Source organism: Halobacteriovoraceae bacterium (genome assembly GCA_020635115.1).
GTDB lineage: Bacteria > Bdellovibrionota > Bacteriovoracia > Bacteriovoracales > Bacteriovoracaceae > JACKAK01.
In genome coordinates, this window is sequence record JACKAK010000002.1 from 115,344 (window position 1) to 230,686 (window position 115,343).

Genomic DNA, 115,343 nt, shown 5'->3' on the forward strand with positions numbered 1-115,343 from the left:
TAAAAGACCAAGAACAGTTGAAAATTTTGGATTTTGCATAACATTTGTCATCCCTCCAAATGGCCTTGGATATCCAATTTTTGTTGGCCTTTCTATGATATATTCTGCAAGTTCGGGAAGACCTTTAATAAGGGCCCCACCACCAGTCAGTACATACCCACCAGTTATTTCTTGCTGCTCACTTCTTTCAGAGACGATATCTTTGATAATATTAAAGAGCTCATCTGCTCTAGCTCCTAAAACCTCAGCGACTAGGCTAAGTCGAATTTCTCTTGGTCGTGTTCCCGACAATCCTTGTACAGTAATATGTGCTGATTGATTTAATTTTTCAGCAAGTACTGATCCGTGATTAATTTTTATTCTTTCGGCCTCAGTATGTGGAACTTTTAAGGCGACTGCCAAATCGTTTGTAAAATGGTTTCCCCCAACTGGTATAATTTGAGAATGAATTAAACTCCCATCTTTCCAAATAGCAATATCAGTTGTTCCTCCTCCGATATCAACAAGAACAACACCCATTTCTTTTTCTTCAGCAGTAAGTACTGCTTCAGAAGAAGCTAGTGGCTGAAGTGTTATCGCCTCAGCGTGAATACCAGTTTCTTCAACACATTTTACTAAATTTTGAATTAGTGAAATTGCACCAGTAACAATATGTACGTGCGCTTCAAGTCTCACTCCACACATGCCGATAGGATTATTAATTCCTCTCGTGTTATCTACTCGATATTCCTGTGGTATAACATGAAGAATTTCACGGTCTGAAGGGATGACAACTGCTTTGGCCGCCTCAAGAACTCGATCAATATCCTCTTGTGTAATCTCTGTGCCTTTAACAGCTACAACTCCAGAACTATTGAAGCTATAGATATGGTTTCCTGCTATTCCAATCCTCGCTTCAAGAATATTTACACCGGCCATTAATTTAGCTTCTTCAATAGAACATCTTATGGAACTTATGGTTTTATCAATATTGACGACGGAACCTTTTTTAAGTCCGTGACTTGGATGAGTTCCAATACCGATAATTTCAAGTTCTTGATTAGTGTTTTTGGCGCCTACGATTGTACAAACCTTAGTTGTACCAACGTCAAGGCCAACAATGACTTTCTTTTCGTTCATACGAGACATCCTCTTCTCAATACATTTGCAGACTCATTCCACAAGTAGGAATAAACTTCCTACTCTTTAATGCTAAAGGGACTCGTTGAACTTTACAACTACTTTCTTAGAGTTTGTAAGATTTATAATTGCTGGAACTTTATTCTTTTGTTCCATGTAAGTAACTATTTTATCAAGCTTTTTAAACTTATGTCTCCAATCACCCTGCCCAAGAAAGACACTTGAGGGGTTTCCATTAATTGATAAAATCACTGTTAGATCTTTCTTATCGGAGATAATCATTTCTGATAATTTTTGTCTGAATCTAGGAGACATATCTGAGAAAAGATCTGTGACTTGCTTTTGAGTTTCTTCTCCAAAATCACCTACAGGTAATGCTAAAGAGGGTAAATCATGTTTTATTTTATGTTCGGATCGCAATAAGACTTCATAAGTTGGATCAAAAAGTTCACCACTATCGACAAGAATCGCTTCATATGAATCCAGTCCACCATCCTTATAGATTTGTACTTTCATAAGTGGACTTGGACACTCAAGATTAAAGAACAATTCTTTTTTAACTGGATTAAAATTGATTTCATATTGTGAGAGAAAATGCTTTTCCACCAAATTGTCGTCTATTATTTTCTTTTTTACATCTAAAAGGGAACGATTATTTTCAAATTCTTTCACCAATTGTAGAGTAAGTGCTCCAGCAACCTTAGAAGGACATTGCCCGAAAGATGTTCTATATTTTAATTTTTCTTTGGGTTCGTTTGCTTGTAGTTGTATTAAACATAAAAATATCAGTAGGTATTTCATAGGCCTCTCGTTGTTACATATTTATTTTAATTGAAATTTCAATTTTTTAAAATATCTTTTGAATGTCAGACAAGAGAGCTCGGTTTAAAAAGATAATTAAAATTTAACTTCTGTTTCGAAAACTATTCCATAGTGCAATTGTAGAGTTTTTTGAATAAGTTTAATGAATTCGACCATTTCTTCGTAATTAGCACCGCCAAGATTTTCAATAAAGTTTGCATGTTTATTTGAAATCCTGAGGTTTTTATAGGTCCAGCCCTTTAATCCAAGTAGGTCAATACACTCTCCGGCCAAAAATTTCATTTTTTTTGATTGATAATTTTTAAAAACACATCCACAGGTTTTCTGGTTCATTGGTTGTGTTTGGTTTCTTTTTTGAAGATAGTTTTTAATAATTTTATTTACTTCTTTATCTATTCCTTGATTTCTGAGCCAAACTTTAGTGATAATATCACCAGTTTTAAGGAAATGATTTTTTCTATAGCTAAATGAATCTTGATTCATTTTAATTTCACTAACAATTCCATTACAATGAACAATTCTAACTTTTTCAACTAATGTGCCAATTTCACCTAGCCCTGTTCCTGCATTCATGAAGACTGCACCACCAAGACTTGCTGGTATTCCGGTAAATACATCCCAACCTTTCAAATTAAAAGTTGAAGCATGTTTAGTAAGTCCAGCAAGAGATACTGAGGCCGGCAATTCATATAGTTCGTGTATAGAGTCAAGATAAGTTTTATCAAATTCAAAATCAAGTTTTATATAGGGATAAGGAGATCGACTTTTAAGTAATTGATTTGCACCCCAACCTAAGACATTATATTTCTGTTTTATTGGATAAAATTCTTTCAGCAAATGAATAAGTGCCAACTCCGTGTTTACTAAAATAAGATCTCCCCTTGCTTCAAGTTTCATTGTAGAATGCCCTGAGAGATCACAATCTAATTTTACCGATATGTCTGAAATCTTATTTAATATTTTTAATAGTTGATTATTCATTAAGTTTAGTCACAATTTCTGAAGTTTTTCTGCTGATTGGGCCTGCACCTAAAACAATGAGCGTTGCATTTTCTTCTTTGTTATCTAGAATATATTTTCTAATATTTGAATATCCCTGCAGCTCTTCTGCCAAATTCGGATGAAGTCCATTTATATCTTTTACAAGGCGACCACTTAAAATGCCCTCAATCGGTGCTTCACTAGCAGGATAGATTGGCAAAATACCGACTTTATCAACGTAATTAAAACTATGGAGAAATTCGTTCCAACAGGATTTAGTCCTTGAAAAACGGTGTGGCTCAAATATGGCCATGATCTTTTGGTTCTTTCTGGTGTCTTTTAATGTTTTTAAAGTTTTGAGAATCTCAGTTGGATGATGAGCATAATCATCAATGACTTCAAAATTTTTATACTTATAAACAGTTTGCATACGTCTACCAACGCCTTCAAATTTACTAAGGCCTAGTGAAATCGTTTTGAAATCGATATTCATTGAATGTGCCAACGCCAAGGCACCCAATGCATTTAAAACGTTATGCTCACCTGGTAGATTAATTTTAAAATCGCACTGATACTCATTTTGATAAAAAAGCTTAAAAGCGCAAGAATCTTTGGTTTGAACAACTTCTTTTGCAATATAATCTGAATCAGTATTTATACCAAATGTAATGGTTGGTTTTATAATTTCACTACGCATATTTATGAGTTCTGGATCATGTGCATTTATTGCACAAACACCATAAAAAGGAACTTTATTTGCAAATTTCAAAAAAGACTCGTGCAAATTTTCAACGCTACCATAGTGATCTAAGTGATCTTTATCAATATTTGTGATCACGGACATAATCGGATTTAATAGTAAAAAGGATCCATCTGATTCGTCGGCCTCTGCAACAAGGTAGTCACCTTTTCCAACATTAGCATGGCCTTTTAGATTTTTAACAATACCACCTATAATATATGTAGGATCTTTATTTGCTTCTTTAAGAATTGTAGCAAGCATACTTGTCGTTGTTGTTTTTCCATGAGTTCCAGCTATGGCAATACCGTATTTAAGTCTCATAAGCTCTGCGAGCATTTCAGCACGTCTCATGATAGGAATTTTAAGATTTCGAGCTTTATTAATTTCTGGGTTTGTATTATCAATTGCAGAACTGTAGACCACCACTGTTTGATCTTGAATGTTTTTTTCGTCATGTCCTATAAAAATTGTTGCACCTAAGCTTTGGAGTTTATTCGTATTCGCCGAATCAGAAATATCAGAACCCGTCACTTTATACCCTAAGTTTACAAGAACTTCTGCAATTCCGCTCATGCCGATTCCGCCAATTCCTATAAAATGAATACTGATGTCTTTTCTCGTATCTATCACAATGAACCAACCTTTCAATTATTGGTCTTATTTACCAAGAATTGAACCGATTTGTACTATGCGCCGCATTGTTTTTCTGTAAAATTTATGTAAGAAATTACTCAAATGACATTATGCTCTTTAAAGAACTCTTCATACTTTTTATCTTCAACTAAAATATGTTCCATAAACCAGCTAACGAGATAAGACTCCATTTTTTCGATATCTACTGCTTTTTTTGAAATCACTTCTTCATAGAAATTATTAATATATTCGCTAAATTTTTTGTGAGCATTTGAGTGTTCAAATGTTTCAGGATATCCATTTACATGAAATAATTTTTCTTCATGAGCAAAATGAGACTTTATGTATTTTCTTAACTCAGTTAATATCTCTAGAACACTTTCTTCGTGATATTTCTTTTTTTTCAATGCTGATAGTTTATTTATATAATTAATAATTTTTTTATGTTGATTATCTATACTTTTAATTCCAACACTGAACTTTTCATTCCATTTAAAACTCATCTATGCCGCCTTTTTTTTGATCAAATCAAAAATTCTGCTCGGAATATCTTCTAAAGATTCGATATAATTTGCTGCTTCAAGTTCAATTGCGGCCCTTGGCATCCCAAAGACAACTGACGATTCTTCGTCTTGAGCAATGGTAAAACAGCCTTTCTTTTTGAGACTGAGTAGTCCAGATGCACCATCTCTGCCCATGCCGGTTAAAATAATTGCATATACCTTTGTATCCTGGTGAATGCATTCACTTAAAGAATTGAAAAAATAGTCAACAGAAGGTCTGTGCCGATTAACTGGCGGATCATCTGTAATTTGAACTTTATATCTGCCATTAATACATTTCATTTTTAGTTGTTTCCCTCCAGGTGCAATGTAGACAGTATTAGGTAATATTTCTTGATTATCTGAGGCCTCCACAACACTAAATTCATAAAGATCATTTAATCTGTCTGCAAACTTTTTTGAAAATAAACCTGGAATGTGTTGAACTATCACAACCGGAGGAATATGATTTGGAAATTGTGTTAAAAGGTCTTTTATAGCAACAACGCCACCGGTAGAGGCGCCAATGACAATTAAATCATTCTCATTATGAAATGATGTTCTGCTTTTATTTCTTGTTATTTTCTTTTTTATTTTAAGAATTTCTCTAAATTTGGGAGCATTTTTCAGGCAACTTATTAAATGAGGTGCCATATTTTTCATATTTTTAAACGCTGGTTTTTCAAGATATTCAAATGCACCTAGTTCCAGTGCTCTTAAACAAAAATTAAAATCATCTTTATTATATGAACTGACGACAACAACCCCCATATCGTGTTGAATTTGTGGAAGAATTTTTTCTAGAAATTCAATCCCATCAATATCAGGCATTTTCATATCAAGTGTTAAAACGTCTGGTTTTAATTGCTCAATGAGTTCACTTGCATGTTTTGCATTATCAGCAAGTCCAACTACTTTCATGTCTGAATTCTCTTCTATCACTTTTTTTAAAATTTTTTGCATTGACTTTGAGTCATCAACTATCAATACCGTTTTATTATTGATACTTCTCAATGTCTTATGTTTTGATTCATTTGAAGATGAATTCTTTATTTTAACTCTAGATCTCATTCTGTAGATAGATTTTCCTAAATATTCAAGATGAGGGATATCCATCTTTAATCCTTCAGATAATCCAAGAATTAAAACACCCTGATCATTTAGACAATGTGAAACGTTTTGAACGACCTTTTTTACGGTTTGAGTATCAAAGTAAATGAGGACATTTCTTAAAAAAATAATGTCAAATTTCATTTTGGGGAAGGTTGAATTGTCTATAAGGTTCACTTCCATAAACTTCGTGTTTTTTTGAATTTGATCAACAAATTTATAGTGTCCTGAGTTTACCCCTGAACCTTTTAATAAATAATTTTTTAAGTTATAAACATCAAGTTCTTTGTCAATCTTAATATGTGAATAAACCCCTCGTTTAGCTATATTAAGGACACTGTAATCAATATCTGAACCAAGTACGTATATATTTGGTTTATTACTTTTCTTTGAAAAATACTCATTTAGAACGACTGAAATTGTATATACTTCTTCTCCTGTTGAAGATGCTGCACACCAAGCATAAATATCTTTTTTCTCTTCAATTTCTGGTAAAAACTCATTATCGAGATATTTAAAATGATCAATTTCTCTAAAAAAATGAGTCTTGTTTGTAGTTAAATAGGGAATAAATTCTTCAATTATTTCTACTGCCTTGTTTTGTTTAAGCAGAGAAATCAATTCCGACCATGTTTTGATTTGGTGTTTTGAAAGAAATCGGTATAACCTTGTTTCAAAAAAAACTTCACGGTTATCAGAGATGACAATACCTGTTTTATTTAAAAGATATTTCTTTAGATAATCAAATTCGTCTCTTGTGAGTCTATCAAAATCTTTCATTTTTATTATGTGCCTGTAGCATTACTTAACATCATGCTCTGTATAATTTTGATATCTAGTGCCTTTGAAAGATCTATTAAAAATCTTAATTCACCTGAATTATCAGTTTTAATAATTCCAGTTATAAATTCATTATTTTTATCATTTGTTGAGACTTCCTCTATATCCTTATCTTCTATACTGCAAACACAAAGAACTTCTTCAACTAATACACCTATCTCAATTCCACCAATTGAAACGATTACAATACAAGTCATTTTAGGAACAACCTCAATATCTTTATAGTTAAGTCTATGCCCAAGATCAATTACTGAAAGGATTCTACCTCGTAAATTAATTAGACCTTTAAAATACTTTGGAGTTAAAGGTACAGTAGATATTTCAAATCTAGGGACAACTTCTCGTACATCCTTGAGAGGGATGCAGTATTTTTTATCCAGAATAGAAACTTCCAGGTATTTTTTAATTTTGAGTTGTTTTAAATTATTTTCTTGTTCGTTCATTTAAGCACCCAGTTTATAATTTTCAATTATTTCTCTCGTTTCTAAAACAAGCGCCACATTACCATCTCCAAGGATTGTACCACCAACAATTCCATTTATACTTTCAACGTTGGGAAGTAATTTTTTTAAGACAATCCTTTCTTGAGATATAAGGTCATCAAACAAAAGGATATATTCTTTATTTTCAAATGGAACCACTGCCCCAAGACATCGCTGCTCACCATTGTACGTGCCAAGTTTAAATTTCTCTCTCAAAGAAATCACAGGCATTACTGTATTTTTATACTTTATAACTTGTTTTGATTTATTTGTTTCTTGTATTTCTGAAATTCTAACTTCACCAGTTTCTCTAAAATCAGAATTTGGCATGATAAATTGTTTGTCAGAGACTTTAAGTATAATCCCCTGAAACATTGCAAGAGCTAACGGAAGCTTAACAGAGAAAGTCGTTCCCTTTCCTTTTTCAGAGCGTATCTCGCAAGAACCCTTAAGTGTATGAAACATTTGCTTCACAACATCCATTCCAACACCTCGTCCCGAAACGTCTGTTGCAACTTCTTTCGTTGAAAATCCATTTGTGAAGATAAGATTAAATATCTGTCCTTCATTTAACTCATCATTTTTACTTATAATTCCTTTGCTAATGGCCTTTTGATAAATGGCCTCTTTATCTAATCCTTTACCATCATCAGTAATTTCAATGAAAAAAAATCCACCTTGTCTAAAAGCTTTAAGTTTTACTAAACCTTCTTCTGGTTTACCTATTGACAGACGATCTTTATTTTCTTCAAGGCCATGATCGATTGCATTTCTTATCATATGAGTTAATGGATTTATCAATGAATCAACAATCGTCTTGTCTAATTCATTATTTTCACCCTCTTTCACAAAATTTATTTTTTTTGATAAATTCTTTGATGTTTCTCTCGCAACCCTTTCAAGTCTTCGAAACGTTGTTTGTAAATTTATCATTCTTAATGACATCGAATTTTGTTGTAGCTCGTATGTTATTTTTTCTAGATTATGAACCACTGAAAATATTTCTTCTTTATTTTTTTCTACATCTCCCTTTAGAAGATAACTCATCTTTTTTTGCCAAATTATCTGTTCTCCCAGCGAATCAAGTAAATTATCAATTTTATCCATTCCTACTTTTATTGAATTATCTACATCTTTTTGACTGTCATTTGACTTCTGTACATCTTTCAACGATTCTTTTTCTTGAATTTTTTGTGTTTTCTTCTCTTCTTCTTTCTGAGAGCTCTCTCCTTGCATTTCTTTAATAAGTCTTAGTGCGTCTTCATCACTCATCTCAGTTTTATCAAATCTATTGTCTTCTTTTTTAGGCTGAGGTAGAACTTCTTTTACAATATGTAACTCATTATTATCTGAAAATTGTTGCAACCTGGCCAACGCTTCTTCGTAGACAGATGAATCATCTTTTCCTGATTTTAATGTCTTTATTCCTTTTGCAATTATATCATTACAAAAAAGGAGGGTATCTACGGCCTGCTCATTGGGTTGAATTTCTTTATTTTTTATGGCGATTATAAAGTCTTCGGCCTTATGTGAAAAGTTGGCCAAGTTGTCAAAACTTACAGCAAAGCTAGATCCTTTTAAACTATGAAATAGTCTAAGAATATGTTCCATATTTTCAGTATCATTAGGATTTTTTTCAAAGCCAATAAAGCATTCCTCTGCCTGCTCCACCATATCTCCTGCCTCGGCCAGGAAGTCGTTTCTTATCTCGTTTAGAAAATCATCATCAGAATCGATCATAGAATTTCCCAGGTCTAGAGTTTATTCCATTCGTCTTCATTTGATACAATGTCACTTCCAGCAACTTGAGCTGAGTGGTTGTGATCATATTCAATTTTATTTTTAAATTCTAAAACACTATTTGGAGAACTTATCGAATCATTATCAGTCAATGTCTTATTTAATCCATTTAAATCTTCACCTTGAACTAAATCAGTTAATTTTTGAACAACAGCGCCTAATTGCTGAGCCTGTTTAGAAAGTTCTTGTCCTGATAAAGATGACTTATCCGATAAAGACACATTTTGTTGTGTTGCAAGATCTAACTCGCTTACGGCCTCGTTTACTTGTTCTATACCATCAGCTTGATCCTTAGACGAAACAAGTATTTGATCAGCATTTTTATTGATTTTTTCAAGTCCATTAATAACTTCCTCAATTGATTTCTTTACATCTATTAAGATTTCATTACCATGTAGAACTCTTTCTTTGTTTTCACTTGCAACTTTTTCAGCTGCTTTTGTGCTATCTTTGACAATTGAAGAAATTTCTTTCGCGGCCTTACCACTTAATAGGGCCAGATTACTTACTTCACTTGCAACGACGCTAAAACCTCTTCCATGCTCTCCGGCCCTTTCTGCCTCTACAGATGCATTGAAAGAGAGAATTTTAGTTTGAAAAACAATATCATCTATAATTTTTGTCTTTGATGAAATTTCATCAAATATTTTAATTAATCCCGATATTTCTTCATTACTTTTTATAATGCTATTCATTGACCCCGTTAATTCATTCATCTTTTGTCCGACTATATTTGAAATTTTTGAGGCCTCGTCAGAAATTTCCTTAGATTTTTCTGCTTCACTCACATTGTTTCTGACCATTGATGAAATTTCTTCAATAGAGGACGCTGTTTCTTGAATAGCACTAGAATTTTCAGTGGATAATTCAGCTAATCTCATACTATTTTCAGCAAGACCTTTAGACTCTCTTGAGACAACATTATAACTCTTTTTCAAATCTGAAATCAGATGAGTAAGTAAATTATTAAGTTTTTTAATCGTGAAAAAACATACAAGTGTAATCGCAACGAATCCTAAAATACTTAAAACAGTCATCCAAATAAGTGATTGTCTTTTTTCTGAAATAGTTTCTTGAATTATTTTTTCATTAATATATTCCAATTCTGTATCAACAAGAACTTTTAAATCATTTACTGCCGACGAAATAACAGTAAAAAATTTAACCACATCGACATTAAAATTTCCCTTTTCTGCTCGTTCTAATGCTAAATTGTATTTTTCATTTATAGTAATAAAATTTGCTTGTTCATAGAGTCCATTTACAATTCTTTGATTTGCTTTGGATAGATTTACAATTGGAGACTTAAGGTTGGAGTTGACACCCACGTATAAATTTATAAGAGTATTTTTCTTTTTCTCATCTATTGCAGTATTTTTTGAAAATACACCAGATAAATTTGCTCTTAATTTTCCTAAATTTTCTTTTCCTTCTTCTAAAATTCTTAAACTAAGCATACTATCAGTAAAGCCTAAATTTTTTGACAATTTTCCTATATAAGTATAATGAGAAAGTAATTTAAATATTAGTCCCGAATAATTTTTTAAATGTGTTTGTATCTCGTTTTTCCCATCTACCCATTGTCTGTAACTTGCTAATTTACTTAATTCGCTTAGATAATCTTTTAGTTGTTTATCATCACTGATGTTATCTAGACTCGATAATTTGTCTTTAAATTCAGAAATTAATGAGTCGACATGTTGTCTATGACTTATTAATTTTGTTTGATTATCTGTACCATTTATGAACGCAGCTGATAAACCTCTTTCAACTTGAAGGCCATCTACAACATCTGAAATGTTTTTTACTATAATGATATGTCCATCAATTTTGTGATACTCGTAATAGCTACTATTTATATTTGATAAATTGTGTCCAAGTAAAAATAAACACACAAGTAGTGGTATTCCTACTAATAGAGAGATCTGTACTTTTAATGATAATTGATTCTTTTTCATAATATAACCTTCTTCTATCTAAGAAATTTTTCTATTTTTTACTTCCATTAGGCCTATGAGAGCTCTAAAATATTCAATTCTTTTGCTATCTGAGACAAGCGCAGTGCCTGAAGGAGATTTAAAATTTAACATCTTCGCAATTGATTCTAATAAAATCATTTCAAGTCTTCTTCTTACAAGTTTGAATTTAGCATTTTTCACACGTCCAAGTACTAAATCCTCTTCAAACGGTTTTTCAATAACATCGAAAGCGCCTTTTCTCATCATCAGTTGACTCATCTTTTTATCTGCAAATCCTGTAATAAATAAGAGTTCGACATCTATTTTTTTTTCTAAGACAAAATCAAATAACTCAATTCCACTTACATTAGGCATATTGATGTCTGTCAAGATAATGTCTACCTTATTATTTTTTAGAATTTCAATTGCTATATCTCCATCACTTGCTTCAAATATGTTTTCAAATTCTTTTGAAAGAATATCATTTAAAATACTTCTTAGACTTTCTTCATCATCTACAATAAGGAGATTAAGACCTTCATTAATAATATAAATATCCCCGTTTTAAATTGTTAAATTATGAATGCTTATCGGTTTATTTTTGATAAATATAGAATTATCTACAATATTTTTTTAAGTAGAATTTTATACCTGAACAAAACTTTTTACTTTCTTAAGTTTTTCTTATCCTAACGATAGCTACTTATGAATATCGCAATTATTTAATAAGAAGAAAGTCAAAATTTAGAAATTTCTTTTTAAAGAACTATTATAACTTGAAAGTACAAGTCCTATACCGAAAAAGTTGGAAATTAACGAAGATCCACCATAACTAATAAATGGTAAATTCAACCCCTTAGTAGGCAAAAGACCAAGGACTACGGCCATATTGAGAAATGCTTGAAAAATGATTAAAAACAAAGTTGAGCTCATTACTAGCCCAAATAGTTTTTCCTGGACATCAAAGGATAATTTTAACCCAACATATAATAGTACTAGAAACATTAGACTTAAAATTAAAATGCCAACAAAACCAAATTCCTCACCAATCACGCTAAAAATAAAATCATTATGAGATTCAGGAAGATAAAAGAGTTTTTCATTACTATTACCTAGGCCCTGTCCAAAAATACTTCCGTGTGCAAACGCAAGGTAAGATTGGATAATCTGAAAACCAGAAGACTGAGCATCGGCCCAGGGATCAAGATAAGTTAAAAGTCTTTTTACTCTGTAGGTTTTTGTAAATAACAAAATAGTTATTAATATAGAATTGACTGATAGAAGTATAAAAAAAAGTTTCCTTGGGAAATTAGATATAAAACAAATTAAACCAACCATACAAATGCATATAAAAAAAGACCCGTAGTCAGGTTGAATTAATAGCAACGATGTCGACAATAATATATATATTCCCTTTTTAATCTTTTCTTTAGAGTTGAATTGTTCAAATCTACCAAAAAAATCAACACAAAATAGTAAAAGAACAAATTTGAATATCTCACTTGGTTGAAAATTAAACAAGCCTACATTTATCCATCTGGTAGCACCTTTTACCTCGATTCCAATATGGGGTAGTAAGGTAAATAGAACCATTAGTGCGCAACACAATAAGAAAGCAGAAGAATATTTTAACCAGAAAGTAATTTTTGTTTTTGATACAAAAAAAGCAATCACAACTCCAGTTGCAACAAATAATAATTGCTTATTAATAAAATAAAGAGAATTGTCGAAGCTATCTTTTGCAAAAATATAACTTGAAGAATAGACCATGATTAAACCAAAAATAGTCAGCATGGCCAGTACAACATAGAATATTTTAATATTTAAATTTTTTGTAGAACTTCCATATTCCACATTGATACTCCTAAAGTTGGTAAACTAACTTTTTAAAGTAATTTCCCCTCTCTTCATAATCCCTAAAAAAGTCAGTGGCCGGATTTCCGGGAGAGAGTACTATTGTATCACCTGTTCTAGATTTTTGATAAGCAAATAAGACTGATTCTTCAAAAGAACCCACAATGAATGTAGCAGGATGATCCCCCACGGCCCGGTTGAATCTTTCCTTAGACTCTCCAACCAGTACAAGAACACGAGAACCTGCAATTATTTCATCAGCATATTCTTCATAGTCGATTTCTTCATCATCCTTACCTCCTGCAATTAAAATCACAGGTGACTTAAAGGCCTCGAGAGAGTGACATAAAGAAGGCATGTCTTCAGATTTTGAGTCATTGTAGAAAGACACTCCATTTTTTTCCATTAAAAATTCAAGCCGGTGTGGAATACCTGGAAACTTCTCTATACATAACTGAATAGATTCATCAGAAACATCCAATGCCTTACAAGCAGTAATTGCAGCGAGTAAGTTTTCTCTGTTTTCCTGTCCAACGATTCTCATCCGGTTTACTTTAAATTCAGAATGATAATTTATATTTGAGTGAATTCGTCTATCGTGAAAATGAGTTCCTTGAATTTCATTCATGACACCCATTTTCATAAAAGAACGTCTTGAATACCAGTAGGTTTGGCAATTTGCATTTCTTAGAAATGTATTATTGGCCAAGGAGTCAAAATTAATGACAAGTGTTTCTTCTGGCGTAAGCGCTTTAGTAATACTCAATTTAGTTTCAATAAACTCGCCGGTAGATTTAAATTGCTTGCTTGGATGTTTATCAGTGATATTTGTAAAGACAACCATTTTTGGGCGGAAGTTTCGAAGAGATTTCATATTCACAGCAGAAACTTCAACAATTACGTAGTCTACATCTTCTTTATTTGGCATTGTTGAATATTCAATAAAAGGAGATTCGGGAGTTCCTCCAACAAAACAATTTTTCCCTTCCATTTTAAGAGTGTATCCTATCATATGTGCCACAGTGGTTCTTCCATAACTTCCACAAATAGCAATCACAGGCTTAGTGCACAATAAATTTCCTAATTCAAATTCACTATAAACTTCACGTTCATTTTGTCTGGCCAATTGCAATTGAGGAAGATCTGGATCAACGGCCTGTGAGTAAACGACAACGTCTGCTTCTAAAAAATCTTCCTCACGGTGTTCCCCAAAAGTCATAAGAAGTGCAGGTTTAATTTTCTTTAACTTTTTAACTGCTTTATTTAAATCAAAAATGGGTTTTATATCTGTCACACGAATTTCGCATTCGAGCTTATTAAAGAAATTAATAAGGGCAAAACCAGTTTTGCCAATGCCTACAACGAGAATTTTTTTACCTCTAAATCTTTCCATCAATCTCTCCAACAATATCTTCTAACTTTTAACGCATCTTCAAAGTAGCAATTGCAAATATGGCCAAAAATATACTTATGATCCAAAATCTTACTATAACTTTCGGTTCGGGCCATCCGAGTAATTCAAAATGGTGATGTATCGGGGCCATTTTGAATATTCTCTTTTTCCTTAACTTATATGAACCTACTTGTAATATGACCGATAAAGTCTCTATTACGAAAATTCCTCCAATTATGAAAAAGAGGAATTCATTTTTTGTACACACGGCCATTATGCCTAATACGCCACCGAGGGATAGGGAACCCACATCCCCCATGAATATTTGCGCTGGATACGAGTTGTACCACAAAAAACCTACTCCGGCACCAATTAAGGCCGCTGCAAAAATAGTTAACTCACCGACATTTTCGACATAGGGTATTAAAAGATACTCAGAAAGTTCTTTATGCCCAGCAACATATGCCATTAACCCAAGAGTGGCCGCACTGGTAATGATTGGTCCAATGGCCAGGCCATCAAGTCCATCGGTTAAATTGACAGCATTACTTGAACCAACAACGACAAGGGAAATAAAAATTATATAAAAATATCCTAAATCAATAACAGGTCCTTTCACAAAGGGTAGATACAGATTTGTATCAATGATTTCTTTTTGAATAAGAAAATAACCAACTAGTAAGGCAGTGCAAAACTGCCATGCAAGTTTTCCTTTAGCTGAAACCCCTTTAGTATTTTTTTTAAGTACTTTCGTATAATCATCTATGAAGCCTAAGACAAAGTATGAAAACAGTACAAATAAAGTAGCTAAAAAAGGAGCTGATAAGAAATTTCCACATAAGAATATACTGATAAAAACAGTACCTATAATGAACACTCCACCCATAGTTGGTGTTCCGGCCTTTTTAAAATGAGACTCAGGCCCTTCATTTCTGATGATTTGCCCAAATTGTTTGCGTTGCATATACCGAATAAAAAATTTTCCCCATAAAATTGATACTGTCGTGGCCACTAAAAAAGACATGACTGATCTAAAGGTAATGTAGCGAAAGATGTTGAATACAGTGTAGTTATCAGAAAGTTGGTAAAGATAGTGATAAAACATATAGTTAATCCTTAAAAAAGATAACCCTAAGTTATATCTATTATTGACTCAAGTTGTAAAGAGCGGCTTGCTTTAAGAAAAACATGATCTTTTCCGATGAGAAGATTGCTTAGATTTTGTTCAAGTTCCTCTTTACTTTCATACACAATGCACAAATTATCTTTATACCCATCCATTAAATACTTTGAGTATCTCCCTACGAAAATAGGATTTAACACTCCTAAGGATTTTACAAACGCACCAATTTCTTTGTGTAATTCAGGTGCCAAATCTCCAAGTTCATTCATATCTCCTATTATATAGAGGGCCTTATCTTCTGAGATGGATTTTTGAATTAAATATTCTTTAAAACCTCTCAGGGAAGCTCGCATCGAAGATGGGTTTGCATTGTAGGCATCACTAAAAAAGATAATGCCCTTTTTTTCTTGAAAGACACTTCTGCCTAAAGTTGGTTTAAAAGTTGAAATGAGCTTTTGTAGTTTATTTTTTTCTTTAGGAAATAGACTGTGAACAAGCAAGTATGACTGCGCAAGATTTAAAAAATTATGCCTCCCAACCAGATGGTCATTTTTAAGATCGACCACCTCCGCTCTTATTTGGAAAGCATAATTTGAATTTTTTTGAACTAAATAGTTTTCATCATTTTGAAATTTAATGAGTTTTTTCCCAGGGTATTTTTTTTCTAAAGAAATTAAAAGCGGATCTTCACAGTTAAGGACAAATTTACCATCACCATTTTTCATTATTGCATGAAAGAGTTCACTTTTTTCAATTAAAACATTTTCTTTTGTTTTAAAAAATTCCAAATGGGATTCTCCAATATTGGTAATTGTTCCATGATTTGGTACAGCTATATCACACAATACTTTAATTTCACCTGGATGGTTGGTGCCCATTTCTAAGATTACGTATTTGGTTTCATTTTGGATTCTGAACAAAGTAAAAGGAACACCTAAATGATTGTTTAAATTTCCTTGTGTCGCGATTACCTTTCCAGGAAATAATCCATTCATAAAATGAAAAAGCATCTCTTTGGTCGTTGTTTTTCCGTTCGATCCAGTTAGTGCGATGATTTCTCCTGACCATTTTTGTCTATGTAATGTGGCCAGGTCTTGGATATATTTTACCGAGTTTTTCACAATAATGAACTGGGTTGATGAGTGTGAAATTGAATATTTTTCAACTTGTTCAATAGCTTCATCTGACATTTGACATATAAATAGCGGACAATTTTGCTGAATAATTTCTTCAAGAAATTGTATTCCATCAAAATTATCTCCCTTAATCGCAATAAAGCACTGACCTCTTTTATATTTTCTAGAATCAGTACAGATTTCAAAGCTTTGTTTCAAACCGCGTTTATTGTAAAATTCGAGTATCTCTTCTTTTGCTTCAATGAATGTTTGATATTCTACCATTTTTTTCCCGTCAAATTTTCTATAATCTGAAAATCACTATAAAATTCTTTTTCTCCATTTTTATCCATGTATTCTTCATGTCCTTTCCCGGCCAAAAGAAAAATGTGACTATTCATTAATTCCACGCCTTTTTTTGTTGCTTCAACTCTAGAACATATTTTATATGTTTCTTTTCGGCCGGACAGTCCACTACTTGCATCATCTATAATTTGAAGTGGATCTTCTGTTCTTGGATTATCAGTTGTTAAGATAATAATATCTGAATATTTTTCAACTGCCTTGGCCATCAATGGTCTTTTTGATCTATCCCTATCTCCTCCGCAACCAAATAAAGTGATAAGTGGTTTGTCTGGATAAATATCTTTCAATGTTTTTGTAATATTTTCTAATGCATCAGGGGTATGAGCATAATCAACAACAATAACTCCCTTATTCGTTTCCAAAATATTAAATCTTCCCCTGGGTGGCCTTAAAAAAGATAGGTCCTGCCCATGAAAGCTCATTCCAGTTAATTCACTTACAACGGCCAATGCTAATTCAAGATTTGACTTATTGAAGCCTTTTGAAAAAATAAGTGGTAGATTATTACATTTATAAGCTTCAAGTATCTTGGCCTTTACAAATTGAACATTCTTTTCTGATAGTTTCTCTTCAAGATCTTTAGAATCCTCAGGTATAAAAAGTTTGCCGACTAATGATTTATAAATGTTTAATTTGGCACATAGGTATTTTTCCATATTTTCATGATAGTCTAAATGATCTTGAGTGAGATTTGTCCAAGCTGCCATTTCAATAGGGATATCAAGTAACCTATTTTGATCTAAAGAATGAGAACTCAATTCAATAGCACAATATGTGATTTCTTCGTCTTTTAAACGATAAAGGATTTTTCGCAAATCAAGATATGAGGGAGTAGTCGTTCCATGAAAATCAAGCAGTTTTTTTTCATTTAAAAATACTCCTACTGTACCAATGGTTATTGTCTTTATATTTTTGGAGTTTAGCAGTGAGGCAACTAAAGTTGTCACGGTTGTTTTTCCATTTGTCCCGGTAACACCAATAAATTTAGGATATTTTTTAACAGGATAAAAAAGATCACAAAGTTCTTTTAAAAGATTATCAAATTCATTTTGAATACAATACAATCTTTTATCATTAAGCTCTATTTTTTCTTTACCAATTATTAGTTTGGCTTTTGAATGTTCGACTCTATCTTTAAAGTTCTTAATATCTTTAATACTATTTCGGGTATGATAAAATACAATCTCTGTTGCTTTTGCATTTTGAAGATTGAGAGTTATATCAGTAAATACTTCATTACAATTTATAGAATATTTTTTTAAAATAGATTGAATTGAGTTATTCATATTTTGGTGGCCGATATAATATTTTAAGTTCAACGTCGGCCTGAATTTTTTCTCCGGGTTCAGGAAATTGTTCAGACACAACTCCAATTCCACGATGCTGCGCTTTTAGTCCCATTTTTTCAAGAATTTGTTGAACCGTTTTTTTATCCAATCCTTTTAAATTTGGAATTTGACTTTGTCCATATTTTTTACTTGCTGCATTTTTTACTTCAATTTTATCTATAACAAATTTAGTTTTCGTTTCAGATTGTTTAGCAAAATTGTGATATCGTTTATCATTATAAAGTATGTGCTGGGCAATTTCTTTAAACACTGGTGCGGCCAACTGGTTTCCATAATACTTCTCACCCTGAGGGCCATCAATATAGACATAAATAACAAATTTATTATCTACATTTACAGGATAACCAATAAATCCTGGAATATATCCAGTGTATCCACCTTGTCCATCAGGTCTTTGAGCAGTTGAAGTTTTACCTGCAATAGTAAAATGTTCAATTTTTGCATTTTTCCCAGTTCCATCTTCAACAGCTTCAATTAACATTTTTTCAAGTTCTATGGCCGTATTTTCTCTAAGAACTCTTAAAGGCTCACTAGGTTGTCTATTTTTTAGTAGCGTTGGTCTTACTAAGATTCCTCTATTTGCAATTGTTGCATAGACAGAGAGCATTTGTATTCCTGTTACAGCAATCCCCTGTCCAAAGCTGATATTACTTAGACTTAATGGGGATACATTCTCAGTTGTAGGTCCTATTCCTCTCGATTCACCTGGAATTTCTACCCCTGTTTTTTCTCCAATTCCAAATATATCTAATGTTTTTTTTAAACGAGGATATGTTAAGTCAAATGCGAGTTTCGTTGTTCCAACATTTGAACTATGTTTAATAATATCAGATACAGATAGCCATTCGTATTTCTTCACTGATTCTGCTTCACTAATAATATGATCTTCAACTTTGAGTCTTCCTCTTTCGCAATAGTAATTTGTATCAGGTTTGGCAATGTTTTGTTCCAAGGCCGAAGCGACAGTTAGAATTTTAAATATTGAACCTGGTTCAATTGGATCGGTTGCAAATGATAATTTTCTGTCTTTAGAATTTGATTTTTTTAAATTATTTGGATCAAATGTTGGATAATTTGCAAGGGCCAGTAATTCTCCAGATATGACATCGATGATACCAACTCCTCCCATCTTTGCTTGGCTTTCAAGTACCATTTTACGTAGATATTTTTCAGCAATTGCCTGTAGCTCAATATCTATAGATAAATGAATGTCTTTACTCTTGGCCTTTTTATTTTCTTCATTTTCAAATTTTACTGGCCTTCCTTTGGCATCTTTAAAATACTTTACAACCTTAGCTCCTCCTTTTAGATCTTCATCAAAAAGATATTCCACCCCTGCAAGTCCAGAGTTATCAACTCCAACAAAGCCTAATATTTGAGAGGCCATCTCATTATTCGGGTAGAATCGCTTTGGAACTTTTTCAATATAAATGCCTTCAATTTCTTTGATTTTTGCAACTTGTTCATCGCTCAGTTGTATTTTTCTCGCAATCCATGTGTATTTATTTCTTTTTAAAATCTTCATCTTAATTTGCTGAAAATCTAAGGAAGGAACTATTTCAGTCAAAGTTCTATACGAAGAAAGACCATTTTTGACGTTCTTTGGTATTGTGAAGATGCTGTAAGTTTTTATATTGATGGCCAGAGGTCTGCCATTTCGATCATAAATATCTCCACGATTTGAGTATACTTTGTAAGTACGAATTGTCTGTGATTCAAAAAAGGCCAACAATTTAGCGCGATTTACCACTTGAATATAAAAGGCCTTACTTAGTATAAGAACTAGAGCAAGACAAAAGAGAACAAAAACAATTGTTATACGTTTTTTACTAACCATCCACTCACTTAATTAAAATGATTTGCTCCTGTTTTGGTGTATTAAGATTATATTTATTTGCCATCAAGTGCAAATTCTTAACACTTAAAAGTCTCGCTTTTTTTGCTTTCAATTCTTTTTGAACTGAGTTTACGGCCAAAATCTTTTTATCAAGAGCGTTTAACTTGTATTCCATTTCTACATTAGTCATTCTAAAAAGAACAACAAGTACGCCAAGAATTGTAATAGTTAAAAAAATGGGGAGGCCTTGCGAACTGAAAATGATATTTTTCATTGACTCAATACATTTTTCAGAGAATGTTTGTTTTGTTTTCTTTCTTAACTTTGGCCTTTTCATAAACCCTCCTGGTTTTTAAAAAAATCATTTTTTTACAGCAATTCTAAGTTTTGCTGAACGTGAACGTGAATTTTCTTTAACTTCTTCTTCACTTGGTAGAATTGGTCTCTTGGTTAAAATATTCAAATCTTCTAGCTCTTTGAAAGAGTGCTTTACAATTCTATCTTCTAGCGAATGAAAGCTAATCACAAATATTTTACCATTTTTTTTAAGCAGTGGCACAAGACCGGGTAAAACATTTTTTAGAACCTCTAGTTCTCTATTGACCGCAATGCGTAATGCTTGAAAAGTTCTTGTAGCAGGAGAAATTCTACCGAAACGATTTTTCTTTGGGTAAGCATGAAAGCAAATGTTTTCTAATTCCTTAGTTGTATTTATCGGAGATTTGATTCTTGTTTCAACAATTGTTTTAGCAATTCTGCGAGAATAACGCTCCTCTCCATAATGGAAAATGAGATCTGCAAGCTCACCTTCTTCATACGTATTTATTATCTCTTTCGCTGATACTTGATCAGAAACTGATCTATTATTCATTCTCATATCTAATTCGGCATCATTTCGAAATGAAAAGCCTCTAGAATCTTTGTCAAAATGATGACTCGAAACACCAAGATCAAGTAAAATTCCATCTAATCCGTAGTTTTCTCTAAATAACTCATCTTCACCTACTAGCTCAGGAAAGTGGACAAAATTAGTATCTAATAAATGAATACGACTTTCATACTTTTTTTGCTGAATATTTTTTCTACCATTTTCTAATGCATCTGGATCCTGGTCTGTAGCGATGACTTTTGCGTTTGTAAATTTCTCTAGAATTGCAAAGCTATGACCTCCAGCTCCAAATGTGAGATCAGCAAACAGCACCTTGTCATTTGCTTTTGCATTTTCATCAAAATAATCAAGTATTTCATTCTTAAGAACCGAATAGTGCTGTGTATAAATCATTTTAATATTACTTTCATCGTTTCATTTAGTTTTACATTTTTTGTCATAATGACATTTTTATTAAATTTTTCATATTTCAGTTCATGATGTGAAAAATAAGAGATTAATTCTTTTATTAAAATACTGGCCTGTACTTGATTATACTTCATCGTAGTCACTACTTCTTCTACATTTACATTTTCTTCTTTCCAACAATCAAAATCAGTCACAAGTGCTAATGTTGAATAGGCCAATGCCGCCTCTTTTGCCAAAAAGGCCTCTGGTACGTTTGTCATCCCTATTACACTGGCCCCAAAAGATCTGTAAAGTTGTGATTCTGCTCTGGTTGAAAATTGTGGGCCTTCAATGCAAATATAACTTCCATTTTTTTGAATAGAAATTTTTTGTTTTACTGCAAGAGTATAAATAATATCTTTTAATTCATTTGAGATCGGATCAGCACAAGATACGTGTCCTACCACACCATCTTCAAAAAAAGTCCTTTTTCTAAGTCCTTTAGTCCAATCTATAAACTGATCAGGTAAAAAAAGTGTTTTGGGCGGGAGTTCTTCCTTGAGAGAACCCACTGCTGAGACAGATAAGAGAATTTCTACACCAAGTTTTTTAAGGACAAAAATATTGGCCCTATAGTTGACTTCACTTGGAGAAAATTCGTGATTTGCTCCATGTCTAGCAATAAAATATGCTCTATCACCTTCTTTTGTACCAACAGTGTAAACAGGAGTTGAAGGCCTACCATATGGGGTATCAAATTCAAGTTTTTCAAGAATTTCCACCCCTTCAATATTGTATAGTCCAGAGCCCCCGATAATAGCAAATCTAATTTTATCTTTCATGTTCCACTCCTCTATGGACTATAGAATCGTATAATGACATAATGCACTTTACAACAACAAATGACGAAGGAATGTCAAAATGAAAATGCTTATCTTTATATTACTGTTTTCTAGTAATCTCTTTGCACAAAATTATTTTGTAGAGCTTAAAGCAAAAGATTCTAATGAAAGAACAAAACTAGCAGAAATTATCCATATTGATCAAGTATTAGGAGATAGAGTTTATTCAGTAATGAATGAAAAACATCTCAAGTATATTCAAGAAAATTTTCCAAAACAAATCGTTCAATTTTATATGATAAAAGATGAGCACGTCCACGATGGCCTTAGTGTGCTGAGTGATGAAATAGAATTTCCAAAGGGAGATGAACCATATCATACATATGATGAGGTATTGGATGAGCTGAATACATTAAGTAAGAAATATTCCAATATTTCAGAACTTATTACAATTGGTCAATCTGTTGAAGGAAGAGAAATACCTGCACTTATCATTAAAAATAAATCGCTATGGCCAAAGGAAAGTTTGCCTCCTGGAACATTAATTGTTGGAACTCATCATGCGAGAGAACATCTTTCTACTGAAATTCCCCTATTAGCGATTAACTATCTTCTAAAAAATTATCAATCAGATGAAGAGATTAAAAATTTGATCGACAATCGTGAGATTATCTTCATTCCTATGCTTAATCCAGATGGAGTGATCCATGATATAAAAGGCAAAAAATATAAATACTGGAGAAAAAACAGACAAGAAAACCATAGTGGAGATCTGGGAGTTGATCTTAACAGAAATTATTCTTTTATGTGGGGAACTGGTGGTTCTTCAAGTAGAACTTGGTCAGATACATATATGGGGCCACATCCCTTTTCTGAACCAGAAACACAGGCCATAAGAAAAATTGTCGATGAAAAACCAAATCTTAGAGTACTTTTAAGTGTTCATACATTTGGTGAAATGATTCTGTATCCTTGGGGCCATAAAACAGAAGATGTTGTGGGCAAAGATGGATTAGTGTTTAAAAAAATGGCACAAGACATGGCCAAGTGGAATAAGTATAGCCCTATGAGAGGAATCGATCTTTACAAGGTCTCAGGGGACACTTGTGACTGGGCCTATGGAGAAAAAGGGATTTTTTGTTTTACCTTTGAACTCTCCCCAAGATTCTCCAGATCTCGAGGAAATTTTTATCCAGGTACTTCGATAATTGAAAGTACTTTTAGAGAAAATCTTAATCCAATACTTTACTTGATTAAAAATAGTGCAGATCCCTATAGCGTTATAGAGTAAAAAAAATTTTACTTAACTAGATTTTATTGACTGATATACATCACCAAAGTATTTTATTTATTTGGAGGTAATTATGTTGGCCTCTCTTGGTCAATTACAAAAAGAATATCAATCGCTAAAGTCGAGGCATTATAAAAGAGTGAAACAATCTCAAGAGGTTTTGCAAAACGCTTGCAAAACCTCTGCTGAAGAATTTTTTGATGGACTAAAAGGAGCAATCAAAGATCCTAGTTCTCTATCAGCTCTCAACTTAATCAAAGACTCTGTCGGATCTAGTGTTTGGATAGGGCATTCCTATATTAAATTTTTGAACTCATTGATAGACTTTTCTAAGAATGATTTTTCCCACTTAGATAATTTTAAACATCACTACATAATAGATCATGTCATTTCTCAAACACCAATCAAAGAGACTCTGATAAGTGATCAAGAAATTTTTCAAGCAATCTATGAAGATCTAGAATATAGTTATGCAAATCCACACTATGAAACAACTTTAAGAGTACCTAAAATCGCCGAGACAATCGTTCTTGTTTCAGGAGTTTTTAATGAGCTTTTTAAAACTGAAGCATTCGAAAGAGCTGCCGCTCATTTATCTAAAAAGTACTCAATTCGATATATTAATGGACAGGTAAGTGGGATCAAAAGTTCTTTTCATAATCAAGATATGCTTTATGAGCAGATCTCAAAACTGGTTAAACATAATCCAAAAGAAAAATTTTATTTGTTTGCTTATTCAAAAGGTGGAATTGACGCCCTTCATATGATGGCCAAATACAAAGATTTTGCACGTGAGCATATTCAAGGACTCAGTTGCATAGCTTCACCCATTCAGGGTTCCTCGCATATTGAAAGCTTAGTTTTTAAACTGGCAGAATTTATACATAACCACAATGGCACAGGAATATACACTGATAGTGAAAGAGACTTAGAAAAAATCTCGCAAGAATTTCAAAAATGTTTGTTAGAATCATTTAGACTTAAATGGCTCGAAGAGAATAAGGACAATCTGCTTTACGGAGCTTTTTACACTTCTGTTGCTCTTGAATCTCAATGGTATGAAAGTCACCTTTGGATGGTTCTTGCTAAAATTATTTTTAATAGCTCTAGTGCAAATGATGGAGTTGTTGAAGCAAAACTTGCAAAATTTCCAGAGAACTTTCCAGGGATTAATTTAGGAATAGTAAAGGGCCATCATTTAATTAGTGCGCGTTCTAGCTTTTATTCGCAAGAAGCACTTCTCGAGGCACATATTATTTTTCTGCATTATAAAAAATTTCTTAACTAAATTCTACTTTCTTCTTGAATATTTGTCCTCAGATTCATAAGTACGAGTTTGCTGATACCTTTTAAAGTTTCAAAAACTCCATTTCCTCGAGTTGCACTGGCCTCATATTCTGAAAATTTCCATCTGTTAAGCTGAGAAGATAAATCATCAACTGAAGAAACATTTGGAAGATCTCTCTTGTTCCATTGCATAACAATTGGAATAGTAGTCATACTGTATCCTTGTTCTGAAAGGTTCTTTTCTAATCCTTTCAAACTTTCTAGATTGGCCTCCATTCTTTCGACTTGGGAGTCGGCCACGAAAACAATTCCATCTACACCACGTAAAATAAGCTTTCTACTGGCCTCGTAAAAAACTTGCCCCGGCACTGTGTATAAATGAAACCTGGTATTAAAACCTCTAATCTCTCCAAGTTCCAGAGGTAGAAAATCAAAAAAGAGCGTTCTTTCATTTTCAGTGTTAAGAGTAATCATCTTGCCCTTATTATCCCCACTGGTCTTTTGATAAACGTATTGGATGTTTGTTGTTTTTCCACAAAGTCCAGGCCCATAATATACAATTTTACAGTTAATTTCTTTCGTGTGGTAATTCACAAATGACATCAGGCCTCTCCACTAAATGAAAATAAATTGTCCATTTCATCATCTGAAATGTCGTTGAATAAAAATCTATCATCTTTTTTTTGTTTTGTTGAAAAATCCAAATTTTGAATCTTATCTCTGTAGAAACGCAATTTAGATTTCAATTGCCCAGGATTCATTTCCTTAGAATACATCGTTCCAAAATAGTATTCAGTATTATTAATTTTCAAGGGAAGAACAAATACACCACTTGAACTTGAATCAAATGACAAACGAAACTCTTTCATCGCTTCAGCGTCTTTTATAAATGCCGCCAAACCGGCCGAGGCCTGCCAAACCCCCCCGAGCAATGCACAAATTGAATTTAAATCTAAGCTTTTTTCCTCTACTGAATTACTATAAACCAAGATGCCATCATATCGGCAAATAAAACATTGATAATTTTCAATAAAACTCGCTGGATTTTTTTTAAAGAATTGACCTATTTCTTTGCCTAAGTTCATTCTTAACCTTTCAGTTATAACGCTTGTCTATTTTCAAGTGCCTTTGAAATTGTCATTGCATCTAAGTATTCTAGATTACCACCAATCGGTATGCCAAATCCTATTCTTTCCACACGAATATCGGAGGGTAATTCATGCTTAATGTAAGAACACGTTGCATCACCTTCAACGGAAGGGTTAATCGCTAAAATGACTGATTCAATCTTCTTTTGCTCAATTCTCTTAAAAAAATTATCTAATTTTAATTCTTGTGGGCCTACTCCCATAAGAGGGTTAAGTACTCCACCTAAAATATGATAGACCCCTCGATAGGTATCACTTTGTTCAATGGCCATGCAGTCGGTGATTCTTTCAACAACACAAAGAGTTTTATCCTCCCAACGTTGTTGATTTGAGCAGATTTCACAAATGGCCTCATCACTAAAAAGCCCACATTCTTCACAATATTTGATCTCTGAGAGGTTTTTTATGGATTCGCCAAAAAGTTGCAGCTCTGTTGTTTTCCAGTTAATGAGTGACATCACATATCTCATCGCTGATTTTGGGCCGACACCTGGCAATTTTGAAAATGAATCAACAGCTTGTTGAAGTTTACTAGGATACTCCATACCTTAAAATAATCCAGGTATATTTACACCACCAGTAACCTTTGACATCGCACTTGATACCATTTCTTGAGATTCTTTCACGGCCTGGTTAACTGCTGTTTTAATAAGTTCTTCAAGCATTTCAACGTCTGATGGATCCACACACTCTGGATTAAGTTTTAAATCCAGCAGCTCTTGTTTACCGTTTATACGAATTGTCACCATTCCACCACCTGAAGAAGTCTCTAGCTCCCTTGTTTCAAGTTCTTTTTGTAATGTGGATAACTTTGACTGCATTTGTTGGGCCTGTCTCAAAAGAGCATTCATATTTTTGGCCATTTTTTTCTCCTTAATCCGATATACTTACTTTATCAAGTTGACTGTTAAACATTTCTTGGGCCTTCAAAACCATTGGGTGACCCCTTAAATTTTCTTCTTTCAATTTTTTACTTTCTAGTATTTCTTTTTTGTGCAAATCTGCAAGTGACAAAAACTCATTTCCTTCGAGTTTTAAAACTAATTGGATTTTATCTTTGTCTTTTTCAAAATACTGAGCAGCTTGTGTTTTTAAACGATCATACACTCCTTTTTCAGAGAGATAATCATAGAATAATTTTGATGAGCTAGAAAAGCCTAATTTAAGTTCCAAAATGGGAGCTTGCAAATCGAGCTCTCCAATAATATTTCCCTGTTCTAAGTTACTGGCCATGGCCGGTGAAATTTTCATCAGAAAGTTCAAAAACATTTCCCAACTTTTAGATTCTTTTTGTGGGGCTTCTTTCTGTTCTTGCACAGGCACTTGTTTTGTTTCTTTTTGCTCGAGTGAGACTTTATCGAGTTCTTTTCTTATTTCAGAAAAATCAGCTACTTTTTCTTCCTTTTTTACAATTGTTTTTCTCTGTCCTTCAATCTTCTTCGTGAAAAACTCTCGGCGTAGAGCAACTTTTTTTAAAACTAAAATTGCTGAACTATCAGGGCATAGAGAATGTAAAACCCAACTAGAATCCTTAGATAAAACTTCATAAATCCAAAATAGCTCCGAGGCCTCTATATCCTCCAGTTTCTTATTGTCTATAAGAGTCGACAATACATTTGGTAAATCGATCGCTTCAATTACATCAAAAAGTAAATCAAGTAGTGAAAGAAATATATTTTCCACTGAAACGTTCTCTGCAAGAATGCTCCTAAATTTTTTTGAAATACTCTGATGATCACCAATTAAAATACTCTCCAGCAATACTTTTATTGCCGATAATCTGGCCATACCTAAAGCATAGACAACCGTTTCCTCATCAATATTTCCATCTTTGCTAAAACTTAAAACTTGATCGAGCAAAGATAGAGCATCTCTAAAAGAACCTCTGGCCAGCTTAACAACGTAATCAACAAGTCTCTCATCTTCAAATTGAAAGTTTTCTTCTTTAGAAAGTTTTAAAACATGATTTTTTAAATCTTGTGAAGAAGCATGCCTAAAATCAAAACGCTGGCAGCGCGACAATACTGTGCCCAACAATTTTTGGGCCTCGGTTGTGGCCATCACAAATATTACATGTTCAGGAGGTTCTTCCAGCGTCTTTAAAAGTGCATTAAACGCGTTCACACTAAGCATGTGAACCTCATCTATAATATAGACTTTGTATTTTCCACTCGAAGGAAGATACTGAACATTTTCAACTATCTGACGAATATCATCGACACTATTATTTGAAGCGGCATCAAGCTCAAGTACATCAATACTGCTGCCATCATCTATTTCTATACATGACTGACACTGATTGCAGGGATTTCCATCAGAAGTCCGATTATTGCAACGCAAAGCTTTGGCAAAAATCCTCGCAACAGACGTTTTCCCAACCCCTCTTGTTCCGGTCATAAGATAAGCATGTCCAAGCCGATTATGATTTAGGGCATTTTTAAGACCTTCTGTAACATGCGACTGGCCTATTACGTCTTCAAACTTTTTTGGCCTCCACTTTCTCGCTAATACTTGGTATGACATAGAATCGCGCCTCTTTCTCTAACTAGTACAGTCCTAGATATAACATCAAAAAGCGATTTTGCCTAAAAATGAATGATATTTGAAATGCATCAAAAGGCGGCAGCTGGACCATACAACACACAAAATCATCTGCTACCGTTGCTTCCTTCCGGACCTGGCGGGGTTCACAAAATCAAAAGCTGCAGCGGTTCCAACTGCCGGGGGCATCATAATTTTCTAAAAGGGTAATGTAAAGAAAAATAGGTAAAAGCTCGTTTTACCAATACTGGTTATTTATGAGAACACCATCTGTATTATTAACCCTAAGGGCGTGAACTTTACCAATACCAAGTTGCTCCATAAAGGCAGAAACAAGAATGAGATTACTCACTTGTGTGTCAGCATAGCTCCCACCAATTTGTTTATCTGTTTTATTAAGTAATTTTTTTATTTTCTTATCAATATTAAGTTTAGAATATGTTTTTTTTCCTACCTGCTTAGAGACAGAATAATAATGAACGCTACCAATACCAAGAATCTTCTTCTTAGGAATAAGTTCAAAAAAATCCTTATCTACACTTTCAGCAGCAAGATTCTTTGCAAATTCAAATGATCTCTTGAAATCATCCTTAGATATGGGATTTGGAGATAATTTTTTAGACTTCTGAATATCATTAATAATGTTGTTCTTAAAAGTAACTGAGGCCAGCTTTCCCTTTTGTATTCTCTCTCTTCCTTGGTCATTGATGGCCATAAATTGCATACTTCCACCGCCAATGTCCCATACAAGTATGGAGTCTTTTGAATATTTTGTGCTGGCCAAAGCTCCATAAAAGCCAATTTTTGCCTCTTCTTCTTGGGTGATGATTTTTGTGTTTAATCCTGTTTTTGTTTTGAGCTTAATTACAAAGTCACGTCCATTATTTGAATTTCTAATAGCTGATGTGGCAACCCCAACAATGCTTGTAGGATCAAAACTTTTGGCCTGCCTAAGAAGGTTATGGATTCTAGAGATGGCGTTGTCTACAAAGTTTTCAGAAAAAGAAAATGAAGAACGCTCTAGCTCCTCATTGAAATCAATTTTAATACTCTTTTCGAATAGATTTTTTTTAATCAGACTTTTACACACATCAACAAGTGCCACTTTTACTTTGGTAGAACCAGATCCAATGTCAAAAGCGGCCCTTTTAACTAAACAATTTTCTTTAACTTGTGCTGAATCACCTAAAGCTGTGTGAAATATTAGTACAAAATTGATTAAAAAAAATAATAAATATTTATTCATATGCCATGCCCCTATAGGGTTCAAAGTACAATCTATTTAAGAATCTGTTAAGGTATGACCATAAAGCAAGTATTTATTACTTAGGGCCATAAATGAATTGCTGCACGTTGCGCAGCGAGCTATACACCTCTTATGAAGACATTTATTTTATGTATATTTGCCGCTTTTTTGATTTCATGTTCGCATACTGAAACTGAACAGTGGATGAACGACGTTCGCTGGGAAGTTCCGCAAGAGGAGCTTTCAAAAATTGATTATTTTTTAGATACGGCCTATTTCTATGAAGTAGTAGAAGCTGATAAAAACGATGTTGGTCAGAGCGATAGAGACTCAAATTATCTGCAGTTTGAAAGTGAACACCCCAAAAAACTTCGAAAAGTAGAGAGAAACACTCCCCTAACCACTTCTGAAATAGTTCACAGAATTTTAGCTTCACATTCAAGTAATCTTAACCAATGTATCTCCTATGATCAAAATTCAAAATCTCGCTCAAAGGTTACCTTTGTTTTTACGATTAGACCTGATGGCAAAATCCAAAGGGTTGGAATTGGCGAATCTACCTTAGATATGGGTGCTAAGGCCTGTATGATTGAAAAACTCTATGAACTTCAATTTCCAAAAAATATGGCCAATAGAAATATCAGGGTTAATCAGCCCATCATATTTTAAAACTAAATTCGTACTATCTATACCTTTAGCGCGCGTAAATGTGACATAATAGTAATCTATCGATAAATTTACATATGTTTTATTTAAGGAGCTAACCATGAGCAGCATACGTTTGGATAGTCTGGTGAAGAGTTATGGGAAGAATCAAGTTGTCCATGGAATTGATTTAGAAATTGAAGATAAGGAGTTTGTTGTACTGGTAGGGCCATCAGGATGTGGAAAATCGACCGTCCTTAGAATGATCGCTGGACTCGAAACAATTACAGATGGAAAAATATGGATCGGAGATAAAATGGTTAATGAATTATCTCCAAAAGATAGAGATATTGCCATGGTTTTTCAAAACTATGCACTTTACCCTCACCTTACTGTTTATGAGAATATGGCGTTCTCATTAAAATTAAAAAAAGTTACCAAAGAAATTATAGATCAAAAAGTAAATGAGGCCGCAGAAATATTGGGATTAACTTCTTACTTAAAACGTAAACCTTCGGAATTGTCTGGAGGTCAAAGACAAAGAGTAGCAATGGGGAGGGCGATTGTTCGAAAACCTAAGGTATTTCTTTTTGATGAACCTTTATCAAATCTTGATGCAAAATTAAGAACTACAATGCGTAAAGAAATAAAGGAACTTCAAAAAAAACTTAATACAACAGTTGTCTATGTTACACACGACCAAGTTGAGGCCATGACTTTAGCTGATAAAATAGTTGTCATGAAAGATGGTCGAATAGAACAAGTTGGGCATCCTCTTGATGTCTATGAAAATCCCGTTAACACTTTTGTCGCAAATTTCATGGGCAATCCTCCCATGAATCTCATCGATGTGGATTCAACCTTTGGCAGTTATAAATTTGACAATAAAGATATTATTTTAGGAATAAGACCTGAAAAATTCTCTCTTATAAGTGATAACACTGATTATGAAGTTGAGGCCAATGTGAATCTGATTGAGCCTTTAGGTGGTGAAACATTGGTGCATATGAATTTTTACGGGCAAGAATTTACGGCCAGATTAGATAAAAATTTAAGAAATTCGGAGCTCAATAAATTGAAACTATATTTTCGCAATGAGGATATTCATCGTTTTAGTAAGCAAACTTTTTCGGCAAATCTAACAAGGACAAATCTATGAACAAACTTGGTCTCTTTTTTTTATTTCTGACTTCCAACATTTTTGGACAACCACATCAAATAAATTGGTGGCACTCAATGAGTGGAGAACTTGGTAAAACAGTAGATCAATTAGTTAAAGACTATAATAGTTCTCAAAAAAATTATAAAGTCATTGCTACATATAGAGGAAACTACACTGAAAATCTAAATGCTGCGATTGCGGCCTATAGAGGAAAGAAACAACCTCATATCGTTCAAGTTTTTGAGGTTGGAACTTTAACTATGATGAACTCAAATGCAATCTATCCAGTCTATAAATTGTTTGCGGATAATAATATTAAAGTGAATTGGGATGATTATCTAGATCCTGTTGTTTCATATTATCAGGACCAAGAAGGTAATTTATTATCACTACCATTTAATTCATCAACGCCAATTCTCTATTACAATGAGGATATATTAAAAAAATCAGGTTTTACAAAACCACCTGAGACATGGGAAGAGTTGTTTTCACAGTCGAAAAAAATTGTCTCTGACGGAAACCAATGTGGAGCAGTCATCGCTTGGCAATCTTGGATACTTCTTGAAAACTTTAGCTCAATTCATAATCTTCCTTTCTCTGATAATGAGAATGGTTTCAAAGGGACAGATGTAAAACTTACTTTTAATAATCAGAAAGTTATTCAAAATATCAATTCTTTGAAAGAGGGATTAAAAAGCAAAATATTCTCCTATGAAGGACGACGAAGTGATCCGGCCAAAAGTGCATTTTTCTCTCAAAAATGCGCGTTTATGATGGACACATCGTCATCAATGTCAGCTGTGAGAAAACTGTCTAAATTTAAATGGTCAGCAACGACATTACCTCATTATAAAGATATTGGTCCAAAAAATAGTATCATTGGAGGGGCCACATTATGGACTTTTAAAGGACATAAAAAAGAAGAGTACCTAGGAGTTGCTGATTTCTTCAAGTTTATCGCAAGTGATAAAACACAACAATGGTGGCATAAGCAAACAGGATATTTACCAATCACCAAAAGTTCATATAAAAAATTAAAAGAAAGTGGTTACTATGACCAATTTCCGGAACAAGAAGTGGCCGTTTCACAATTATTAAGAGGAACACCGGGCAAACTTAACAGGGGAATACGTTTAGGTGGATTTACTCAAATAAGGGAACTTATAAATGAAGAACTTGAAAAAATTTGGTCAGGGAGAGTTTCGACAGAAGAAGGTCTCAATAATGCTGTCAAGAGGGGCAATCTCGTTCTTAAGCAATTTAATAGAACAATGAAAAGAAGGTCAAAGTGATGGATAAAAAATCCATCTACCCTCACAGATTTTTGCCCTATTTTCTTATTGCTCCACAGATTCTTATCACATTTGTTTTTTTTATTTGGCCTGCAGGAGTTGCTCTTAAGCAGGCCTTTTTAATTTCAGATCCATTTGGAGGGGAAAGTGAGTTTGTATGGTTTGAAATTTTTGAAATTTTGTTTGAAGGTGATCAATACTTAAATTCTTTTGCTCGTACTTTGGGCTTTAGTTTTGCAACAGTTTTTCTTTCAATGTCAATAGGTTTACTCATGGCAGTACTTATAAATAGGACAATAAGATATAAACGTCTTACAAGAACAATCACAATACTTCCTTATGCTATGGCCCCTGCAATCGCTGGTATTCTATGGATGTTTCTTTTTCACCCAACTTTTGGGAGTATTGGATATTTTTTGAACAACGTTCTAGGTTTTGAGTGGAATCCAACTCTGAATGAGTCGCATGCTTTTATTCTAGTCATTATTGCTGCTTCATGGAAACAGATTAGTTACAATTTTGTTTTTTTTACAGCTGGACTTCAAGCGATTCCAAAATCAATTCTAGAAGCAGCAGTGATCGATGGTGCTGGCCCTATAAAACGATTTTGGAGTATTATATTTCCTTTATTATCCCCAACCTTATTTTTTTTAATGATTATGAATATGATTTATTCTTTTTTTGATACATTCGGAATTATTCATACAACGACTGAAGGTGGGCCAGGAGGAGCTACCAATATCTTAGTTTATAAGGTGTATACAGATGGTTTTGTGGGACTTGATCTTGGACAATCAGCAGCTCAATCCGTGATATTAATGATCTTGACCATTTTCATTACCATATTCCAGTTTAAGTTTATTGAAAAAAAGGTTAATTATTTATGATAGAAAAGAATAAGTTTTTAGATATTTTAACCTTCGTGTTCCTTATCATTGGAATTATTTTTATCATATTTCCGATATACTATTGTTTCATCGCTGCAACTCATGATCTTGCAACAGTTATGAAATCTCCAATGCCTCTGTATCCCGGAGTTGAATTATTCCACAATTTTCAAAAAGCTTTCGTCAAAGTCAACATGTCTCAGCAATTGATCAATTCTTTTATCATGGCAATGAGTATTACAATTGGAAAAATATCTATCTCTATCCTCTCAGCGTTTGCACTCATTTATTTTAATTTCAGAGGGAAAAATATACTTTTTTGGATGATTTTTATTACCCTTATGCTCCCAGTTGAAGTTCGAATTTTGCCTACTTATGAAGTTGCCTCAAATATCTTGTCTCCTATTAACAAAATTATCCATGTACTCAGTAACATCAATATAAACTTAGAATTTTCACTACTCAATTCATATAGTGGTCTTGTTATCCCTCTCATTGCATCAGCAACTGCAACATTTTTGTTTCGTCAGTTTTTTTTAACTATACCTGATGAAATTTGTGATGCTGCAAAAATTGATGGTGCAACACCCATGCAGTTTTTTTTCAAAATTATTCTGCCCCTTTCAAAAACAAATATTGCTTCACTTGCAGTGATCATATTTGTCTATGGTTGGAATCAATATTTATGGCCATTACTTATAACGACTTCGCCTAATATGAAAACATCTGTAGTAGGATTACAAGATCTCATTCCAAAAGTAGATGAATTACCAGAATGGAATGTAGCAATGGCCGCGGGACTACTCATACTCATTCCTCCAACATTGATTGTTATAATTATGCAAAAATGGTTTATTAAAGGATTAATAGATAATGAAAAATAAATTACTTGTCATTGCTCATAGAGGAAACAGTTCTTGTTATGCCGAAAATACAATTCCTGCCTTTAATAGTGCAACCGATGAAAAATCAGATATGATTGAGTTTGACGTCCATTTTACAAAAGATTTTAAAATTGTCGTAACTCACGACTTTAAACTTGGAAGATGTATTAAAGCTAAAGGAACACTCCTTAACTATACACTCGATGATTTAAAAAAGTTTTCAATAACAAATGCTCCTTCATTAAGTATTCCAACCTTAGAGGAAGTAATCTTGAATTTTTCAGAACGAATTATTTTAAATATCGAAGTTAAAAAAGAAACTATTAAAACAAAACAGCGGAAAATGCTTATGGCAAAAGCATTAATTGATTTGATTAAAAAAAATAATATTAATTATAGTCAGTTGATTATTTCAAGTTTTGATTATTCATTTTTAAGAATTCTTAGATCAATTGACTCGGATATAAAGATCGGGATACTAAATAACTCTCCTCGTTTTTTACTTCACTTAAATCTCATAGAAGAACTTAAAAGCTATTCTTATCACCCAAATTATAAATATCTTAACAAGAAGATTGTATCAAAACTCAAGCAACATTCCCAAAAAATTTATCCTTACACAGCAAATACAGTCCAAAGTTTCAAAAAACTATTAAATTTGCAAGTTGATGGTATAATTTCAAATGAAGTTCAAACATTACGTAGGTTCGTAAATGAAGTCTAAAAAAATTGCAATTGTATTATTATCTTTTTATGCCCTAGGACATTATTTAACTAATTATCAATTTGCTGAAACAGTTCCCTATTTTTCTTATTTTTTTGATATATCGTTTTTTTTGATTTCTACATATTTCTATGGAAATCATTTCAAATTTTGGGATTTGAGATTTGATAAGATATTTTATCTATCATTTTTGTTTGGAGGAATTTTAACTTCCATCCTGGCATCTTCTTTAAAAATAAATATTTATTTTGATCTCCAATCTTATGAAATTTTACTTTTTCTACTCTTTATTGCTCCTGTTATTGAAGAGCTTATTTTCCGGTTTTCTTTATGGGAACCAATAAGAGAGTTAACTCCTAATCGAAGTTGGGCAGTTATTGTTTCAAGTCTTGTTTTTTCACTCTCGCATTTTTTTGCTTATTTTGTCATTGTCGAGGCCTTCAGGGCATTTGTCCTTTATCAATCTTTTTATACTTTTATCCTGGGAATAGGATTGGGTATGGCCAGAAAAAAAGCTGGAATGATCAATCCCATTATTTACCACTTTTTATTTAATGCTGGTTTTGCAATTGGATTGTATGCAATTCGTTAAGGAAAAATATCCTCTATTAATCTCGCTTGTCTTGATCTTTATCGTTTTCTTTATTTGTGCTCCTTATACAGTACAAACACTAGACACAGGGGAAACTGTTACGAATTCCTATCTCTACAGATTAATACATCCACCCGGATATCCAATTTATACCCACCTTTATTTTTTTTGGACGAATGTATTTAGTTTTAAATCAGTCTTCCATTCAGCTTCAATTCTAACAGTATTTTTATCTGTATCCACTTTATATTTTATTTTTGAAGGGATAAAAATTAAATCATTACAATTTTTATTTCCCTTGGTACTTGCGAGCTCTTCAATATTTTGGCGCTATTCACTACTTCCTGATGTCTTTATGCTGCATTGTTTTATCGTTTCTGTCTTTTTTTATGCATACAGAAAAAATTTCCCCTATTACATTCTGGCCTATGTTTTTACAATTGGGTGTTGTAACCACCAAACCACTATCTTTCTTTTTCCTTTTCTTATTAATAAAATCTGGCAACATAAGGCCCATCAAAATCTAAGACAATCCCTTATGCACATGTTTTTAAATATTGCTCTTTACTTTGCTATAAATCTTACATTATTTTTACCCGATCAAAGTTCTATTACTACTATTTTTAAACTTGAAAGCATAAATGATTTTTTTAGCTATTTGTTAAGAAAACAATATGGAACATTAAAGCTCACCAAAAACATACCTGAATCTTATAATTTCCTCATCAAAGATATTTTTCTAGAAAATTCTATTCTTGAACTTTTCATTTATTTTTTTATTAATATTTTTAGTATATTTTTGATTTTCAAATCTAAACTGAATTTTCGTTTCATCATTCCTTTCCTCATCTATTTTGGATTTTATTATTTTATTTTTTTCCGATTAACAAATACAAATGTTAATCATGTTTCAAGGGAGATTATAGAAAGATTTTTTTTATTCCCTCAGTTAATGATTGCAATTATTACAGTTTCAATCTTCAATTATATCCCCCTCAAAAAAACATATATTTTTGTCATTATTTTTTTTAGCATCTTAAATATTTATTCGAATATCATTCTTAATAAGAAAATGAATAATTTTTCTCAAAATACAATAATTGAAGACACAATGTTAAATGCTATGTCACAACTAGATCCATCGAAAGATATTTTCTTCCTGTGGGGTGACACTCAGATTTTTGCAACATTTTATGTACAGTTTGTTTTAAAAAAATATCAAGACATTATAATATTTCCGAAAAGCATCTTCTCAATTGATTACTTAAAAAAAGTCTATAATTTCTATAAAGAAAAAATTCCATCTCCTGATTATGATGAAATTATAAAATCAAATACATTATCTCATTACTTTTATTCACTAAATAAGCATTTTAATTTTTTTGCTCTCACTAGTGATGTACCTCTTCCTGCAAAAAGCATTCAATATTTGGATCTTGGAACTTATAATTATCTTACAGAAAAACATTTTGATACAATTTTTAAGGATACCTCGGCAAAATTCCAGTTTAGACATGATATCAATCTTACGAAAGATATTACTAATAAATATCATCAAGAACTTTTCTTTTATCACTTATATAGTCTGAAAAATTTCAAACTTGGGAATTTTAATCTCGAATTTAACGATTTTAATAATGCAAAAAAATATTATCAAAAATCTATTGAACAGGTTGAATATTGTGGGCCTTGTTTATTAAAGCTATGTAAAACATTAAATGATCCAAACGCAAAAGAATGTCAAGAGGGTCTACTTTATAAAAATATAATTGATTACTCTTATTTTGAATTTTCACTCTAATAAAAATAATTTCAAAGAATTAAAGCTATAGATTGGCCTATGATTAAAAAGTGATTTTTCTTTACTTATAACTAGTCCTTTTTCATTCTCATCAATTTTTTTTACAACAGGATTTTTTTCTGTCATAAAACTCACCAAATTTGCAAAGTTCCACAATGCATACGATCCTTCGTTTAAAATCAAATTTTTTTGCATAAATTTTTCAGTATTTATATAATCTAGAATTTTAATTAGATCTTTATCTCTTCTAATTCTACTTGTAAGTGGAAAACATAGTAAGATAATCGAAATAATTGCAGTTATATATTTAAGAAATTGATTAAAACGATAGGGCGCAAATTCAAAGCTTTCAATAATAACAATCGCCGAACTTATACATAATGCAGGATATATTGGGGCAATATAATGGCCTAATTTAAATTTCATAAAGGAATATGGAATAAGTATTCCAAGTATCCATACTAAAAGAAATCTATATTTTTTAAGATTGAATTTATTCCTAAATAAATAAATGGTTGGTATGACTAAAAATATACTACCTCTAAGAAGAATAAGAATATAACCAAAAAAGTTTGATTCTTCATTGTCCCTGCCTTTAACAACGGTAGATATGAACTGACGTTCAAACCAATAGTTAAAACCATGAAAATTATTCGTCAAATACAGACTTATTGGCCATATGGAAAAAATAAGCAATCCTAATAGAAATCCGCAAAAATAAAGCAAGGTCTTTTTATAACTAAATTGATTTGAGCTTGCATAGTCAATGCAAATAATTAACGGAATGAAAAAAGAAGCATGTCCTTTAAATGATAGTGCAATTCCAAAACTTATCCCTAGTGGTATAAAGTGAACTTTTCCGGTTTCAACAGATAGTTTATAAAAATAGAAACAAATTATTGAAAATAAAACAATCGCCATATCCATGTTTGGGAATCTACATATTCTTATGATTGGGAAACACATCGTGAACAGAACAATTGCAAACTGAGCGACTCTTGAATTGTGAAAACGCAAACAATACTTCCAAATCATAAATAGACTTGCGAGTCCAAAAAACAGATTAAATAGTCGAGATGTTGTCCAACTCACCCCGAATATTTTAAAAAGAATACCTAATGAAATAGAAATTAAAGGAGGATGTTCAAAAAATTGTGAATAATATGTATCACTCATTTTTGGCACTAGCCAATGCCCATATAAAGCTGCATTTTTTCCTAACGCAGAATAAAGGGTGCCATCATGAAACATTCCAGGAACCCAAGATTGATTAAATACTAATACTGTGAATAAAAGTGAGGGCCATATAAATAGATAATTCGCTCTAATAAAGTTCATTTTAAAACCATTTTTATATATATTTGTGAATCTAATATACAATTTTTATGACAAAAAGAAATGCTTGAGTTTGAAATTACACTTTGTAATATTTTTTCTCTCTTAGAATGAAGCTTGAAAAATTTTAATCAATATTTTACTAGTCACAACTCATAGCAAAATTATACTATAAATGGATGAAAGCTATTAACGTGAAATTTATATTAATATTCTTTGTTTTTTTTATAATGCTTTATGTTACTCACGGACATTATACAAATGAATATTTTTTCCTCTTACCAACACTGCTTGTGTTGATGTTTGCCAAAAATATTGAAGTCCCAATAAAGTATTTCAAAGTGGTAATATTTGTGATCATTCAATTATTTCTAGTAATTAATATCTTTAGACCAGCAATCTTATTTGAATATCTAATATACTCTAAAAATGACATTTTGACATCATATCAGATTTATTCTTTTACACTTATTTTCTTTTTAAATTTTTTATTTATATATTTACACAAGAGGGAGTATAAATATGTAAATACCTTGTTCTATGTTATTGTGTTTGTATTTGCAATTTCATATTCACTCGTTCCATTTATTGCCCCTAATCCTATAATAGATGTTTGGACCAAACAAGAGCAAGCAGTCCAAGCTTTTTTAAATTTCAAAAATCCATATACAATTGAATATATAAATATTTATCCTGTTGAAATTCAAAATAAAATTACTCCGTTTGGAGTTAATTATAATTATCTTCCTACACCATTTATTTTTTGTGCTCCTTTCGGACTCCTTGGGCTAGATATTAGATTTGGTCTTATATTTGCACTAATCATGTTTGCAGTGATTACACACTTATTCTTAAAAATAAAAAGAATTAAATTTTTAGAATATTTTGTGCCTATTCTATTACTTTCCGTTCCAACCAACTCATTTATGATTGAACAGGCCTGGAATGATATAATACCTATCTTTCTCATTATTCTAAGTTTGTATTGCACAGAAAAGAACTATAAAATATTATTTTATATTTTATCCTCACTCATTTTCATGACAAAGCTATATGTTATTCCCGTTGTTCCTCTCCTTATAATTTATATGTCTTTTAAAAGTTCAGAAAACATCCTTTATACAACACTAAAATCAACTATCATTGCACTTCTTGTTTGCTTATTTTTTTTAATCTTAGATTGGAAAAATTTCTTAGGGAGTCAAATTGGCCTACACTTTTTTAAAAATCCAGACATTTATAAAAATCCACTAACAAACATACTAAGATCAGATGGTTTCACATTAACCAATTGGTTTTACTTAAGAACGAAGTTTAAAATTTCATTTATTTCATTTATTTTATGCCTAGGAGCTTATCCATATATTTTATGGAAACAATTTTCAAACAAAATGCGAATAAGTGATTCTATTAGATTTGTTGGGTATATCTTATTTTTTGCTTTTTCTTTTGCAGACTATTCTTACTTCAACTACTTTTGGTTTGCTTTTGGATTAATTATAATTAGTTATGCTATAGACTCAAATTTTCATTTATTAAGCTTTTTTGACTTGAATGATACATTCTTTTTTCTCTCAAGAGTATTAATTATTTTTTACCTTGCTCCATATCTGTCAGATGTCCATTATTATCAGTGGATCTCGAGTCTTTTATCTTCAGGTAAAATACCTTATATAAATTTCAATTTTGAGTATCCACCTCTGTCATTAATTCCTATCTATCTCCCTGACATTGTTACACAGAAGACCTCTTCTAGTAACTTTCATTTTTATAGGACAATCTTTCACCTTTTTATTTTTTCATTAGACTTATGGCACTATAAATTTTTGAAAAAAAATGGATTTATAAAGAATAATTTCAAAACGATTTTATATCTAGTTTTACCTTTAGTAATTGGACATCTAAGTTATGATCGATTAGACCTTATTTTCTCTATTTTAACATCTCTTTGTTTAATCTATTTCTTCTCAGATGAAAAAAAATCTCTCTTTTACTTGGCGATGAGTGCATTTTTTAAAATAAGTAGTATTATCATATTGATTCCAAGTCTTTTCATTGGTCATCAATCAGTTAAATTAAAATTCAAACAGTTAATCTTTTTTTTCTTTATTCCACTTGTATTTTTTGTTGTCCTTTTTAAAAGTCATCTTTTTAGTTTTATCACCTATCACGGTCTAAGAGGGGTTCAGGCAGAAAGTTTGTGGTCAGGGCTTTTTATATGTACAAATATTTTACAAATGATCTCTCTCTCAAAATTTTCTCATTAATAATTGGGTGCATTTCATCTTAGAATGGAATTTCCTTTAAAAATGTATTACTGATGCTTTTTTTTAGTTCATTTTTTATTTACATAATTTATATAATTAAAAATACTCTTTAGATAAAGAAACATTACGGAAAAATTGCAATAATCCTATTCAGTGCATTTATTATATGCAACAAAGTTTTTTCTCCTCAATTTTTAATATGGATTATTTTTTACTTCCGTTTATCGAATTTACTAATATAGAAAACGAAAGGATTGTACTTCTATCACTATCTATTTTTACGATTCTTACACAGATAATATTTTTAAGTATCAAATGTTTGTTCAAATGAATCCATTTATGTGGTTATTTTAATGTAAGAAATCTACTCATGCTAGTTTTCTCTATTATTTAATAAAAGTTTACGAGTTGATTTCTTGATTAAAAAGTTCAAGATTAAAAGTATTTTTTACGAACCAATAACAAATATTATTATCATTTAAAAAACATGAATAATTATCTCAATAAATTAAAAACCTAAATAGATTGAAAATTTTCATAATTTATAAAAACGTTGGAAATATTTGCCTCCAATAAAATATCTCTATTTCTTTGGCCTAAATTTTTTAAAATTAAAAATCTGATTGGAAAAAGCTTTCTATTGAATTCATGTTTTTCCAATTTGAAGGTAAATTTAAAAGCTCGATAGAGAAGTATTTTCACTCGTTGAGTTAATCAAAACTTGCGCGCATAAAATATTTCTAAAAATAGAAGTAGATAAGTATTTGAAATGGCGGAGAACAGGAGATTCGAACTCCCGAAGGGTTGCCCCTTACACGCTTTCCAAGCGTGCGCCTTCGACCACTCGGCCAATTCTCCACATAAAACGTGTTTTTAGCAAAAATATACTACCTAAGCAATGTGTATCTGCACTAAGTCTCTTTGAATTTTTTATTCGTCTTATAAGTCTCTCTTTTTTCTTTAAAAAAATTTGATAACAGTTTGGAACATTCAAAATGTCTGAGTCCACCAATAACGCTAAATTGATGATTGAGACGACTATCCTTGTGCATATTATATCTCAAAGAAATCGCGCCCCCTTTGAGATCATACGCACCAAAAACTAAAGTTCTTATCCTGGTCTGTTGCAAAGCACTCAAACACATTGGACAAGGTTCCAAAGTGACAATGACATCACAGTCAATTAAACGCCAGCTATTGAGTTTTTGACACGCCTCTCGTAGGGCCAGAATTTCAGCATGCCCACATGGATCATAATTATGCTCCTTAACATTGTAGGCCTTTGATATAATCTTTCCACTTTTATCTAAAACGACAGCACCTATAGGTACCTCATTTTCACGATAGGCCAAATCGGCCTGCTCTAAAGCAATACCCATGGCCCATTCCAAATCATGAAGTCTTTCCATTTAATTTTAACTTTGTTTTTATTTTTGTTTTACGTTCATCTCGCCAGTATTGTCTAAAATATTTGTAATCTTTTCTTTTTTCTGGTTCTGACAAATCAAACTTTACACCATAAGTAATACCTCTCCCTATGGAGTACTCTCTAGAAGAAACAATTTTTGCTTCAAAAATTAATTCTTTAAATGTGTCACGGACTTTTACAATTATGACTTCTCCCTCTCTAAGTTTTTTAAACATTACAATACATCCTGCTCCCCTTCTTAGATCAGTCATTCTGCCCTGTATTTCTTCATCGTTATCCTTTAAATTAACAATAACCTTAACATCATCCCTGTATCTAAAATCATATTCCCACCAATTAACTCGAGGATAATATATTGGTGATGATAACGTATAGGATTGCAGACCTAAAAAAATACTGGCCGCCAAGTAACATAAAAAAATTGATTGTCCTTTATAGATAAAAACCGCCTCAAATAATCCAGAAATTAGAAATAGTGAAATAAAAAATGTGAAGGCCCAATGGGTATAGAGCAGTTTTCTCGTTGTCGTAAAATAAATATAGTATATTCCAGGAAAAACGATGAGCTGTACCAAAAATGGCCAGTGAAAACCTTTAAACTCCAATCCTGCAAACAGTGCGAGCAAAATAAAAAATAATTGCGCCCAATGGAATATTTTAATTTTATCTAAATCTTGACGCAATTTAAAATTGTAAAACTTATACTTCATGACTACCTTTGATAATGAATCACTATTTATATTATAGACTTTTCCACATAACTTAGAAGAGAAAAGTTTTTCAACTCTTTTCTACATATCTGAAATCCTGTAGTATTTTCAAAAGGAAATTACTATGAAAAATTTAACTAAGGCGATAGAAGTTTGTTTTGCAATTTGTCGCAACGCTCCGGCAAAACAAGAAGATATAAAATGGGCCCGCAAAGAATTAAATTCTGGTCTCAAATCTTTTATTTGTAGCTATGATTTAATTAAACTTTTACTAATATTTGCAGTTATCATTTTTCTAATGAAATTATTAGTTTAAATTCATTTATCTAATCACTCTTTTTGCACTCTATGGCCCAACAAACATTGATGGTTTGTCCCTACAATAGTATGCTTTGCCATCATTTATTTAAAAAAGGACCAACTGATGAGAAAGCATGAAGTGAGAGTTTATCCTTCTAAAGAACACCTTGCAAAAGAAAGTCAACTTGCCTGGAAATTTGCCGCTATGGCCTCTGACCCTGTTGATATCCAAGACGATGTTATTGATATGATTATAAACAGAATTATTGATAATGCATCCGTGGCCATTGCTGCTATAAATAGAAGACCTGTAGCAAATGCGAGAACTCAAGCATTAGCACACCCAAGAGATAAAAGAGGGGCCAATGTATTTGGAGTCTCAAAAGATCAAACTTTTTCACCTGAGTGGGCCGCCTGGGCCAATGGAACAGCAGTAAGAGAATTAGATTTTCATGACACTTTTCTTGCAGCAGATTACTCCCACCCCGGAGATAATATTCCTCCAATCTTGGCCGTCGCTCAAGCTCTTGGAAAAAATGGTGCTGATTTAGCAAAAGCTATCGCTACTGCTTATGAAATTCAAGTCCAACTTGTAAAAGGTATTTGCCTTCATAAACATAAAAAAGATCATATTGCACATTTAGGAATTTCAGTCGCTGGAGGCCTGGGAACACTTTTAGGTCTAGATACAGAAACGATTTACCAGGCCATGCAACAAGCACTTCACTTAACCTTTTCAACTCGACAATCTAGGAAAGGTGAAATTTCTTCATGGAAAGCTTATGCTCCAGCATTTGCTGGAAAAATTGGAATTGAAGCAATTGACAGGGCCATGCGAGGAGAAGGTGCGCCTTCTCCAATTTATGAAGGAGAAGACTCTGTCATCGCCTATATGCTCGACGGAAAAGATGGAAAATATACAATTGAAATTCCAGAAATTGGTGAACCCAAAAGAGCAATTCTTGAAACTTATACAAAAGAGCATTCAGCAGAATATCAGTCACAAGCTCTGATTGATCTTGCTTTTAGAATGAAAGAAAAAATTAACAATACAAATGAAATTAAATCAATCGTCTTACATACCTCACATCATACACATTATGTTATTGGAACTGGAGCAAATGATCCTCAAAAAATGGACCCAAATGCTTCTAGAGAAACTTTAGACCACTCTATCATGTATATTTTTGCTGTTGCTCTTCAAGACGGATCTTGGCATCACGTGAAAAGTTATTCTCCAGAAAGAGCAAAAAGAGAAGACACTGTGACTCTATGGCATAAGATCTCAACCCTTGAAGATCCAGAATGGACAAAAAGATATCATGAAACAGATCCAAATAAAAAAGCATTTGGAGCAAAAGTAGTCGTTACAATGAATAATGGTGAAGTTATTGAAGATGAACTTGCTATGGCCAATGCTCACCCTCTTGGTGCAAGACCTTTTAAAAGAGACAATTATATCAAAAAATTTAAAACCTTAACTGAAGGAATTATCTCACAAAACGAATGTGAAAGATTTCTAAAAACAGTACAGGATCTTCCAAAACTCTCTGCAGAACAAATGAAAGACTTAAATATTGTTGTTGATGGCACAACTTTAGAAAAAGCAACTCGTGATGAACGGGGGATTTTTTAATGCTTTTTGTAAAAAAAAATGCCCTAGAAAAAAGAGCTGATTTTAGAAAAAAACTTTCATCAGGAAATCTATTAAGATTTCCTGGTTCTTACTCTCCAATGGTTTCAATGTTAATTGAACAAAAAGGGTTTGATGGTATTTATATCTCTGGGGCCGTCTTAGCAAATGACCTTGGGTTACCCGACATTGGAATGACGACCTTATCTGAAGTCGTTTCTAGAGGAAACCAAATTGCCAGAACAACTGAATTACCTAGCATAATTGATATTGACACAGGTTTTGGAGAACCCATGAGTGTCGTGCGAACAGTTCAGCTTTTAGAAGAAGCTGGTATTAGTGGCTGTCATCTAGAAGATCAAGTGAATCCTAAAAGGTGTGGACATTTAGATAACAAACAACTTGTAGATGTTTCAAGTATGACCAAAAAAATTAAGGCCGCTAGTAAAGCAAAAAGAGATTCTAACTTTCTTATCATTGCAAGAACAGACTCAAGAGCAACTGAGGGATTACAAGCTTCAATTGATAGGGCCAAGGCCTATGTTGATGCTGGAGCAGAAATGATTTTTCCAGAGGCCTTAAAAGATGAAAAAGAATTTGAAGAGTTTCGAAAACATATTAATGTTCCACTACTTGCAAATATGACTGAGTTTGGAAAGTCTGTACTACTAAATAAAGTACAACTTGAAAACCTTGGTTACAATCTTGTCATATATCCAGTTACAACTGTAAGACTGGCCATGAAGGCCGTTGAAGATGGACTTGATCATATTTTCAAAGAAGGTTCGCAGGAAGGTATTTTGCAAAATATGCAACACCGTAAACGCCTTTATGAAATTCTACGTTATGATGAGTACAACCAATTTGATCAAAATATTTTTAACTTTTCCTTAGACAATAATTTTTAAGAGGTATTTATGAATGAACAAAAAACTGTAAATGTAAAAAGAGGACTTGAGGGAGTTGTTGCTGACATGACAACTATTTCAAAAGTTATGCCTGAGATTAACTCTCTTGTTTATAAAGGATACCCCGTTCAAGATCTCGCAGAAAACTGTACTTTTGAAGAAGTTGCTTTTCTCCTATGGAATGGAGAACTTCCAAATGAAGCTGAGTTAGCTGAATTTAAAAAAAAGGAAAGATCTTATAGAGATATTTCTGGTGAACTTGTAAATGTCATCAAAAATTTCCCAAAAACTGCTCATCCGATGGATACAATTCGAACAGGGGTAAGTTTTCTTGGGATGGAAGATGAAAGAACTTTTGACAATACTGAAGAGGTTAACCGAGATAAATCTCTAAAACTTCTGGCGGCAATTCCTACGATCATCGCTGCTGATTACCGTACTAGAAAAGGTCTTACAATTATTGCTCCTAAAAACGATCTTAGTTTATCTGAGAACTTTTTCTACATGTGTTTTGGAGAAGTTCCTAATCCTGAAATAGTTAGAGCTTTCGATGTTTCTCTTATTTTATACGCAGAGCATGGTTTTAATGCTTCGACATTTACTTCACGAGTAATAGCATCAACGACTTCCGATATGTATTCTGCAGTAACTGGAGCAATTGGTGCTCTAAAAGGTCCTTTACATGGTGGAGCTAACGAGCAAGTTATGCATATGCTTAAAGAAGTTGGAGAACCTAGCAAAGCAAAAGAATGGATGTTAACAGCACTAAAGGAAAAACGAAAAATCATGGGATTTGGACACAGAGTTTACCGAAGTGGAGACTCAAGAGTTCCAACCATGAAAAAATATGCTCAAAATCTTGGTAAATTTAAAGGTGATACGAAGTGGGATGAAATTTCTCAAATTCTAGAACAAACCATGATTGAGCAAAAAAACATCTACCCAAACCTAGATTTTCCTGCAGGACCTGCTTATTACCTTATGGGTTTTGATATTGATATGTTCACTCCTATTTTTGTCATGGCCAGAATCACAGGATGGACAGCTCATATTATCGAGCAGCATAATGACAACAGAATCATCAGGCCTCTATGTCAATATGTTGGCCCTGGAGAGAGAAAAGTTCAAAAAATATCTGAAAGATAAATAAAAATTGAAAGGCCTTTAATAAATTACTGGTCATCGATAATCGATGACCAGTTTTGATTTTTAAAGATTACTTGCTGCAAAATCCCAATTAACAAGATTCCAAAAAGCATTAATATAGTCTGGTCTAGCATTTCTGTAGTCTATATAATAGGCATGTTCCCAAACATCAATTGTAAGGACTGGTGTAAGTCCATCTGTTAATGGACAACCAGCGTCGTCTGTATTTACAATTTTTAATGATCCAGAAGAGTCTTTAACTAACCAAGTCCAACCTGACCCAAAATTTGTGGCCGCTGAATTTGTGAATTCATCTTTAAACTTTCCAAACGAACCAAAAGCTTTGTTAATTGCTTCTGCTAAAGTGCCAGTAGGTTCACCACCACCATTTGGTTTTAAACAGTTCCAGTAAAAAGTATGGTTGAAAACCTGGGCCGCGTTATTGAAAAGACCTCCAGAAGATTTGCGAATAATATCCTCAAGTGACATTTTAGCAAACTCTGTACCTTCAATTCCTGCATTTAGTTTAGTGACGTAAGCATTATGATGTTTTCCATAGTGATAATCAATTGTTTCAGCAGAAATATGTGGCTCTAGTGCTGTTTTTTCCCAAGGTAGATCTGGTAGATTATGTGCCATTGTTAAGCTCCCTCGTTTCATGAGATTTCTCATGGTTTAATAAAAGTTTTGGATTACTATTTATAGAGCTTAGGCGGAAAATAAGCAAGCTCTAAAGATGTGACAGTATTCAACGTTTCTTACGCACGACATCGTTTTCTGGAAATAAACCTTTACCTGTAGAAAAAAGTATGGATAACCAGCTAAAAAAGGCCAGAAATTCATTGCGCTTTTCAGGTCGCCTTGGTGCCCCTGATTCATCTAATTTTCTTATTAAAGCTTTAACATTTTTTTTATCAGAAGCTGTCATTGAGTCAACTTCAAACTGAAGTCCAAATCCATTTATTCCGTTTACTGAAAAATTGTGAATAACCTTTGCTTTTAGTTTAAGTTTATATTCAAATGATTCAAATTCAATTTCGACAATATCACCTTTAACAAATTCAGGAGATTTTTCTACAAAAACGCCAGATCTAGAAATATTTAAAATTCTGGTCTTAAAACTTTCGTTAACACTACAAGGAATTTCCTTAGTATATCTTGGGTGTGACTCCCACCAACGAATTGATGGATCGAGATAAGCAATTCTAACGGCCGGAACAAGAAGGTAAACAACAACCAAACAGTTTAGTACAAAAAATAAAATAAAAAAAGCAAATAACAAATATGCCCCGTTAGTTAAAAGAATACTCATATACGGCATATTTGCAAAAAATATCCAAATTTCAATAAAAGCAAAGACCCACAAGCTCCATTTTCTAACTCTTAAAATTGCAATACCAGCTATTGGAAACATGAAAAAAAACTCAAATATATGAATATAATTTTTGGTTGAAATTTCACCTACAACGACTGTAAGCGGGGAAATTCTCTCAAAGATACTATAAAAAAGTATTTTTGTTATTGGCTCTAAAATATGCAGAAGCCCTATAAGGATAATGGGCCATGGCTTATAAATCATTTAGAAATCTCCTCTAAATATTCGTCATAATTAGAGTTTATATCCCAAAGTGAAATATTGCAATCAGAAATAATTTTTTTAGCAACCTTCATTCCCATGTAGATACTATGGTCTTGATTATTGTATTTATAACTTCCCGACCTTCCAATACAGTGAATCCCTCTATGTTGATCTAAATGCTCAACTATCTGAGTAATAACCTCCTTATAACCCTTGTAATATATAGGATAAGAATTTTTAATTCTAACGATCTTATAGTTTATAATTTCAAACCTTTTCTGAAAAAGTATCTCAACTAATTCTAAAGAAATCATTTTGAATAATTGATCATCTCCTAAATTCCAGATTTGATCGTTTTCTGAACACCACAATTCACAACACAAAATAGTATTTTTTGAATATTCATTCAAACTTCCCCAGTTTGAAAAATTCGTGACTCTACCTATCTGTTTTTTTTCATCGTTAATATAAATCCAATTATCTTTAAAATAATCATCTTTTGGTAAAACGATATAAACGAGTATAGTAGATCTAAATTTCAGTCTTTGACAAAGTTTTATCAATGAATGTGTTTTTTTTGAAAATAACAGAATAAAATCAGGTAGTGGAATTGTAGATATAATTTGATCAAATTTTTCCCATTGGTTATTTATACAAACTTTATATCTACCTTCAAATTCTTGAATTTCACTCACTTTTGATTCAGTTAAGACTTTGCCACCATTTGATATAATCCTATCTTTCATATTTTCATATATTTTACCTGTTCCCTTTTTTGAATAATAAAACTCATCAATCAAAGTCCGACTTTTATTATTGAAACCTAAAATATTTTTAAAACTCATTTTTCTTATTCTTTGGGCCGCGAAATCAGTATCAAGTTCTTTCGGATCTATACCCCATAGTTTTTTAGTATAGTCACAAAAAAATATTTGATATAACTTCATCCCAAAATTATTAATTCCCCAATCTTCAAATGATTCAACTTTTCTTGGACAAATTTTAGATTTTAAAATCGAAAAAAAACATTGAAATGATGTATAAATTCCTAGTTTCTTCAAAGCACTAAAAATCCTAAGTGGATAGTCATAGAATTTCTGTCGATAAAATATCCTTGTTAGGCGATTAACTGCTATTAAATCCTCTCGTGCAAATTCTTTCCACAACTCATTCACTTCTTGCGACTTTGAAAAAAATCTGTGAGGGCCTAAATCAACGATACTGTCTTCAATGAATAAACTTTTACACATTCCACCCACAGTTTTACTTTTTTCTATTAATTTCACCTCATAGTCATTTTGGGATAACTTAAGTGCGGCGACTAACCCTGCAGGGCCAGCACCAAGTATGAGAATTGATAATTTCTTTTCATTCAAAACGGCATATCCTATATTAGGCTAATTCAATATAAAAAAACCAGGATACAATATGATATCTCAAAGAGGAAAGAAACTTATTCAAAGACCATCTAAAATTGTAGAGGCCTTTTATAAATCAGCAAACGATCTTTATTCCAGCGAAAACCCTGAGGGTTTTTTGAATTTTGGTACTGCAGAAAACTTCTTAGTCGATGATCTACTGCTTCAAAAAATTCAATCATTTCAATATACTCATTCAAAATATAATCACTATAGTTATATGCATGGTATACCTGAACTGCGAGAGTCTTTTACATCTTTCCTAAAAGAATATTTTTGCAACAGAAATTACAATCCAGATAATGTGATCGTTTCAAATGGAGCAACAGGAACCTTAGAAATGATCGCGTATACATTGTTTGATGATGGAGATAAAATTCTAATTCCCTCGCCATATTACACTGGATTTACACAAGATCTGGAACTAAGATTTGGAGTTAATATTGTTCCCTATCAGATGAGTGAGAAATCTTTTGTCTACGATGAAAACTTGATAGAGACGATATTGCATCACAAATATAAGGCAATCCTTATTAATAACCCTCATAATCCAACTTCAAAGATATTTTCAGAAGATTTCTTAAAGAAAATTGTATTGGCCTGCAAGGAAGTCAATACCCATATTATTACCGATGAAGTTTATATTCATTCAACTATAAATGATTCTAAATTTTATAGTTTGTTAAACGAAATCAATTCTTATCAAAATATTCATTTTGTCTATACGATGGCCAAGGACTTTGCTCTATCGGGTTTTAAAACAGGATTCTTCTATTCTGAAAACAATGAACTTGTTAAGGCCATGCAAAATCTGGCCTATTTTTATACTGTTTCAAATTACAACCAAGTTCTTATTGCTGATATAATTAAAGATAATGACTTTATAAAAAAATTAAAAGATGAAAACCAATATAGACTTAACCAAATATACATAAAACTCTCAAATTTTTTTACTTCAAAAAATATAAAATATTTCTACCCTGAAAGAGGTCTATTTATTTACATCTATTTAGGTGATAAAATTAGGCTAAAAAACAACCAATCTATTTATGATAAAGTATTTAATGAATACAAAATAAATATTCTCCCATCAGAGGCATTCGCAGACAAAATTGAAGGGCATTTTCGAATATGTTTTGCTCGTAATGACCTCGAAATTTCTGAATTAATAGATCGACTAGATAAACTTACATCTGAATGACAACACTCTTACTTTTTTGTAAGTTTAAGTTTGTTTACATAATTAGTCTCATAATATGAGATTGAATTATGAAATTTTTCATCTTTATTAGTTTTCTGATCTTTTCAAATTTACTTCACGCTGAAGGGTATAAAGTTAAATGTTCAATTTTGTTACCATTTGTAAGCAAAGCGAGGATAAATGGGGAAATTCACAATTATGATGGGAAAAACAAATGGATCTCAAATCTAAATATTAAAATAACAAAAAAAGGTATTTCTCGTTGGAAAACTTTTAAAAATATCAAAGATGTAGGGATATATTTTTATGATCTTGGTACTGATACCTTTAATTTCTTTCCTACTATTGAAGGGAAGAAAACTCTTATTGTCCTAAGAAAAAATAGTTATCTCTATTCTTCTGTATTTTATGATAATGTTCACTATCCAAGTGAGTGTACTTTTAAAGATTCTTAACTAACCTTCTATTTCAATGATTCCCTCTGAATTTCCAATTTGAATAAAAAGAGGTTTTAGATGTTCCATATTTGGAAATTCAGAAAAGAATATTTTTTTTGCCGCTTGTATCGAATCTGTCTTCATGGGTAAACATAGTCCCAACTTTCCGACAAGAATATCATATCTAAATTCACGAATAAGTTCTGGACAGAATCTGTCTAAAACGACATATTCCGGATCTGCACTTTCAGCAATTTTTTGAAGCTCTTTTTTGGAAACATTTCTATTTCCCTCAAGATTACTCTGAGGCAAAGATAAATTTAAACAATTTTCAATTTGTAAATCCATCTTAAGACCAATCCCTATTGAAGTTATCATTGAATCATCAAAATATTCATTAAATATTTTCTCTATGGCCATAATTAATGAACCCCGATTGCTTCCAGCTATGATTATTGGTTTTTTGGATTCAAGACTATCTCTGATTTTGCTCTCAGTTTTTTCTTTATTTATTTTCTCAGCAAATAACTTCTCATCGAAATTACCGACCCTATCTATTCTCAAGAATACTCCTCCCGATGTTACTGGAGGAATCGCCGCAGTCAGTGTGAATGTTCTACCTTTAATAAATTTCTTAGACAGCACTGGCCTACGTTCATCTATTATATATCCCTCTGGATGAATAAACCTTTCTATTATATTCACAATTTGAGAGTCACTTCTTTCAATTTCTTGAATCTCAATATTGCCATTTCTTTCAATAATTATTTGCTTACTATTAATAATAGAAAAACTACTCACTTCTTTATCTTGAAAATACTTAAAAACAAAACCATTTGGATCACATAGATCTCTCACTTCATTCAATAAGTCATTTTTTCGGTTAATAATATTATTTGAATAAAGGCCGTTTTCAATATTACTATTGATGATATCTTTAATAATATTATCTAATAGGCTTTTATTTTCTACTAGATCATTGAGATAATGTTCTTGAATGACATTTGCATAGATATCTTGAATGATTTCATTATAGTTTTCGATTTGTGAACGGGCCTTAGACTTATCTGTTCTAATATGAAAGCTGTTGCGTTTAGTTTCCAAGTAAGTCAAATACTCTTCTAAATTAATCACTTCAAATTTCAAATTATTTCTTTCTTTCAAATAAAAATCAATAACATCAACTAAAGAAGTTCCAAGCATACTGCAAAACATAAAGTTTTTGACTATATAATTTAAGTCAGGAGAAGGGTTTCGATTATAAAATCTAATGAGAGCTTCAAAACGAGAAACTTCCCTGAAATCATTTAATAGTTTTTCCAATTCAACTTTTATTGATTCATTTGAAAGTTTAAGCGTCTCATGAACTGAGGGTTCAAATGATAGACCTGAATTTGTACACATCTTAATGTTTAATAAAAACTCGGGCAGAAATTCTTTAAAATTGCTCATCGTTAATCCTTTAAATAGTTCAATTCTACCCGTCTAGGTAGAAATAGAAAAGGGTTCTTGGAACTGGATTTTCACGAATAAAATATGGCGCAACCGGCAGGAGTCGAACCTGCGACCACTTGATTCGTAGTCAAGTACTCTATCCAACTGAGCTACGGTTGCGTAAAGAAATTTGTCCGCCTTTTGTAGTACAAACTCTGCGATTTATCAATAAAAAGAAAATTATTCACCATTTCTTATTGAATCTGGAACCTTTCTAAACTGATCAACCGTATCATTTTGATCTGGTCTTAACTTTGGCTTCATTTCATAATAGGGATGGCCTGGCTCAAAAAATAAGTCAGATTCCTTAATCTCTGATCCATCTGGACGATAAAACTCTCCGTTTTTAAAAACAAGAACTTGCATCTCTCCATTCTCACCTATTAATCCAACAGAATGGACCCAATTACTTGCACCTTCAATTGCATAATCTTGGTCTTTTCTGGCCAAGAGCCCAACATTCACAATCCCATTTTTCCTCTGATAAGTGTGAGTATGGCCATAAATCACTCGGTCTACAATTTTTTCCCATTTAGTCACAGCTCCTCCTCTAGCACCTTCGCTTGAAACGTGCCCATGAGCAGTTGTTAAAACTTGCCTCCCTCTGAATGGTATTCCCTCTTCAGTAAAACCTCCAGGAACAGGACCTATAAATTCCTCTTCTCCAGGAACCTTAATGACTATTTTATTCCAATATCTCCTATCTAAGGGTTGTACTAATCCCTCAATCCCATTTCTCAAAACCCATTCCAGTACATTTTGGCCACTTTCTGCTATTTCAAAAAGTTTGGCCCCAACGGCAGCATTTTGATGTTCCTTAATCCAATTTGCATCTTCTAACCAACTATTAAGCCAACCATTGTGATTTGACACAACAATGACGTTATCAATATCTTTGTTTCTTGGATTTGAGTAAAAAGCATTAAAAAAAGCAGTCGCCTGATTTAATGGCCTTATTAATCTTAGCTCATCATTTCTTGCCTTTTTTGCTTGTTTAACAACCTTATTTTTTTCGTGGTGTGAAATCTCTCCGAGATTTAGAAAATCGTGCCAATATATTGCTCTTGGTTGTAATTCCATCACTATACTAAGAAAGTGTTTGAGGACTTCTTGATCAGCGACTACTAAATGTAAATCTCCTGGCACTAAAGCTAGTGGTCTAACTTCTTTTTCAATTTTATCAGTGGAGTAAAAAGTATTAAGGTCCAAGAATCCTTTTTTCTCAGGAATATACTCTAAATGACGAGGATGAAAATCTCCATGAGTAAACTCTTGCAAGATTCCCGGTCTGCCATTTGTTTTCTCAAAGAGTAGAGCTGCAATTTTATGTTTCTTCTGTGCTATTTTATCAGTCTTATGCTGAATTAAATATTTACCATCAAATATTCCTTCTGTGATTGAACCTGTTGTAAAAAGCATCCTATAGTCAACTACCGGGTCATGTATTCCAAGTGTTCTAACCCTCATCTGAGGAGAACCTAAAATTAATGATAAACCTCTGTCTTCATAATCATCTAATCCTGAATTTGGGTCTTTTTGTTTTCCCATAACTTCAATCGTGTCTATTGCCCACTCGTAAGAGAGCCTAATTTGACCAATATCAGGAGGAATAATATGCACATCTTTATCTTCCAATAAAGCTTCGTCAAAATCCATATTTATTGGATCAACAGGAATCACAATTATTGGAGCATTTCCAAAACTGTTTGATTTTGATTTTGAAATTGTTTTAAGGGCCGCAAGTGCATCAATATTAACATCTCTTCCTGCAGAAGCTCCTACAATAATATAACTATCAGCTTTTTCAATCGCCTCTTTTAATTTTTCATACTTTTCTGGTGTAAAAATTGCTGAATGATAAACTCTCTTAAATGTCGATCCTCTTTTATCTCTTTCTTTTGCAATGTCTAAAATTTCATTAAAGTGATCAAATAATTTACCTTTTCCGATAAGCCCCTTCAAAGTTCCAGATTTTAAATTCATCTCATTTTCTAAATGTTCTTCAGTAGGAGTCCACCCATGGGCCTTGCAAAATTCGGTGTATGCTTTAATAAATTTATTTCTAATAACTTCTAAATCTTTTGAATCCTCTGCGAAAATTCTTAGATTAATTTCATTTTTTTTTCCAACAATAAGCTTTTTCACTTCACTGAATTCATATCCCATTTCATTTGCAAGCTCTTCATTAGATGGTAAACGTAAGTTCTCTTTCAAATACTTTAAACTTGACTTCACAGCGTCACTATAAAATGAACTCCAAAATTCAGGATAAATATCCCTAGACAGTTCTAAAAGTTTTTTAACACCTTTAGGAAGTTCCTTTTCTTTGAAAGGATCAAAATCTATGTTTTTCATATTCAAAGAGATCATCAACTCATCAAACTTTGGTAGTCTCTTAAATTTTTTTAGATCTGAATATATTTTTTCAGATATCTTCTTGAGTAAATTTTTTGATTCAGCTGAAAGCATCAGCTCCTCACAACTAGGACCTGCAAAACATTCAAAGGTAAAAAGAAAGAGGAATAAGAAACTTAATCGCTTAAACATTTTGTTACCTCATTTTGTTTTGACAGTAATTTACCTGTAAATGAGAAAGAATTTTTTTCTTTTCTTTTTCAGTAATATTTGGCTCACCAATCAGCTCTTCCAGTTTCGCTTTCCTAAAACTACCATTTGCTTTTATAACAGTTTGCTCATAATATGCTTTTTTGCGAATATTAGAATGAAAGTCAGCACTTAAAAAAATTACTTTCACTTTAGAAGAATTTCTAGCAACTAATGCTTTCATTTTTTCTGCAAACAAATCAACCGTTGCAGTATTGTCGTCAGCGAATATTAAAGTATGTAGAGGTTTTAAAGCTCGACCATCTTGATCTAATTTAATTTCTTCTTCGTTAATAGGTACCTTTTGTAACTCTTTAAATTGTTCGATAGCATAATTCACTTTTCGAACATTTGGTCGGCCTTCAAGATCGTAATGGTCCATAGACGATGATCTTGCACTAATAAAATGATCTGGAGTGCGATTGATTAATTTTCTTTTCAATAAATGACTGGACCATTCTATAAAATCTTCCTGAGAGTGATTTCTCATAGTCAAAATGGCCACAATATTTGTTTTAACATTTAACGCCGCTTGAAATAACGAAAAAAATCTTCCACGCCAGTCCGTATTATTATTCTTTACGTTCTTTTCTGCTGCCAATTGTTGCTCTAATAAGAAATTTCGGCCCTGAAAACTTTTTCCAAAATATTCATACGTTTCATAACTATTTATTTCTCTGGCCTCGTAAATACCAGGGATAAATTTTCTTCCATCAGTCAGTGTGATTGGAATAGTATTCCCTGGAAAACCGGGACCTTTTGATAATTTGTCTTTGACTCTTTCAAAATCCCAAGAACTCAATTCTATAATGGGTTCATATTCTTCATAATCTGGCAGAATAACATCAGTTCTTCTTTCTACAAGGTAAAGTTTATGGGGAGTATCAAAACCACCCTTATATTCTTCTCTGTGCTCAACAATGGTGTTATCGAAATCCATTAAGTATAGCGTTATTGCCATGGTCTTTTGGGTAAAAAGCATTCCAATAAATAGCAAAATATAACTCATAAATTTCTCTGTTTAAAAAATTTTTATTTATAAACAAAAACAGTTTCTCTTTAAAATAGTGTATTTATCAAGTTTTATTTGCAAACTAATGAATATTGAACAATTGCCTGTAACTAAATGATTTTAGAAAAATAAAGTCAGAATTTTTAAGAAAAGAAATAAAAAATTAGTATTAAACTAGGACAACTCGCCTTCTTTTTCGAGTATATCATGTGATTCATGAAAATGCTCTTCAAGATCATCAATCACCTCCTCACCCTCTATCTCTCCAGCATTGGGATCATTGAAAATTTCCCTATTAAACTCTCCTTCAGTTTGTGCAATGATGATTGAAGCACAAGCGTCGCCAGATATATTTACAGCTGTTCTGGCCATATCTAAAAGCCTATCAACTCCGATGATAAGTGCAATTCCATCTACAGGTAAATTAACTTGAACTAAAACCATGGAAAGAGTAATCAGACCAACCCCGGGAACACCGGCCGTTCCTACAGATGCTAAAGTTGCCGTTAGGATCACTGAGAGAAAATCATTAAAGGAAAGCGGATGGTTGTACACTTGAGAAATAAAAATGACTGCAACTCCCTGCATAATTGCAGTTCCGTCCATATTTATAGTTGCACCAAATGGAATCGTAAATGAGGTGATCCCTTTTGAAACACCAAGTCTTTTATTTACTGTACGCATTGTGACAGGAATCGTTGCATTTGAGCTGGCAGTAGAAAAAGCTACAAGTAGCGTAGAGTAAAACTTTTTAAGGAAGGTAAAAAAATTCACTCTGCCCAAAAGAGTAAGAGATCCCCCATAGACTAGAAACAAGTGAACTAATAATACAAAAATAACTGTTAACATGTATTTACCTAAGGGAATCATTGCAGATAGGCCTTCAACTGCAAATACTTTTGCAATAAGACAAAAGATTCCAAAGGGAGCAATTAACATGACTAGTGTGACCATTTTCATAACGACTTCATTGGCCTGATGGAAAATGGCCAAAATCCTATCGGCCTTTTTACCTAGAGATGCAATGGCCATTCCAAGCAGAAGTGAGAAAAAAATAACCTGTAACATTTCCCCTTTTACCATTGAATCAAAAGGATTTTCCGGAATTATTTGTATAAGAACTTGCGCAAAACTTGGGGCCTCTTTTGAAGCAAAGGCCGTTGCTCCAGTATTTACTGTTAGGCCATCTCCTGGCCCGATTAATTTTGCGAAAAATAGTGCAAGAGCTATAGCAATACCAGTTGTGAGCATATAGAACGCCAGAGTTTTTCCACCTACTCTACCCAATTTTTTTATATCACCAATACCTGTTACACCACAGACAAGAGAAATCAGAACAAGTGGAACAACCAACATTTTAATTGAATTGATGAATACTTTTCCAAGTACAGTGAACATACCATCAATGAGATATGTATTTATAAATAAAACAACTTGTTTAAAAAATTCAGCTTTTTCGATTAAACCATCTTTTTCAAGCAGTACAACTGAAGTTGACAGCTTTGACATCAAAACATTTAGTATAGTTCCAAAACAAGCTCCCACTATTAATGAAATGAGAATCATTGTCGTCAAGCCAAACTTTCCCTTTAGCGTCATGTCAAATCTCCTGTATTACAAAAGTTACTTTTGAAAAAGTGGTTTACCCTAACAAAAAAATAACACAATCGTTTAAACAGAAAATAAGGTAGATTACAAGGAAAACATTGTATTACGCAATTTTTATTTACGCCCTATGCGCCAATTGCTCTCTTTAGCATACTGACCAGCGTATACAATTATTTATTTTTAAGAAGCCTAAAATTGTTAGAAGCTATTCGTCAATCGATACATTTATTGATCTTGTTCTAAGACCATTTTTAAATCTAATAAGTAGATAATCTTCATCAGTATCTGGGTTAAGTTTAATTTCTTCTAAAATTTCGTTAATGAATTCAAAAAGGATATCCTCAGCAGACTCACTTGAATCATCCATTTCCTCTTCTTCAGTCTCATCATCATATTCCTCATATTCATCGTCGATTTCATCTTCAATTTCCTCTTCTAATGTTATTTTTCTCATTCTTTTTAATGCATTCTCAACCAATGGATTTGAACCATCTAATGCTTTATATCCGAGATCAAATATCCTTTGAAATTCACGTTCACCAATAATATTGTAATCAAGCTCTGTGTTCTCTAACTCTTCTGTTAACAAACGCTCTATGAGATCATATGAGGCAGGGGACCCATCCTCTTTCAAGATGAAATCTTGTTCATCTTTACTATATTCAACAATCTCTCTTACATTTGAGATTGCATTGATAAGTGTTGGATTAATAGCGCTTTGAATCTGAGTTTGGTTCATAAAAACTTCCTTGTTTTATTCTATATTTATTTTAACTTGGGCCAAAATAAGTTCAACATTTTTTTCAACATTTTTTTTGGCCAACACATTGAATTTCCGAAATAAATCAAATCAAAAGAGTCAAGTTTATTGGCCGACTTTCCGAAAACTTATACGTGAAAATAAATTTACTGGTTTCCACTATCATAGGTATATTGGGCATGATTTATTCAGTTATCCAGATCTCTTTTTATATATTTACAAAAGAGTCTTTTAAAATTGGGTGTCATGCAGATCGCATTTTTGAAATACATAAAAAGAAAATTTCTGAAATAAAAAACAAGAAATACGACCCATTTGTTTATAAATACGTAGTTGCAATAAACATAGATAAAAAAGAATATATTTTAAAATCGATCGAGAGCTTAAAAGGTTTAAAATTAGATTATTTTGATCTCTTTGCATTTCATACATGCTCTAACAAAGAAAACAAAACTGTATCATTGATTGCATACGAAAATCAGCTCAATCAACTTGATACAGAATTGGACTTTAATATAAGTCATTTAAATCAAAACAAGCAATACATCATTTATAAAAGTGATTTAAAAATACTGTGCCATCTAGAAAAAATCATTAAAGATTATGAACGTATAAATACGGTAATTGAACGAAATATAGACGGGAGAAGTACTGCTTCAAAGATAGATGATAAGTCTGAAAGATTTAAAGATGATTTGAAACAACTCATGGATAAATATGATCGATCAAAAAATCAGATCTCTAAGAAATGGGATATTAATATTAGTTCTAATTGTAGTTATTAAACCCTCTTTTGGAGAGAATACAGAAGAACACAGAGGAATCTGTAATGATAAGATTGCTCAGAACTATTATTTTAAAGCATTTAATTTTCAACAAAATAATGAAACAGATAAAGCACTAGAACAATATCATTTATGCATTCAAAAGGAACCCCACTGCGTAAGTTGCCAATATGAAATTGGTTGGTCATATTGGCAAAAATCAAATTGGGGAAAAGTTCTTTACCATTGGGATATTGTTAAACAGTTAGATTCTAAACATGAACTTGTTAAACAGTTCATTCCTATAGTTAATGATAATCTCAATATTGTCCAAGGGAAAAAAAGAAGTTTAGACCTTAAAAGGAATATCAAACTTTTAACGAAATCGACTCCCGATGATTCTCAAGTTCAGCTATTGTATAAAACAAGATGCCAATCATATAATAAAAGTTCGGCCAATCCACTCGATATTTATACCCCAAGTATCTACTCTCCAAAATCAGTCAAATTTTCAAGTGATGATAAATATGTGTTTGTGAATTCATTAGAATCTTTTCAAACTTTGGTATTTAAACATGACAAATGTGAACTAGTGACTAAAATCAGACATCACTTTGATGAGTCTAAAGAGCGCTTATTTGTAGCATCTCCTTGGTTTGAGTTTCATAAACCAGATAATGTTTCTGATAAAAAATATTTTGATGGAAAACCAGTTGAAATGGAACTTTCTCATAGCGGGAAATATCTTTGGATTAGTTACTATCGTCGTTCTTATGATGAATTTGCGATCTTACCATCTGCAATTGGAGTTATCAGTACGGATGACTTTACTTTCAAAAAAGTTTTTGAAACTGGCCCTATACCTAAAATATTAAAAAAATCACCAGATGAAAATTTCATGGCCGTTTCAAATTGGGGAAATAACACCATAACAATTTTTGATATTAAATCTCCTGATATTAATAAATTCAAATATCACCAAAAACTTGTAGTCGATGAATCGTATTCTCCTGTCACATATAGCAAAGATCGTGATAAAGATTGTGGACTTTGTATAAGAGGGCTAGCATTCACACCTGATAGTCAATACTTACTAGTTTCAAGGATGAAAAAAACTGGTATCAGTGTCTTCCAACGTAACAATATAAATCAATTTGAATTGCTTGGAACATTAGATGGTCAGTGTTATGGGCCCAGAGATCTTCTCATAGATAGTACTGGGGATAATTTATATGCAACTTGTAATTCAAATGGTGCAATATTAAAATTGGATATTAAAACCTCAATTAGTTTATTAAGTCAGCAAAAAAATGTCGGTAAAGATAACCATATTAAATTAACAGCAAATAATTCAAATTTTATAAAAAAGGTCATAGGCCAAGGACCAAGATCAATGAAGTTTTCTAATGATCATAAATATCTATTCGTAGCTGTAAATCAAACCAGTGAATTAATAGTTGTTGAAGTCAATAATCTAAATATCATTTCAACAATACCTGTCGATAGTTATCCTGTAGGACTTGGAATATCAAACTCAGGTGATGAAATATGGACGACAAGTCAGGGAAGAAATTCTAAAGGAGGAAATTCTGTAGGAATCTATTATATTAGATATCCAGAACTTGAGAAAATTAGACCAGATATAAATTAATATTATTACAATCAAAATCCGATAGGTTTTATAGAATTTTGAAATTCAAATAAATGTGAAATAAAAAATGATTTTTAAAAATAACAAATTTTATAGACAAATATTAGAAATGAAAATCCTTGGGGAAAAATATTTTCATTTAACTGGATCGGAGACTTCAAAACTGTTGCCAATTATTTACATCTTTATCGCAAACTCAACACTAATTTTTACTTTTTATAACTTGTTCTATCATCTTGCAATCAAACTATCGATAATGGGTATATTTAAATCCCTTGTTTTTTTAATTTTTCAAATACCTCTCATTAATTATTTAAATTTAAGAGCAATAGGTATTATTTCTGCTCAAAATTTATTTTATTTTAAAAATGAAGCAAAAATTATAAATTTAAAAGGTAAAGAATTGAACTTTTTTAATTTTTCTTTTTCGCTCTTATTTCTTAAAATTTTAAAATTAATAGATCAAAAAAATGAAAATAAGTTAACTACTACTCTAAAGGAATCGGTTGTCGATGAGTATATGAATGTATTTGACTTTGCTCTTATTTACCCGCCACATATTTTAGCATTAGGTCATGCTAGGTTAAAAGAACTCCCAGGTACACTAGAAAATTTTATAGATTCCTTACCACAACCAATTAAAGAAATATCAGTACAGCAACCGATAAAACACTTAAATTTTAATATCCTCAAAAATATTTTTGTACCTTCTTTGATTGTCTCTACTACGGTAGGAATAATATTCAGTCATTCGTTTATCCAATCATGGAGCTTTAAATTTACTAATGCTGTATCTCTGAATCTATTCCCAATCTTTGGAACGATTGCAGTTTTCTATTCCTTTCTTTTATTTTTAAATTCTATTGTTGCTTTTTTGAACTCATCATATTTTTCAATATTTTATATCGCACTTACTAAATCTTCTGAAATAGATGATAAGTTTAAACTTAGGATTAACAAATTTCTTGATCATAATGATCGATTAAATGGAATCACAATCATCTCAAAAGATATGCCCAATCAAATGAAACCTTCTACCCCTGATAAATTATTGAAAAAAATTGCAAATACTTTTCAAAAAAATGTTGAAAACGGCGTAAATACAAAGAAAATCACTCTCGCTCTTCTTAAAAAGGGTTATTCAAAAGAAGACATTGAAAAAGGCCATGCTCTCTTTAAAAAAAATAAACATAGTGCTTAAAATCTAAAAATAAAACCGACTCCAGGAAGCAAACTTTCTTTATCATTATTACTTACATCATTTCCAAAAAACTTTATATACTTTGCATTTATGTTAAGAGCAATTTTCTGATCGAACCAAAAATTAAAACCAAAAGTATATTGCATATACGAAAGTTCAATATTGTCAAAATTTATAAAATCTATAAATAGTTCATCTCTCTGATCACTATTTAGGTTTTTTCCTTTCCATTTTACCCAATTGTAGCGAGTTACTATATAAGTTTCAAACCAGTCAACTTTATAACTTAAAACAGGTCCAATGAAAAAACCACTTGATTCTACAACATCTATGCCTAAAAAAACTCCTCCAAGTCCAGAAAAAGAAAATCCTTCATCTTGACTATTTAGTAGAGCATACTTTCCTGACAGACCTATAACAGGTGCTGCTTGAGCTTCTATAAGAAAACTTACATCTAAGTTTTCACTAACCCCAATAGAAGTGCCTAGGTAGAGAGCAGGAGAGAATCCAGTATCAATTTCCCAGTTTCCTTCACCTAAAGTCCTTGCCGTTTTCGTTGAAGTATATGGTGCTAAAGAACATGAACTAATAAAAAATAATATAAAAAGTAAGGATAAAAAATGCATTTATCTTATTAAATCATTAATGGTTTGAAGTTTTTGTAAATTTGGTTCATTTGATCATAAGGTTTTGAATTAATATTAAACATTTTCATGGCCTTCACCAATGATTTTTCATGTTTATTGAAACTACTTTTTAAAATACACAGCTCACTAGTCTCATCTTTCGCGCACTCCTCTTTAATTACAGAAATAACCAATTTAAAAAGCATTTCATAAGCAGATAATTTTTGAGAAATGTGCTTCCCCCTAGTTGATAGATGATTTAAAAAATTTAAAAAATGATTGTTTAACTCTATAGCAAATTTTCCTTTTTCTTTAATTTGGGGAAATGAGTGTAAGAGTATATTTTTGCAATAAATGATATTTTCATCATATAAACCATCTTGAAAAATCTTTATATAATTAAAATTAGGTATAATCGCCTCATAATTTTTAAATAGCTCAACCATTTTTACATCACATCCAAATCCTTTTCTTGCATAAATATAAAGCAGACCATCAATAATTTTGGTATCAGAAGGCGCTCTCTTTGATCGGTTTTTGGTAACATTGCTTAACATTTTTTCCATTGCAGATATGTTGCTGGTTTGAGTTGCAAGAGAGAGTTTTTTAATATCATCACTTTTAATTTTACTTTCTTCTGAAAGAATTTTGATCCCGGTTGCATATATAGATATATTTTTCCCATATCTAGAACTATAATTTACTACAACACCATTAGCTCCACATTTTCTAGCTTCTACTTTTAATTCATCATAGTAATCATCCGCCGACGTTTTAAGTGAAAATTCAGTATTTCTCACGAGATCAATTTTACAAATTTCTTCATATACAAGATCAGGATAATGAGCCGCAAAAACTTGGACAGGCTCATTTTCTGGAAGTCGAGAATAAATTTTATCCCCTATTTTTTCCACTTTTGTAGAAGAACATGATGTCATCAAAATAACGATGGCCAAACACATTAATAATTTCATATTAACCTTTTGATTTAATTATGATGTCCATTATGCCTTTAGTTCTGAATTAAATCAAATAATACAAATTGCAAAATATTGAAATATCCTGTCCATAACATTGATTTATTAATAATATGTATTATTATTATAAAGAATAGAATAGATATGAAAAACTGACGGTTTATATATTGCCACTACCAAGGGAAAAATATTAATAAATGTAAATTAAATTACAAATCTCTCTTTTTTTTCATCATAATATCTTTCTCAATATATTCAGCAGAAGAATTGTCTGAATTTAATTTCACCGTATTAAACAATACATATATTTTTGATGTACCAGGGTATAATTACGCTATATTTATAAAAGCAAAAGATAACAATCAAAAAAATCTTCCTCAAGCAACATACATTACAGAACAAACTGCTTTGAAAATTATTGATGAAAAAATTGAAGATGACATAAAATATGTTCAAGTTAAAATGGAAAATTCAAAAACAGGATGGCTAGAAAAAGAGCAATTATCTATACGCCAAAAGTCCTGTGAAATATGTGAAGAAAGTAAGATCGATAACTCAAACTTGCCAATTTCTCCTGAAATGCAACAAAAAATACTCAATACCAATGTCTTTATCGCCCCTCCTTTAAAAATGACTTATAACAGAAATGGAAGACTTGAAAATGTCAATTGCCCTAACTATATTTCTTCAAGTGATGGCAGTTACGGAGACATTGGTAATTTATTAGTTAAAGAAATCACAGGCCAGGGCCACTCCACTGACAGGTGGAACTATTTTAATTCAAATGAAATTCCAGGATTAGAAGAGATTTGCCCTAATTTTAAGACTTTTTCAGAGATTCAAAAAGTTAATTTTTGGATTTGGTTTTTTACTGCAATTGCTTGGGATGAAGGATCTTGCCAAACAAATGTCATAAGGTACGATGCAACTAACGATACAGCTGCAGGTGAACTTCAGATTCCTGAGTCTTGGTCTCATAGAAAATGGCGGGGACCAGGTTGCAATGCTTTTGAAGAAAAATTGCATGGAATAAATAATGAAAAACAAAAAACCATAAATACTTTTTATATGACTAACTATAAGAATTATATTCCTTGTGCGGTTGAGATCTTCAGTGGTGCTATATGTGGATTTTATAGTGTAAGAAAATATCCTTTGAAATGTAATGGGACTGCAAGATCACCCTTTGGTAGACATATGTATTGGGAAAAACTTAGATCAAAAAAGCAAAATGAAAATACGATAATTTCAATGGTAAAACAATATCCCTACTGTATTAATGGAACTAAAAATGAATCTATTTAAAATGATTATTTCTTTAAACTTGTTTATATCGTTCTTGGGCGCCTCTGAATCGCCTGGTTTAGATTATTTTATTCCAGGTGAATACTACCTTATTGAAGGAAATGATCCGTGTACAGACACTTATGTAGGTACACTTCTTGATGAAAAAACAGGCCAGATTGATTTTATGCTTGGACAAAACATTATATTTTCTAATGTTACTAATAAATCTGTGGCAATCAACTCTCAACAAAACAAGGCCATCATTGAAGGTAAAGTTAAACGAGAAGGAAAAACCCTACAGCGACAAACTCTCATAGACGCCGAAATCGAAAAAATCAGGAGAGAAGAGTCAATCACATTTGACTCGAATAAAATCAAATACCAACTTGAAATATTTAAGGGAAGCGAAAGTATTAAACAAGTTAAATGTTTTTATATGAGATTAGAAAAATAATTCTAAGATATGACAACTTTTTAAAATAGACTATATATTGTTTAAATGTATTGACTGCTATCAGATCTGACACTCAGCTTATAGAGGGCGTCTCGATCGATTAATGCTACTCTGATCTTCTGAAGCATTCCCCCCAAGCTGTAGAGTAGCTTTTTAGATAGAGATGGTTTTGAAGCTCAAGTGCCGAGATACCTCTCTTTCCAAACATCATAAAAAATAATCCATTTAACCATTTGCCAAGCGGGATTTTTGAAGGTAAGACCTTCACTTCACCATTTCGAGACATTCCAAATATTACATCTTCACTCCAATCAATATTGGCCTTTAAGCATTTTTCTGCAATCTTACGCTTTAAGCGATCATATATTTCGTTATCATTAGACATTATTACCCCTAAACACCTAATTCCATGTACTTCTATAGTGACTTCTATCTAAACTTCTGGACTTACTTCTATTAATAATAATGATAAAGGTAATAGTAAAAAGATGGGTAATTTTTGATCATCAATTATATATTGGTTTGTTTGATTTTTGACCTCTTTGAGGGGTTATTATAGACAAATCTCTATCAATAATTCTCTTAAATTATTTTCCGGTTATTTTTCCAGTTTTTTCAAATTCTCTATATTATAGGCCATTGAGATCATTAACTTGTTACGTTTCTCCTATCATCAAACAGATCTCTGCTTGACCCCACTAAAAGGCCCATTAGGCTAATTCATATAATTTTGCGGAGGTATTATGAATATCTTAAAATCCAAAGAAAACACGACGCCCTCTTTAGAGGATTTAAAGAAAATTCAGGCCAAAAAATTTGGTCTATCAATTAAAGAACTTAATCAACTATATGAGGGCAAATCTTGTCCAAAATATGGAACTAAAGAACTTCTCCATATTAGAAAAGTTAAAGGTGGAAAGTTAGTCGTTTTTAATATTTCAGAAAAACATAGAGGTGAAAAGATATCTATTGACAGAAGAAAACTTAAAAATCAGAAGAATAGCTCATTGGATTCATCTGATACTAAAAAATCATAATATGATTCCGGTAACATATTCGCGTGAATTTCATACTGGCTCGTTGCTTCAATGATATTTGGGACTAACTGCTTTTTCTCAGGTAGCGATAGTTTATGAAAAAATAAATTGATGAGTGCTAAAGCCTTCTCAATATAATCTTTCTCCATTAATCCAGTAATAAAATTGACAAGCCCTATCTCATACTCACTTTTTGCAAGATCTTTTTGAGCCCTTGGAATTACGACCACTGTTTTCAATTTTTTGTTCTTCACTATTACTTTTTTCATTTCAAATCTCCTATAGACGTCATTCTAATATTTTGATGATGGATCTTAATCAGAGGAATTGATCTCTTTTGTAGGATGTGGTGGCGAATATTGAACTTTTAACAATTCATGGAGGAACAATGGCCTACACATTAAAGAGAGATAAAAAGGGGAACAGTTATTATTCATTTATGGTTTATGACTCAAAACAAGGTAAAAACATCAGGCTCAAGAAATCTGAAATTCAAAACCGATTCGGGCGAGATATTGCAACAAAAGAAGAGGCCATACAAGTTGATAAATCATTAAAGGCTGAGTTTGATAGCGCTCGTATGCGCTTTAAACGGCAACTTGAGTGGCAGGATAAGTACTATAATTTCAAGAGCCTTCTCGATAAATACACCCAAATGCAAAAACGTAAATCTCCCTATGGGTATAAAAACAGTGTTCATTATTTGAAGTATTACGTTCTTCCTTATTTTTTGAATGTGGCCAAGAGTAATAATATCAATAATTGGCATCTCAATTATAGGAAATTCAAAGTATGGCTTGAAGATGACGCTAGACTCATTAGAAATCCAAATAAGAAAATATCTTACAGCTCAATGAATCACGCAGTTAAATCTCTCAATACTTTCATGAGGCATCTAAAGAACGAAGGTATCGTTAATCAGCTTCACATTTGTGAGGCCTTTGATGAGTCAAAGTTGAATGAAAAGTCTATTGATGATGTTATTGAAGAGAATGATAGCTGGATAGTTTACAAAAAACTTCTTGAGTTGGGTTATCAAAATGAAGCTGAGTTCTTCTTGATGCTCTATTGGACAGGTATGAGATTTAATGAAGGGCTTGGGATTTCACTGGCTGATATTTATAAAGGGGAGATCAGTAGAGATTCATTAAAGAACTTACTCAGGCGTAATCTCATTTTTATAAGGATGACAAAAACATACCAGATGATTACCTGTATCGTTATTTCGGCTTTTTTACGCTCTCATCTCAACCAGACAATGACGGATCGAAATCAATTGTCAGAGATAAATTGAATCAGGTCTTGAAAAAGCCTCTTAAAATAAAGAAGGCCATCAATGAGCGTAACACTCGAATAATTCCCATTGTCTGTGAAGAGCTTTGGAAAATATTATCGAAAAGGGCCAAGATTCAATATAGAGACTGGAAGAATCACTCTCTGCTTTCAAGAAATAAATCGGACTATCTCTTATTTGAAGGCATTGTTCAAACGACTTCTATGTTTCGATTAAAAGAGGCATTTGAAAAATCAGGACTCAAGTATAAATCATGGCATTGTTGTCGACATAGTAGAGGGACATTTCTTCACGGTAAGACTGGAGATAAAGAGCTTTCAATGCTGTGGCTTGGTCATGCCAGTGAGAAAGTGCACTCAAAATATATTCACACTTATGAAGGATTAATGAGAGAAATCAAGGCCAAAGATATGTGTTGGGAAGAGTAGTGCAGATTAGTTGTTTTTATTGCCTCTCAATAACTGTTGTCTTGAATATTATGTCATGCAAAGCTTTTTTGTCAGAACGAATCAACCCCATTAGATAACCAATTCCGAGTATCAAGCCAGATAATGATTTTCCGAAAGAGTCTCTTAGTCCTCCGGTTACAAAGCTCAATTTTTCATTTTTATTATTTACAACCTGAAGATTAAAAATAAGCTTTCCAGGAGTCGCCATTTTAGTTGAGTAAAAATATCCACCATATACAAAATCTAAAGCTATATTAACAAAAAAAAGGGTAAGGCTTGGTAACTGGGCAAGTTTAACCATAGGTCCAAATACATAGTTCGCAATAATCATAATTAATATCTTATCTATAATCGCTGCTACAATTCTTTTGCCAGAAGGTGCCAAACTGACTGACTCGGAGTTTAATGAGATGGTGCTTTTAGCTTCACCTGTATTTTCATTTAAGTACTCATTTAAAATTGACTTCTCATCATTATTAGATTTCATAAAACCCACTTCTCTATTACAATAATAAGATACTATTGTAAAAAATGGTAGATAATTATGACAAAGCTTGAAGATGTATTAAAAGACTTTGATAGACGACTAAGTTCTTTAGAAGAACAAATTTCAAAAACACGACAATCAGAACCTCCCATTTCTAACGTGAATAAAAATGAGTCCATTACATTAAGGGATCAACCTAAGCTTGAATCAAAAAGTAACATTTCAAAACCCATTAATAAAAACTTTCAACATAAGAAACCAATTAATGAACCATCAATTGACTCCTCCTCAGTTCTGGCAATTATTGGAATCATTTTTGTAATTTTAGCAGGTGTCTTTTTTATAAAAATTACCATTGATTCAGGATGGCTTACTCCTATTCGTCAAATTTTATTAGCAACAGGGACAGGCTTAACATTTTTCTTTATTCCACATTTTTTCCCTAAAGCTGAAAAGGAGTATGGAGCCCTATTAGCTGGAGCAGGTACCACAATTTTACATTTAACTTGGCTAGGAGCTTATTTTTATCACCATATTTTAAATACTAACTCAGCACTTATATGTGCTACTTTAGTTGGTATTTTTTCAATTTTCGCCAACTTCAATAAAGGTAACCGTGCTTATATTTTAGTTGCAATGGCGGGAACTTATTTATCTGCACCTATTATTGGATACAATACTGGTGAACTCTCTGTGCTTTCTGTTTTTCTCATTATTTGGAACATATCTTTCTCTGCTACTTCTTTAATTAATAAACGTCGTGATATCATGTTCATCGCTAGTTACTATGCCGTATTTACTGTTTTATTATTATCAGGAAAGGCATCCGGCCGTGATCAGCAAAGCGACCTATTAATTTTACAACTTATACAGTTCGTAATTTTTTCGTCAGCAATGACTGCTTACTCTGTTTACCACAAAAGCCCTCTCTCTTCGGACGAAAGCATCGCTGTATTACCATTACTACTGCTGTTTTACTTTTCTACAGGGCACTTAATATCCTCTATTAATCCTAGCTTTGCTCCTTGGTTTGGAATAACTATTGGTGGACTTGTCTTAGCAATTTATTTTTTTGCGAAATCTTATCTTAAAAATGACATCAAAAGTGGTCCTTCATTTACTGCTTTCTCGGCAATTACTTTTGTTCATAGCTTTTACTTCCAATTACTAAGTGAATCAGTTAAGCCTCTTGCTGCTTTACTCATTGGAGTTATTATAATGGCCATGTGGAGTCAGAGTGAAAACGCTAGAAAGCAATTTTTTTGGCCTTTAATGGTTCTATTTTCAACTTTTGTATACGGCGCAATTTTGACAATTATATCTACGAAATCAATAGGAGAAATTTATTTATATAATTGGGCATATGGGGTTGTTGCATTAGTTGCTGTTATTAAACTCGCTTCAAACAAAAACATTGAATCTGACACAATAAAGTATTCCCCCTTACTTCTAGGATTTGGACACCTTCAAGTAATGTTAGGTCTATACAGGTTTTCGCAACAAATTTCCTGGTCAGGAGCTCTCTTTGTAACTATCACTTGGGGTATTTATGCCGCAGTCATTCTTTCTATTTCTTGCTGGCGACGGGATAAAACTCTAGGTAATTCAGCTCTAACTATTTTGCTGGCAGTAAGTTTAAAAGCATTTTTCTATGACCTAAGTAATACAAGTAACCTTATTCGAGTGGGCTGCCTTTTAGCTGAAGGGCTACTGCTGTATTGTTGTGGTTGGATCTTTAAGAAAATGCAGAAATGGGACGAAAATTAAAAATTTTGCGTCGAACTTTTGAACCTTTTCAACACCCAAAACTAAAAAGAGCGATCAAAAACCGAATAATCTCAGGTGCTTGTCGCTCTTAAAAAGTTCAAATATGGCGGAGACGCCGAGATTCGAACTCGGGGTACCCGAAGGTACGACACCTTAGCAAGGTGCTGGATTAAGCCACTCTCCCACGTCTCCGAACATTATAAAAAAAAGTGGCGGAGGACACAGGATTCGAACCTGCGGACCCGTGAAGGTCAATGGTTTTCAAAACCACCGCTTTCGACCACTCAGCCAATCCTCCGCATTGTGAGCACAGATACTAATCACAAAGATAGAAAATGGCAAGAAAATGTTATTTTTTCAGTGTGTTTATTAAGGACTTAATTTGCTGCACTTCTTGTGAATTCGTTTCAAGGTTTAAATAGGATTCAAATGAATTTATCGCCATGTCACTTTGGCCTAATTTTAAATAAAGATATCCCAAATTTTTATGTGCAGCAGCATTAGTTTTATCTATTTTAACAACTCTATAAAATAATTGTTGTGCTTCCTCAAATTTATTTTGTTTAAATTTCATTCTCCCAAGTGCTAATAATCCTTCCACATATTTTGAATTTAAAGAAATTGATTTTTCAAAACTTTTTCTCGCCTCTTTATAATTTTCTTTGATGTAATAAATTTCACCAAGAATATAATGTCCATTCTCAATATTTGGATTGTACTGAATTTCAAGTTGTGCATGCTTTGAAGCTTCTTCTATATTATTTAGTTTCAAGTAAGTTTTTGCTAGAAGATAGTTTATTTTTGGGTAGTCATTCAATCTTTTAAAAACTTTATCATAAGATTTTAGGGCCTCTTCATAATTTTCATTCAAATAATAATATTCACCAAGCTTTATATGAATATCTAAATTACCTGGATTTATATAAAGAAGTTCATTCGAATATTTGAGTAAATTTTTTGAATCGTTGTTTAAGACTGCTTGTTTAATTAAGAATTCATAAAATGATTCTATAGAAGTGCTAATTTGTTCCAATTTTTTTCTAACATTTTCATACTCAAAATTCTTGCCCACTCTGTAATAAAACTGAGCAATTTGTGCCAAATAATAAGGATTGTTTCCATCATTTTTAAGTAAACTTTCTAAATATCCAATGGCCTTATTTGTTTCTCCCTCTTCAGCAACTATTTTTGCATAAAGAATATGGTAATCATAATTTTCAGGATCAAAACTCAAAGCATCATTGATGTATATTTTTGCCAATTTATAACGGCCATAAGTGAATAAAAAATTAGCTAATTTGTAATAAAGATCTGACTCAATAGGATTCAAATCTATTGCTGTTTTAAAATTTTTTATCGCCTCAGAGAAAAAACCTCTTATACCATTATATTCAGCTATCAATAAACTAAACCTATAGTTTTTAGAGAATTCAGTACTTCCTAAATGTAATAAATCTCGATATCCTTTTTCTAATTTTCCAATGTGGAAAAGAGTATTGATATATCTATAGTTTACTCTTGGATCTAGTGGAAATTTTTTTCTTAATTCAGTGAGCTTATCTATAGCATATTGAAAAAATCCTCTTTTAATTTGAATATCTATTAATGTAATGATCGCCTCTATATCATTTGGGCCATATTCGGTTGCTTCAATCGCTTTAGAAAAAGCAAATTCCCAATTTCTATCTTTCATGGCCTTTTTTGCTTTGATGATTGCATTTATGACCTTATTTTCTTGTGCTAATTTGAATGAATATTTTTGACGTATTTGTTCATAGCTTAATTCAGGTGAGATTTCTTCACCAATTTGAGCAAGCAAATTATCTAGGTGAAGTATTTTCCCTCTCAAATTTGAACTTGGGAATAGTTTGTGTGCCTCTTCAAAATTTTTTTGAGCATTTTTATAATTTATTACAGCTGATTTATAATCCTTTTTTTCAAAATAGTAATTTGCAAAAGAGATTAGAATAGTCGCTTGAAGAGATTTAAAATCTGCAAGATACTTTGGACATCCTTCTGCAAAGAGTAAGTTAATTTTCAAACCGATCTTTTTAAGTTTTTCAAGAGACTTTGGAGAGCCATCTAAAAAATAATTTGAAAGCAAAAGATAAAAAGGTGCAGATGCCTGAAAATCTTTTTCTCTTGATTGCAAAAACGAAAAAACTTCCTCTTCAGTCTTTGTGGAGCTCAAATAATTATGCATTCGTTCAATAACCATAAAATTCTTGATATTTTTTATGGATTCTAGTTTATTGAAAATATCATCAGAATCCTTGAAATTTCCAGTTTCAAAATTTGCTTCTAACAAAAGAGCTAAGAGTTCAGGTGAAGCTTGATTATTATTGAGTGATATATACTCTTCAGCATATTTTTTACAAGAATAGAATTTTTTAAAGAAGCAGTATAAACTCGCTCGTCCATAAGCTACATGATAATTATTATATTTTTTGAGTTTCTGAGATTTAATTAAATTGTATATTATTCGTGCATCTTTTTCGGGTTGCTTAGAAAATTCGAGAAGTTCAGCATAAATAGCAATTAAATAATCAATGGCCTCACCTTTTAAGTAGTTATTTGTAGCTAATCTAAAATTTTCTGCGGCCAATAATTTAGATTGATAATCTTTTTTCCTATAGTATTTTAAACCTTCATCATAAAAATGTTTTCCTAGTGGCGCATTGGCCTGTTCAGTTGGTTCAATATTTATAATTGATGGATATTTTATAGGAGGAAGCTTTATTTCTTTTTCATCTTCAAAAAGAACAAAAATGATTGTAAAAAATGCCAGGGCCACAATTGGAGACATTTTTTTTACTTTTATTTTTCGCTTCTCATTTTTTTGTTTTATTTCCTCTTGTTCTTTTTTAAGTGCTTCAATTTTTTCTATTCTTTCTGTATCTATCTGTTTTAATTTTTCTTCAACTTTTGAGACATCTTTTTCAATATAATTGACAACTTCATTATGACCAAAAACAACAGTTGCATCTATATCAACTTCTTCCATTTCCTTAGAAATTTGAACTTCTGTATGTTCACTTTTTTCAAACTTATTTGTATTTTCTTCTTCTTTCTCTGAGATGACTCTTATATGTTGAGAGGTATTGCCACTTAATTGATCGTTTTTATCTTTATATTTCTTATCTTTAACATTTTGTCTAATTTCGGAGGCATCTGGATATTCCTGATCAGCAAGAGCTATATTTTGAGCTTCAGTATTATCTGGTCTAAAGGCTTTGTATGAAGACGCTAAAGTTTTTTCTGCAAATTTATGTAAGTTATCAAGTTTTAATTTACCACTTTCAATATCATTAAGAATTTCATTAAAGCTCTTATTATTTTCAATTTTCTCCCATTCAAATGTTGGAAACTCTGCAATTTCGTCAGTCTTAAATAAAAGGTCCTTAAGTAAGTACTCAACTAGTTTTACTTGATCAAAAGGCCCAGAGATTTTATGATCTCTTTGTCGAACACGGTACTTTTTCATATCTAGATTATAACAAGATTATAGTACGTTAAAAGAGCGAAAAAAGAGTACACTGCTAGTTTCTTATCAAAATTTTCCAAAAAATTAAGATATCTATCTTGAAAATTCAAAAGTTGTTTTGTTTGAATAATAAAAGAAAATATCAAAAGTGTCAGAAGGACAATTAAAACACTTAAAAATGTTGACGTATTAAATATATCTATAGATAGATCATAATTCAATATGTCTTCGACAAAAAACATATGATAGACAGGTACAATCAATATATAAAAAGAACAGGCAAAAAAAATAGATAAAATAATAGGATCTTTGATTTTAAAATTGGAAATGTGAAAGCTTGAGAAAGTACTCATATTGAAAATAATTTGCAATATTAATCTAGATAACATAATCCCAACGATTACAAAATTAACTATATTTTTAGAAGAAGAATCAATTTCTATGAATTGCATGTATAGCAATAGCAAGATAGAAAATAAAGTAATGTATTCAATAAAATATCTAATATCGAACGTTACTAATACTTTAAATATTAGATATAACATCACAATGAAATAAATTATGTTAAAGGTGAGAAAAAAGTTCATTTGAAATGATGGACCTGATAGATCGATTAAAGTGGAGAAAAGTTTAATTCCAAATGTTAACAAAATGCTATCGAAAATAAAATATTTAAAAATCAAATTCTCATCAGTTATTTTTAAATTCTTATCTTTGGAAAATATTGAGTAAAGATTTGTTATAAAAAATAAAATATAAAATACGATTGAAATTTGAAAAAAATCAAATGACTTAACTTCGTAGACAAATATTCCTTTACTTATAGATGAAATGCTAAAGAATAAATAAAACATTAAAAACGAAACTGTTGAAAGTACTATTAGATATATGTTTGATCTCTTGTTATTATTATTCACTAATTCTACAGTAAACATAATTAGATAAAAACTAATTATATCATTTTGAGTTAAGGCGAATAAACAACCAACCAACTGAACTATACCATTTGGCGAAACAAGATTTTGCTTAAAAAATATGCCAACTATATAGCTTAAAAAAAGAATTAAAATAGTATGTTCAATCAACATACTCGGAAAAAGATCCCCTAAAACAAAATCGACATGCGGATAATTAATTAAATTATATTTCACTAAAATAACAAAAAGGAAAAAAAAAGCACCTGTAAACGAAGTAAAAAAATCCGGAAAAATCTTGCTTTTACTTAGAAATATAAAAATAATTAAAGTGGATATTATACTACTTATTAACATACTCATAAACTAATCCATAAATTGGCCATATAAAAAACAAGATTAAATACGGACGTAATATTATCTTTGAATCCAAAGACTTCCTAAATTCATTAAATAAAATGTAAACTAGAATAAAAACGCTACAGTATTGAATATTTCCTAAATGGTTTTTGACATAATTATTAATTAAAAAGAGATAGTTATATGTGACTGTAAAAGGCAGAGGCAGAACAAAGAACAGTGGCACAAATTCTCTTTTTATTATTTTATCAAATATTACTTTTATACTCATGAGGATTAACATTGATATAAATAGATATCTAAAATCTATGCCTAGTGAGAGTGTGCCCCAAAAAAAGGAAAACAATAAAAAAACAAGACAGAAAAAACTACTTTTTGGAGGTATAAAAATAAATGAAATAAGAACAAGTAATATCCATACTTCAAAATACAAATTTTGCTTTTGAATCATATTCATAAGCTGAAAATATTGAACAATAATAGAAGTTATTAATAATATAAAAACTTTTTTTAAAACAGTCTCAAAATTATTTTCTTCTTCAACACAAAAAATATATGAATTTAATAATATCCAAATTAAAATAATATTCGACAATAATGAAATATCCAAATTATATTTTAGAAAGGATTCTAGAATTACCAACAGAATACCTAATCCAGATAATGAAAATATTTGTATTTTTTTTAAATTTAAAATAAATGCGATTGCAAAAAGAATAAAAGCAAATACACTTGTACTTAGAGGTATAGAAAAATATAACAAAAGAGAAAGAAGCGCAACGATTGAAAAAAGTATCTTAGAATATAAAAAAAAGTTTATATCTTCATATATCACAAATATAAACAATCCAAGAAACAAGATCATATGCATAATTGAATATTCTACTATCTGGTACTGTTTAACATTCAATATGAAAAAAACTGAGACAACAAAAATATTTAAAATGTAAGAACAAACGACCGCAAATTTAATTTTCTTAAAATTCGAAGAAAGATGATTAAATCTAGCAAGTAGAGAATACACAAAAGTAACAATAAAAAAAATGTATCCAATTTTCATATACTCCCCTCCATTTTATAAAATGACGATTAATATAAATGCTAAAAATGCAAAAACGAATGTTATTTCAATTTTTTTATTTATAAGCCTTAAATTTTCTATTAAATCAATTTTGGGAATGTCAATTCTCATGATTTGAGGTAAATTCATTTCGCTCTCATTCACTTTTTTAGAATACCTGAATGAATTCTCTTTTAAAAAATTAAGTAATTTTTCAATATACTTAAAACCACTAGATCTGAATAATAAGACTGCTATAAGCATTAATAAATTTACACCTGTAATTGCTAAAGTATTTAGGGCGAAAAAATCAATATCAAATTGAGTTCTAAAATAAATAAATACTATTATTCCAACGATCAAAGCATAGAGATGGCCATATATGAAATTCAAAGATTTCTCATATAAATTATTTTCAAATTGGTCATCTAGAGTGCTTAATAATAAATATAAATTCCCCATCCCAAATATTACGACTGTAATCATATTCATTAAATCTATCTCTGAGGTAAGTACAATAGGTAGAAATATATAAAATAATGGAGAAAAATAACTAAACAAAAGAAGTGATTTTAATAAAATCTCCTTATCAAAATTTAGCCTCCTATGCTGTTGTAGATAAGGGAAAAAATAATATAGAAAAATTAAAGTAAATAATTGCTCAGAATAAATTTTCCCTAATATTAATGAAATGACTAAAAAAGTATTAACCATCAAACTAAAATTTCTTCGTATGCTACTGGTAAAACTAAAGCGAATTAAATTGAAAAATATAAGTATGATTGAAACGAGTGCTATTAATTTATAGCTATACCCACTATTCACATTAGAAATTAGCCCAATTTTCTTACCAATATCAATAACAAAAAAATGAGTAATAAAAGCTTCTATATGAATAGAGAGTTTATCGGTGTTTAGTATTTTAATCATTAATTTATTAACGGTATAAAACACTATCGCAGAATAGAACAATGTTGAAATAAATTGTTCATTCAGCAAATATAAAAATACTAACGTAATAAAAATTATCTTCCTTTCATATTCATTAAATAATTTACTTAAGGTAAGAAAGGGGATTAGTACAAAAAGTTTAAATTCGTTATTAGAACAAAAATAAAAAAATACAAATATAAAGATATAAAAGATTTGTGTAAAAAATTCTTCAAGTGGATCAAAATTATTTCTATATTGCGCCCATAATATGAGTGGTACAAAAAGGCATAATACTGCAACGTATTCATTTTCAACGATTGAAGTTGGAGTAATGTCTTGAAGGAATAAGCTTGCATGCAAAATATTTTTTAAAAAAAATAAAATTATCAAACTAAAAATAACACTGGTTATAAAATAAAAATTGATAAATTTTCCATTATTTTTAAATTTATTTTTTTGTCCAGTTAGTAAAAAAGTACTTTGAAATAATGAAGAAATTAAAGCTATCAATTTTCATCCTTGGCCTGTTTAGTAATTATTACTTTGATTATTTGAATAAGAATAACTAATCCAAAAAAAAGAAAATCTCTTGATACTATATTCACAGAAAGATTCATTGCTAAAAGTTGCCAAAAAAACATGGCAACAAAACTGAATATAAGAAAAATCTTTAGAGCTACCATCCAGTTGACTTGAATGATACAAAAAGAAATTGTACATATCAGCAAAATAATGAAACTTAATGTCAAAATCATTTAGTTAGTTCTCTCTTTAAATACAATAAAAATCACAAAAAAAGTAAACATGGTTAAAATAATATCTTTAAACGATAGATAACTAGTTTCAAAAGTTAAACTCTCAATACCATACAAACTATTAAGCAAATCTGTATTAAGATCAATTTTAAATAAGAGAGTAATACCTACCCCAATTATAAAAAATAATTGGAAAAATATAATTGCAGGATGTACAGTTGAATATTTTTTTTCGTTTCTATCTTCATAAAGATAAGCAGAAATGTCTAAAATAAAATTTAGAATCAAGAAGAGAACTAAATAAAACAAGGCCCCTTTTGAAGTTAAATCTATTGAATTAAATGTAATCGTAATAAAAAAAAACAATATATAAAAATTAGCTTTGTAATAGTTTTTGTAATTAGATAAAAAAACAAAAAGAACAATCGCTAACAAAGGTAGAAGAATAATATTACTTATCAAATACCCTCCATAAAAATAACAATACAACAACACTTCTAATTAAATTAATCAAATCTAAATGAAGTAATAATGTTCGTATTTTTTTTTCAAGCATATAAACAATAGTCATAAAAAAAAGCCAAAGACATAAAATGGTTGAGTATTGAAAAATATACATCACAGGACCCATTGAATAGGGAATGACATTTAAAAATAAAGATATTTGAGGTGTTATATAAAGAATAACAAAATAGAGAACTAGAAAACATAGTGTTAATTTCTCACCCAGGGACAATACATATAATTCAAAATTGAATTTATTTTCTGAAATTTCAAAAATATTACTTTTAAAAACATTAAATTTTCTAATTAATGTATGAAGAAAAATTAATAATATAAAAAAAATACTTCCATTAATATAAAGAAAGAATTTTCTATCAATTCCTTGATTTAGTATGTAACTACCTTCTAAAAATTCTAAGAAATTGTTAACTTTATATTTTTCACAGAAATTAAATTGCAAAAAGAGTAATAGAAAAATAATACTAATCTTAAAAAGCAAGGTTTTTAAATATTCACACTGGTCATGTAAAATAGAATGAGTGACAAGTGATATCTGCGTAAATATAGCAGAGATAGATAGAATGACTAAAGAGACAAGAATATTATTTTCTACTCTCACAAGTTCAAAAATAGTTTTTTGTCCATTAAAATAGTAACTCTCTGTCATTGGAAGTAGAAAAAAACACAATATGATACAAACAAAAGAAATAACAGAAGAATATTTCAATGTCCTAGGATATCGAATTTTAGAATTTTTTTTGAATTGTATTATGATCTTGGCCAGTGAAATAGTAGAATCATAAAAAAAATCTTTCACAAGAATTCTTTTACCTTGAAAAAATCTCTCAGTTGAAAGATGGACAACATGCTCTATAAGCATCAATAGAAAAACAGTAAAAACTGATATTATTAATTTAAAGAGAATAATTCCCATTATTCATCCAGTTATATGTGGACCAATATAGAGCTTATAACGATCACGAGAGTCAGTAAATAGACTGATAACTCTTATTCTGTATATATCTTAAGATTGATAAACTCTATACTGATTAAAAAAAGTAGTAGAAAAACCAACAAATTTAACAATCTTATGGTAAGTTCTTTAGGAAGCTTGGCACCTATTCCAAGTATAGGTATATAGTTACTCTTCTGATCTCTTGGTCTACCGAAAAACATGGCCAGTATTAAGAAAATACTAAGACCTATTACTAATATTCCAGCAATACTGTCCATTTACTTACCTGGTCAATATGTCGATTTTGAATCGCACTAATTTAAAAGAACATTAGCTCCATCAGCAATTTTTATCAGCCAATTCCAAAATAGGCCTAAAAATAAAATTGGAAATGTTAGCACCAAAATTACTATTTGATTTGAAAGACTAAAAGATATTATCGGAGCATTTCCTTCTGGTTCTTTAAAAACCATCAATCTAACAATTTTCATATAGTAGTAAAGAGAAACAACAGAATTTAAAGCAGCGATAACGGCCAACGTGTAGTATTTCTTTTCGAGTACGATAGCAAAAATATTGAATTTAGCAATAAATCCGCTAAACGGTGGAAGCCCGGCCAGAGAAAATAATGTAACCATCATTGCAAGTGAAACTATGGGGTATCTCTTTATTAATCCATTAAATCTATCGAATTCATCATTTCCGTATTCATCAGAAAGATGTCCCGTGACAATAAATGCAACAAGCGTCATAAAAAGATAAGCTATACTATAAAAAATAATGGCCCTTGCACTTGTTTGGTCAACCACTAGTACACCTAAAAGCATCAGCCCTGCATGAGCGATTGATGAATAGGCAAGCATTCTTTTAACTGACTTCTGTCCAATTGCAGACACATTTCCTACAATCATCGTCATGACTGCACCTAGTTGAAGTACTCCTATCCAGCTTGTAGAAAGAACTGAAGACACTTGTGTTATGTAAAACGTAATTCTTAAAATAGCAGCAATTCCTGCAATTTTAGGTACTATTGAAAAAAATGTTGTTACAGGAATTGGGGAACCTTCATATACATCTGGGGACCACATGTGAAAAGGAGCACATGCAATTTTAAATCCAAGCCCTACAAAGAAAAGTAAAAATGAAGGAACTAAAACAAGCATATTATTTGTGTTCATTTTAGCAATATTCACAAACATTTCATTAAAACTAATGGAGCCTAAAACTCCATAGATATGACTCATCCCAAAAAGCATCACACCTGCACTAACTCCGCCATATAGGACATACTTTAATCCAGACTCTGAAGAATATTCATCATTTTTCTTGAGTGAAGCTAAAACATAGGAAAGGATAGATAAGGTCTCTATACCAATGTATAGCGTAAGCATATTCGCAGCAGATGCTAAAAGCATTCCTCCAACCAAAACTCCTAAAACGAGAGCGTTAAATTCTGTTTTAAGATCTTGGTAAATATCTTTAGAGTATGAATTTATAAAAACGACACCCAAAGTTCCCAATGTCATCACAATCTTTAGTATTGTACTGAACTGATCAATAACTAAAGAATTAGTAAAAATATATCTTGGAGAAACAGTTATATTTCCAAGTAATGAATAAGCTACAAGAATGAGCCCAATGACAGTTGTAGAAAAAACATATCCTCGTGAATCCTCTGAGTTTTTGTAGCAGGCCTCTAAAAACAAAATCCCTGCCATTGTTGCAACTGCAATGAGTTCTGGTATGATAAGGGACAAATTCGCCAAATAATTTATTGCCATTTTTCAAACCTTTAAAATTTAGAGAGTAATACAACTAAGTTGTTTACAGATGCCTTCATGATGTTAAGTATTGGAGTTGGATAAATACCAAATACTATGACCGCAAGACAAAGAGGAGTCATGTAAGCAATTTCTCTAATATTAACATCTGAGTACTCTTTACACTCATCTATAACTTCTCCAAAAAACATCCTCTTGAACATCCAAAGTAAATAGGCCGCTCCGATTAGGAGTCCAAAAAGTGCCAGCACAGTAATTGTTGGGTACTTCATATAGACACCCAAAAAGATCAGCGCCTCAGAAATAAATCCAGAGAGTCCTGGAAGTCCCATAGAGGCGAACATTGCAATGATAAAAATGATGGAATACTTTGGAAGTTGTGTATAAAGACCTCCAAAACCTTTTTGTCCGTCAGGTCTAACGATCCATCGGTGATGTGATCTTTCGTAAAGAATACCAATCAATAGGAACATCATTGCTGTTGAAGTTCCATGGTTGAACATTTGAAGGACAGCTCCATTCATTCCCTGTGAAGTCATGGCCGCTAGACCCAACATTACAAAACCCATGTGAGATACAGAAGAGTACGCAACCAGTTTTTTCACATCTGACTGGGCCATTGCACACAGAGCTCCGTATATTATGTTCACAAGTCCTAACCAAGCAATGGCATCAGAAAAGTATACAGCAGATTCAGGGAAAATCGGATAAGCAATTCTTAAAAATCCGTAAGTTCCCATTTTTAATAAAACACCAGCGAGTATAACTGATATTGCTGTTGGAGCTTGAACGTGCGCATGAGGTAACCAAGTATGGAAAGGAAATACGGGAACTTTGATTGCAAAACCAATAAACATAAAAACGAAAAATACTTTTGAGAAAGAAAGAGAATATCCAAACAAAGACAAATCTAAATGCCCCCATTTCCCGCTGGAAAGTGCAAGAATATTAAATGAATTTGCATCTTGTCCAGATACATAATACAGAGCAACCATACCAACTAGCATTAATATCGAACCAAAAAATGTATAAAGGAAAAATTTAACTGCAGCATATTCCTTGTTTTCCCCTCCCCAAATACCAATAAGAAAAAACATAGGTAAAAGCATGATTTCCCAAAAGAGGTAGAAAAGGAAAAAATCTAACGATAGGAACACTCCATATACAGTACACTGAAGCATTAAAAGTAGAGCAAAATATGCCTTAACCTGTTTTTTAATTGTCCAAGAACTAAGAATACACAAAAACAAAAGCAATGAGGTTAGAAGAACCATTGGAAGAGAAATTCCATCAACTCCTATTCTATAATATATATGAAACTGTTCAATCCAAGGTACAACGATATTAAATTTTGTTTGCATCCCCGCAACAGAATTGTCAAAATTCAAATACAGAATTCCGGATAAAAACAATACCACAGAGGTTGTGGCCAAAGATAAGTATCTCACTAAATCATCTTTTCCCTTAGGAATAAGTAAAATTAAAACAGCACCTAATAGTGGTAACCACAGAATCCAATTTAACAGGCCGTTCACACATATCTCCTTATCAAATATTTAAATTCAAAATATAACTCGTTAACACGACGATAAAAACCACAAAGTAAAACTGGACTTTACCAGACTGCAACGTACGTAAAATTACATTGAAAACTCTTACACTTGCGCCTGTTCCATCAACGGACATATCCACAATATTTTGATCTATCCAGTTTGAAATTTTGTAGGCACATCTATTAACAACTTCTTGGCCATCTACAATATATCGGTCATAAACACCCAAATCTATCCAGGCCAAAAAATTATTCAACCTAAGCAACACCTTTTTAATCAAAACTTCGATATAAAAAGAATCAAAATAGTACTTATTTTTTAGTGCTTTATACCAAGCAGAAAAAGTTCCAACAAATGTTGCTGGATTAATAGATTTCTTCAGATACATTAATGCTGCCAGTAATATCCCACTGAAGGCTATTAAGATAGAAAGGATCGCACCTATCATATGTAATTGGTGTATATGGTGAGAAGTATGCTCATCTAAACCATGATCCGGATCATAGTGGGCCATTGGAAATTTTATTGTTGATTTTTCATCTGAAAACGAGAAGTTTTGCCGTTGATATGTCATAAAATTGCGAATATTTCCATGTTCGCCAATACTGGGTTTAGTTATCAAAGTTTGAAACCACTCGTATTTATTCTTGGGAAATATCTTCAGAAAACCCTGTCCCGTCATAGATCCAGAGAAAAAGAGACCAAGTGTAAAAAGCGCAAGAATCATTAATGGTACGTTTCTATTCCAAAGCAATTTCTCTTTATGAGTGTGCTCGTAGAGATCTTTATCTCTTGGTTCTCCAAAAAATGTAAGAAACATCATTCTAAACATATAAAATGCGGTTAAAAAAGCTGCAGAAAAACCAAGAACAGCTACTGGCCATAGCTGAGGAGCATGAGAAGCTGCTACTAGAGCGTCACCTAAAATTCTATCTTTTGAAACAAATCCACTGAAAAAAGGAACTCCACTGATTGCTAATGTGCACAACATCATACACCAAAAAGTAAATGGCATTTTATGTCTTAATCCACCCATTCGAGGCATTTCTTGAACATGTCCATGTGTGTGATGGTCATGAAGAGAGTGAATAATAGAACCTGCAGAAAGGAACAAACAAGCTTTAAAAACAGCATGTGTAATGAGATGCATAAATGCTGCATTATATGATCCTACACCTATACCTAATACCATATAACCTAGTTGGCTGATTGTAGAATATGCTAATACGGCCTTTATATCAGTTTGAATTAAAGCTATAGTCGCTGCAAGAAAAGCAGTAATTGCACCAATATAAGCGATGAATATAGTTAATCCTCCAAGCTCCATTAATGGATACATTCTAAGAGAAAGATAGACTCCGGCAGCAACCATTGTAGCAGCATGAATTAAAGCTGAACATGGCGTAGGACCCCACATAGCATCAGGTAGCCAGACTTGTAATGGAACTTGAGCAGACTTACCAATTGTTCCCATAAAAATTGAAAGTCCTGCAAAAGTAGCAATTGGAATTCCCAGCACAAATACCCCGCTTAGCCTGTTTTCTGCTATGGCAGCGTAAATATCAACAAAGGAAACACTTCCAATCTGAGTCCAAAGAGCTAAAATCCCTAGCAGAAAGAAGACGTCTCCTACCCTAGTAGTCATAAATGCTTTAATCGAAGCATTCCCTGCTCCTTCTTTTTCGTAATAAAAACCGATTAGTGAATATGAACAAAATCCCATAATTTCCCAAAAGATAAAAACAGAAAGTAAATTATCGGATAATACTAGACCCAACATTGCGGAAGTAAATAAAGAAAGGTAGACAAAAAATCTTCCAAAGCGAGCATCATCTTTCATATAATAAGTTGAAAAGATGTGAATCAAAGATGCTGCACCGGTAACCATAAGAAGCATCACTGCTCCCATATTGTCTATGTAAACACCCATTTTCACTACGAAATCAAGTCCAGCTCCCGAAATATCAAACCAGTTGAAAACTTTATGAACATGGTTATTTTCTGAATAAACATTTAAAAAGTCACAAAATATTCTTAGAGCAAAAATAAAAGAGGCCAGAATAGAGGCACAGCTAATTCCAACTGCGAGTTTTGTAAAACGTTTAACAATAAAAGCATTTATAACAAATGCCGCTAATGGAAAAAGAACTATCGGTGCAATTGAGCCAATTGTATAATCCATCTACTATCCCTACCCTTGTAATTGAGAAGCATCATCAATATGAATGGTCTCTCTAATTTGAAAAAATCTGATGACTATTGCAAGTCCTACAGCAGCTTCAGCTGCTGCAATGACAATAATAAACAATGGGAAAATATGCCCATCAATATTTTGTGAAGTGTACCGACTATAAGCTACAAAATTTAAAGCAGCTGAATTTAAGATCAATTCTATTCCAAGTAAAATAGCGACAATATTCTTTCTTGCGATAATAACTAGCATTCCGCAGATGAACATTACAAATGAAATCATTAAATATACGGCCAAATTTGACATGACTTCCCCTTATCTCTTTCTTGGTCGTGCTATAGTTGCTGCGCCAACTAGAGCTCCCAATAATAATACAGATGAAATTTCAAAAGCTAAAACATGATCAGTAACAAGCAACTCCCCAATCTTCTCAACTGTAGGAGAAAATGGAGGTAAAGCTTTCACAATTTCTTTACTCTTAAAGACTCCACTAAGAAGTTTTAAAACTGACATTGAAAAAACCAAAGATGTTAATGAGGCGATCGTGTATGTTTTAAAATTACCCATCAAAGGAGTATTTTGAGTCTTAATCTTAGATACAAAATCAACCCCTCCCGTAAGCATAATTGCAAAAAGCATCAAGATTACAATACCACCGACATAAACGATTAGTTGAATCGCTGCTACAAAATCTGCCCCTAAAGTTAAGTACAAACCGGCAACTCCAATGAGTGAACACAAGAGATAAACACATGCATGCATTATATTCTTATCTGATACAACTTTTATTGCGCCACCAACTGCCATTACTGCTGAAAAGAAGAATAAAATATCATCAAACATCAAGTGTCCCCTTTAATGATGGCCAGCGCCACTCATGGCAGCAAAATGTTTTATTAGTTCAATCATTGATTCTCCATCAAAAAAATACATCCAAAAAGCACATCCGATTAAATTAAATATTGCAATCGGAGTTAAATACTTCCAACAAAGGGTCATTAACTGATCAACTCTTAGTCTTGGAAGAGTCCATCTAATCCAGATAACCGCGTAATAAAGGAGAAGAGTTTTAGTCAGAAAGGATCCAAGTTGCAACACTTGACCAATTATTGTATCTCCACCTAAGTTAAATGGTACGTTGTAACCACCTAAAAATAATGCTGAACCAACTCCACATACGACAAAAACTTCAATATATTCGGCCAAAGCAAAAAAAGCAAACCTCATACCTGAATATTCGGTATGGTAGCCAGATACTAATTCAGACTCTGCTTCAGGTAAATCAAAAGGAGCACGATTTGTTTCGGCCAGAGCACCTATGAAAAATACAAAAAAAGCTAGAAATGTAAATGGATTGTGAAACAAAAACCAACCTAGGGGGAGGGCCCCTTGAGATTCAATCAAAGTCGTAAAAGATAATCCTCCTGATAATAGGACGATGCTTAAAACTGAAATCGTTACAGGAATTTCGTAACTGATAATTTGAGAAGCTCCCCTCATTCCTCCAAGCATCGACCACTTTGAATTTGAAGAATAACCTCCAATAAAAATCCCAACACCAACCAAGGAAGATACACCTATCAAATAAACAACTCCAATATTAAGGTCGGTCAAAATAAAACCACTCGAAAAGGGAACAACGGCCAGAGACATAAAAACCCCAAGTATGCAAAGTAAAGGGGCCAAAACAAAAAGAAATTTATCTGATTGGGCGGGAATAATATCCTCTTTTAAAATCATTTTCACACCATCAGCTAGAAACTGTAATATCCCATAAGGCCCTACTCTGTTTGGGCCCTGTCTCATCTGAATATCTGCTGATATTTTTCTTTCAGCATATGTTCCTAAACCACCAATTGTTGCCATAACAGTAATCACTAATGTTACAGCAATAAAAAAAGTTAAAAAGGCCATGAAACCAGAAGTATCAAAACCAAAAAAGGCATTAAAAAGTTCAACCGTTTTTTGATAACCACTAAATGTTGAGAGGTAAGTAACTATCGTTTCGTTCATCCATTCACCCTATTTGTCAGAGTCTTGATTTTTAATATTAAAACTTTTTACCCAATCTAGATCACCCTTTCTCCAACAATATGCAATCCCTGCGATTAAAACAGCTAGAAAAAGTAAAACCTCAATAAGTAAAAGACCTCCTCGGCCAATTTCATTCATTTTTTTGAAAACAGTTACAACTGGAAACATCAGAGCGGATTCAACATCAAATATAATAAATATCAATCCCACGACATAAAATCTTACATTGAAAGCAGACCATGCAGTACCAATTGGATCTTCACCACACTCATAGGCCATTTCTTTTAGTTTGGTTGGATTTTTTGGACGAATAAGGGACCCAATGAGCAGCGAACCACCTACAAGAAGAAGTCCAAAAACAAATAAAATTGCAACAGGAATAAATACATTTATACCAGAAGAGACCATTAATAACTCCTCAAAGTGGAGACTACTATCTTTATAGTACCCTAAAAATCACACTGTAATTTTCCATACACTACATGATTCACAACGTCTTGAAAACGGTTCATAGAAAGATTTTTTTAACGCATTTAGCTTAAGCTCAAATATTTTAGACACACCTTGACATCAAGAGTAGTTTTACAGATTAGACTTAGTTCGTCTATTAAGGATCTCAATAAATTGGAGCAATACAATGCTAGATTCTATTTTTTCAAAAATTGATAATAACCTAGAGAAGCACAATCATGTCTTTTTGCATGGACCTTCTTCGGATCAATTATCTGTTATTCTAAATTATTACCAAGATTTTAAAAAACAGAATAATTTAATTATCTGTCAAGACAATGAAGCTGCTGAACACGTCTTTAGTTTTTTAAAGGACATTCAGATTAACGCATCAAAACATAATTTATACATGTACTATCCCTATGAGGACACCCCTTATAATGGTATTTTTCAGTCAGAACAGGATATGCACTATAATTTTAACATCCTCTTCAAGCTATCTCATAATTCTGAAAATCTTACAGTTGTAACAAGTATTGATGCGGTTTTTCAAAAAATCCCAAATAAATCATTTTTTAAAGATCATTATCTAAGTTTAAATGTAGAAGATATCATTTCCCCAACTGAACTTGCTCAAAAATTATATCATTTGGGCTACAACTCTGGATCATCAATCGAGGAACCTGGAACATTTACACAAAAGGGTGAAATTTTTGATATTTGTACACCAGGTAAAGATGCTTTTAGAATACATTTTTTTGATGATCTAATTGAAGAAATTAGTTGTGTTGATTTTGTTACAAAACGTACAATTGATAACTCAAAACTTAATTCAATAGATATTGGTCCAAATACTCATATCGTGAGAAATAATCAATTCACACAAAATCTAAGAAAAAACCTGCCTTTCCCAAGGCCTGGTCAACGAGAAAAATTTGAGTTTAAGAAATCAATTTTTGAAAGTCTTTCGAATGGAATAATATTTGAGGACTATATATCTTATTTTCCACTATTTTTCGATAATAAGCAGACTCTCATCGATTATTTTAATCTAGACCTATCAAAGCTCTATTTTTTTAATTATGAAATTTCGATGAAACAACTTGAGCTATTTAGAGAACATCTTTATGACATGTATGATAAATATTTTTCCATAGAGGATACAAATTCTCTCCTGCCTGATCCCAATGAATATTATTCATTCTATGAGCAAATTGTGTTCTCTAAGTACAAAAAAATCTATCATGATCAATTAAAAATTGAAGTTGAATTAGAGCTTAAAGATGAATTCGATCACTTTCACTTAAAATTGGATCCCCTAAGCAGTATAATCAATTCTATAGTTAATCCTACAATTTCTAGAGAAGTAAAAATTAGATCAATCTTGGCATATATAGATAAGAATTTTAAATATTCTGGTAATATTATTTTTCTTCATAGCAACGATTCAACAAAAATTGAATTTAAACACCTTCTTGAAAGCAATCTAGAAGAATATTCAGAGATATATAAACGTGTTCATTATTTAAAAGCATATTTACCTAGTAGTTTTTTTCATGAAAACAGTAAAACTATTTTTATATCTGATAATGAAATATTTGCTGCAAAGAAAAGTAAAACAAAACCAAAGTTGAATTACGATCTAGATCTTTTTGCAGAACAATTATCAACCTTAAAAATAGGAGACTTTGTTATCCATAGTGATTATGGACAGGGTAAGTATCTTGGATTGGAACAAATTGATCATGGAACAGGGTTAAATGATTTTTTAGTCATAGAATATACTTTGCAAGATAAAATTTATGTTCCGGTTTATAAAATCGACCAAATTCAAAAACAGGCCGACTCAAGTGCAAATTTACAACTTGATAATTTGAGAACAAAATCTTTTGAAGTGACAAAAGCAAAGGCAAAAAAATCAGTTAAAAAACTTGCTTTTGATTTACTAAAACTTCAAGCAGAAAGATCTTCAATTCAATCATTCCCTTATTCTCCACCCGATGAAAACTTTCATCAATTTGAACTGGACTTCCCTTATGAGGAAACTCCTGATCAGAAAAATGCTTCACTAAGAGTCATTGAAGAAATGCAAAAAACAACCCCTATGGATTTTTTGGTTTGTGGAGATGTAGGTTTTGGAAAAACAGAAATTGCAATGCGGGCGGCCTTCAAAGCTGTGCTAGATCACAAGCAAGTTGCAATACTTGTTCCAACGACCATACTTGCACTCCAGCATTTTAACTCTTTTATAAAAAGATTTAAAAATTTTCCGGTTAATATCCAATTTGTTTCAAGATTAAAAACTCCAAAGCAAGTTCAAGCTATACTCAGTGATCTTGAAGAGGGAAAAGTAGATATATTAATTGGAACACATAAAATTCTTTCAAAATCAGTCGTCTTTAAAGATCTAGGACTTGTCATAGTTGATGAAGAACAAAGATTTGGTGTATCTCATAAAGAAAAACTCAAGCTATTGAAAACTTCTGTTGATTTTCTCACTCTTACAGCAACTCCAATACCAAGAACAATGCAAATGGCCTTCCTAGGATTAAGAGAATTGGCCCTGATTAAAACTGCACCACCTAGAAGACAGTCAATTAAAACCTATCTTATAAAAGAAGACGAAGTAACTCTAAAAATGGCCATTGAAAAGGAACTGAATCGCGGTGGACAAGTTTATTTTGTTCACAACAGAGTAAGAGATATGGAAATTATCAAAGAAAAAATATTAAAGTTAGCTCCAAAAGCAAATATACTTATAGCACATGGACAATTGCCAGAAAGAGAACTTGAAAAAAGAATGACCGCTTTTTACAATGGTGATTTTAATGTTCTTTTGGCCACAACAATTATTGAGAGTGGTATTGATATACCAAGTGCAAATACAATGATTATTGATAGAGCTGATACTTATGGCCTTTCTCAACTTCATCAATTGCGAGGTCGAATCGGAAGATCTGACAAAAAAGGTTATGCCTATTTTGTGATACCTGAAAGTAAAATAATTAATGATAATGCTCAAAAAAGACTTAAGGCATTACAAACATTTTCTGAACTTGGATCAGGTTTTAATATTGCTTCCAGTGATCTTGAAATACGAGGAGCTGGAGACATCTTAGGTGCTGAACAATCTGGTCATATTGCAAATATAGGGCTTGAACTTTATATGGAACTGCTTAAAGAAGCGATTCACAATTTAAAAGGTGAAAAACAATATCTCAAATCAAATATTGAAATATTTGCTCCGTTTAGTGGTTTAATTCCAGGACACTATATTTCGCAACAATCTGAACGACTTAGATTTTATAAAAGAATGTCAAATACTTCCTCTCTTGAAAAATTATCTGACATCATTGAAGAAATGAAAGATATTTATGGGCCTTTTACACAAGAGGTGGAGAATCTGAGTGTTTTAATCCAAATTAAAATTTTATTTCAAGACAAGGCCATCACACAAGTTAAGGCTGTGGGAAATACATTAAAATTAAAATTTAACGAGGGAAAACTAGCTGCAAACTTAGAATTTAGAAATAAACTTGTTGAGAATCTTTTCAATCACCCTAATAAATTCAGCTTTTCTCCAGACTACACAGTGAGTTACAGACATCATGCACAACTTTCTCCTGAAGAAATGTTGAATGCTGCAAAATATATTGCACAGCAAATCATCCCATGTTAGCGTTATTACTAGGAACTTTTTAACGGGAAATTCTTATGCAAATGTCAGTTACAATCATACTATCCTTTCTTTTATCTTTTGGACTTTTCGCAAGGAAAAATGATCCGATTGTGGCAAAAGTAAATGGAGAAGAAATTTACAAGAGTGATTTAGAAAATACATACGACAAACAAAAATATATTGTTACAGACAGGCCTACCACTAGAGATGCTGTACTAAATGATCTCATTAACCGACAGCTTGGCATTCAAAAAGCAAAAAAAAATAAACTTGAAAGCAATGATTTAGTTAGAAAAAAAACTGAAGATATTCTTTACCATGCACAAGTTTCAAGAGATTTAGAACCTCGCTTGAGAGATATAAAAGTAAGTGATGAAGAGGTAAAAGAGTATTACAAGCATAGCCCTGAATATAGAACTTCACAAATACTCTTTCGTTTAAAAGTAAATGCAAGCAAAGAAGAAATTCAAGACATGATGGCCAGAGCATTGGATGCTTACAATAGATTAAAAGCACACCCAGAATTATTTGCTGAAATTGCCAACAAAGAATCCATGAGCTCTAGTGCTTTGAATGGTGGGGATATGGGCTATCTGCCTGCAGTGAGAATGGCCCCAGAGTATTTTAAGGCAATCAAACAAACAAAAATTGGTCAAATTACTCCACCTGTCAGGACTCAGCTTGGCTTTCACATAATCAAGGTCATCGCCCTTAGATCTGAAGATGAAATTGACATGTCGCTATATAAAAAAATAATATTTGATCAAAAGCGTGATACCCTTCTCAATGAATATTTTAAAGAACTACGCAAAGGTGCGTCTATAAAAATTGAAAAAAAGTATTTAGAATAGCGCCCTACTAAACCTCTACGTTAGGGCGTCTATGAAATTATTCCTTCTTTTCTCTTTTGTCTTTTCCGCTTCTATTCATGCTAAATTACTTGATAAAACAGTAGCTGTCGTCAATACGAATATTATAATGCAATCAGAGGTTGAGCGAATTTTGCAAAATTACAAAATGCGTTCTCAAATTTCTCCAGGTATATATGATAATCGCCAGATAAATGATCAAAATATAGTTAATTTGCTTATTAGAAAGTATCTTATTCGTTCTAAATTACAAGAAATGGGCCATGTAATTTCAAATGAAGACATTGAGAATTATATTAATTCAGTTGTTCAAAAGGGTCTTGGCTTTAATAGGGCACAGCTAACAGAATATCTTATGCAACAAAATATGACCTTTAATGAGTATTTTGAAATAACTCGTGAGTCACAAGAATTTACTATCTATAATAGAAGAATCATTATGCCACTTGTCTCAATCACTGAACAAGAAGTTAAGAATCAATTTTTTGAACTTAACAAAAATGATAGCACTCTTGCAGTTAAATATAACCTTGTAGACTTCTCGATATCAAAATCAGACGTAAGTAAAGATTTGTTAACAGGTATGTCTAAGGCCCTAAAAGCGATGTCTGAAACAGGAAACCTCTCTTCTGATTATAAAAATGTCTCTACAAATGATTTGGGTGAAATTACCGAAGATGGATTAACAAAAGATCTGAAAATGTTACTTAAGTCGACACCTGAAGGATCTTTCAGCTCTCCTATTCTTTTGAACAATGAGTATCATGTGTTTTTTGTAAAAAAGAAAGATCTGGCAGAATCATTTATTTTTACTGAAAATAAAGAAAAGATTCGAGAGATATTAATGAGAAAAAAGGTTGCTGAAATTTCAAAAATTTGGGTAGAAAGAGAATCAAATAAACATTATGTTAGAAAATTTTAAAGTGATATTATGGGAATTGACCACATCGTTATTCGAAAAGCAAAAGTTCATAACCTAAAAGAAATTTCACTAAAAATTCCTAAAAACACTCTTACTGTCATTACAGGCCCTTCAGGTTCTGGTAAATCTTCTTTGGCCTTTGATACTATCTATGTTGAAGGACAGAGAAGATATATTGAATCTCTCTCATCTTATGCAAGGCAATTTTTAGGTCAATATCAACCTCCTGATGTCGAATCAATCACAGGACTTTCTCCAGCAATTGCAATTGATCAAAAAAGCACTTCTAGAAATCCAAGATCAACAGTAGGAACGATCACTGAAATTTATGATTATCTTAGGATACTTTTTGCTCGTGTTGGAACTTTATATTGCCCTGATTCGGGGCAAATAATTAGGTCATACTCACCTAGTCAGATTGCAAAGTTTACGGCCGAAAAAAAAGAAAATGCTAAACTTCATATTTTATCCCCTCTTTCAATTCCAAAAAAATTAAACTCAAAGTTCTTTGATAACTATAAAACACAGGGATACTTAAGGGTTAAAATAAATGATGAAATATTAAAAATTGATGAAATAACAAAGTTCTCCTCAATAAATAGTTTAGACTTAGTAATTGATAGACTCACTAACAAAAAAGAAAATGAGAAGCGCTTAATTGATTCTATTGAATTGGCACTGAAGCTAGGACATGGAAAAATAAACATATTAATTGATGATGATGTTTATTTTTTTTCAGAAAAAAATATTTCACCTGTAACTGGTGAAATTCTTCCTGAACTCAATCCTAAACTTTTCTCTTTCAACTCACCCTTTGGAGCATGTCCTAAATGCAATGGGATTGGAGAATCAAAGGTTATTACAAAAGAAGGGATCATCTTTGATGAAAATCTTTCAATACTTGATGGAGCACTTTCTCCTGTTAATAAAAAAAGTTCATTTCTTTATAAAATGATTTTAAGTATAGCACAGGAAGAAAAAATTGATCTCAGTATTCCTTATAAAAATCTTACAAATTCATTCAAAACTCTACTTTTCGAAGGCAGTTCTAAAGTTTATCGGTATAAATTTACTTCAGAAAACTCAAAATTTGAATTTTCTAAACCTTTTCCAGGGCTTATTTCCTGGTTAGAAAAAAAATATCTTGAAAGTTCTTCTGAAAAAGTTAGATCCAGCTTAGAAGAGTACATGCATATTCAAAAATGCCCAATGTGTAAGGGAGATAGATTAAATCAAATAGCTCTTTCAACTAAAATTAATGAATTCAATATTATGGATCTTGCAAACTCCCCTATTGTTAGAACATTAAATAAACTTGAGAATATTAAATTAGATGGTGAAAAGAAAATTATCGCAGATAAATTACTAAAAGAAATTCTCTCAAGATTAGGATTTTTGATCGATGTAGGCCTTGAGTATCTTACTTTAAATAGATCTGCGGCAACACTCTCTGGTGGTGAATCACAAAGAATCAGACTTGCCACTCAAATTGGCTCAGCTCTTTCTGGAGTCTTATATGTACTAGATGAACCCTCAATAGGTCTTCATCAAAGAGATAATAAAAAACTTATAAGTACTATGAAAAAATTAAGAGATCTCGGCAATACTGTCATCGTTGTTGAACATGATGAAGAAACAATACGTGAGGCCGACCATATAATTGATATTGGGCCAGGAGCTGGTATACACGGAGGAAAAATCGTCGCACAGGGTTTACTTTCAGAAATTCAAAATCTTAATACAATAACCGCAAAATATCTATCAGGTAAGAAGAAAATCTCCTGTATCCCAAAAAATTATTCACCTGAAAATTTTTTAGTCTTATGTGGTGCTAGTCAAAATAATCTTAAATCTGTTGATGTGAAAATTCCAAGTAATGGACTCGTTTGCATTACAGGAGTTTCAGGTTCAGGAAAATCAACTTTAATTCATCAAATACTTGTTCCTGCTCTTAAAAATAAAATAGATAAAAAAAATGGCCATCTTTATAAAAGAAGCAATTTTCAGTCCTTAACGGGAAGTGAGCAATTTAAATCAATAATCGAACTTGACCAATCCCCTATTGGAAGAACTCCAAACTCAAATCCAGCAACTTATAGCGGATTATTTGATCTCATAAGAGCTTTATTTGCAAAAACTCCAGAATCACAAGTCAGAGGCTATAAACAAGGACGATTTTCTTTTAATGTTAAGGGTGGAAGATGTGAAGAATGTGAGGGAAATGGAGTAAAAAAAATTGAAATGCATTTTTTACCAGATGTCTTTGTTACTTGTTCTGAATGTAATGGTAAAAGATATAATGATGATACATTATCAGTTCTATACCGTGGAAAAAATATAGCTGATATATTAGAGCTTACAATTGAAGAGGCCTGTAGTTTTTTTGAAAATCACAATAAAATCAAGCAAATTTTACAGACACTTAACTCTATTGGACTTGGATATATGAAATTAGGCCAATCAGCGACGACTCTCTCAGGTGGTGAGGCCCAAAGACTGAAACTAGCAAAAGAGTTAGCAAAATCCATTAGAGGTAAATGTTTATATGTTCTGGATGAACCAACAACAGGTCTTCATTTTGAAGATATAAATATTTTACTTGTTGCAATTAGAAAGTTAGTTGACTCGGGACATGCAATGATCGTCATTGAACACAATTTAGATGTCATTAAAAATTCAGACTGGATCATAGATTTGGGCCCTGAAGGTGGAGAAAAAGGAGGAACAATTCTTTTTTCAGGCCTACGTGATGAACTCAAAAATATCAAATCTTCTTATACAGGGCATTTTCTTAAGTGAAATATTATAAAAATAACTCCCCTACTGATGAACTCATTGAAAAATTCTCAAGCTTAAAAAAATTAGATAATTATCAAAAAATTATAGTCGATGGCCCAAAATGTTTCATGCAATTGTTAAAAACAGATTTAAAAATTCATGAAATACTTACTCAAGAAAAATATTTAAACTTGTTAGATCATAGAAGAATGACAGATACTCATATACACATTTTAGAAAATTATGATTTAGAAAAAATTATTGGCCACAAAGTTCACCAGGGAATAATTGCTATTGCTGATGCACCACCCCTATTAGATATAAACTTTTTGTCAGGTCCAGCGATTTGCCTCAATGGCCTTACTTCACCAGAAAATGTTGGATCTATTATTAGAACAGCTGCTGCTTTTAATATTAAAAATATAATTTTTGATCAGAAAACTGTGAATCCTTTTTCTAGGCGTTGCATTCGGGTTTCTATGGGAAATATTTTTAATATAAATGTGAGTTATTCACAAAATTTAATACAAGATCTTCAAAAGCTTAGAAATACGTATCAAATTATTTCAACAGCAAATAAGGAAAATTCAAAGGAAATTTCTGCAACAAAATTTGATTCAAATTCCCTTATTATCATTGGAAGTGAGGGCCATGGAATAGATAAGCAAATCTTAGAAATTTCTGATATTGTTTCAAAAATACCAATAAGTCATTCAACTTTACATTTAAATGCATCTATAAGTGCAGCAATATATATGTATGAACTAACAAGGAATACGAATGTTTAGTGATATTATCTTTCTTTCTGCTACACATGGAAATGAACCTACTGGCGTTTATTATACACGAAATTATATTGATCAATTGAGGGAAAAATTTCCAAACTTTAGAATTCATGTTCATGAGGCCAATAAACTGGCCCTTCAAAATGGTGTTCGTTACATTGATGAAGATTTAAATAGGATTCTTGAAAGTGAAAAAAATGAAAATCATGAAACAAAAGAATTCGAAATATTTAAAAATAAATTTTCACATTTAGATCAACAAAGTACTTTTATAATTGATCTTCATTCTGCAACATCAAACATGCACTCAACTCTTGTTAATTCAAGAACTAGCTCCGTAGTCAAAAAAATAATTTCAAATGTAAAAAATGATAGTCCTGATACATTCATTATCGAAACAATACATTTAGATAATAACTCATCATTTTTAAGTAATTACTTTAAGCATGGAATTCTTCTAGAGTTTGGGCCCATTGCACATAATACAATCTCACACTTTTATCTTGAAAAAATGGATGTTATTGTAAATTGTATTCTGACAAATATTCTGAATATTAATCATATCTATTTTTTTCAATATGAATTTTTTAAAGTTTTTGACACTATAGTTTTTCCAAATAATTTTCCAGATTTTACATACTATATACCCAAAACAGTTAATGATTTTAAACTCATTAACAAGAATGATCCATTGCTTATATCCCCTACTAGACCAATTATTTATGCTCAAAATGATTTCTATCCAATTTTTGTAAATGAAAGCTCATACTTTGATAAACGTATTGCTATGCTTTGCTGTCAAAAACTAACAATGGATTCTTTAACATGAGAAATTTTTCCTCTTGAATATTTAAAAATCTTATTATTTGGAAAATTTTTCCCTCTTGATTTTTATCTAAAAAAAGTTAAATTTAATATGAATTAATATATTTTTTAGCATCATGAAATGCACAAAAATATAAAACAAATACCTGAGCAAAATTCTTTAATCAAGTATTTCGCTTGATATTTTTGTCGGAAATTCACATACATGAATACCTGAGACAGGATTCAGGTATTCAAATTTTTGAATTTCTTGATAATTCTTTAAGGGATCTAAATATAGTTTAGCAGGATAGAGTCTATAACCAATTTGGATAATATCAATCATTTTTTTATTATCAAAAATAAAATTAGATATCTGAGTTTCATCAAAATCAAAATTCATCGAATGTTGAAAATTAAAAATTATATTATCGAAACTTAGAAATATTATTCTATGTAGGGGAGAAGCAGATCGATTTTTATGAGCGATTTTGAGCACATTAAAGCGGCATTTAGAATTATCTTTTGGATTATGTCCCTCATACAGACCTTTTGATATAAGAGAAGAACCCAAGCAAGAAACAGTAATAAAATATATACAAAATTTAAACACACTAAAATTCATGATTGAATCTTTTCAGTTATTTATTTCTGCAGTTAAACAATCCAACTAATAATTTTTGATCTGTCATGAATTTTTGGGTTGAATAAGAAAATCCACCTTCAATCTCCTTGAGTTGATTTTTAAAATCAAAACAAGAAGACATATAAAATTTTCTTCTCCTAGGGGTGAGACTTTCTCTATGTATATTTATTTTAACTTTTTGATTGTCATGAACTGATCCAAAGATAATTCCATGATAGCGAGAATCAATTAGACAATCTTTTGCTAGCTCACCAACAACTTCTTTAAACCGAGGAGTAGGACAAATATTTTCATTTGATCTACTTGAACTATTTTCAATATTTGAAATATTCAACGTTCCCATAAAAGAAGGGGGTTGATTTCTTTGGATAATAGTAAGCAAATTTTTCTTTTTTGATTTTAATATTTCAGGAAATCTATATTCCATATAAAAACTGAGGTTTTTAAGATCTTTACAATTATAAATCTTATAATTATTTCTCAAATTTTTACAAAACGCTTCATCGGCAATAAGTTTATCCATTTTTTTATTTTCATCTTTCTTGCTAAAGAGCTTGTAAAATTCAAAATATTCCATATTTTCTTTAATCGGATAATATTTTGATAATAGGGGAGTTAAATCAATCCTTTTATTATTAAAGAGAGCAACAACGTGTGTTTCAAATGCATCAATTTCTTTTTCGTTATAATATACTTGAAATTTATTAGGATCAATTGTTAGACATTCTGTTGTCTGTTTTAGTGGATAAAAATCTAAACAAACCATGGGTGACACTGCAAACATTACACTTTGATCATCCTTCAGTGGATTTGTGATATAAGTATGTGATTCTACACCATCAGAATAAATATCGTACTCTGCTTCGGTCACTATACTCTTACTGAATAAAATTTCAGTAGGACCTAAATAGAGATGAGGCATTTTACTATTAGAATAAACCACAGTATTAATAAAAAATATTAAGAACATACTAAAAATTTTTTTAATAACGCTCTCCTTAATTGTTCGAAAAACTCGATAAAGATATTATGACAATACCTGTAAGAAATGAAAACACTAATTCTTTTAATATGGCACATCAAAATGTAAAGGGGTAAAAAAAAGGCCGCTATGATCTAGCGGCCTGAAGCTATATTTGAACTTTATTAAAATTAAGCTAAGAAAACTGAAATAAGTACAAAAATTACAAGTGATTCCATAAGGGCAAGTCCAAGAATCATTGGAGTTTGTAGTTTATCAGCAGCAGATGGATTTCTAGCAATTCCTTCAAGTGCAACTGAAGCAGCTCTAGATTGAGCAGCTGTACCACCAAAAGCAGCAATGGCCATAGCTAAAAAGTAAGCAATGAATTTTGCAGCTTGAGTCCAATTTGCAACTTCACCTTCAGAACCAAAAGCAGCACCAGAAATAACAAGAGACAATAAAATCAACTTTTTCATAACATTCTCCTAAATTAAAAAGTCTTTAATATTAATGTGCGTGATGCTCATCATGATCGTGATGAGCAGTCGCTAAACTAATGTATACCATTGAAAGCATCGTAAAAACGTAGGCCTGGATAAAACAAACAAGAAGTCCTAAGGCCATAAAAACAATTGGAATAAATAGGGGAGCAAGCCCTGAAAAAACTTCTAGAACTTTATGGTCTCCCATCATATTTCCCTTTAACCTTAAGGCCAAAGAAACAGGACGAATAATATTAGACAGTATTTCTATTGGGAATATTAAGACGGCCAGGTACCAAAGAGGGCCAGCAAAGTGCTTAATATAGTTAATAACTCCTAGTTCCTTACATCCCTTGAAATTATAATAAAGAAATGAAAATAAACCCAAAGCTAATGTTGTAGAGAGATTTTCAGTTGGTGGAACAAATCCCGGAATAAGTCCTATTACATTTGAAGAAAATATAACTAAGAAGATAGTCGCAACGAATTTATAATATTTTGGGGCATCTTTTTCGCCTAAAACTGCCTTACACTGGTTATAGATAAATTGCCCATAGAGTTCAACAATGTTTCTATATGTAATACCTTTATCAGGTACAATGGCATTACTAGTTGAAGATAACGTTGCTCTATAGATAATACTTCCAAAAATCAATAGTAAGGCCACAAATGCAAAATGAACAACTTGCCAAGGAAGATGGAGGGTATGAGTTAAACCGCCAAGCCAAGTAAAAGATTCACTATTGGCCAGTAAATTTGTGGAGATTGAAGCAAATAAAAATGTATAACTTAAAGTTTTCAACAACTGTCGACTCATGAATTATCCCTCAAGTCTTCTTTATACTCAGTACAAGAATAAATATTTGAATTACGTAATTTAGCACCGCTATAATTACTCTTTTTCCCATCAATTGTACACCAAAAGTTAGGCCCATTGCTAAAATGGCCATTTTACCTATAGCACAAAAAACAATTTTCTTTCGACTTAGTTTCGTAGTGGAACCTTTAGCATTTTCAGTGAGCATATAAACTAATTCTATTAATAAAATATGATTAATGATTGTTGAAAAATAGACTATAAAAACTCCAAAGATCTCACTTTGTCCATTGCATATAAGAAATGATATTAGAGTCGTTAGTACAGTAAAAAGAATATAATTTTTAAGACTTATGGCCGTTACGAAGTGCATAATAAACAATTAAAAAAAGAGTATTGCAGATAATTAATAAAAATAAAATCACAGCAATTGGTTTACTAACAATTTCATTTTTATACAGGATATGTGACAAATAAGCACCTACAAAAATAGTTGAAGGAAAACTTAATGCAAGACCCACAATCTTAGCGTATTTTTTTTCGATTTTCATCTTCTTCTGGCCACACGTCTTTCATAAATTGAATTTAATCTATTTTTTATAACTTGAGTATTTGGGTATTCTCCCAATAGTGAATAATAAAGATCGTATGCCTGCTTTAATCTTTCCATGGTTTCATATGTATTTGCCATGAGAAATTTTACTTGAATAATATGATCTTTGCGAGTTTCGTGTTTTATATATTCTTTCCAATGGGCAATTGCCTTACGCCATTGTTTTTGTTCAAAGTAGCACATACCCAAATTAAAATAGCCTTTGGCCTGAAACTGTCGATCTTTATTTTTAGTTAATAGAAAAAAAACTTCAATTGCTTTAACATAGTTTTCAAGTTTTAAATATGCCTCGCCTAAACGTTCTTGATAAAAGTCAACTTTATTTAACTTTGGAACAAAATTGTAGAGTAAAGTATAATTTTCAACTGCAGCTGAGTAATTTTTCAGGTAAGAAAAATTAATTTCGGCTATTTTTTCTTCTGATTTTACAAGCCATAACGGATCATTTGTCATTTCTTTAATTTTAGAATAATGCTTTTTCGCTTTTTCTTGCTCATTTATGTAAATGGAATATAGTTCAGCCAATTGAAAATGAACTTTCATTTGGATTTGGTTCGCAGGTCTTTTTTCTAAAATATTTTCATAAAGATTTACGGCCTCAACATATTCTTTATTAAGAATGTGTTCTTGTGCTTTAAGTATTTCTTTATGTATACGTGGAGTGAAGTCACAAGATGATAATAAAATTAAAAATATTATCTTTATTATCATTTGGTGACTCCAAGGCAATATTATTTTTCTTCCTCTTCATCATCTTCTACAATATTTTCTACAGCAACTACTTTTTCGTCATCTTTTAGTCGAATAATACGTACACCTTGTGTCGTTCTTCCCATCATAGAAATTCCAGACATTTTTGTACGAATAACTTGGCCTTTATTGGTGATAATCATAAGATCGTCAGTATCATTTACTGGTTTGATTTCTATAATTTCACCATTTTTTTCAGTAAGTTTCATGGCCAAAATACCTTTACCACCTCTTGATTGCTTACGATATTCACTTGCTTTAGTTCGTTTTCCATATCCATTTTCAGTTACAGACAGTATTTCAACAGAATCATCAATTATTTCCATACCAATAATTCGTTCTTCATCACTAAGAGCTATCCCTTTTACTCCTTGTGAAACTCTACCTTGGGCCCTGCAATCAGTTTCGGCAAAACGTATTATTTTTCCTGAAGATGAGCATAAGAGAACATCTTTTTTGCCATCAGTTAAAGCAACTTTTAAAAGGTTATCTCCATCTGAAATTTTAATTGCTCTTAATCCTGAAGTTGCAATTCGTTTGTATTCAGAAATTTCAGATTTTTTTACAATTCCTCTTTGAGTTCCAAAGATAAAATATTTATAATCGTGCTCTTTAGGAATTCTCAAAATGGCCTTAATTTTTTCAGAACTAGGAACTGAGACGAGGTTTGCAATATTGCGTCCCTTAGATATTCTAGTCCCCTCGGGAACGTTATAAACTTTTAATGAAAACACTGTTCCTCTATTTGTAAATAATAGTAGGGTATCATGTGTATCAGCTGTAAAAATATCAGTGTAGAAATCATCTGAGAAACCACCACCTTTGACACCTGTTCCACCACGTTTTTGAGTCTTATATGTATCTAAGGCCATTCTTTTGATATATCCCTTGTGGGTTATCGTAACAATGACTTCTTCTTGTTTTATAAGATCTTCAACTTGAATTTCATCAGCTTTACCAACAATTTCAGTTTTTCTTTCATCTCCATAGTTTTCAACTATTTCAACAAATTCTTCTTTAATTATTTTTTTCAACAAATCTTCACTATCTAAAATATCTTGAAGTCGAGCAATTTCTTTCATAATTGCTTCATAATCTTTGACAATTTTATCTCTTTCAAGTCCAGTGATTCTTTGTAGTTTCATATCTAAGATGGCCTGGGCCTGAATCTCAGACAACGAATATTTATTTTGAAGAGCTGTTCTGGCCTGTGAAGGTCCTTCTGATTTTTTGATGAGCTCTACTATAGGATCAATATTTTCAACAGCTACCTTTAAACCTTCTAAAATATGAGCTTTTTCTTTAGCTTTCTTCAGTTCAAAAATTGTTCTTCTAATAACAACTTCTCTTCTATGGTCAATAAAAGCTCTTAACTGCTCTTTCAGGTTCATTACCTTTGGAGTTCCATTATTTATGGATAAGAATATAATCCCAAAAGATACTTGAAGCTGAGTTGTTTTATAGAGTCTATTCAGGATAACGCTTGCAATTTCTCCTTTTTTAAGATCGATGCAAACTCTAATTCCTTCTCTGTTCGATTCGTCTCTAATATCTGAAACACCTGTGATCTCTTTAGAATTAACAAGACCTGCAATTTTTTCAATGAGTTTAGCTTTATTTACCTGGTAGGGTAGTTCATAAATAACAATTCTTTCTCTATCTTTTCCAAAAGATTCAACTTCAGTTTTTGCTCTAATTTGGATTACACCTTTACCTGTATGATAGGCAGATTTAATACCTTGAGTTCCGTGAATTGCCCCTGCAGTTGGAAAATCAGGTCCAGGTATAAACTTCATTAATTCATTTATATTCAATTCAGGTTTATCAATGAGAGCAATTAAAGCATTCATGACTTCAGTTAAATTATGAGGTGGTATATTTGTGGCCATCCCCACGGCAATACCTGCTGATCCGTTGACGAGTAGGTTTGGAATTTTAGCAGGTAGAACCTGTGGTTCTTTTAAAGAGTCATCATAATTGGGCTGCCAATCAACTGTTTGTTTATCCAAATCTTTTAACATTTCCTCAGATAATTTTTTCATCCGAATTTCAGTATATCTCATGGCGGCAGCAGAATCACCATCAATAGATCCGAAGTTTCCTTGTCCATCTATAAGAGGATATCTCATAGAAAAATCTTGAGCTAATCTAACGATTGTATTGTAGACGGCCGAGTCTCCATGTGGATGATATTTACCGATTACATCACCAACAACTCTGGCAGATTTTAAAAAAGGTTTATTATGGTAATTATTTAGAGTATGCATAGCATATAGCACACGTCTGTGTACGGGTTTAAGTCCATCTCTAACATCAGGAAGTGCACGTCCAACAATTACAGACATTGCGTAATCGAGATAGCAGCTTTTCATCTCATCCTGTATATTAATTAGAGCTATTTTTCCTTCATTAATATTTTCATTTTCTGACATTTTATAATCCTATCAAATTATATATCTAAGTTTCTTGCATTAAGTGCGTTTTGTTCAACAAATTCACGTCTAGGATCAACATTATCTCCCATAAGAATTGAGAACACTTGATCGGCCTCAATACTATCATCAATATTCACTTTTAAAAGGGTGCGGTTCTCTGGATTCATTGTTGTTTCCCAAAGTTGTTCAGGGTTCATCTCACCTAGTCCCTTATAACGTTGAATGTATGCACCTTGTTTACCATCTTCGATAATAAAGTTTGTGAAATCTTCCAAATTTTCGAAGCTTTTCTCAATATTTTTATCATTTGTGACCTTGAAAGTACTATAAGCAAATTTTTGAATTCCTTCATAGTTGTTTACGAGATCTGCATATTCGGGAGACTCAATAAAATAGGGTGTGATTTTAAAATTCTTTGTCCTAGCTGTTGTAGTTACTTTAACATGTATCGAATTAGACTTACGTTCTAAATCTTCTTCAATTTTAAATTCATATTTTCTTAAGTTTTCATTTTCTCTTTCAATGTAATATTTTTCCAACTTATTCACAGAAACTTTGAGTTTATCGACATTATCAAGTGTTTCTTTATTCAAGTTTATGTTCTCAATAATTTGTTTTAAAAGATCCGAATCAAAATGTAGATTATATGAGTCAAGATGGCGTTTATAATTCTTATACTTATTGACAATCATTTTTACATCAGATGTATCTAAGCTATTTGAATCAACTTTTACTACAACTGACTCAACCGAACTACTTACAAGAAACTCTTCAAGTTCTTTTTCATCCTTGAGATATTCTTCTTTTTTTCCCTTTTTATATTTATAAAGAGGTGGTTGAGCTATGTAGATATGACCATTTTCAATCAACTCAGGAAATTGTCTATAAAACAATGTAAGTAGTAATGTTCTAATGTGAGAACCATCAACGTCAGCATCTGTCATGATAACTATTTTGTGATATCTCAGTTTTTTCACATCGAATTGATCTTTACCAATTCCTGTTCCAATGGCCTGAATTAACATTTTTATTTCATTATTACCTAACATTTTATCATATCGAGCTTTTTCAACATTAAGTATTTTACCTTTAAGAGGTAAGACGGCCTGAACTTTTCTATCCCTTCCTTGCTTGGCCGAACCACCAGCTGAATCACCCTCGACTATATATATTTCACAAAGTGAAGGGTCTTTTTCCTGGCAATCCGCCATTTTTCCAGGAAGTCCACCAATATCTAATGCTGTTTTTCTTCTCGTCAATTCTCTAGCTTTTCTAGCTGCCTCTCTGGCAGCAGCAGCATCCGCGGCCTTCCTAATAATAATTTTAGATGTGGCCGGATTTTCTTCCAAATATCTTTTTAGTCCCTCACCAACAAGAGAATTCACAATCCCTTCAACTTCAGAATTTCCTAGTTTTGACTTAGTTTGTCCTTCAAATTGAAGTTCTGGTAATTTTACTGAAATAATAGCAGTGATGCCCTCTCTCATATCATCACCAGTTAAGGACATTTTTGTATTTTTTAAGACATTATTATCTTTTGCGTAGGAATTGAGTACTCTGGTCAAAGCTGTTTTAAATCCTGAAACATGCGTACCTCCTTCAGGAGTTGCAATCGCATTAGCATATCCAGAAAGAACTTCAGAATAGGAATCGGTCCATTGCATAGCAATTTCAACTTCATGATCTTCTCTAGACTCAGAAATATAAATCACTTTTTTATGTAGAGGGGTTTTTGCTCTATTAAGATAAGTTACAAATTCTACTAAACCACCCTCGTAGTGAAATGTGTCTTTTTTCTCATTTCTTTCATCTTTTATTGAAATTTTAAGGCCTCTATTTAAAAATGCCATTTCTCTAAAACGATTAGTTAATGTGTCATAATTATATTCGTGTACCTCAAAAATTTCATTGTCAGCTTTAAAAGTGACAGCTGTGCCTGTTTCACCATTTGTAACTTCCCCTGTAACTTTTAAGGGTTCAACCGTATTTCCTCTTTCAAATTTTACTTGATGGACTTTTCCGTCTTTTTTGATTTCTACCTTTACCCATTTGGATAAAGCATTTACGACAGCTGCTCCAACTCCATGTAGTCCACCTGATACTTTATAGGCCCCACCTTCTTCGTTAAACTTTCCTCCAGCATGCAATTTTGTATAAACAAGCTCTGCTGCTGAAACTCCTTCTTTTTGATGAATATCTACAGGAATCCCTCTTCCATTATCAACGACAGTTACTGAATTATCAACATGAATGATTACTTTGATTTCTGTACAATATCCTGCTAATGCTTCGTCTACGGCGTTATCAACTATTTCATAAACACAGTGGTGAAGTCCTCTCACTCCCGTGTCACCAATGTACATTCCTGGCCTTTTTCTTACGGCCTCCAAACCTTCAAGAACCTTAATTTGATCGGCAGTATAAGTTGAACCAACTTTTGAAATTGATTGTGAGGGGTTTTCCACTGTATCTCCTGGATTAAAACTAGTTTAAAACTTTTGTATGCCCTTGTTCGACAATAAAGTTTTTTACATTGCCCACTTCAGCTAATTCATCTCTAAAGTTCTCATTTGCGGTAGTAATGATTACTTGATAATTTTTTGTGGAAAAATACTGAATTAACTTTTTCCACCGAAGCTTATCAAGCTCACCAGATACGTCATCAATCAAAACGATAGGGTAGGCCTTAAATTTATACCTGAATAGCTCAATATAGGCAAATAAGAGGCTTAAATAACTCATTTTTTGCTGTCCTAGGGAGCAGAATTCATAAGCGTTCATACTATTAACTTGAAGCACGTAGTCATCTTTGTGGACTCCGTAACTCGAATATCCCAAAGAAATGTCTTTTTTAAGATTATTTAAAAGCTTATGATTTAGATCATGCTCTGTATTAAATTCTGTTTGGTACTCTATTTCTAATAAATATTCACTATCGAAGGTTTCTGCAAAATTAAATCTTAAGTAGGGATTGAGCTCCTCGATGTAATCTAGTCTTAACTGCTTTAACTGATAGGAAAGAGTTACAAATTTAATATCATTGGCCCTAATTTGTGATTCAAATTTATAAGGCCTATTACTTAGTAATGAATTTCTAAACTTCAAACAATCATTATAATCTTTTAGAGTTTTCTTATACTCATCACTTAATAAGGAAAAATATGTATTAAACCAATCCCTTCTAACAGAAGGTGTTGTGTGAAAAAGTTGAGAGTCTATGGGATTGATAAATACAACAGGGATTTTCAGTTTTTTTCTCGCAGTTTTTCCTGCTAAAAAATAATGTCCAAATTCCTTACTCTGTCTGTATGAGTAGGCCTTAAGATCATTCTTGTCACTAAAAACTGAACTGATTATTAATTCAGGTTTTTCACAATCAATACTCAATATTTGTGGAAAACTCGATTTTTTACGAAAAGATTTACCGTGAGATAAATAAAAGATGGCCTCTAATATATTAGTTTTACCATTACCATTTTTACCAAAGATGCAATTTATATTCTCAGAAAACTCTATTGTCGAATCTGTTAAATTTCTAAAATTTTGTACACAGATTTTGTTAATTTTTAAGGACATTACTTATAATTTAAGTGGCATAACAATGCCTAAAAAATCTGAATTTGAAGAAGACTTTATTAGAACAGGACTTAACTCATTATTAAATTCTAAAGAAATATTTTCATCATCCAGAACAGAAAATGTATCAATTAGAAATTTAGCGTTAAACCCAATTTCCATATCTTTACCATGATAATCAACTTGTACCTTTTCCACAGCAGTTCCAAGTGATGGATGATTTGCTGTTAGTTCAAGTTCATTCTCCTTTAGTCTAACTCTAACACCATTTGTTTTTTCATTAGACATGATTTTTATTCTCTTAACTGCGTCCAATATAACGTTTTTTTCAGCTTTCAGAGTGTAAAGAGTTTTATTTGGAATAGACGCTTGGTATTTTGGATAATCTCTTGATATCAAACGAATAGATAAATAATACCTGTTTTCAGCATTAACATAGATAAAAGAATCATCTACAGATATTTTTAACTCGCTATCAGGAAAAGTATCAGCGAGCTTTTTAAGCTCAAAAACACCTTTTCTTGGAATAATAATACCATTTAAGAGGGTAGGGTTGCTTTCTTGTATTCCCGTTTCAACAAGAGATAATCGATGCCCATCAGTAGCAACAGCTCTTAATTTATGGTCAACCTCTTGCAAATAGACGCCATTCAAATATAAACGAGTTTCATCATTTGAAATAGAATGATTTGTTTTATTTATAATATTTGTTAATTGAGATGATTTTATGCCAAAACGATTACCGTTTTCGTTAAAAACAAAACTAGGAAAATCTTCATTGGGACATACAAGCAAATTAAATTTTGAATCTTGGCAAACAAGTTGGGCAAAATTATGTTCCTTAATGTATTCAAATTGAACAATTGAATTAGGAAGTTCTCTTAAAATATCAAATAAATTTTTAGCATTTACACAAAAAGAACCTGAGTTTTCAACATTTGCATCTACTGAAACTCGAGCTGCTACTTCAAGATCAGTTGCAGTAAATTCGATATGGTCATCTTTTGCAGTTATAAGTGTGTAGGCCAAAATAGGTCTTGTATTTCTTTTATCAACAACTGAAAGTACTTTATTCAGTGCGTTTTTAAATTGGTCTGTTTCTAGCGTTACTTTCATAAATCACTCTAATTTAAAGGCTACAATTTTTTATAATTAGTATTTGAATTAATCAAGAAATAAGTTTGGACACTAAATTCATATATATAATTATAAATATTAATTAATATACATATATTATATATATATTGTGGAAATGTGGAAAACTATTCAAAGTCCAGTAGACATCGGTTGTTTCAACAAATGAGTTTTCAACATTGATGTGGATAACTTCGGTGGCACATTGTTTCATGTTACGTATATTATAAAAAATACATTCCAAAATGTGGAAAACTAAAAAGTTATCAACATAGTTTTCCACATTAAAAAATCTTACATCTAACAGATATGTTTCTTACAGGTTTTCGAGAGAGTTATCCACATTTTTGGAGAAATGTTGATAACTTTTTGAAGGAAAAGCCTAAATGTGGAAAAAAAGTTATCCACATTTTTGGATTTTTGTGGAAAACTGATTTAAATATTTGAAATTAAACAGGAAAGTTATCCACATTTTTGAAAAAAGGCCGTGGAAAACTATGTTGATAACTTTTTGGATACTCGGCCTATTTGAGTTATTCACGGCCTTTTCACATTTTGAATGTTGATAACTTTTTTATGACGCAAGTTACTCGAGTTATCAACATTGTACGATATTCAACTTATCAACATTGTACTAGGCCAGGACTTTTAAAATGTTGATAACTTTTGTGTTATTTTTCGAGTTGAATGATTAAATCATTTATCAATGCACCATTTTTAGGAAAATCTGGACTCAAGGTGTAGTTGTTTTTTGATATTTTTAAGTTCATTATTCGCGCATTATTTACAGAAAGATGATCTAAGGGTGAGGAAATTTTCACTTCTATGTTACAGTCTTGCATCATAAGATTTGAGGATGAATTTTTTTTCACTCTCTGGTCACCATAGACTTTAATATCTTTTAGGATCTTGTTTAAAAAATTTGAAATTCTCCAGGTTTCAACACATAAAGCGTCTATTTCATTAAAATTGGCGTTTACTATTTCAATAAGTTCTTTTTTTTCACCAACTGGTGCTATTTCTAGATACGCATCTAAAAATCCTTCCTCAATAATTGTTTTAATCGCATCATAAAGACTTTGTCCATTATTGCATGTTTTGTGCCAGCTAAGCTTTTCATCCAAATGACTATTAGTTTCTATCTTCTTGTAAATGTTAATAATTTTCATTGTCCATTCAGAAATTAAATCTCTTTCTTCATCATCATTTACAGAGTTAGATTTAACTTTGATATATTCTTGTAGATTACAAGAAATTTTTGGATGAATTTTACTATATTTTTTATCGCTAAGTATTTTATCTATTATTTCAGGATATTTGCTAAAAGAAGATCCATAAAAAGTTGGATCTAAATCAGTTAATACATCTAGGAGATTAGTATTGTTTCCATCATTTAAATTAAGAAATGATAATTTTTCTTCAATTTCTTTATTTGATTGTGGTTCGGTATAAAAAAAAATGTCTTCTAGCATAGAAGCATAATGCTTTTTTGAAATTTTTCCTTTTTCATAAAGATCCTTATAACTTTTTAGGATAGAAGGCAGGTCATGTTTGTTTTCTAATAATTTTAATGTCGCTTTTCTAGCAGTATAATAAGAATTTTCTCCAAATTGTTGTTTATAAAGTTCCAAATATCTTTTTCCCTCTTTAAAATCAGAATTATTCAAAAAGTAATCAACATCTATTGATATATACTTTGACTGAAAATAGTCCTCCCATAATTCATTTAAGCTTGGTTTGTATTTCATATTTGAGTCAGATATTTTTCGATAAAGCGAGTTTAGTTGTGATGATAAATATTCAAACTCATCTTCTTGTCTTTGTGGACGGAGATCATCTATTTTTGTGTACTCTTTAAATGTGTCAATTTCAGGGGCCTCACTTTGTACTATTTCTAGACCTGCATAACCTATATCAACAAAAACAATACAAAAAACAAAAATAAATTTTAATAATTCCAAAATTTTCATAATTAGTTTTCGGAATAATTTCAAAAATAGATGAGAAAAAACTACTAAATTTTCTTATTCAAATACCTAAAATTATGCACTGAAATTCTAGTTTTGAATTTTATTTTCAAGTTGAAGTATTTCCTTAGAAAGTGAAGGGACTTTATCCATTTTTTCTCGGACCTTATCAATGGCATGAATGACACTCGCGTGATCACGTCCTCCGTAGAATTGTCCTATTTCAATAAGTGTTGCAGAAATCATTTTTTGAGTTAAATACATGGCAAGATGTCTAGCGTGAGTTATATCCTTATTTCTTGAACGAGACTTGATATCAGCTAAAGGTATTCCATAGTGCTGCGAAATCACTTTGCCAACCTTTTCGATGGAAATAACTCCTTCTGAATTTACAGAATTTAAAGACAATAAATCTTTTACCATTTCTTCATCAATTTCAACTTTCATAACATCAGCAAATGCAGAGAGCTTAATTAGTGAGCCTTCTAATTCTCTAATGCTAGACCTCACAGAATGAGCAATCTTAGCAATGATTTCATCTGACAGGAAAAGGTCAAGATTATTTGCCTTCCTTTTTAAAATAGCAATTCTTGTTTCAAAATCAGGTCTTTGAATATCTACGACAAGGCCCCATTGTAACCTTGATTTTATCCGTTCCTCAATTCCATCAATTTCTTCAGGAGACTTATCTGAAGTAAATATGAGCTGTTTCCCGTTATTATAAAGTTCATTAAAAATATGAAAAAATTCATTTTGTGTACCATGTTTATTTTTTAATTCATGAATGTCATCAATCATGAGTACATCAATCAATTCTGTATATCTTTTTTGGAAGTCTCCAATTTTATTGTTTTGAATGGATTCAATCATTTCTTTCATGAAATCTCTGGCCGTTTTAAGACATACAACAAGCTCTGGATGAAGCTCCGTAACTCGATTTGCAACAGCATGGAGAAGGTGAGTTTTTCCAAGTCCTGAATTACTATGTATATAAACAGAAGGATATCTGCCTCTATTTCCAGGTTCTAGAGCAATCGCTATGGCCGTAGCACAGGCCAAATTGTTCGAAGGACCAACGATAAAATTATCAAAAGTTTTCCCTGTATCTATTAAAAGTGAGAGTGGTTTATCGTCTTTAACATGCTTTATATAAGTAGAATTCACCTCATCCATCAAGTCTTGCCTTGTAGGATTTAATTCGAGGGTGAAGCTCGCCTCCTTGGCCGTTTTAGGCCTAGATTCTTGAATAACCTTATCTAAATTATATTCATGATTAGAGTTTGAAGTAGTTTTAAGTGTTTGATGAGAAGTTTTTACCACAATTTCTACATCATAGGCCTTTCCAAGTGCCTCTTGAATAGACTCTTGTATAATACTCTTATGGTGTTTGTTTATAATGTTCTGGATGAATTTAGTAGAAGTTGAGAATATTATTTTTTCGAGAGTAATTTGTTGAATATTAAAAGTGCCTTTAAAGTAAGCAAGGTATTTTTCTTTACCTACTTTTTTTTGAATACTGCGGTGAAATTCTTCACAGATATCTTGAATTTCTTCAGAATTAAATGCGTTCACTTCATCAGGTACATTACTCGTCAAAGAGTTAGTTGGTAAAAAATGTTCAACAATATTTGTTGCTTTTTCTCTGCTGTTTTTATTGAAATTGAATAGAGGAAGTTCATCTGGATCTATCTCAACATGCTTTTTAGGTCTCTCGGCCAGTCCGGTACCTAAAAAATGATTAAATGGAAATTTATTTTCCAAAGTATACTCCCTAATAGAGTCGATACGACACGTGCGTCATGTGCCTTATTGACGTTTGAAATATTTACATGACTTAAGTTATTCAGGCAAGGCATGTGAGACACAAAAAAGTGTAAGTGGCCATTGACCTTTTGCATGCAAGATTATAAAGCTATGGTTCAGAATAAACCGATTTATGAATACTAGAGGAAGTGGAATATGTCTAAGAGAACGTGGCAACCAAAGAAGACAAAAAGACTAAGAGTGCATGGTTTTTTAAAAAGAATGTCTACAAGTGGTGGCAAAAGCGTCATTGCAAGAAGAAGAGCTAAAGGTAGAAAAAGACTCAGTGTAGCAACTGGATCTAAATAAATAATGTGAAAAGAGGCCCACTCACAAAACTTAAAGACAAATCTGATTTCGATTATCTTCGAGAAGGAAGCTGTAGGGTCTCTTCAAAATATCTAACTATCTATTTTAAAAAAGGTCGAAAAAATCTAACTAATTCAAGGATTGGCTTAAGTGTTTCCAGAAAAGTTGGAAACGCTGTACATAGGAATTATTGTAAACGTGTTCTAAGGGAATTATTTTATAAATCGGAATTGGTATCATGCTCACAAGATATCTTGTTTGTAGTAAGCCCAAAACTATTTAAAGATCACGTGTTAACTAATGGTTATAAGCAGATTGAGCTCTCTTTTAAAAAAATTGAGAAAAATCTCCTTTCACAAATCCAACAACTCTTTATATAAAGATGTAAATTGACTTGAGGTAATAATGAACGATGAACAAAAAAGATTATTTATTGCGGTTGTATTGTCTGGAATTGTTCTTGTATCCTGGGAAATGTTCTTACGTCCTAAGATTATGCCAGATCCAGTTCAAGTAGAAACTTCAAAAAATAGTGAACAAACAACTACGCAGGAATCAGTAAAGACCATTGAAAATGTTCAACTAAAAACTGAACAAGAAAAAGTTAATCAGATAAAAATGGACGAGAGTACTTTTGTTATTAAAAACAAAGAAGTAAGCTATACTCTTACTAACACTTTAAAAATAATTGATATTAAAGCAAACTCAGCTGTATTTCCCTTTGAAGAAATAGTAGGAAAAGATCCCCTGTCCTTACAGTTTGAAGGTGATAATGGTAAATTCTCTTCTGTGTTGTTTTCAGTTGAGAAAATTAGTGATGAAAATTTTAATTTATCCAATAATAATGGTATCAATATAGAGTTAGTCCTAGATAAGGATAACCTTTTAAATCTCAAAATAAATTCACAACTGCCAAGAAGATATTCACTCAATTTTCTGACTGAAGATAAAAAGTTGGAAAATAAACAAATTAAAAAATTCAAATTTTTCTCCAGTGATGTAGACAGCTATGACATTGGAAAAGATTTTGTAGAAGAAGCAAAATTTTTATGGGCCGGGATCGATTTTAATTATCATCTATTTGCGGCAGTTTTACCAAAAGGAAAAATATCAAAAATTATATCAAACAAAGTTGGCGAAAAATCCTCGAAATATGAAGTCAAAAATATTGACGCACAAAACGAATTCTTATTCAAAATAGTTTTTACTAAGAAAAATTATGATAATTTACACTCCATAGGTAGTAACTTAGATAAATCAGTTGATTTTGGTATTTTAGGCCTAATAGCAGTTCCTATACTAAGAGGTCTACAATTCTTTTACAAATACATACAGAATTATGGACTCGCCATTATTTTGGTCACATTAATTGTTAGACTTTTAACCTTTCCACTTCAGTATAAATCCTTCAAAAGTATGAAGGCCATGCAAAAAATTCAACCTGATCTCCAGCGAATTAAAGAAAAGTTTAAAAATGATCCCCAAAGAGTTCAAAGAGAAACGATGGAATTATTTAA

101 protein-coding genes, 4 tRNA genes and 1 other RNA gene (2 of these 106 cut by a window edge) are annotated in these 115,343 nt (G+C 31.8%); 35 read left to right on the forward strand and 71 right to left on the reverse strand.

Annotation, left to right across the window (positions count from 1 at the left end; translation table 11 throughout):
- The 19 genes from ftsA to mtnP form a co-directional block, all read right to left on the reverse strand.
- On the reverse strand, window positions 1–1,119 hold the 5' portion of the coding sequence (ftsA, locus tag H6622_02840) for a cell division protein FtsA (protein ID MCB9060443.1). Its footprint begins 120 nt before the window's first position; 1,119 of the gene's 1,239 nt are visible here — the first part of the coding sequence; its start codon is at window positions 1,117–1,119; the stop codon falls past the left edge of the window.
- A 72-nt stretch (window positions 1,120–1,191) separates the two neighbouring features.
- Window positions 1,192–1,920, reverse strand: coding sequence for a cell division protein FtsQ (locus tag H6622_02845; GenBank protein MCB9060444.1), 729 nt, complete (start codon window positions 1,918–1,920; stop codon window positions 1,192–1,194).
- A gap of 96 nt (window positions 1,921–2,016) precedes the next feature.
- Window positions 2,017–2,922, reverse strand: a complete 906-nt coding sequence (locus H6622_02850) for a hypothetical protein (protein ID MCB9060445.1) — start codon at window positions 2,920–2,922, stop codon at window positions 2,017–2,019.
- The gene (locus H6622_02855) at window positions 2,915–4,294 is read right to left on the reverse strand and encodes a UDP-N-acetylmuramate--L-alanine ligase (protein ID MCB9060446.1); all 1,380 of its coding nucleotides are present in this window, start codon (window positions 4,292–4,294) and stop codon (window positions 2,915–2,917) included. The genes H6622_02850 and H6622_02855 overlap by 8 nt, the downstream gene beginning before the upstream one ends.
- 101 nt (window positions 4,295–4,395) lie before the next feature.
- Window positions 4,396–4,800 carry a hemerythrin family protein gene (locus H6622_02860; GenBank protein MCB9060447.1) on the reverse strand — a complete coding sequence of 135 codons (405 nt, stop codon included), beginning with the start codon at window positions 4,798–4,800 and terminating at the stop codon, window positions 4,396–4,398.
- Entirely contained in the window at window positions 4,801–6,729 is a 1,929-nt protein-coding gene (gene cheB / locus H6622_02865; protein ID MCB9060448.1) for a chemotaxis-specific protein-glutamate methyltransferase CheB, read from the reverse strand.
- Between the two features lie 5 nt (window positions 6,730–6,734).
- Window positions 6,735–7,232 (reverse strand): chemotaxis protein CheW, encoded by a 498-nt coding sequence (locus H6622_02870; protein ID MCB9060449.1) that lies wholly within the window; start codon window positions 7,230–7,232, stop codon window positions 6,735–6,737.
- Entirely contained in the window at window positions 7,233–9,011 is a 1,779-nt protein-coding gene (locus tag H6622_02875) for a chemotaxis protein CheA (protein MCB9060450.1), read from the reverse strand.
- Between the two features lie 14 nt (window positions 9,012–9,025).
- Window positions 9,026–11,029, reverse strand: coding sequence for a methyl-accepting chemotaxis protein (locus H6622_02880; GenBank protein ID MCB9060451.1), 2,004 nt, complete (start codon window positions 11,027–11,029; stop codon window positions 9,026–9,028).
- Window positions 11,030–11,047: 18 nt separating this feature from the next.
- The gene (locus tag H6622_02885) at window positions 11,048–11,584 is read right to left on the reverse strand and encodes a response regulator (GenBank protein MCB9060452.1); all 537 of its coding nucleotides are present in this window, start codon (window positions 11,582–11,584) and stop codon (window positions 11,048–11,050) included.
- A gap of 189 nt (window positions 11,585–11,773) precedes the next feature.
- On the reverse strand, window positions 11,774–12,883 hold the full coding sequence (gene ftsW, locus H6622_02890; GenBank protein MCB9060453.1) for a putative lipid II flippase FtsW: 1,110 nt from the start codon (window positions 12,881–12,883) through the stop codon (window positions 11,774–11,776).
- A gap of 10 nt (window positions 12,884–12,893) precedes the next feature.
- Entirely contained in the window at window positions 12,894–14,276 is a 1,383-nt protein-coding gene (gene murD / locus H6622_02895) for a UDP-N-acetylmuramoyl-L-alanine--D-glutamate ligase (protein MCB9060454.1), read from the reverse strand.
- A gap of 28 nt (window positions 14,277–14,304) precedes the next feature.
- Complete coding sequence (locus H6622_02900; GenBank protein ID MCB9060455.1) at window positions 14,305–15,381, reverse strand: phospho-N-acetylmuramoyl-pentapeptide-transferase; 1,077 nt, start codon at window positions 15,379–15,381, stop codon at window positions 14,305–14,307.
- 26 nt (window positions 15,382–15,407) lie between these two features.
- Window positions 15,408–16,799, reverse strand: coding sequence for a UDP-N-acetylmuramoyl-tripeptide--D-alanyl-D-alanine ligase (gene murF / locus H6622_02905; protein MCB9060456.1), 1,392 nt, complete (start codon window positions 16,797–16,799; stop codon window positions 15,408–15,410).
- The gene (locus H6622_02910; GenBank protein ID MCB9060457.1) at window positions 16,793–18,166 is read right to left on the reverse strand and encodes a UDP-N-acetylmuramoyl-L-alanyl-D-glutamate--2,6-diaminopimelate ligase; all 1,374 of its coding nucleotides are present in this window, start codon (window positions 18,164–18,166) and stop codon (window positions 16,793–16,795) included. The genes murF and H6622_02910 overlap by 7 nt, the downstream gene beginning before the upstream one ends.
- Window positions 18,159–20,066 (reverse strand): PASTA domain-containing protein, encoded by a 1,908-nt coding sequence (locus tag H6622_02915; GenBank protein ID MCB9060458.1) that lies wholly within the window; start codon window positions 20,064–20,066, stop codon window positions 18,159–18,161. Before H6622_02915 ends, H6622_02910 begins: the two co-directional genes overlap by 8 nt.
- Window positions 20,067–20,070: 4 nt before the next feature.
- On the reverse strand, window positions 20,071–20,403 hold the full coding sequence (locus tag H6622_02920; GenBank protein MCB9060459.1) for a hypothetical protein: 333 nt from the start codon (window positions 20,401–20,403) through the stop codon (window positions 20,071–20,073).
- A 24-nt stretch (window positions 20,404–20,427) separates the two neighbouring features.
- Window positions 20,428–21,348 carry a 16S rRNA (cytosine(1402)-N(4))-methyltransferase RsmH gene (gene rsmH / locus H6622_02925; GenBank protein MCB9060460.1) on the reverse strand — a complete coding sequence of 307 codons (921 nt, stop codon included), beginning with the start codon at window positions 21,346–21,348 and terminating at the stop codon, window positions 20,428–20,430.
- Window positions 21,345–22,184, reverse strand: coding sequence for an S-methyl-5'-thioadenosine phosphorylase (gene mtnP / locus H6622_02930; GenBank protein ID MCB9060461.1), 840 nt, complete (start codon window positions 22,182–22,184; stop codon window positions 21,345–21,347). The genes rsmH and mtnP overlap by 4 nt, the downstream gene beginning before the upstream one ends.
- Before the next feature lie 79 nt (window positions 22,185–22,263).
- Between mtnP and H6622_02935 the strand changes: the two genes are divergently transcribed.
- Window positions 22,264–23,475 carry a zinc carboxypeptidase gene (locus H6622_02935; GenBank protein MCB9060462.1) on the forward strand — a complete coding sequence of 404 codons (1,212 nt, stop codon included), beginning with the start codon at window positions 22,264–22,266 and terminating at the stop codon, window positions 23,473–23,475.
- Window positions 23,476–23,548: 73 nt separating this feature from the next.
- A complete protein-coding gene (locus tag H6622_02940) occupies window positions 23,549–24,763 on the forward strand; it encodes a hypothetical protein (GenBank protein MCB9060463.1) in 1,215 nt (404 codons plus the stop codon).
- Here H6622_02940 and H6622_02945 read toward each other — a convergent pair.
- From H6622_02945 to H6622_02975, 7 genes are all read right to left on the reverse strand, one after another.
- Entirely contained in the window at window positions 24,760–25,365 is a 606-nt protein-coding gene (locus H6622_02945; GenBank protein ID MCB9060464.1) for a GTPase domain-containing protein, read from the reverse strand. The two genes, H6622_02940 and H6622_02945, sit on opposite strands and share 4 nt — an antisense overlap.
- Window positions 25,365–25,847, reverse strand: a complete 483-nt coding sequence (locus H6622_02950; protein MCB9060465.1) for a hypothetical protein — start codon at window positions 25,845–25,847, stop codon at window positions 25,365–25,367. The genes H6622_02945 and H6622_02950 overlap by 1 nt, the downstream gene beginning before the upstream one ends.
- Window positions 25,848–25,861: 14 nt before the next feature.
- On the reverse strand, window positions 25,862–26,455 hold the full coding sequence (recR, locus tag H6622_02955; protein MCB9060466.1) for a recombination protein RecR: 594 nt from the start codon (window positions 26,453–26,455) through the stop codon (window positions 25,862–25,864).
- A 3-nt stretch (window positions 26,456–26,458) separates the two neighbouring features.
- Window positions 26,459–26,773 carry a YbaB/EbfC family nucleoid-associated protein gene (locus H6622_02960; GenBank protein ID MCB9060467.1) on the reverse strand — a complete coding sequence of 105 codons (315 nt, stop codon included), beginning with the start codon at window positions 26,771–26,773 and terminating at the stop codon, window positions 26,459–26,461.
- Window positions 26,774–26,783: 10 nt separating this feature from the next.
- Window positions 26,784–28,433: a DNA polymerase III subunit gamma/tau gene (dnaX, locus tag H6622_02965; protein MCB9060468.1), complete on the reverse strand. Its 1,650-nt coding sequence runs from the start codon at window positions 28,431–28,433 to the stop codon at window positions 26,784–26,786.
- Window positions 28,434–28,532: 99 nt separating this feature from the next.
- Window positions 28,533–28,627: signal recognition particle sRNA small type (gene ffs, locus H6622_02970), an RNA gene on the reverse strand.
- A 62-nt stretch (window positions 28,628–28,689) separates the two neighbouring features.
- A complete protein-coding gene (locus H6622_02975; GenBank protein MCB9060469.1) occupies window positions 28,690–29,697 on the reverse strand; it encodes a hypothetical protein in 1,008 nt (335 codons plus the stop codon).
- A gap of 132 nt (window positions 29,698–29,829) precedes the next feature.
- On the opposite strand from H6622_02975, the gene H6622_02980 reads away from it, so the two are divergent.
- From H6622_02980 to H6622_03015, 8 genes are all read left to right on the forward strand, one after another.
- The gene (locus H6622_02980; GenBank protein MCB9060470.1) at window positions 29,830–30,366 is read left to right on the forward strand and encodes an AgmX/PglI C-terminal domain-containing protein; all 537 of its coding nucleotides are present in this window, start codon (window positions 29,830–29,832) and stop codon (window positions 30,364–30,366) included.
- 97 nt (window positions 30,367–30,463) lie between these two features.
- Window positions 30,464–31,501 (forward strand): sn-glycerol-3-phosphate ABC transporter ATP-binding protein UgpC, encoded by a 1,038-nt coding sequence (gene ugpC / locus H6622_02985; GenBank protein MCB9060471.1) that lies wholly within the window; start codon window positions 30,464–30,466, stop codon window positions 31,499–31,501.
- Window positions 31,498–32,796, forward strand: coding sequence for a sn-glycerol-3-phosphate ABC transporter substrate-binding protein UgpB (gene ugpB, locus H6622_02990; GenBank protein ID MCB9060472.1), 1,299 nt, complete (start codon window positions 31,498–31,500; stop codon window positions 32,794–32,796). Before ugpC ends, ugpB begins: the two co-directional genes overlap by 4 nt.
- The gene (ugpA, locus tag H6622_02995; protein ID MCB9060473.1) at window positions 32,796–33,683 is read left to right on the forward strand and encodes a sn-glycerol-3-phosphate ABC transporter permease UgpA; all 888 of its coding nucleotides are present in this window, start codon (window positions 32,796–32,798) and stop codon (window positions 33,681–33,683) included. The genes ugpB and ugpA overlap by 1 nt, the downstream gene beginning before the upstream one ends.
- Window positions 33,680–34,567 (forward strand): sn-glycerol-3-phosphate ABC transporter permease UgpE, encoded by an 888-nt coding sequence (ugpE, locus tag H6622_03000; protein ID MCB9060474.1) that lies wholly within the window; start codon window positions 33,680–33,682, stop codon window positions 34,565–34,567. Before ugpA ends, ugpE begins: the two co-directional genes overlap by 4 nt.
- The gene (locus H6622_03005; protein ID MCB9060475.1) at window positions 34,557–35,291 is read left to right on the forward strand and encodes a hypothetical protein; all 735 of its coding nucleotides are present in this window, start codon (window positions 34,557–34,559) and stop codon (window positions 35,289–35,291) included. Before ugpE ends, H6622_03005 begins: the two co-directional genes overlap by 11 nt.
- Window positions 35,281–35,883, forward strand: a complete 603-nt coding sequence (locus H6622_03010; GenBank protein ID MCB9060476.1) for a CPBP family intramembrane metalloprotease — start codon at window positions 35,281–35,283, stop codon at window positions 35,881–35,883. Before H6622_03005 ends, H6622_03010 begins: the two co-directional genes overlap by 11 nt.
- A complete protein-coding gene (locus tag H6622_03015) occupies window positions 35,870–37,684 on the forward strand; it encodes a DUF2723 domain-containing protein (protein ID MCB9060477.1) in 1,815 nt (604 codons plus the stop codon). The genes H6622_03010 and H6622_03015 overlap by 14 nt, the downstream gene beginning before the upstream one ends.
- On the opposite strand, the gene H6622_03020 is transcribed toward H6622_03015, so the two are convergent.
- Window positions 37,676–39,022 (reverse strand): glycosyltransferase family 39 protein, encoded by a 1,347-nt coding sequence (locus H6622_03020; GenBank protein MCB9060478.1) that lies wholly within the window; start codon window positions 39,020–39,022, stop codon window positions 37,676–37,678. The two genes, H6622_03015 and H6622_03020, sit on opposite strands and share 9 nt — an antisense overlap.
- A 545-nt stretch (window positions 39,023–39,567) precedes the next feature.
- Between H6622_03020 and H6622_03025 the strand changes: the two genes are divergently transcribed.
- The gene (locus H6622_03025) at window positions 39,568–41,286 is read left to right on the forward strand and encodes a hypothetical protein (protein MCB9060479.1); all 1,719 of its coding nucleotides are present in this window, start codon (window positions 39,568–39,570) and stop codon (window positions 41,284–41,286) included.
- A gap of 770 nt (window positions 41,287–42,056) precedes the next feature.
- Here H6622_03025 and H6622_03030 read toward each other — a convergent pair.
- From H6622_03030 to H6622_03040, 3 genes are all read right to left on the reverse strand, one after another.
- Window positions 42,057–42,144, reverse strand: a tRNA-Ser gene (locus tag H6622_03030).
- A gap of 53 nt (window positions 42,145–42,197) precedes the next feature.
- Complete coding sequence (locus tag H6622_03035; protein ID MCB9060480.1) at window positions 42,198–42,695, reverse strand: nucleoside deaminase; 498 nt, start codon at window positions 42,693–42,695, stop codon at window positions 42,198–42,200.
- A complete protein-coding gene (locus tag H6622_03040; protein MCB9060481.1) occupies window positions 42,679–43,425 on the reverse strand; it encodes a PilZ domain-containing protein in 747 nt (248 codons plus the stop codon). Before H6622_03040 ends, H6622_03035 begins: the two co-directional genes overlap by 17 nt.
- A gap of 124 nt (window positions 43,426–43,549) precedes the next feature.
- Between H6622_03040 and H6622_03045 the strand changes: the two genes are divergently transcribed.
- The 4 genes from H6622_03045 to H6622_03060 all read left to right on the forward strand — a co-directional run bounded on the left by H6622_03045 (window position 43,550) and on the right by H6622_03060 (window position 47,412).
- Window positions 43,550–43,741, forward strand: a complete 192-nt coding sequence (locus H6622_03045) for a hypothetical protein (protein ID MCB9060482.1) — start codon at window positions 43,550–43,552, stop codon at window positions 43,739–43,741.
- Window positions 43,742–43,849: 108 nt separating this feature from the next.
- Window positions 43,850–45,361, forward strand: a complete 1,512-nt coding sequence (locus H6622_03050) for an MmgE/PrpD family protein (GenBank protein MCB9060483.1) — start codon at window positions 43,850–43,852, stop codon at window positions 45,359–45,361.
- Complete coding sequence (gene prpB / locus H6622_03055; GenBank protein MCB9060484.1) at window positions 45,361–46,266, forward strand: methylisocitrate lyase; 906 nt, start codon at window positions 45,361–45,363, stop codon at window positions 46,264–46,266. The genes H6622_03050 and prpB overlap by 1 nt, the downstream gene beginning before the upstream one ends.
- Window positions 46,267–46,275: 9 nt before the next feature.
- Window positions 46,276–47,412 (forward strand): bifunctional 2-methylcitrate synthase/citrate synthase, encoded by a 1,137-nt coding sequence (locus H6622_03060; protein ID MCB9060485.1) that lies wholly within the window; start codon window positions 46,276–46,278, stop codon window positions 47,410–47,412.
- Window positions 47,413–47,475: 63 nt separating this feature from the next.
- Here the strand turns inward: H6622_03060 and H6622_03065 are convergent, their stop codons facing one another.
- From H6622_03065 to H6622_03075, 3 genes are all read right to left on the reverse strand, one after another.
- A complete protein-coding gene (locus H6622_03065; protein ID MCB9060486.1) occupies window positions 47,476–48,051 on the reverse strand; it encodes a superoxide dismutase [Fe] in 576 nt (191 codons plus the stop codon).
- Between the two features lie 109 nt (window positions 48,052–48,160).
- Window positions 48,161–48,991: a PilZ domain-containing protein gene (locus tag H6622_03070; protein ID MCB9060487.1), complete on the reverse strand. Its 831-nt coding sequence runs from the start codon at window positions 48,989–48,991 to the stop codon at window positions 48,161–48,163.
- Entirely contained in the window at window positions 48,988–50,367 is a 1,380-nt protein-coding gene (locus H6622_03075; GenBank protein MCB9060488.1) for an FAD-dependent oxidoreductase, read from the reverse strand. The genes H6622_03070 and H6622_03075 overlap by 4 nt, the downstream gene beginning before the upstream one ends.
- A 52-nt stretch (window positions 50,368–50,419) precedes the next feature.
- Here H6622_03075 and H6622_03080 point away from each other — a divergent pair, with 52 nt between their 5' ends.
- Window positions 50,420–51,610 (forward strand): pyridoxal phosphate-dependent aminotransferase, encoded by a 1,191-nt coding sequence (locus tag H6622_03080; protein MCB9060489.1) that lies wholly within the window; start codon window positions 50,420–50,422, stop codon window positions 51,608–51,610.
- A 68-nt stretch (window positions 51,611–51,678) separates the two neighbouring features.
- Complete coding sequence (locus H6622_03085; protein MCB9060490.1) at window positions 51,679–52,065, forward strand: hypothetical protein; 387 nt, start codon at window positions 51,679–51,681, stop codon at window positions 52,063–52,065.
- On the opposite strand, the gene tadA is transcribed toward H6622_03085, so the two are convergent.
- The 6 genes from tadA to H6622_03115 form a co-directional block, all read right to left on the reverse strand.
- Window positions 52,066–53,499 carry a Flp pilus assembly complex ATPase component TadA gene (tadA, locus tag H6622_03090; GenBank protein MCB9060491.1) on the reverse strand — a complete coding sequence of 478 codons (1,434 nt, stop codon included), beginning with the start codon at window positions 53,497–53,499 and terminating at the stop codon, window positions 52,066–52,068.
- Window positions 53,500–53,584: 85 nt separating this feature from the next.
- Window positions 53,585–53,661, reverse strand: a tRNA-Arg gene (locus H6622_03095).
- Between the two features lie 60 nt (window positions 53,662–53,721).
- On the reverse strand, window positions 53,722–56,088 hold the full coding sequence (locus H6622_03100; GenBank protein ID MCB9060492.1) for a hypothetical protein: 2,367 nt from the start codon (window positions 56,086–56,088) through the stop codon (window positions 53,722–53,724).
- A 4-nt stretch (window positions 56,089–56,092) separates the two neighbouring features.
- Window positions 56,093–57,154 carry a hypothetical protein gene (locus H6622_03105; protein ID MCB9060493.1) on the reverse strand — a complete coding sequence of 354 codons (1,062 nt, stop codon included), beginning with the start codon at window positions 57,152–57,154 and terminating at the stop codon, window positions 56,093–56,095.
- A gap of 177 nt (window positions 57,155–57,331) precedes the next feature.
- A complete protein-coding gene (locus tag H6622_03110) occupies window positions 57,332–58,756 on the reverse strand; it encodes a dicarboxylate/amino acid:cation symporter (GenBank protein MCB9060494.1) in 1,425 nt (474 codons plus the stop codon).
- Between the two features lie 214 nt (window positions 58,757–58,970).
- Complete coding sequence (locus tag H6622_03115; GenBank protein ID MCB9060495.1) at window positions 58,971–59,504, reverse strand: hypothetical protein; 534 nt, start codon at window positions 59,502–59,504, stop codon at window positions 58,971–58,973.
- Between the two features lie 155 nt (window positions 59,505–59,659).
- Between H6622_03115 and H6622_03120 the strand changes: the two genes are divergently transcribed.
- From H6622_03120 to H6622_03130, 3 genes are all read left to right on the forward strand, one after another.
- Complete coding sequence (locus tag H6622_03120; protein MCB9060496.1) at window positions 59,660–60,310, forward strand: hypothetical protein; 651 nt, start codon at window positions 59,660–59,662, stop codon at window positions 60,308–60,310.
- Entirely contained in the window at window positions 60,243–61,940 is a 1,698-nt protein-coding gene (locus H6622_03125; protein MCB9060497.1) for a hypothetical protein, read from the forward strand. Before H6622_03120 ends, H6622_03125 begins: the two co-directional genes overlap by 68 nt.
- Before the next feature lie 109 nt (window positions 61,941–62,049).
- A complete protein-coding gene (locus H6622_03130) occupies window positions 62,050–63,141 on the forward strand; it encodes a hypothetical protein (protein ID MCB9060498.1) in 1,092 nt (363 codons plus the stop codon).
- On the opposite strand, the gene H6622_03135 is transcribed toward H6622_03130, so the two are convergent.
- Both H6622_03135 and H6622_03140 read right to left on the reverse strand, forming a co-directional pair.
- Window positions 63,138–63,767, reverse strand: a complete 630-nt coding sequence (locus H6622_03135) for a hypothetical protein (protein MCB9060499.1) — start codon at window positions 63,765–63,767, stop codon at window positions 63,138–63,140. The genes H6622_03130 and H6622_03135 overlap by 4 nt on opposite strands.
- An 8-nt stretch (window positions 63,768–63,775) precedes the next feature.
- Window positions 63,776–64,741, reverse strand: coding sequence for a hypothetical protein (locus H6622_03140; GenBank protein ID MCB9060500.1), 966 nt, complete (start codon window positions 64,739–64,741; stop codon window positions 63,776–63,778).
- Between the two features lie 270 nt (window positions 64,742–65,011).
- On the opposite strand from H6622_03140, the gene H6622_03145 reads away from it, so the two are divergent.
- Together H6622_03145 and H6622_03150 are read left to right on the forward strand one after the other, a co-directional pair.
- Window positions 65,012–66,049: a hypothetical protein gene (locus H6622_03145; protein ID MCB9060501.1), complete on the forward strand. Its 1,038-nt coding sequence runs from the start codon at window positions 65,012–65,014 to the stop codon at window positions 66,047–66,049.
- Complete coding sequence (locus H6622_03150) at window positions 66,036–66,485, forward strand: hypothetical protein (GenBank protein MCB9060502.1); 450 nt, start codon at window positions 66,036–66,038, stop codon at window positions 66,483–66,485. The genes H6622_03145 and H6622_03150 overlap by 14 nt, the downstream gene beginning before the upstream one ends.
- A gap of 106 nt (window positions 66,486–66,591) precedes the next feature.
- Here the strand turns inward: H6622_03150 and H6622_03155 are convergent, their stop codons facing one another.
- On the reverse strand, window positions 66,592–66,870 hold the full coding sequence (locus tag H6622_03155; GenBank protein MCB9060503.1) for a hypothetical protein: 279 nt from the start codon (window positions 66,868–66,870) through the stop codon (window positions 66,592–66,594).
- 358 nt (window positions 66,871–67,228) lie between these two features.
- Between H6622_03155 and H6622_03160 the strand changes: the two genes are divergently transcribed.
- A complete protein-coding gene (locus H6622_03160; protein ID MCB9060504.1) occupies window positions 67,229–67,522 on the forward strand; it encodes a hypothetical protein in 294 nt (97 codons plus the stop codon).
- Here the strand turns inward: H6622_03160 and H6622_03165 are convergent.
- Window positions 67,477–67,791 carry a hypothetical protein gene (locus tag H6622_03165; GenBank protein MCB9060505.1) on the reverse strand — a complete coding sequence of 105 codons (315 nt, stop codon included), beginning with the start codon at window positions 67,789–67,791 and terminating at the stop codon, window positions 67,477–67,479. The two genes, H6622_03160 and H6622_03165, sit on opposite strands and share 46 nt — an antisense overlap.
- 119 nt (window positions 67,792–67,910) lie before the next feature.
- Between H6622_03165 and H6622_03170 the strand changes: the two genes are divergently transcribed.
- Together H6622_03170 and H6622_03175 are read left to right on the forward strand one after the other, a co-directional pair.
- Window positions 67,911–68,816: a hypothetical protein gene (locus H6622_03170; protein ID MCB9060506.1), complete on the forward strand. Its 906-nt coding sequence runs from the start codon at window positions 67,911–67,913 to the stop codon at window positions 68,814–68,816.
- Between the two features lie 8 nt (window positions 68,817–68,824).
- The gene (locus tag H6622_03175) at window positions 68,825–69,244 is read left to right on the forward strand and encodes a site-specific integrase (GenBank protein ID MCB9060507.1); all 420 of its coding nucleotides are present in this window, start codon (window positions 68,825–68,827) and stop codon (window positions 69,242–69,244) included.
- Window positions 69,245–69,260: 16 nt separating this feature from the next.
- On the opposite strand, the gene H6622_03180 is transcribed toward H6622_03175, so the two are convergent.
- On the reverse strand, window positions 69,261–69,752 hold the full coding sequence (locus tag H6622_03180; protein MCB9060508.1) for an RDD family protein: 492 nt from the start codon (window positions 69,750–69,752) through the stop codon (window positions 69,261–69,263).
- 57 nt (window positions 69,753–69,809) lie between these two features.
- Here H6622_03180 and H6622_03185 point away from each other — a divergent pair, with 57 nt between their 5' ends.
- Window positions 69,810–71,519 carry a DUF2339 domain-containing protein gene (locus tag H6622_03185; protein ID MCB9060509.1) on the forward strand — a complete coding sequence of 570 codons (1,710 nt, stop codon included), beginning with the start codon at window positions 69,810–69,812 and terminating at the stop codon, window positions 71,517–71,519.
- Window positions 71,520–71,623: 104 nt separating this feature from the next.
- Here the strand turns inward: H6622_03185 and H6622_03190 are convergent.
- The 15 genes from H6622_03190 to H6622_03260 form a co-directional block, all read right to left on the reverse strand.
- Window positions 71,624–71,711: transfer RNA gene (locus H6622_03190), tRNA-Ser, on the reverse strand.
- A gap of 18 nt (window positions 71,712–71,729) precedes the next feature.
- Window positions 71,730–71,817 (reverse strand) — tRNA-Ser (locus H6622_03195).
- A 51-nt stretch (window positions 71,818–71,868) separates the two neighbouring features.
- A complete protein-coding gene (locus H6622_03200; GenBank protein ID MCB9060510.1) occupies window positions 71,869–75,003 on the reverse strand; it encodes a tetratricopeptide repeat protein in 3,135 nt (1,044 codons plus the stop codon).
- A gap of 1,257 nt (window positions 75,004–76,260) precedes the next feature.
- Window positions 76,261–77,337, reverse strand: coding sequence for a hypothetical protein (locus H6622_03205; protein ID MCB9060511.1), 1,077 nt, complete (start codon window positions 77,335–77,337; stop codon window positions 76,261–76,263).
- A gap of 15 nt (window positions 77,338–77,352) precedes the next feature.
- Window positions 77,353–78,780 carry a hypothetical protein gene (locus tag H6622_03210; GenBank protein ID MCB9060512.1) on the reverse strand — a complete coding sequence of 476 codons (1,428 nt, stop codon included), beginning with the start codon at window positions 78,778–78,780 and terminating at the stop codon, window positions 77,353–77,355.
- 245 nt (window positions 78,781–79,025) lie between these two features.
- Window positions 79,026–79,487 (reverse strand): hypothetical protein, encoded by a 462-nt coding sequence (locus tag H6622_03215; GenBank protein MCB9060513.1) that lies wholly within the window; start codon window positions 79,485–79,487, stop codon window positions 79,026–79,028.
- The gene (locus tag H6622_03220) at window positions 79,477–80,463 is read right to left on the reverse strand and encodes a hypothetical protein (protein MCB9060514.1); all 987 of its coding nucleotides are present in this window, start codon (window positions 80,461–80,463) and stop codon (window positions 79,477–79,479) included. The genes H6622_03215 and H6622_03220 overlap by 11 nt, the downstream gene beginning before the upstream one ends.
- A gap of 74 nt (window positions 80,464–80,537) precedes the next feature.
- Entirely contained in the window at window positions 80,538–80,762 is a 225-nt protein-coding gene (locus H6622_03225; GenBank protein ID MCB9060515.1) for a hypothetical protein, read from the reverse strand.
- Window positions 80,763–80,798: 36 nt separating this feature from the next.
- The gene (locus H6622_03230) at window positions 80,799–82,265 is read right to left on the reverse strand and encodes an NADH-quinone oxidoreductase subunit N (protein MCB9060516.1); all 1,467 of its coding nucleotides are present in this window, start codon (window positions 82,263–82,265) and stop codon (window positions 80,799–80,801) included.
- A gap of 11 nt (window positions 82,266–82,276) precedes the next feature.
- Window positions 82,277–83,791, reverse strand: coding sequence for an NADH-quinone oxidoreductase subunit M (locus H6622_03235; GenBank protein MCB9060517.1), 1,515 nt, complete (start codon window positions 83,789–83,791; stop codon window positions 82,277–82,279).
- Between the two features lie 22 nt (window positions 83,792–83,813).
- Entirely contained in the window at window positions 83,814–86,000 is a 2,187-nt protein-coding gene (gene nuoL, locus H6622_03240) for an NADH-quinone oxidoreductase subunit L (GenBank protein ID MCB9060518.1), read from the reverse strand.
- Window positions 86,001–86,009: 9 nt separating this feature from the next.
- Window positions 86,010–86,315, reverse strand: a complete 306-nt coding sequence (gene nuoK / locus H6622_03245) for an NADH-quinone oxidoreductase subunit NuoK (protein ID MCB9060519.1) — start codon at window positions 86,313–86,315, stop codon at window positions 86,010–86,012.
- 9 nt (window positions 86,316–86,324) lie between these two features.
- Window positions 86,325–86,852, reverse strand: a complete 528-nt coding sequence (locus H6622_03250; protein MCB9060520.1) for an NADH-quinone oxidoreductase subunit J — start codon at window positions 86,850–86,852, stop codon at window positions 86,325–86,327.
- A gap of 12 nt (window positions 86,853–86,864) precedes the next feature.
- Entirely contained in the window at window positions 86,865–88,022 is a 1,158-nt protein-coding gene (gene nuoH / locus H6622_03255) for an NADH-quinone oxidoreductase subunit NuoH (GenBank protein ID MCB9060521.1), read from the reverse strand.
- Between the two features lie 9 nt (window positions 88,023–88,031).
- On the reverse strand, window positions 88,032–88,451 hold the full coding sequence (locus H6622_03260) for an NADH-quinone oxidoreductase subunit A (protein ID MCB9060522.1): 420 nt from the start codon (window positions 88,449–88,451) through the stop codon (window positions 88,032–88,034).
- Window positions 88,452–88,680: 229 nt separating this feature from the next.
- Here H6622_03260 and mfd point away from each other — a divergent pair, with 229 nt between their 5' ends.
- The 6 genes from mfd to H6622_03290 are packed head-to-tail and all read left to right on the forward strand — an operon-like array spanning window position 88,681 to window position 98,355.
- Window positions 88,681–92,172 (forward strand): transcription-repair coupling factor, encoded by a 3,492-nt coding sequence (gene mfd / locus H6622_03265; protein ID MCB9060523.1) that lies wholly within the window; start codon window positions 88,681–88,683, stop codon window positions 92,170–92,172.
- A gap of 35 nt (window positions 92,173–92,207) precedes the next feature.
- Window positions 92,208–93,023, forward strand: a complete 816-nt coding sequence (locus tag H6622_03270) for a peptidylprolyl isomerase (protein ID MCB9060524.1) — start codon at window positions 92,208–92,210, stop codon at window positions 93,021–93,023.
- 31 nt (window positions 93,024–93,054) lie between these two features.
- Window positions 93,055–93,963: a SurA N-terminal domain-containing protein gene (locus H6622_03275; protein ID MCB9060525.1), complete on the forward strand. Its 909-nt coding sequence runs from the start codon at window positions 93,055–93,057 to the stop codon at window positions 93,961–93,963.
- 9 nt (window positions 93,964–93,972) lie between these two features.
- Window positions 93,973–96,762 carry an excinuclease ABC subunit UvrA gene (uvrA, locus tag H6622_03280; GenBank protein MCB9060526.1) on the forward strand — a complete coding sequence of 930 codons (2,790 nt, stop codon included), beginning with the start codon at window positions 93,973–93,975 and terminating at the stop codon, window positions 96,760–96,762.
- Window positions 96,759–97,529: an RNA methyltransferase gene (locus tag H6622_03285; protein MCB9060527.1), complete on the forward strand. Its 771-nt coding sequence runs from the start codon at window positions 96,759–96,761 to the stop codon at window positions 97,527–97,529. Before uvrA ends, H6622_03285 begins: the two co-directional genes overlap by 4 nt.
- Window positions 97,522–98,355 (forward strand): succinylglutamate desuccinylase/aspartoacylase family protein, encoded by an 834-nt coding sequence (locus H6622_03290; GenBank protein ID MCB9060528.1) that lies wholly within the window; start codon window positions 97,522–97,524, stop codon window positions 98,353–98,355. The genes H6622_03285 and H6622_03290 overlap by 8 nt, the downstream gene beginning before the upstream one ends.
- Window positions 98,356–98,511: 156 nt before the next feature.
- Here H6622_03290 and H6622_03295 read toward each other — a convergent pair whose 3' ends face one another.
- The 12 genes from H6622_03295 to dnaA form a co-directional block, all read right to left on the reverse strand.
- Window positions 98,512–98,955, reverse strand: coding sequence for a hypothetical protein (locus tag H6622_03295; GenBank protein MCB9060529.1), 444 nt, complete (start codon window positions 98,953–98,955; stop codon window positions 98,512–98,514).
- Window positions 98,956–98,971: 16 nt separating this feature from the next.
- A complete protein-coding gene (locus H6622_03300; protein ID MCB9060530.1) occupies window positions 98,972–99,946 on the reverse strand; it encodes a hypothetical protein in 975 nt (324 codons plus the stop codon).
- A 182-nt stretch (window positions 99,947–100,128) separates the two neighbouring features.
- Entirely contained in the window at window positions 100,129–100,416 is a 288-nt protein-coding gene (locus H6622_03305) for an ATP synthase F0 subunit C (protein MCB9060531.1), read from the reverse strand.
- A gap of 31 nt (window positions 100,417–100,447) precedes the next feature.
- The gene (gene atpB / locus H6622_03310) at window positions 100,448–101,239 is read right to left on the reverse strand and encodes a F0F1 ATP synthase subunit A (GenBank protein MCB9060532.1); all 792 of its coding nucleotides are present in this window, start codon (window positions 101,237–101,239) and stop codon (window positions 100,448–100,450) included.
- A gap of 10 nt (window positions 101,240–101,249) precedes the next feature.
- Complete coding sequence (locus H6622_03315) at window positions 101,250–101,612, reverse strand: hypothetical protein (protein MCB9060533.1); 363 nt, start codon at window positions 101,610–101,612, stop codon at window positions 101,250–101,252.
- Between the two features lie 174 nt (window positions 101,613–101,786).
- Entirely contained in the window at window positions 101,787–102,563 is a 777-nt protein-coding gene (locus tag H6622_03320; GenBank protein MCB9060534.1) for a tetratricopeptide repeat protein, read from the reverse strand.
- 20 nt (window positions 102,564–102,583) lie between these two features.
- Window positions 102,584–105,034, reverse strand: a complete 2,451-nt coding sequence (gene gyrA, locus H6622_03325) for a DNA gyrase subunit A (GenBank protein ID MCB9060535.1) — start codon at window positions 105,032–105,034, stop codon at window positions 102,584–102,586.
- A gap of 17 nt (window positions 105,035–105,051) precedes the next feature.
- Window positions 105,052–107,502 (reverse strand): DNA topoisomerase (ATP-hydrolyzing) subunit B, encoded by a 2,451-nt coding sequence (gene gyrB / locus H6622_03330; protein ID MCB9060536.1) that lies wholly within the window; start codon window positions 107,500–107,502, stop codon window positions 105,052–105,054.
- Between the two features lie 19 nt (window positions 107,503–107,521).
- Window positions 107,522–108,613: a DNA replication/repair protein RecF gene (locus H6622_03335; GenBank protein ID MCB9060537.1), complete on the reverse strand. Its 1,092-nt coding sequence runs from the start codon at window positions 108,611–108,613 to the stop codon at window positions 107,522–107,524.
- A 3-nt stretch (window positions 108,614–108,616) separates the two neighbouring features.
- Window positions 108,617–109,729 carry a DNA polymerase III subunit beta gene (gene dnaN / locus H6622_03340; GenBank protein MCB9060538.1) on the reverse strand — a complete coding sequence of 371 codons (1,113 nt, stop codon included), beginning with the start codon at window positions 109,727–109,729 and terminating at the stop codon, window positions 108,617–108,619.
- A 689-nt stretch (window positions 109,730–110,418) separates the two neighbouring features.
- The gene (locus H6622_03345) at window positions 110,419–111,717 is read right to left on the reverse strand and encodes a hypothetical protein (protein MCB9060539.1); all 1,299 of its coding nucleotides are present in this window, start codon (window positions 111,715–111,717) and stop codon (window positions 110,419–110,421) included.
- 87 nt (window positions 111,718–111,804) lie between these two features.
- Window positions 111,805–113,475: a chromosomal replication initiator protein DnaA gene (gene dnaA / locus H6622_03350; GenBank protein ID MCB9060540.1), complete on the reverse strand. Its 1,671-nt coding sequence runs from the start codon at window positions 113,473–113,475 to the stop codon at window positions 111,805–111,807.
- Between the two features lie 198 nt (window positions 113,476–113,673).
- On the opposite strand from dnaA, the gene rpmH reads away from it, so the two are divergent.
- The 3 genes in view from rpmH to H6622_03365 are tightly spaced (at most 25 nt apart) and all read left to right on the forward strand, a layout consistent with a single transcriptional unit that may run on beyond the window.
- A complete protein-coding gene (gene rpmH / locus H6622_03355) occupies window positions 113,674–113,826 on the forward strand; it encodes a 50S ribosomal protein L34 (protein MCB9060541.1) in 153 nt (50 codons plus the stop codon).
- 5 nt (window positions 113,827–113,831) lie between these two features.
- Window positions 113,832–114,206: a ribonuclease P protein component gene (gene rnpA / locus H6622_03360; GenBank protein ID MCB9060542.1), complete on the forward strand. Its 375-nt coding sequence runs from the start codon at window positions 113,832–113,834 to the stop codon at window positions 114,204–114,206.
- A 25-nt stretch (window positions 114,207–114,231) separates the two neighbouring features.
- Window positions 114,232–115,343: the 5' portion of a membrane protein insertase YidC gene (locus H6622_03365; GenBank protein ID MCB9060543.1), read on the forward strand. 373 nt of this gene lie beyond the right edge of the window; only the first 1,112 of its 1,485 coding nucleotides appear in the window; its start codon is at window positions 114,232–114,234; its stop codon lies beyond the right edge, outside the window.

Coding starts and splice junctions, on each gene's coding strand:
- H6622_02845 (MCB9060444.1), bottom strand. CDS start 1,920: ATGAAATACCTACTGATATTTTTATGTTTAATACAACTACAAGCAAAC.
- H6622_02850 (MCB9060445.1), bottom strand. CDS start 2,922: ATGAATAATCAACTATTAAAAATATTAAATAAGATTTCAGACATATCG.
- H6622_02860 (MCB9060447.1), bottom strand. CDS start 4,800: ATGAGTTTTAAATGGAATGAAAAGTTCAGTGTTGGAATTAAAAGTATA.
- cheB (MCB9060448.1), bottom strand. CDS start 6,729: ATGAAAGATTTTGATAGACTCACAAGAGACGAATTTGATTATCTAAAG.
- H6622_02870 (MCB9060449.1), bottom strand. CDS start 7,232: ATGAACGAACAAGAAAATAATTTAAAACAACTCAAAATTAAAAAATAC.
- H6622_02875 (MCB9060450.1), bottom strand. CDS start 9,011: ATGATCGATTCTGATGATGATTTTCTAAACGAGATAAGAAACGACTTC.
- H6622_02880 (MCB9060451.1), bottom strand. CDS start 11,029: ATGAAAAAGAATCAATTATCATTAAAAGTACAGATCTCTCTATTAGTA.
- murD (MCB9060454.1), bottom strand. CDS start 14,276: ATGGAAAGATTTAGAGGTAAAAAAATTCTCGTTGTAGGCATTGGCAAA.
- H6622_02900 (MCB9060455.1), bottom strand. CDS start 15,381: ATGTTTTATCACTATCTTTACCAACTTTCTGATAACTACACTGTATTC.
- murF (MCB9060456.1), bottom strand. CDS start 16,799: ATGGTAGAATATCAAACATTCATTGAAGCAAAAGAAGAGATACTCGAA.
- H6622_02910 (MCB9060457.1), bottom strand. CDS start 18,166: ATGAATAACTCAATTCAATCTATTTTAAAAAAATATTCTATAAATTGT.
- H6622_02915 (MCB9060458.1), bottom strand. CDS start 20,066: ATGGTTAGTAAAAAACGTATAACAATTGTTTTTGTTCTCTTTTGTCTT.
- H6622_02920 (MCB9060459.1), bottom strand. CDS start 20,403: ATGAAAAGGCCAAAGTTAAGAAAGAAAACAAAACAAACATTCTCTGAA.
- rsmH (MCB9060460.1), bottom strand. CDS start 21,348: ATGATTTATACACAGCACTATTCGGTTCTTAAGAATGAAATACTTGAT.
- mtnP (MCB9060461.1), bottom strand. CDS start 22,184: ATGAAAGATAAAATTAGATTTGCTATTATCGGGGGCTCTGGACTATAC.
- H6622_02935 (MCB9060462.1), top strand. CDS start 22,264: ATGAAAATGCTTATCTTTATATTACTGTTTTCTAGTAATCTCTTTGCA.
- H6622_02940 (MCB9060463.1), top strand. CDS start 23,549: ATGTTGGCCTCTCTTGGTCAATTACAAAAAGAATATCAATCGCTAAAG.
- H6622_02945 (MCB9060464.1), bottom strand. CDS start 25,365: ATGTCATTTGTGAATTACCACACGAAAGAAATTAACTGTAAAATTGTA.
- H6622_02950 (MCB9060465.1), bottom strand. CDS start 25,847: ATGAACTTAGGCAAAGAAATAGGTCAATTCTTTAAAAAAAATCCAGCG.
- recR (MCB9060466.1), bottom strand. CDS start 26,455: ATGGAGTATCCTAGTAAACTTCAACAAGCTGTTGATTCATTTTCAAAA.
- H6622_02960 (MCB9060467.1), bottom strand. CDS start 26,773: ATGGCCAAAAATATGAATGCTCTTTTGAGACAGGCCCAACAAATGCAG.
- dnaX (MCB9060468.1), bottom strand. CDS start 28,433: ATGTCATACCAAGTATTAGCGAGAAAGTGGAGGCCAAAAAAGTTTGAA.
- H6622_02975 (MCB9060469.1), bottom strand. CDS start 29,697: ATGAATAAATATTTATTATTTTTTTTAATCAATTTTGTACTAATATTT.
- H6622_02980 (MCB9060470.1), top strand. CDS start 29,830: ATGAAGACATTTATTTTATGTATATTTGCCGCTTTTTTGATTTCATGT.
- ugpC (MCB9060471.1), top strand. CDS start 30,464: ATGAGCAGCATACGTTTGGATAGTCTGGTGAAGAGTTATGGGAAGAAT.
- ugpB (MCB9060472.1), top strand. CDS start 31,498: ATGAACAAACTTGGTCTCTTTTTTTTATTTCTGACTTCCAACATTTTT.
- ugpA (MCB9060473.1), top strand. CDS start 32,796: ATGGATAAAAAATCCATCTACCCTCACAGATTTTTGCCCTATTTTCTT.
- ugpE (MCB9060474.1), top strand. CDS start 33,680: ATGATAGAAAAGAATAAGTTTTTAGATATTTTAACCTTCGTGTTCCTT.
- H6622_03005 (MCB9060475.1), top strand. CDS start 34,557: ATGAAAAATAAATTACTTGTCATTGCTCATAGAGGAAACAGTTCTTGT.
- H6622_03010 (MCB9060476.1), top strand. CDS start 35,281: ATGAAGTCTAAAAAAATTGCAATTGTATTATTATCTTTTTATGCCCTA.
- H6622_03015 (MCB9060477.1), top strand. CDS start 35,870: ATGCAATTCGTTAAGGAAAAATATCCTCTATTAATCTCGCTTGTCTTG.
- H6622_03020 (MCB9060478.1), bottom strand. CDS start 39,022: ATGAACTTTATTAGAGCGAATTATCTATTTATATGGCCCTCACTTTTA.
- H6622_03035 (MCB9060480.1), bottom strand. CDS start 42,695: ATGGAAAGACTTCATGATTTGGAATGGGCCATGGGTATTGCTTTAGAG.
- H6622_03040 (MCB9060481.1), bottom strand. CDS start 43,425: ATGAAGTATAAGTTTTACAATTTTAAATTGCGTCAAGATTTAGATAAA.
- H6622_03045 (MCB9060482.1), top strand. CDS start 43,550: ATGAAAAATTTAACTAAGGCGATAGAAGTTTGTTTTGCAATTTGTCGC.
- H6622_03050 (MCB9060483.1), top strand. CDS start 43,850: ATGAGAAAGCATGAAGTGAGAGTTTATCCTTCTAAAGAACACCTTGCA.
- prpB (MCB9060484.1), top strand. CDS start 45,361: ATGCTTTTTGTAAAAAAAAATGCCCTAGAAAAAAGAGCTGATTTTAGA.
- H6622_03060 (MCB9060485.1), top strand. CDS start 46,276: ATGAATGAACAAAAAACTGTAAATGTAAAAAGAGGACTTGAGGGAGTT.
- H6622_03065 (MCB9060486.1), bottom strand. CDS start 48,051: ATGGCACATAATCTACCAGATCTACCTTGGGAAAAAACAGCACTAGAG.
- H6622_03070 (MCB9060487.1), bottom strand. CDS start 48,991: ATGATTTATAAGCCATGGCCCATTATCCTTATAGGGCTTCTGCATATT.
- H6622_03080 (MCB9060489.1), top strand. CDS start 50,420: ATGATATCTCAAAGAGGAAAGAAACTTATTCAAAGACCATCTAAAATT.
- H6622_03085 (MCB9060490.1), top strand. CDS start 51,679: ATGAAATTTTTCATCTTTATTAGTTTTCTGATCTTTTCAAATTTACTT.
- tadA (MCB9060491.1), bottom strand. CDS start 53,499: ATGAGCAATTTTAAAGAATTTCTGCCCGAGTTTTTATTAAACATTAAG.
- H6622_03100 (MCB9060492.1), bottom strand. CDS start 56,088: ATGTTTAAGCGATTAAGTTTCTTATTCCTCTTTCTTTTTACCTTTGAA.
- H6622_03105 (MCB9060493.1), bottom strand. CDS start 57,154: ATGAGTTATATTTTGCTATTTATTGGAATGCTTTTTACCCAAAAGACC.
- H6622_03110 (MCB9060494.1), bottom strand. CDS start 58,756: ATGACGCTAAAGGGAAAGTTTGGCTTGACGACAATGATTCTCATTTCA.
- H6622_03115 (MCB9060495.1), bottom strand. CDS start 59,504: ATGAACCAAACTCAGATTCAAAGCGCTATTAATCCAACACTTATCAAT.
- H6622_03125 (MCB9060497.1), top strand. CDS start 60,243: ATGATCGATCAAAAAATCAGATCTCTAAGAAATGGGATATTAATATTA.
- H6622_03130 (MCB9060498.1), top strand. CDS start 62,050: ATGAAAATCCTTGGGGAAAAATATTTTCATTTAACTGGATCGGAGACT.
- H6622_03135 (MCB9060499.1), bottom strand. CDS start 63,767: ATGCATTTTTTATCCTTACTTTTTATATTATTTTTTATTAGTTCATGT.
- H6622_03140 (MCB9060500.1), bottom strand. CDS start 64,741: ATGAAATTATTAATGTGTTTGGCCATCGTTATTTTGATGACATCATGT.
- H6622_03150 (MCB9060502.1), top strand. CDS start 66,036: ATGAATCTATTTAAAATGATTATTTCTTTAAACTTGTTTATATCGTTC.
- H6622_03155 (MCB9060503.1), bottom strand. CDS start 66,870: ATGTCTAATGATAACGAAATATATGATCGCTTAAAGCGTAAGATTGCA.
- H6622_03160 (MCB9060504.1), top strand. CDS start 67,229: ATGAATATCTTAAAATCCAAAGAAAACACGACGCCCTCTTTAGAGGAT.
- H6622_03165 (MCB9060505.1), bottom strand. CDS start 67,791: ATGAAAAAAGTAATAGTGAAGAACAAAAAATTGAAAACAGTGGTCGTA.
- H6622_03170 (MCB9060506.1), top strand. CDS start 67,911: ATGGCCTACACATTAAAGAGAGATAAAAAGGGGAACAGTTATTATTCA.
- H6622_03180 (MCB9060508.1), bottom strand. CDS start 69,752: ATGAAATCTAATAATGATGAGAAGTCAATTTTAAATGAGTACTTAAAT.
- H6622_03185 (MCB9060509.1), top strand. CDS start 69,810: ATGACAAAGCTTGAAGATGTATTAAAAGACTTTGATAGACGACTAAGT.
- H6622_03200 (MCB9060510.1), bottom strand. CDS start 75,003: ATGAAAAAGTACCGTGTTCGACAAAGAGATCATAAAATCTCTGGGCCT.
- H6622_03205 (MCB9060511.1), bottom strand. CDS start 77,337: ATGAAAATTGGATACATTTTTTTTATTGTTACTTTTGTGTATTCTCTA.
- H6622_03220 (MCB9060514.1), bottom strand. CDS start 80,463: ATGGGAATTATTCTCTTTAAATTAATAATATCAGTTTTTACTGTTTTT.
- H6622_03225 (MCB9060515.1), bottom strand. CDS start 80,762: ATGGACAGTATTGCTGGAATATTAGTAATAGGTCTTAGTATTTTCTTA.
- H6622_03230 (MCB9060516.1), bottom strand. CDS start 82,265: ATGGCAATAAATTATTTGGCGAATTTGTCCCTTATCATACCAGAACTC.
- nuoL (MCB9060518.1), bottom strand. CDS start 86,000: ATGGATTATACAATTGGCTCAATTGCACCGATAGTTCTTTTTCCATTA.
- nuoK (MCB9060519.1), bottom strand. CDS start 86,315: ATGTCAAATTTGGCCGTATATTTAATGATTTCATTTGTAATGTTCATC.
- H6622_03250 (MCB9060520.1), bottom strand. CDS start 86,852: ATGTTTGATGATATTTTATTCTTCTTTTCAGCAGTAATGGCAGTTGGT.
- nuoH (MCB9060521.1), bottom strand. CDS start 88,022: ATGAACGAAACGATAGTTACTTACCTCTCAACATTTAGTGGTTATCAA.
- H6622_03260 (MCB9060522.1), bottom strand. CDS start 88,451: ATGGTCTCTTCTGGTATAAATGTATTTATTCCTGTTGCAATTTTATTT.
- mfd (MCB9060523.1), top strand. CDS start 88,681: ATGCTAGATTCTATTTTTTCAAAAATTGATAATAACCTAGAGAAGCAC.
- H6622_03270 (MCB9060524.1), top strand. CDS start 92,208: ATGCAAATGTCAGTTACAATCATACTATCCTTTCTTTTATCTTTTGGA.
- H6622_03275 (MCB9060525.1), top strand. CDS start 93,055: ATGAAATTATTCCTTCTTTTCTCTTTTGTCTTTTCCGCTTCTATTCAT.
- uvrA (MCB9060526.1), top strand. CDS start 93,973: ATGGGAATTGACCACATCGTTATTCGAAAAGCAAAAGTTCATAACCTA.
- H6622_03290 (MCB9060528.1), top strand. CDS start 97,522: ATGTTTAGTGATATTATCTTTCTTTCTGCTACACATGGAAATGAACCT.
- H6622_03295 (MCB9060529.1), bottom strand. CDS start 98,955: ATGAATTTTAGTGTGTTTAAATTTTGTATATATTTTATTACTGTTTCT.
- H6622_03300 (MCB9060530.1), bottom strand. CDS start 99,946: ATGTTCTTAATATTTTTTATTAATACTGTGGTTTATTCTAATAGTAAA.
- H6622_03305 (MCB9060531.1), bottom strand. CDS start 100,416: ATGAAAAAGTTGATTTTATTGTCTCTTGTTATTTCTGGTGCTGCTTTT.
- atpB (MCB9060532.1), bottom strand. CDS start 101,239: ATGAGTCGACAGTTGTTGAAAACTTTAAGTTATACATTTTTATTTGCT.
- H6622_03315 (MCB9060533.1), bottom strand. CDS start 101,612: ATGCACTTCGTAACGGCCATAAGTCTTAAAAATTATATTCTTTTTACT.
- H6622_03320 (MCB9060534.1), bottom strand. CDS start 102,563: ATGATAATAAAGATAATATTTTTAATTTTATTATCATCTTGTGACTTC.
- gyrA (MCB9060535.1), bottom strand. CDS start 105,034: ATGTCAGAAAATGAAAATATTAATGAAGGAAAAATAGCTCTAATTAAT.
- H6622_03335 (MCB9060537.1), bottom strand. CDS start 108,613: ATGTCCTTAAAAATTAACAAAATCTGTGTACAAAATTTTAGAAATTTA.
- dnaN (MCB9060538.1), bottom strand. CDS start 109,729: ATGAAAGTAACGCTAGAAACAGACCAATTTAAAAACGCACTGAATAAA.
- H6622_03345 (MCB9060539.1), bottom strand. CDS start 111,717: ATGAAAATTTTGGAATTATTAAAATTTATTTTTGTTTTTTGTATTGTT.
- rpmH (MCB9060541.1), top strand. CDS start 113,674: ATGTCTAAGAGAACGTGGCAACCAAAGAAGACAAAAAGACTAAGAGTG.